This is a genomic window from Mycolicibacterium aurum, from assembly GCF_900637195.1.
GTDB classification, from domain to species: Bacteria; Actinomycetota; Actinomycetes; order Mycobacteriales; family Mycobacteriaceae; genus Mycobacterium; species Mycobacterium aurum.
Genome location: NZ_LR134356.1, coordinates 1,089,680 through 1,201,543, shown reverse-complemented (window position 1 = coordinate 1,201,543; position 111,864 = coordinate 1,089,680). Strand labels below are relative to the sequence as shown.

General features: G+C 67.9%; 124 protein-coding genes (2 of these 124 only partly in view). 40 read left to right on the top strand and 84 right to left on the bottom strand.

Translation table 11 applies throughout. The features are described 5' to 3' along the window. Window positions 1–3,374, bottom strand: the 5' portion of a protein-coding gene (eccCa, locus tag EL337_RS05820) for a type VII secretion protein EccCa (RefSeq protein ID WP_197724255.1). 64 nt of this gene lie to the left of the window's left edge; only the first 3,374 of its 3,438 coding nucleotides appear in the window; its start codon is at window positions 3,372–3,374; the stop codon falls past the left edge of the window. Between the two features lie 160 nt (window positions 3,375–3,534). Between eccCa and eccD the strand changes: the two genes are divergently transcribed. Both eccD and mycP read left to right on the top strand, forming a co-directional pair. Next, window positions 3,535–4,848: a type VII secretion integral membrane protein EccD gene (gene eccD / locus EL337_RS05815; RefSeq protein WP_048630108.1), complete on the top strand. Its 1,314-nt coding sequence runs from the start codon at window positions 3,535–3,537 to the stop codon at window positions 4,846–4,848. Further along, window positions 4,848–6,176 carry a type VII secretion-associated serine protease mycosin gene (mycP, locus tag EL337_RS05810; RefSeq protein WP_048630824.1) on the top strand — a complete coding sequence of 443 codons (1,329 nt, stop codon included), beginning with the start codon at window positions 4,848–4,850 and terminating at the stop codon, window positions 6,174–6,176. The genes eccD and mycP overlap by 1 nt, the downstream gene beginning before the upstream one ends. Here mycP and eccB read toward each other — a convergent pair. Then, window positions 6,141–7,526: a type VII secretion protein EccB gene (gene eccB / locus EL337_RS05805; protein WP_048630107.1), complete on the bottom strand. Its 1,386-nt coding sequence runs from the start codon at window positions 7,524–7,526 to the stop codon at window positions 6,141–6,143. The genes mycP and eccB overlap by 36 nt on opposite strands. A 44-nt stretch (window positions 7,527–7,570) precedes the next feature. Beyond that, complete coding sequence (locus EL337_RS05800; protein ID WP_048630106.1) at window positions 7,571–8,122, bottom strand: CGNR zinc finger domain-containing protein; 552 nt, start codon at window positions 8,120–8,122, stop codon at window positions 7,571–7,573. A 90-nt stretch (window positions 8,123–8,212) separates the two neighbouring features. On the opposite strand from EL337_RS05800, the gene EL337_RS05795 reads away from it, so the two are divergent. The 4 genes from EL337_RS05795 (at window position 8,213) to EL337_RS05780 (ending at window position 11,299) form a co-directional block, all read left to right on the top strand. Next, complete coding sequence (locus EL337_RS05795) at window positions 8,213–9,253, top strand: EamA family transporter (protein WP_048630105.1); 1,041 nt, start codon at window positions 8,213–8,215, stop codon at window positions 9,251–9,253. Window positions 9,254–9,323: 70 nt separating this feature from the next. Further along, complete coding sequence (locus tag EL337_RS05790; protein WP_109519768.1) at window positions 9,324–9,914, top strand: cutinase family protein; 591 nt, start codon at window positions 9,324–9,326, stop codon at window positions 9,912–9,914. Window positions 9,915–9,990: 76 nt separating this feature from the next. Then, a complete protein-coding gene (locus tag EL337_RS05785; protein WP_048630823.1) occupies window positions 9,991–10,608 on the top strand; it encodes a cutinase family protein in 618 nt (205 codons plus the stop codon). Between the two features lie 28 nt (window positions 10,609–10,636). Further along, a complete protein-coding gene (locus tag EL337_RS05780) occupies window positions 10,637–11,299 on the top strand; it encodes a cutinase family protein (RefSeq protein ID WP_048630103.1) in 663 nt (220 codons plus the stop codon). Here EL337_RS05780 and truA read toward each other — a convergent pair. The 8 genes from truA to infA all read right to left on the bottom strand — a co-directional run bounded on the left by truA (window position 11,296) and on the right by infA (window position 15,951). Further along, complete coding sequence (gene truA / locus EL337_RS05775; RefSeq protein ID WP_109519738.1) at window positions 11,296–12,198, bottom strand: tRNA pseudouridine(38-40) synthase TruA; 903 nt, start codon at window positions 12,196–12,198, stop codon at window positions 11,296–11,298. The two genes, EL337_RS05780 and truA, sit on opposite strands and share 4 nt — an antisense overlap. Then, window positions 12,182–12,778, bottom strand: coding sequence for a 50S ribosomal protein L17 (gene rplQ, locus EL337_RS05770; protein WP_048630101.1), 597 nt, complete (start codon window positions 12,776–12,778; stop codon window positions 12,182–12,184). Before rplQ ends, truA begins: the two co-directional genes overlap by 17 nt. Before the next feature lie 86 nt (window positions 12,779–12,864). Continuing rightward, entirely contained in the window at window positions 12,865–13,917 is a 1,053-nt protein-coding gene (locus EL337_RS05765; RefSeq protein WP_048630100.1) for a DNA-directed RNA polymerase subunit alpha, read from the bottom strand. Window positions 13,918–14,002: 85 nt separating this feature from the next. After that, window positions 14,003–14,608 carry a 30S ribosomal protein S4 gene (rpsD, locus tag EL337_RS05760; RefSeq protein ID WP_048630099.1) on the bottom strand — a complete coding sequence of 202 codons (606 nt, stop codon included), beginning with the start codon at window positions 14,606–14,608 and terminating at the stop codon, window positions 14,003–14,005. A gap of 15 nt (window positions 14,609–14,623) precedes the next feature. Continuing rightward, window positions 14,624–15,037: a 30S ribosomal protein S11 gene (rpsK, locus tag EL337_RS05755; RefSeq protein ID WP_048630098.1), complete on the bottom strand. Its 414-nt coding sequence runs from the start codon at window positions 15,035–15,037 to the stop codon at window positions 14,624–14,626. Between the two features lie 6 nt (window positions 15,038–15,043). After that, a complete protein-coding gene (gene rpsM / locus EL337_RS05750) occupies window positions 15,044–15,418 on the bottom strand; it encodes a 30S ribosomal protein S13 (RefSeq protein WP_048630097.1) in 375 nt (124 codons plus the stop codon). A gap of 159 nt (window positions 15,419–15,577) precedes the next feature. Then, window positions 15,578–15,691, bottom strand: a complete 114-nt coding sequence (gene rpmJ, locus EL337_RS05745) for a 50S ribosomal protein L36 (protein ID WP_003879483.1) — start codon at window positions 15,689–15,691, stop codon at window positions 15,578–15,580. Between the two features lie 38 nt (window positions 15,692–15,729). Beyond that, window positions 15,730–15,951, bottom strand: a complete 222-nt coding sequence (infA, locus tag EL337_RS05740) for a translation initiation factor IF-1 (protein ID WP_003418601.1) — start codon at window positions 15,949–15,951, stop codon at window positions 15,730–15,732. Between the two features lie 263 nt (window positions 15,952–16,214). Between infA and EL337_RS05735 the strand changes: the two genes are divergently transcribed. Genes EL337_RS05735 through EL337_RS05725 form a run of 3 tightly spaced genes read left to right on the top strand, consistent with a single transcriptional unit; the run spans window position 16,215 to window position 19,198 of the window. After that, complete coding sequence (locus EL337_RS05735) at window positions 16,215–16,769, top strand: hypothetical protein (protein ID WP_048630096.1); 555 nt, start codon at window positions 16,215–16,217, stop codon at window positions 16,767–16,769. A gap of 4 nt (window positions 16,770–16,773) precedes the next feature. Next, complete coding sequence (locus EL337_RS05730; protein ID WP_048630095.1) at window positions 16,774–18,243, top strand: flotillin family protein; 1,470 nt, start codon at window positions 16,774–16,776, stop codon at window positions 18,241–18,243. A gap of 13 nt (window positions 18,244–18,256) precedes the next feature. Further along, window positions 18,257–19,198: an alpha/beta hydrolase gene (locus EL337_RS05725; RefSeq protein WP_048630094.1), complete on the top strand. Its 942-nt coding sequence runs from the start codon at window positions 18,257–18,259 to the stop codon at window positions 19,196–19,198. Here the strand turns inward: EL337_RS05725 and EL337_RS05720 are convergent. Next, entirely contained in the window at window positions 19,191–20,663 is a 1,473-nt protein-coding gene (locus tag EL337_RS05720) for a bifunctional aminoglycoside phosphotransferase/ATP-binding protein (protein WP_053086799.1), read from the bottom strand. The two genes, EL337_RS05725 and EL337_RS05720, sit on opposite strands and share 8 nt — an antisense overlap. Window positions 20,664–20,789: 126 nt before the next feature. Here EL337_RS05720 and EL337_RS05715 point away from each other — a divergent pair, with 126 nt between their 5' ends. The 4 genes from EL337_RS05715 to EL337_RS05695 all read left to right on the top strand — a co-directional run bounded on the left by EL337_RS05715 (window position 20,790) and on the right by EL337_RS05695 (window position 25,817). Further along, window positions 20,790–22,454: an NAD(P)/FAD-dependent oxidoreductase gene (locus tag EL337_RS05715; RefSeq protein WP_048630822.1), complete on the top strand. Its 1,665-nt coding sequence runs from the start codon at window positions 20,790–20,792 to the stop codon at window positions 22,452–22,454. 180 nt (window positions 22,455–22,634) lie between these two features. After that, complete coding sequence (locus EL337_RS05705; RefSeq protein ID WP_048630092.1) at window positions 22,635–24,104, top strand: ATP-binding protein; 1,470 nt, start codon at window positions 22,635–22,637, stop codon at window positions 24,102–24,104. After that, window positions 24,097–24,963, top strand: a complete 867-nt coding sequence (locus EL337_RS05700) for an LLM class F420-dependent oxidoreductase (RefSeq protein ID WP_048630091.1) — start codon at window positions 24,097–24,099, stop codon at window positions 24,961–24,963. Before EL337_RS05705 ends, EL337_RS05700 begins: the two co-directional genes overlap by 8 nt. Continuing rightward, complete coding sequence (locus EL337_RS05695) at window positions 24,960–25,817, top strand: LLM class F420-dependent oxidoreductase (protein ID WP_048630090.1); 858 nt, start codon at window positions 24,960–24,962, stop codon at window positions 25,815–25,817. Before EL337_RS05700 ends, EL337_RS05695 begins: the two co-directional genes overlap by 4 nt. 3 nt (window positions 25,818–25,820) lie before the next feature. Here the strand turns inward: EL337_RS05695 and EL337_RS05690 are convergent, their stop codons facing one another. After that, window positions 25,821–26,528, bottom strand: coding sequence for an LpqN/LpqT family lipoprotein (locus tag EL337_RS05690; protein WP_048630089.1), 708 nt, complete (start codon window positions 26,526–26,528; stop codon window positions 25,821–25,823). 89 nt (window positions 26,529–26,617) lie between these two features. Between EL337_RS05690 and rfbB the strand changes: the two genes are divergently transcribed. From rfbB to EL337_RS05675, 3 genes are all read left to right on the top strand, one after another. Continuing rightward, window positions 26,618–27,625, top strand: a complete 1,008-nt coding sequence (gene rfbB, locus EL337_RS05685) for a dTDP-glucose 4,6-dehydratase (protein ID WP_048630821.1) — start codon at window positions 26,618–26,620, stop codon at window positions 27,623–27,625. Beyond that, window positions 27,622–28,197, top strand: coding sequence for a dTDP-4-dehydrorhamnose 3,5-epimerase family protein (locus EL337_RS05680; protein WP_048630088.1), 576 nt, complete (start codon window positions 27,622–27,624; stop codon window positions 28,195–28,197). The genes rfbB and EL337_RS05680 overlap by 4 nt, the downstream gene beginning before the upstream one ends. 356 nt (window positions 28,198–28,553) lie before the next feature. Further along, window positions 28,554–29,732 (top strand): cadherin-like domain-containing protein, encoded by a 1,179-nt coding sequence (locus EL337_RS05675; RefSeq protein WP_157866268.1) that lies wholly within the window; start codon window positions 28,554–28,556, stop codon window positions 29,730–29,732. Between the two features lie 12 nt (window positions 29,733–29,744). On the opposite strand, the gene EL337_RS05670 is transcribed toward EL337_RS05675, so the two are convergent. The 9 genes from EL337_RS05670 to EL337_RS05630 all read right to left on the bottom strand — a co-directional run bounded on the left by EL337_RS05670 (window position 29,745) and on the right by EL337_RS05630 (window position 40,220). Beyond that, on the bottom strand, window positions 29,745–31,499 hold the full coding sequence (locus EL337_RS05670; RefSeq protein ID WP_048630086.1) for a dihydroxy-acid dehydratase: 1,755 nt from the start codon (window positions 31,497–31,499) through the stop codon (window positions 29,745–29,747). Next, window positions 31,496–33,214: a phytoene desaturase family protein gene (locus EL337_RS05665; protein WP_048630085.1), complete on the bottom strand. Its 1,719-nt coding sequence runs from the start codon at window positions 33,212–33,214 to the stop codon at window positions 31,496–31,498. Before EL337_RS05665 ends, EL337_RS05670 begins: the two co-directional genes overlap by 4 nt. After that, the gene (locus EL337_RS05660) at window positions 33,215–33,541 is read right to left on the bottom strand and encodes a RedY/HapK family protein (RefSeq protein ID WP_048630084.1); all 327 of its coding nucleotides are present in this window, start codon (window positions 33,539–33,541) and stop codon (window positions 33,215–33,217) included. It lies immediately after the preceding gene. Between the two features lies 1 nt (window position 33,542). Next, window positions 33,543–34,979, bottom strand: a complete 1,437-nt coding sequence (locus EL337_RS05655; protein WP_048630083.1) for an aminobutyraldehyde dehydrogenase — start codon at window positions 34,977–34,979, stop codon at window positions 33,543–33,545. 27 nt (window positions 34,980–35,006) lie between these two features. Continuing rightward, on the bottom strand, window positions 35,007–35,525 hold the full coding sequence (locus EL337_RS05650) for a TetR/AcrR family transcriptional regulator (RefSeq protein WP_048630082.1): 519 nt from the start codon (window positions 35,523–35,525) through the stop codon (window positions 35,007–35,009). Window positions 35,526–35,676: 151 nt separating this feature from the next. Further along, window positions 35,677–37,188 (bottom strand): APC family permease, encoded by a 1,512-nt coding sequence (locus EL337_RS05645; RefSeq protein ID WP_048630081.1) that lies wholly within the window; start codon window positions 37,186–37,188, stop codon window positions 35,677–35,679. Between the two features lie 137 nt (window positions 37,189–37,325). After that, entirely contained in the window at window positions 37,326–38,330 is a 1,005-nt protein-coding gene (gene dmpG, locus EL337_RS05640) for a 4-hydroxy-2-oxovalerate aldolase (RefSeq protein WP_048630080.1), read from the bottom strand. Beyond that, window positions 38,327–39,253: an acetaldehyde dehydrogenase (acetylating) gene (locus EL337_RS05635; protein WP_048630079.1), complete on the bottom strand. Its 927-nt coding sequence runs from the start codon at window positions 39,251–39,253 to the stop codon at window positions 38,327–38,329. The genes dmpG and EL337_RS05635 overlap by 4 nt, the downstream gene beginning before the upstream one ends. Window positions 39,254–39,257: 4 nt before the next feature. Further along, entirely contained in the window at window positions 39,258–40,220 is a 963-nt protein-coding gene (locus EL337_RS05630) for a hypothetical protein (RefSeq protein WP_048630078.1), read from the bottom strand. Between the two features lie 150 nt (window positions 40,221–40,370). On the opposite strand from EL337_RS05630, the gene EL337_RS05625 reads away from it, so the two are divergent. From EL337_RS05625 to mmsB, 5 genes are all read left to right on the top strand, one after another. Continuing rightward, window positions 40,371–41,144 (top strand): IclR family transcriptional regulator, encoded by a 774-nt coding sequence (locus EL337_RS05625; protein ID WP_048630077.1) that lies wholly within the window; start codon window positions 40,371–40,373, stop codon window positions 41,142–41,144. Between the two features lie 6 nt (window positions 41,145–41,150). Continuing rightward, entirely contained in the window at window positions 41,151–41,903 is a 753-nt protein-coding gene (locus EL337_RS05620) for an SDR family NAD(P)-dependent oxidoreductase (protein ID WP_083442893.1), read from the top strand. A gap of 79 nt (window positions 41,904–41,982) precedes the next feature. After that, on the top strand, window positions 41,983–43,503 hold the full coding sequence (locus tag EL337_RS05615) for a CoA-acylating methylmalonate-semialdehyde dehydrogenase (RefSeq protein WP_048630076.1): 1,521 nt from the start codon (window positions 41,983–41,985) through the stop codon (window positions 43,501–43,503). Between the two features lie 8 nt (window positions 43,504–43,511). Then, window positions 43,512–44,675, top strand: coding sequence for an isobutyryl-CoA dehydrogenase (locus EL337_RS05610; RefSeq protein WP_048630075.1), 1,164 nt, complete (start codon window positions 43,512–43,514; stop codon window positions 44,673–44,675). Window positions 44,676–44,689: 14 nt separating this feature from the next. Continuing rightward, window positions 44,690–45,562 (top strand): 3-hydroxyisobutyrate dehydrogenase, encoded by an 873-nt coding sequence (mmsB, locus tag EL337_RS05605; protein ID WP_048630074.1) that lies wholly within the window; start codon window positions 44,690–44,692, stop codon window positions 45,560–45,562. Between the two features lie 77 nt (window positions 45,563–45,639). Here mmsB and EL337_RS05600 read toward each other — a convergent pair whose 3' ends face one another. Both EL337_RS05600 and EL337_RS05595 read right to left on the bottom strand, forming a co-directional pair. Further along, a complete protein-coding gene (locus EL337_RS05600) occupies window positions 45,640–46,203 on the bottom strand; it encodes a TetR/AcrR family transcriptional regulator (protein WP_048630073.1) in 564 nt (187 codons plus the stop codon). A 16-nt stretch (window positions 46,204–46,219) separates the two neighbouring features. After that, window positions 46,220–46,975: an HAD family hydrolase gene (locus EL337_RS05595; protein WP_048630072.1), complete on the bottom strand. Its 756-nt coding sequence runs from the start codon at window positions 46,973–46,975 to the stop codon at window positions 46,220–46,222. Window positions 46,976–47,079: 104 nt separating this feature from the next. Here EL337_RS05595 and EL337_RS05590 point away from each other — a divergent pair, with 104 nt between their 5' ends. Together EL337_RS05590 and EL337_RS05585 are read left to right on the top strand one after the other, a co-directional pair. Beyond that, window positions 47,080–47,739: a response regulator gene (locus EL337_RS05590; RefSeq protein WP_048630071.1), complete on the top strand. Its 660-nt coding sequence runs from the start codon at window positions 47,080–47,082 to the stop codon at window positions 47,737–47,739. Continuing rightward, entirely contained in the window at window positions 47,736–48,953 is a 1,218-nt protein-coding gene (locus EL337_RS05585) for a GAF domain-containing sensor histidine kinase (RefSeq protein WP_048630070.1), read from the top strand. The genes EL337_RS05590 and EL337_RS05585 overlap by 4 nt, the downstream gene beginning before the upstream one ends. 4 nt (window positions 48,954–48,957) lie before the next feature. On the opposite strand, the gene EL337_RS05580 is transcribed toward EL337_RS05585, so the two are convergent. The 6 genes from EL337_RS05580 to secY form a co-directional block, all read right to left on the bottom strand. Beyond that, a complete protein-coding gene (locus EL337_RS05580) occupies window positions 48,958–49,455 on the bottom strand; it encodes a MarR family transcriptional regulator (RefSeq protein ID WP_048630069.1) in 498 nt (165 codons plus the stop codon). 44 nt (window positions 49,456–49,499) lie between these two features. After that, window positions 49,500–50,204 (bottom strand): zf-HC2 domain-containing protein, encoded by a 705-nt coding sequence (locus tag EL337_RS05575; RefSeq protein ID WP_048630068.1) that lies wholly within the window; start codon window positions 50,202–50,204, stop codon window positions 49,500–49,502. Continuing rightward, a complete protein-coding gene (locus EL337_RS05570) occupies window positions 50,201–50,692 on the bottom strand; it encodes a sigma-70 family RNA polymerase sigma factor (protein WP_048630819.1) in 492 nt (163 codons plus the stop codon). Before EL337_RS05570 ends, EL337_RS05575 begins: the two co-directional genes overlap by 4 nt. Before the next feature lie 80 nt (window positions 50,693–50,772). Further along, window positions 50,773–51,573 carry a type I methionyl aminopeptidase gene (map, locus tag EL337_RS05565; protein WP_048630067.1) on the bottom strand — a complete coding sequence of 267 codons (801 nt, stop codon included), beginning with the start codon at window positions 51,571–51,573 and terminating at the stop codon, window positions 50,773–50,775. Window positions 51,574–51,575: 2 nt separating this feature from the next. Continuing rightward, entirely contained in the window at window positions 51,576–52,121 is a 546-nt protein-coding gene (locus EL337_RS05560) for an adenylate kinase (RefSeq protein WP_048630066.1), read from the bottom strand. A 13-nt stretch (window positions 52,122–52,134) separates the two neighbouring features. Beyond that, complete coding sequence (secY, locus tag EL337_RS05555) at window positions 52,135–53,472, bottom strand: preprotein translocase subunit SecY (protein WP_048630818.1); 1,338 nt, start codon at window positions 53,470–53,472, stop codon at window positions 52,135–52,137. Window positions 53,473–53,719: 247 nt separating this feature from the next. On the opposite strand from secY, the gene EL337_RS05550 reads away from it, so the two are divergent. The 4 genes from EL337_RS05550 to EL337_RS05535 are packed head-to-tail and all read left to right on the top strand — an operon-like array spanning window position 53,720 to window position 57,412. Then, entirely contained in the window at window positions 53,720–54,646 is a 927-nt protein-coding gene (locus EL337_RS05550; RefSeq protein ID WP_048630065.1) for a class I SAM-dependent methyltransferase, read from the top strand. A 9-nt stretch (window positions 54,647–54,655) separates the two neighbouring features. Beyond that, window positions 54,656–55,588, top strand: coding sequence for an SAM-dependent methyltransferase (locus EL337_RS05545; protein WP_048630064.1), 933 nt, complete (start codon window positions 54,656–54,658; stop codon window positions 55,586–55,588). After that, window positions 55,575–56,474, top strand: a complete 900-nt coding sequence (locus tag EL337_RS05540) for a class I SAM-dependent methyltransferase (RefSeq protein ID WP_048630063.1) — start codon at window positions 55,575–55,577, stop codon at window positions 56,472–56,474. The genes EL337_RS05545 and EL337_RS05540 overlap by 14 nt, the downstream gene beginning before the upstream one ends. 2 nt (window positions 56,475–56,476) lie before the next feature. Beyond that, window positions 56,477–57,412, top strand: coding sequence for a class I SAM-dependent methyltransferase (locus EL337_RS05535; protein ID WP_048630062.1), 936 nt, complete (start codon window positions 56,477–56,479; stop codon window positions 57,410–57,412). Here the strand turns inward: EL337_RS05535 and sppA are convergent. Together sppA and EL337_RS05525 are read right to left on the bottom strand one after the other, a co-directional pair. Then, window positions 57,406–59,181 carry a signal peptide peptidase SppA gene (sppA, locus tag EL337_RS05530; RefSeq protein WP_048630061.1) on the bottom strand — a complete coding sequence of 592 codons (1,776 nt, stop codon included), beginning with the start codon at window positions 59,179–59,181 and terminating at the stop codon, window positions 57,406–57,408. The two genes, EL337_RS05535 and sppA, sit on opposite strands and share 7 nt — an antisense overlap. Window positions 59,182–59,210: 29 nt before the next feature. Beyond that, on the bottom strand, window positions 59,211–59,708 hold the full coding sequence (locus tag EL337_RS05525) for a MarR family winged helix-turn-helix transcriptional regulator (RefSeq protein ID WP_053086810.1): 498 nt from the start codon (window positions 59,706–59,708) through the stop codon (window positions 59,211–59,213). 42 nt (window positions 59,709–59,750) lie between these two features. Between EL337_RS05525 and EL337_RS05520 the strand changes: the two genes are divergently transcribed. Next, complete coding sequence (locus EL337_RS05520; protein ID WP_048630059.1) at window positions 59,751–60,953, top strand: FAD-dependent monooxygenase; 1,203 nt, start codon at window positions 59,751–59,753, stop codon at window positions 60,951–60,953. After that, window positions 60,950–61,660 (top strand): dienelactone hydrolase family protein, encoded by a 711-nt coding sequence (locus tag EL337_RS05515; protein WP_048630058.1) that lies wholly within the window; start codon window positions 60,950–60,952, stop codon window positions 61,658–61,660. Before EL337_RS05520 ends, EL337_RS05515 begins: the two co-directional genes overlap by 4 nt. Here EL337_RS05515 and EL337_RS05510 read toward each other — a convergent pair. From EL337_RS05510 to rpsJ, 25 genes are all read right to left on the bottom strand, one after another. Then, the gene (locus tag EL337_RS05510) at window positions 61,624–61,995 is read right to left on the bottom strand and encodes a DUF732 domain-containing protein (protein WP_308213607.1); all 372 of its coding nucleotides are present in this window, start codon (window positions 61,993–61,995) and stop codon (window positions 61,624–61,626) included. The genes EL337_RS05515 and EL337_RS05510 overlap by 37 nt on opposite strands. Window positions 61,996–62,100: 105 nt before the next feature. Further along, window positions 62,101–62,544 (bottom strand): 50S ribosomal protein L15, encoded by a 444-nt coding sequence (gene rplO, locus EL337_RS05505; protein WP_048630057.1) that lies wholly within the window; start codon window positions 62,542–62,544, stop codon window positions 62,101–62,103. Window positions 62,545–62,546: 2 nt separating this feature from the next. Continuing rightward, a complete protein-coding gene (gene rpmD / locus EL337_RS05500; protein ID WP_048630056.1) occupies window positions 62,547–62,726 on the bottom strand; it encodes a 50S ribosomal protein L30 in 180 nt (59 codons plus the stop codon). A gap of 5 nt (window positions 62,727–62,731) precedes the next feature. Beyond that, a complete protein-coding gene (gene rpsE / locus EL337_RS05495; RefSeq protein ID WP_197724180.1) occupies window positions 62,732–63,406 on the bottom strand; it encodes a 30S ribosomal protein S5 in 675 nt (224 codons plus the stop codon). A gap of 34 nt (window positions 63,407–63,440) precedes the next feature. After that, a complete protein-coding gene (gene rplR, locus EL337_RS05490) occupies window positions 63,441–63,854 on the bottom strand; it encodes a 50S ribosomal protein L18 (protein ID WP_048630054.1) in 414 nt (137 codons plus the stop codon). A gap of 3 nt (window positions 63,855–63,857) precedes the next feature. After that, window positions 63,858–64,397, bottom strand: coding sequence for a 50S ribosomal protein L6 (rplF, locus tag EL337_RS05485; RefSeq protein ID WP_048630053.1), 540 nt, complete (start codon window positions 64,395–64,397; stop codon window positions 63,858–63,860). Between the two features lie 14 nt (window positions 64,398–64,411). Beyond that, window positions 64,412–64,810, bottom strand: coding sequence for a 30S ribosomal protein S8 (gene rpsH / locus EL337_RS05480; protein ID WP_048630052.1), 399 nt, complete (start codon window positions 64,808–64,810; stop codon window positions 64,412–64,414). Between the two features lie 71 nt (window positions 64,811–64,881). Further along, on the bottom strand, window positions 64,882–65,067 hold the full coding sequence (locus EL337_RS05475; RefSeq protein WP_011778599.1) for a type Z 30S ribosomal protein S14: 186 nt from the start codon (window positions 65,065–65,067) through the stop codon (window positions 64,882–64,884). Window positions 65,068–65,071: 4 nt separating this feature from the next. Beyond that, on the bottom strand, window positions 65,072–65,644 hold the full coding sequence (gene rplE / locus EL337_RS05470) for a 50S ribosomal protein L5 (RefSeq protein ID WP_048630051.1): 573 nt from the start codon (window positions 65,642–65,644) through the stop codon (window positions 65,072–65,074). A gap of 1 nt (window position 65,645) precedes the next feature. Next, window positions 65,646–65,963, bottom strand: coding sequence for a 50S ribosomal protein L24 (gene rplX, locus EL337_RS05465; RefSeq protein ID WP_048630050.1), 318 nt, complete (start codon window positions 65,961–65,963; stop codon window positions 65,646–65,648). Continuing rightward, window positions 65,964–66,332, bottom strand: coding sequence for a 50S ribosomal protein L14 (gene rplN / locus EL337_RS05460; protein ID WP_048630049.1), 369 nt, complete (start codon window positions 66,330–66,332; stop codon window positions 65,964–65,966). 184 nt (window positions 66,333–66,516) lie between these two features. After that, window positions 66,517–67,398, bottom strand: coding sequence for a formylglycine-generating enzyme family protein (locus tag EL337_RS05455; protein WP_048630048.1), 882 nt, complete (start codon window positions 67,396–67,398; stop codon window positions 66,517–66,519). A 4-nt stretch (window positions 67,399–67,402) separates the two neighbouring features. Then, the gene (locus EL337_RS05450) at window positions 67,403–68,092 is read right to left on the bottom strand and encodes a hypothetical protein (RefSeq protein ID WP_232786676.1); all 690 of its coding nucleotides are present in this window, start codon (window positions 68,090–68,092) and stop codon (window positions 67,403–67,405) included. 5 nt (window positions 68,093–68,097) lie between these two features. Further along, window positions 68,098–70,449 (bottom strand): arylsulfatase, encoded by a 2,352-nt coding sequence (locus EL337_RS05445; protein ID WP_048630047.1) that lies wholly within the window; start codon window positions 70,447–70,449, stop codon window positions 68,098–68,100. A gap of 112 nt (window positions 70,450–70,561) precedes the next feature. Continuing rightward, complete coding sequence (gene rpsQ, locus EL337_RS05440; RefSeq protein ID WP_048630046.1) at window positions 70,562–70,861, bottom strand: 30S ribosomal protein S17; 300 nt, start codon at window positions 70,859–70,861, stop codon at window positions 70,562–70,564. Beyond that, window positions 70,861–71,094, bottom strand: a complete 234-nt coding sequence (gene rpmC / locus EL337_RS05435; RefSeq protein WP_048630045.1) for a 50S ribosomal protein L29 — start codon at window positions 71,092–71,094, stop codon at window positions 70,861–70,863. The genes rpsQ and rpmC overlap by 1 nt, the downstream gene beginning before the upstream one ends. Next, entirely contained in the window at window positions 71,094–71,510 is a 417-nt protein-coding gene (rplP, locus tag EL337_RS05430) for a 50S ribosomal protein L16 (protein ID WP_024446200.1), read from the bottom strand. Before rplP ends, rpmC begins: the two co-directional genes overlap by 1 nt. Before the next feature lie 2 nt (window positions 71,511–71,512). Continuing rightward, the gene (gene rpsC, locus EL337_RS05425) at window positions 71,513–72,349 is read right to left on the bottom strand and encodes a 30S ribosomal protein S3 (protein ID WP_048630044.1); all 837 of its coding nucleotides are present in this window, start codon (window positions 72,347–72,349) and stop codon (window positions 71,513–71,515) included. Beyond that, window positions 72,349–72,837, bottom strand: coding sequence for a 50S ribosomal protein L22 (gene rplV / locus EL337_RS05420; RefSeq protein ID WP_048630043.1), 489 nt, complete (start codon window positions 72,835–72,837; stop codon window positions 72,349–72,351). Before rplV ends, rpsC begins: the two co-directional genes overlap by 1 nt. Before the next feature lie 3 nt (window positions 72,838–72,840). Then, window positions 72,841–73,122, bottom strand: coding sequence for a 30S ribosomal protein S19 (rpsS, locus tag EL337_RS05415; RefSeq protein WP_011558433.1), 282 nt, complete (start codon window positions 73,120–73,122; stop codon window positions 72,841–72,843). A gap of 18 nt (window positions 73,123–73,140) precedes the next feature. After that, on the bottom strand, window positions 73,141–73,980 hold the full coding sequence (gene rplB, locus EL337_RS05410) for a 50S ribosomal protein L2 (protein WP_048630042.1): 840 nt from the start codon (window positions 73,978–73,980) through the stop codon (window positions 73,141–73,143). A gap of 22 nt (window positions 73,981–74,002) precedes the next feature. Then, complete coding sequence (gene rplW / locus EL337_RS05405; protein WP_048630041.1) at window positions 74,003–74,305, bottom strand: 50S ribosomal protein L23; 303 nt, start codon at window positions 74,303–74,305, stop codon at window positions 74,003–74,005. Next, window positions 74,305–74,970, bottom strand: coding sequence for a 50S ribosomal protein L4 (gene rplD, locus EL337_RS05400; protein WP_048630040.1), 666 nt, complete (start codon window positions 74,968–74,970; stop codon window positions 74,305–74,307). The genes rplW and rplD overlap by 1 nt, the downstream gene beginning before the upstream one ends. Then, on the bottom strand, window positions 74,970–75,626 hold the full coding sequence (rplC, locus tag EL337_RS05395; RefSeq protein WP_048630039.1) for a 50S ribosomal protein L3: 657 nt from the start codon (window positions 75,624–75,626) through the stop codon (window positions 74,970–74,972). The genes rplD and rplC overlap by 1 nt, the downstream gene beginning before the upstream one ends. A gap of 15 nt (window positions 75,627–75,641) precedes the next feature. Beyond that, window positions 75,642–75,947, bottom strand: a complete 306-nt coding sequence (rpsJ, locus tag EL337_RS05390; protein ID WP_003883485.1) for a 30S ribosomal protein S10 — start codon at window positions 75,945–75,947, stop codon at window positions 75,642–75,644. Between the two features lie 360 nt (window positions 75,948–76,307). Between rpsJ and EL337_RS05385 the strand changes: the two genes are divergently transcribed. After that, on the top strand, window positions 76,308–76,778 hold the full coding sequence (locus tag EL337_RS05385) for a hotdog fold domain-containing protein (RefSeq protein WP_048630038.1): 471 nt from the start codon (window positions 76,308–76,310) through the stop codon (window positions 76,776–76,778). Here the strand turns inward: EL337_RS05385 and EL337_RS05380 are convergent, their stop codons facing one another. Continuing rightward, the gene (locus tag EL337_RS05380) at window positions 76,779–78,314 is read right to left on the bottom strand and encodes a carboxylesterase/lipase family protein (protein WP_048630815.1); all 1,536 of its coding nucleotides are present in this window, start codon (window positions 78,312–78,314) and stop codon (window positions 76,779–76,781) included. A gap of 169 nt (window positions 78,315–78,483) precedes the next feature. Here EL337_RS05380 and EL337_RS05375 point away from each other — a divergent pair, with 169 nt between their 5' ends. Then, window positions 78,484–79,746: a cytochrome P450 gene (locus tag EL337_RS05375; RefSeq protein ID WP_048630037.1), complete on the top strand. Its 1,263-nt coding sequence runs from the start codon at window positions 78,484–78,486 to the stop codon at window positions 79,744–79,746. Here EL337_RS05375 and EL337_RS05370 read toward each other — a convergent pair. Then, window positions 79,712–80,332 (bottom strand): TetR/AcrR family transcriptional regulator, encoded by a 621-nt coding sequence (locus tag EL337_RS05370; protein ID WP_048630036.1) that lies wholly within the window; start codon window positions 80,330–80,332, stop codon window positions 79,712–79,714. The genes EL337_RS05375 and EL337_RS05370 overlap by 35 nt on opposite strands. A gap of 92 nt (window positions 80,333–80,424) precedes the next feature. Between EL337_RS05370 and EL337_RS05365 the strand changes: the two genes are divergently transcribed. Together EL337_RS05365 and EL337_RS05360 are read left to right on the top strand one after the other, a co-directional pair. Further along, entirely contained in the window at window positions 80,425–81,996 is a 1,572-nt protein-coding gene (locus EL337_RS05365; protein WP_048630035.1) for an MFS transporter, read from the top strand. Window positions 81,997–81,998: 2 nt separating this feature from the next. Further along, window positions 81,999–82,658, top strand: a complete 660-nt coding sequence (locus EL337_RS05360) for an aspartate/glutamate racemase family protein (protein ID WP_048630814.1) — start codon at window positions 81,999–82,001, stop codon at window positions 82,656–82,658. Here EL337_RS05360 and mftG read toward each other — a convergent pair. The 7 genes from mftG to mftA form a co-directional block, all read right to left on the bottom strand. After that, complete coding sequence (gene mftG, locus EL337_RS05355; RefSeq protein ID WP_083442892.1) at window positions 82,576–84,060, bottom strand: mycofactocin dehydrogenase MftG; 1,485 nt, start codon at window positions 84,058–84,060, stop codon at window positions 82,576–82,578. The genes EL337_RS05360 and mftG overlap by 83 nt on opposite strands. Window positions 84,061–84,063: 3 nt before the next feature. Continuing rightward, window positions 84,064–85,476 (bottom strand): mycofactocin biosynthesis glycosyltransferase MftF, encoded by a 1,413-nt coding sequence (gene mftF / locus EL337_RS05350; protein WP_048630034.1) that lies wholly within the window; start codon window positions 85,474–85,476, stop codon window positions 84,064–84,066. Beyond that, window positions 85,473–86,216 (bottom strand): mycofactocin biosynthesis peptidyl-dipeptidase MftE, encoded by a 744-nt coding sequence (gene mftE / locus EL337_RS05345; protein WP_048630033.1) that lies wholly within the window; start codon window positions 86,214–86,216, stop codon window positions 85,473–85,475. The genes mftF and mftE overlap by 4 nt, the downstream gene beginning before the upstream one ends. A gap of 134 nt (window positions 86,217–86,350) precedes the next feature. Further along, window positions 86,351–87,526, bottom strand: a complete 1,176-nt coding sequence (gene mftD / locus EL337_RS05340; protein WP_048630032.1) for a pre-mycofactocin synthase MftD — start codon at window positions 87,524–87,526, stop codon at window positions 86,351–86,353. Between the two features lie 2 nt (window positions 87,527–87,528). Continuing rightward, window positions 87,529–88,719, bottom strand: coding sequence for a mycofactocin radical SAM maturase (mftC, locus tag EL337_RS05335; RefSeq protein WP_048630031.1), 1,191 nt, complete (start codon window positions 88,717–88,719; stop codon window positions 87,529–87,531). Then, window positions 88,716–89,006 (bottom strand): mycofactocin biosynthesis chaperone MftB, encoded by a 291-nt coding sequence (gene mftB / locus EL337_RS05330; protein ID WP_048630030.1) that lies wholly within the window; start codon window positions 89,004–89,006, stop codon window positions 88,716–88,718. Before mftB ends, mftC begins: the two co-directional genes overlap by 4 nt. A 2-nt stretch (window positions 89,007–89,008) precedes the next feature. Beyond that, entirely contained in the window at window positions 89,009–89,101 is a 93-nt protein-coding gene (gene mftA / locus EL337_RS05325) for a mycofactocin precursor MftA (protein ID WP_083442891.1), read from the bottom strand. Window positions 89,102–89,205: 104 nt separating this feature from the next. On the opposite strand from mftA, the gene mftR reads away from it, so the two are divergent. Genes mftR through EL337_RS05310 form a run of 3 tightly spaced genes read left to right on the top strand, consistent with a single transcriptional unit; the run spans window position 89,206 to window position 91,638 of the window. After that, window positions 89,206–89,811, top strand: coding sequence for a mycofactocin system transcriptional regulator MftR (gene mftR, locus EL337_RS05320; RefSeq protein ID WP_048630028.1), 606 nt, complete (start codon window positions 89,206–89,208; stop codon window positions 89,809–89,811). A gap of 25 nt (window positions 89,812–89,836) precedes the next feature. Continuing rightward, the gene (locus tag EL337_RS05315) at window positions 89,837–90,361 is read left to right on the top strand and encodes an RNA polymerase sigma factor (protein ID WP_048630027.1); all 525 of its coding nucleotides are present in this window, start codon (window positions 89,837–89,839) and stop codon (window positions 90,359–90,361) included. Then, on the top strand, window positions 90,358–91,638 hold the full coding sequence (locus EL337_RS05310; RefSeq protein ID WP_048630026.1) for a VOC family protein: 1,281 nt from the start codon (window positions 90,358–90,360) through the stop codon (window positions 91,636–91,638). The genes EL337_RS05315 and EL337_RS05310 overlap by 4 nt, the downstream gene beginning before the upstream one ends. Here the strand turns inward: EL337_RS05310 and EL337_RS05305 are convergent. The 3 genes from EL337_RS05305 to EL337_RS05295 all read right to left on the bottom strand — a co-directional run bounded on the left by EL337_RS05305 (window position 91,635) and on the right by EL337_RS05295 (window position 95,050). Continuing rightward, window positions 91,635–93,236 (bottom strand): HNH endonuclease signature motif containing protein, encoded by a 1,602-nt coding sequence (locus EL337_RS05305; RefSeq protein WP_048630025.1) that lies wholly within the window; start codon window positions 93,234–93,236, stop codon window positions 91,635–91,637. The two genes, EL337_RS05310 and EL337_RS05305, sit on opposite strands and share 4 nt — an antisense overlap. 106 nt (window positions 93,237–93,342) lie before the next feature. Further along, window positions 93,343–94,536 (bottom strand): NAD(P)/FAD-dependent oxidoreductase, encoded by a 1,194-nt coding sequence (locus EL337_RS05300; protein WP_048630024.1) that lies wholly within the window; start codon window positions 94,534–94,536, stop codon window positions 93,343–93,345. Between the two features lie 67 nt (window positions 94,537–94,603). Beyond that, window positions 94,604–95,050 carry an Rv2324 family transcriptional regulator gene (locus tag EL337_RS05295; protein ID WP_048630023.1) on the bottom strand — a complete coding sequence of 149 codons (447 nt, stop codon included), beginning with the start codon at window positions 95,048–95,050 and terminating at the stop codon, window positions 94,604–94,606. 120 nt (window positions 95,051–95,170) lie between these two features. On the opposite strand from EL337_RS05295, the gene ddaH reads away from it, so the two are divergent. Both ddaH and rocD read left to right on the top strand, forming a co-directional pair. After that, window positions 95,171–96,016 (top strand): dimethylargininase, encoded by an 846-nt coding sequence (gene ddaH, locus EL337_RS05290; protein ID WP_048630812.1) that lies wholly within the window; start codon window positions 95,171–95,173, stop codon window positions 96,014–96,016. Between the two features lie 11 nt (window positions 96,017–96,027). After that, entirely contained in the window at window positions 96,028–97,245 is a 1,218-nt protein-coding gene (rocD, locus tag EL337_RS05285; RefSeq protein WP_048630811.1) for an ornithine--oxo-acid transaminase, read from the top strand. Here rocD and EL337_RS05280 read toward each other — a convergent pair. The 11 genes from EL337_RS05280 to EL337_RS05230 form a co-directional block, all read right to left on the bottom strand. Beyond that, window positions 97,242–98,087 carry a mycofactocin-coupled SDR family oxidoreductase gene (locus tag EL337_RS05280; protein WP_048630022.1) on the bottom strand — a complete coding sequence of 282 codons (846 nt, stop codon included), beginning with the start codon at window positions 98,085–98,087 and terminating at the stop codon, window positions 97,242–97,244. The two genes, rocD and EL337_RS05280, sit on opposite strands and share 4 nt — an antisense overlap. A 47-nt stretch (window positions 98,088–98,134) precedes the next feature. Then, window positions 98,135–98,953 carry an SHOCT domain-containing protein gene (locus EL337_RS05275; protein ID WP_048630021.1) on the bottom strand — a complete coding sequence of 273 codons (819 nt, stop codon included), beginning with the start codon at window positions 98,951–98,953 and terminating at the stop codon, window positions 98,135–98,137. Window positions 98,954–99,011: 58 nt separating this feature from the next. Further along, window positions 99,012–99,854: a cutinase family protein gene (locus EL337_RS05270; protein ID WP_048630020.1), complete on the bottom strand. Its 843-nt coding sequence runs from the start codon at window positions 99,852–99,854 to the stop codon at window positions 99,012–99,014. A gap of 95 nt (window positions 99,855–99,949) precedes the next feature. Continuing rightward, window positions 99,950–100,666, bottom strand: coding sequence for a hypothetical protein (locus tag EL337_RS05265; protein WP_126316499.1), 717 nt, complete (start codon window positions 100,664–100,666; stop codon window positions 99,950–99,952). A 136-nt stretch (window positions 100,667–100,802) separates the two neighbouring features. Further along, the gene (gene tuf / locus EL337_RS05260) at window positions 100,803–101,993 is read right to left on the bottom strand and encodes an elongation factor Tu (protein WP_048630018.1); all 1,191 of its coding nucleotides are present in this window, start codon (window positions 101,991–101,993) and stop codon (window positions 100,803–100,805) included. 83 nt (window positions 101,994–102,076) lie between these two features. After that, window positions 102,077–104,128 (bottom strand): elongation factor G, encoded by a 2,052-nt coding sequence (fusA, locus tag EL337_RS05255; RefSeq protein ID WP_232786708.1) that lies wholly within the window; start codon window positions 104,126–104,128, stop codon window positions 102,077–102,079. Between the two features lie 130 nt (window positions 104,129–104,258). Continuing rightward, window positions 104,259–104,729 carry a 30S ribosomal protein S7 gene (gene rpsG, locus EL337_RS05250; protein ID WP_048630016.1) on the bottom strand — a complete coding sequence of 157 codons (471 nt, stop codon included), beginning with the start codon at window positions 104,727–104,729 and terminating at the stop codon, window positions 104,259–104,261. Next, window positions 104,729–105,103: a 30S ribosomal protein S12 gene (rpsL, locus tag EL337_RS05245; protein WP_003929602.1), complete on the bottom strand. Its 375-nt coding sequence runs from the start codon at window positions 105,101–105,103 to the stop codon at window positions 104,729–104,731. Before rpsL ends, rpsG begins: the two co-directional genes overlap by 1 nt. A 326-nt stretch (window positions 105,104–105,429) precedes the next feature. Further along, window positions 105,430–106,005: a TetR/AcrR family transcriptional regulator gene (locus EL337_RS05240; RefSeq protein WP_048630015.1), complete on the bottom strand. Its 576-nt coding sequence runs from the start codon at window positions 106,003–106,005 to the stop codon at window positions 105,430–105,432. A 59-nt stretch (window positions 106,006–106,064) separates the two neighbouring features. Continuing rightward, entirely contained in the window at window positions 106,065–106,601 is a 537-nt protein-coding gene (locus EL337_RS05235; RefSeq protein ID WP_048630014.1) for a DUF3558 domain-containing protein, read from the bottom strand. A 1-nt stretch (window position 106,602) separates the two neighbouring features. Beyond that, complete coding sequence (locus EL337_RS05230; protein ID WP_048630013.1) at window positions 106,603–107,157, bottom strand: DUF3558 domain-containing protein; 555 nt, start codon at window positions 107,155–107,157, stop codon at window positions 106,603–106,605. A gap of 109 nt (window positions 107,158–107,266) precedes the next feature. Between EL337_RS05230 and EL337_RS05225 the strand changes: the two genes are divergently transcribed. Further along, a complete protein-coding gene (locus EL337_RS05225; protein ID WP_048630810.1) occupies window positions 107,267–107,602 on the top strand; it encodes a DUF3060 domain-containing protein in 336 nt (111 codons plus the stop codon). 2 nt (window positions 107,603–107,604) lie between these two features. After that, entirely contained in the window at window positions 107,605–108,015 is a 411-nt protein-coding gene (locus EL337_RS05220) for a DUF3060 domain-containing protein (RefSeq protein ID WP_048630012.1), read from the top strand. Window positions 108,016–108,025: 10 nt separating this feature from the next. Here the strand turns inward: EL337_RS05220 and EL337_RS05215 are convergent, their stop codons facing one another. The 4 genes in view from EL337_RS05215 to EL337_RS05200 are tightly spaced (at most 2 nt apart) and all read right to left on the bottom strand, a layout consistent with a single transcriptional unit that may run on beyond the window. After that, window positions 108,026–108,799 carry a crotonase/enoyl-CoA hydratase family protein gene (locus tag EL337_RS05215; protein ID WP_048630011.1) on the bottom strand — a complete coding sequence of 258 codons (774 nt, stop codon included), beginning with the start codon at window positions 108,797–108,799 and terminating at the stop codon, window positions 108,026–108,028. Next, window positions 108,796–109,527: a PaaX family transcriptional regulator C-terminal domain-containing protein gene (locus tag EL337_RS05210; RefSeq protein WP_048630010.1), complete on the bottom strand. Its 732-nt coding sequence runs from the start codon at window positions 109,525–109,527 to the stop codon at window positions 108,796–108,798. The genes EL337_RS05215 and EL337_RS05210 overlap by 4 nt, the downstream gene beginning before the upstream one ends. Window positions 109,528–109,529: 2 nt before the next feature. Further along, window positions 109,530–110,468 carry a crotonase/enoyl-CoA hydratase family protein gene (locus EL337_RS05205; RefSeq protein ID WP_048630009.1) on the bottom strand — a complete coding sequence of 313 codons (939 nt, stop codon included), beginning with the start codon at window positions 110,466–110,468 and terminating at the stop codon, window positions 109,530–109,532. Next, window positions 110,468–111,864 carry the 3' portion of an acyl-CoA dehydrogenase family protein gene (locus EL337_RS05200; protein WP_048630008.1) on the bottom strand. The gene runs 232 nt beyond the window's last position, so the window shows 1,397 of its 1,629 coding nt (coding positions 233–1,629); the start codon falls outside the window, past its right edge; the stop codon is at window positions 110,468–110,470. Before EL337_RS05200 ends, EL337_RS05205 begins: the two co-directional genes overlap by 1 nt.

The window sequence follows — 111,864 nt, the reverse complement described above, 5'->3', positions numbered from 1 at the left end:
CCGCGGCCCGGCGGCAGCGGAGTGGGGCGAACCGAGCCGAGCAGCACGCCCTCCTCGGGTGCCGCGCTCATCATGAAGCCGGCGCAGCCCATGTCGCGCATCCGAGCCAGCACGGGGTCGAACATGGCACGCGCCGCGCCACCGGATCGGCGCGCGACGATCAGGTGCAGCCCGAGATCCCTGGCGTGCGGCAGGAAGTCGGCCAACGGTGTCAGCGGGTTGCCCGTCGCGCCGGCCACCAGGTCGTAATCGTCGACGACAAGATAGATGTCGGGACCCTGCCACCAGGACCGGTTCTTCAGCTGGCGCTGGGTGACGTGCTCATCGGGCATCCTGGAGTCGAGGATCTCGCTGACGGCGGCCAGTCGCGAGGCGACCGCGGCACCCGAGACCGCATAGCCGGTGCGGTGCCCGGACTCGACGACACCGAGCAGGGTCCGGCGGTAGTCGACGATCTCCAGGCGGAGGTCGTCCGGGGACGCGGCGAGTTCGCGACACAGCAGGCGCAGCAGCGAGGTCTTGCCGCACTCGCCGTCGCCGAGAACGAGCAGGTGTGGGTGCGCGGCGAAATCCAGTACCACCGGTCGTAGGTCGCGCTCCCCCAACCCGATGGCGACCCTGCCGGCGGCAGGCGCCGCAGCCGCGATCAGATGCTGCTCGACCCTGCCGGGCAGCAGTTCGACGGGCAGCGCGCGGGGGCCGTGATGAACGACGCGCGCGGGGTCGAGATCGGGCCGGGCGATCGCCAGCTCGCGACCGTCCCTGGTGATCCCCCGCCCCGCCGGCCGGTCGGCGAGATCCTTGGCACGCCTGCGATCCATCTCCGACTCGGTGGGGTCGCCGAGCCGAAGCTCGATCCGCGTGCCGATCTGGTCCTTGAGGGCGGGCCGCAGGTCTGCCCAACGCGCGGCGGCGATGACCACATGGATGCCGTAGGCCAGTCCCTGCGCCGCCAGCGCGGTGACCGCCGATTCCAGACCGTCGAACTCCTGTCGCAGCGTGGCCCAGCCGTCGACGACAAGGAACACGTCACCATAGGCGTCGCCGTCCCGGGAGCCTGCGGCCTCGCGGTCCCGCAGCACCGATTCCAGCTGTGCCACGGTGCGTCGGCACAGGTCGGGCTCGCCACGTCCAGCCACCGAGCCCACGTGCGGGAACCCGCGCAGCGCCGACAGCGCGCCGCCGCCGAAATCGAGACAGTAGAACTGAGCCGCACCGGCGTCGTGGGTGGCGGCCAGCGCGCCCACGAGGGTCTGCAGTGCCGTCGACTTGCCTGAACGTGGTGCGCCGACGACCGCGACATTACCTGCAGCGCCGCCCAGTTCGGCGATGAGAAGATCTCTGCGTTGCTCGAACGGACTGTCCACCACACCGATGGGCACGCGCAGGTGACGCACGGGCTCGGCGGACAGCAGCGTGCTCAGTTCCGGCGACCGGCGCAGCGGCGGAAGCCAGACCCGATGCGCCGCGGCACCGCGACCGGCCAGCTGCGCCAGCACCGCCTCCAACAGAGATCCCTGTGACGGCGCGGGCAGGTCCATGGCCCGGTCGTCGTCCGGAGCGAGCGTGAAGGGCCGCACGGTCGCCGGTTCGGCCGCCGGCCTGACGGCCGGGACATACCCGCCCGAGACGTACGCGGTCTGGAATCGGGTGAGCGTGCCAGCGGCGGTCGCAAGGTAGGCGGCGCCCGGTTCCGACGACAGATGGTAGGCATCGGGAACGCCCAGCACTGCCCGGGATTCACTGGCCGAGAACGTTTTCAGGCAGACGCGATAGGACAGATGGGTTTCCAGGCCGCGCAGCCTGCCCTCGTCGAGGCGCTGGCTGGCCAGCAGCAGATGCATGCCCAGAGACCGGCCGAGCCGCCCGATCGCGACGAACAGTTCGGCGAAGTCGGGGTGCTGGCTGAGCAGTTCGGAGAATTCGTCGACGATGATGAACAGTGCCGGAAGGGGCACACGCGTCCGATCGCCGGCGCAGGCGCGGCGATACTGGTCGATACTGGTCAGATTGCCTGCTGCGCGCAGGATCTCCTGCCTACGATTGACCTCACCGGAGAGGGCCTCGCGCATCCTGGCGACCAGCGGGGCCTCGTCGGCCAGGTTGGTGATCACCGCCGAGACGTGGTTGGACTTCTCGATGCCCAGGAATGTGGCGCCACCCTTGAAATCGACGAGCACCAGGTTGAGCACATCCGGGGGGTGCGTGGCGATCATCCCGAGCACGAGCGTTCGCAGAAACTCCGATTTACCGGAACCCGTTGCGCCCACGCATAACCCGTGCGGACCCATCCCCTGCGCAGCCGCTTCCTTGATGTCGAGTTCGACGATGGCGCCGTCGTCGGCGACCCCGATGGGCACCCGCAGCAGTCCGGATCCGCGCCCGCGGGACCACATCCGGTCGACGTCGACGGCGCCGGGATCGGTGATTCCCATCAGTGCCGACCAGTCCGCGTCCCGCGTCACGCGCCGAGTGGCGGTGAGGTCCCGACGGTGACGCGCCAGCCGCCGCGCGCACGCAACGGCATCGGCGAGGGACAGTTGATCGCACAGCACGGTGAGGCGCTCACCGTCGCAGTGCACAGCGACCTCCCCCGCGCCGTCCTCGTGGCGGATGGCGATCACGGTCTCCCCGTCCGCGGCTGCGGGCTGGTCTCCACCGTCGGCGATCACCACGCGGTGCCGAGCCCCGACGGCGTGGTGCGGAAGCCATTTCAGCCAGTCCCAGTCATGCGGGGCTGCAGCGGAGACGGAGACCAGATCGGGGTGGTGCAGCACAGCGAGCTGGCAGACCAGCGCGCGCGCGACCGCCCGGGCGACGTCTGGATCGCCGGTCAGGACGAGCACCCGCGTCGTACGCAGCGGCACGCTCACCGGCACAGCGCGGACGACCGCGCGGTTGTCCATCAGCCGCCGGACCGCGCCGGTGGTCACCGGGTCGGCCTCGTCCTCCGCGCCGAGCTCGGGCGCGACGACGGTGATCGTGGCCGGTCGCGCGCCCAGACCGACGCGCACCGCGCAGAAGTCGGGATGGTCCTCGGCGCGCTCCCACGTGCGCTCACCACCGACGAGCGTCCACAGGGCCGCCGGGTGAGGGTGCGTCTGGTGAAGCGCGTCGTGCTGACGGTCGGCGGCCTCGGCGAGCGCGCCGTCGAGGGTGTCCAGGTAGCGCAGGTACTCGGCGCGCTGCCCCGGGAGGTCGCCGCCACCCGCCCCGCGGCCGCCGTGAACGAGCGTCCCGATCAGGGAGACCAGCATCATGGCCGGGAAGAACAGGAACATCGGGCTGCGTGCCGTGCTGTCCGTCGACGTCAGGTACAGCAGGGTCATACCCGCCATTGCCGCGATCATCGCGACCGGAAGCAGCCGGGCCATCGGATTCGCGGGTGTGAGGACGGGCGGTTTCGGGGGCGCCTCGATGACAATCCGCCCGTCCTCCACATAGGAATAGACGCACCGCACACCGATGTCGTTCCATCCACAGCCGGATGAACTTCTGCATCTGCCACCAGCGCGGCCGGGTTAGCGTCGACCGGTGCGGGATACGTTGTGCCGACTGGCTGTTCACACCACCGAAACGGACGAGCCGACCACGGTGGAGCTGGTACTTCCGGCCCGGCACCCCCTGGGGGAATTGTTGCCCGCGATCGTCGACGCCGTCATCGGCGGTCCGGGGCGACCCCGCCACTGGTACCTGACACGTGTCGCAGGCGCCACCTTGGACACGTCGATATCGCTGCGGGACAACGCTGTCGACGACGGCGACACACTGGTCCTGGCGACGACGCGGATCGCGCGGCCACGCAGACTCCCCACCGAGGCCTGCGGCGTCGTCGCGGCCACCGCACCCGCCCGGCCGACCGCGCCGCGGCGAGGCACAGTGCTGGCGGGTGGTCTGGTTGCCGCAGCGCTGGGCGCGGCAGCACTGCTCCGATACGGTCTCGCCAGCCCGGGCGAATGGCCCCTCTGGTCCGCGGCGGGCCTGTCCGCAGCCGCGGCGGCGGGGTCGGTGGCCGTCGGCCGCAGCGACCGTCACCTCGCCGCGCTGCTCCACGGGTGGTCCGTCGTGTTCGCCGCCGCCACAGGCGTTCTGGCCATACCGGGCGCGGGATGGCAGTCGGTGTTCCTGCTCTCGGCGGCCGCCGCGTTCGCCATGTCGGCCGTGTTGCTGCGCGTCACACCGGGCGACGCCGTGTTGATCGCGTGCTCGGCGGCAACAGGTGCCATGGCCGCGTCGGCGGCAGTGTGCGCCACCGTGGCGCCGCAACCAGGTGTGGCCGGTGCGACGCTCGCGGTGCTGTCCCTCGGCGCACTGTCGTGGGCGCCGAAGCTCACGGTCGCCGCCGCCGGCCTCGGGCCGTCGCGTCACGATGCCGGCGCGCGTCGGGCCGCCGCAGCGCACCGCACACTCACCGGCCTGGTGGCGGGCTGGTCGGCCACGGCCGCACTCGGAGTCGCCGTGTCCGCTGCCGTGTCGATCCACACCGGCACGTCGTCGACTCTGGCCGCCGCCTTCGCCACGGATCTCGCGGTGGTGCTCCTTCTCCGGCAGCGGTGCCACGTCGACGGGTACCGGCGAGCCTGCCTCGCCACGGCCGGCGTCGCCGCGCTGGTGATGGCGGCGCTGGTCACGGTGGCCGCAGCGCCCGCGCAGGGATTCTGGATCAGCGTCGCCGCCGCCGTGGCCTGCGGCGCCGGTCTGCGACGGGGAGCCGACACATCGGCCGTACCGAACCCGCTGACACGCCGCATCATTCAGGTGACCGAGTACCTCGCCCTGGCGGCGGTGATCCCGCTGGCATTCTGGGTGACGGGGCTCTACGGCGTTGTGCGTGAGTGGAGTCTGTGATGGCGGCGCGAGCGCTGCGGGTGCTCTCGGTGGCCGCGCTCACCATGGTCGCGACGGCACCCACGGCGGACGCGGTCAGCCCGCCCCCGATCGACGAACTGCGCCTGCCTGCCGCGGGCCCGCCCGGCCCGGTGCATCCCACCGCTCAGCATGACGAGTGCGTCGCCACCCCGCCCGATGCCACGGCCGATCCCGGCCAACTCACCGGGATCGACCTGCGCAGCGTGTGGGCGCTCACCCGCGGCGCCGGTCAGACGGTGGCCGTGATCGATACCGGGGTGGCGCGACACCGGCGGCTGCCGCATCTCGTCCCTGGCGGGGACTACGTGTCCCGCCACGACGGCACCACCGACTGCGACGGCCACGGCACCATCGTCGCCGGGATCATCGGCGCAACGCCCGATTCGTCCGGCGCAGGGGGCTTCACGGGTATCGCGCCGGAGGTGTCCCTGTTGTCGATCAGGCAGTCCAGCAACAAATTTCACGCGATCGACGATGCCGGCGGGACCGGCGTCGGCGACGTGGAGACGTTGGCCGCGGCGGTGCGCACGGCCGCCGATCTGGGCGCGACGGTGATCAACATCTCGACGGTGGCGTGCGTGCCTGTCGGCGACCGACTCGAGGATCAGGCGCTGGGCGCCGCACTGGCCTACGCGGTCGACGTCAAGAACGTCGTCGTGGTGAGCGCCGCAGGGAATGTCGGTGGCCCGGGGCCGTGCACGCAGCACAACCCGCGGGACGTCGCCGAGGCCGGCCAGGTGGCCATGATCGTGAGCCCGTCCTGGTACGACGACTACGTCCTCACCGTGGGTTCGGTTGGAATCGACGGCACACCTTCGGACTTCAGTCTGGCCGGGCCGTGGGTCGACGTCGCAGCTCCCGGCGAGGGAATCGTCTCGCTCGCGGCCACGGGTGATGGGTTGGTCGACGTCGCACCGTCGGGGTCGACGATCTCCGGGACCAGCTACGCCGCCCCCGTCGTCACCTCCGTTGTGGCCCTGGTGCGCGCCCGCTGGCCCGAACTGACGGCGCGGCAGGTCATGGCGCGCGTCGAGGACACCGCGCACCGTCCGCCCGCGGGCTGGGACCCCGTCGTCGGGCACGGCGTCGTCGACGCACTCGCGGCGATCAGCCGTCCCGGCACCGCGGAGACGGTGCGTGCCACCACGACACAGGTCAGCACCGACACCGCCGAGGCCACCGACCGGTCCCACCACACGGCGATCCGCGGTGCCGTCGCACTTGTGGCGCTCACCGCCTGTGTCGCACTGACGTCCGCGATGACCGGCCGGCTACGGCGACGTGCCGATCACGTCACCGGCGACTGAGGCAGCCCGCCGGCTGAGTTCCGGGCCGCGGGGCAGCCGCGCCAGCACCGGCCACGGCGCAGGCACCGGGGGACCTGCCAGGCCCAGGACAGCGGCGGTGTCGGCATCCCACATGCCATGGATCACACCGGAATCGGTAACCAGGAACAGGGACGCGGTGTTCTCCCCGGCGCCGGTGACACCGACCGACTGGACGAACGCGCTGCGGCCGGCCGGCACGGCCACACCGTCGAGAGCGGGACCGTCGCCGTCGGCCTGCGCGAGCGCGACCGGCCGGACGCCCGGCACCTCGCCGGCCGCGAGAATCGTGGTGTGTGAGGCCGTGTCACCGGGCTCCGGATTCCACTGCGCGCACACGACGGGCGCCGCGTCCACCCCGCCGCTGTCCGGGAACGTCGCCACCGGCAGTGAGGTGATGACGGGCAATGCGCCGACGACATCGGCCGACACCGCAGGAATCTCTTCCCGGATGCGCCCGTCGGTGTAGCGGATCAGATCCGCGGCGACCTCACCGATGCGTTGCAGGCCGTCGGCCAGCACCACGTAGTAGTCGGCCGCACCGCCGTCGGCCTGCGGAACCTTCACGACGGTGCCGACGGGGCGACCGGACAGTGCAGCGGGTCCCGGCGTCCCCACGTCCGGGATGCGGGGCGGCTCGATCGCCGGGGCCTCAGGGATCGCGTCCAGCACGATCGGGGAAATCTGCTGTGGCACAACGCCGTCGATGCGCAGCGCGCGGACGACGGCGGGGTGACGCAGGTCGACGCGGGCCCGCCAGCCGTCGTGCAGCAGGTACGTCTCCGCGGCGCTGCCCCCGCGTGGCGTCACCAACACGCTGGAACCGGGCGCCGTGTCCGCGTCCGGTCCGACGGTGACCGTGGTGCGGCCGTCCTCGTCGTCGCACACGGTCCAGACCGCTTCGCCGGCGGGCAGCGGTGGGGAAATCCGGGCCGGCGCGCCGGGAATGCCCATCTGCGGCCCGCGGTCGGCGCCATCGATCGCACGCTGCGAGACCACCCGCGGTTCGGCCGCGCTGCCGACGATCAAGCGGGCCGAGGCCAGGTTGACGACCGGATGCAGGACGCCGTCGACCCGGGCGTACATCGCGCCGGACTCGCGAGCCACCACGATCGGCGCATCCCCGAGGCTGCCCCCCGGTCGCACGAAAGCCAGTACCGCGCAGGCTGTTACGGCGATCGCCGCCAGCACCGCACCCGCCGCCAACGACAGCGACTGCGCGCGCAGAGGGTCGTCGATCATCCGGACGTCCCCGCGCACCAGCGCGTGCTCCATCCGGCGTGCCAGGAAGCGGTGCCCGCTGACCTGAAGACGCGTGGTCGGTTGTGCCATCACTCCCCCTCGGCCAGCGTAGCGGCGACGCTGGAGGGGTCAGATCACTTGTTGGAGCGGCGTTCCCGATAGGCGGCGACGTGCTGACGGTTTCCGCAGTTGCCGGTGTCGCAGAACTTGCCCGACCGGTTGCGGGACAGGTCGACCAGGGTCGCGTGGCAGTCCGGGGCATCGCAGATCTTGAGCCGTCGCAGCTCCCCTGCGCGCACGATGTCGGCCAGCGCCATCGCCATCTCGGCGCCCATGCGCTGCCACAGCGGGTCGTGGATGGACGCGAGGTGCAGATGCCACTCCGGCATCTCGGCGTGGCGCGTCAGCCACGGCGAGGCCCTGGTGTCCGACAGCAACGCGTTGACCTGACCGACCACGCGGGCTTCGTCGTCGGCCGACTCCCAGATCCGGCCAAGCCGGGCCCGCAGCTGGTGCACCGACTCCAGCTCGGCGGCGTCGTGGTCCCGCCTGCCCGTCCACCCGAAACCGTCGAGGTACGCGTCGAGGGCCGCGAGGTCGCCCAACTGCTCGCCGTCCACCCGGTCGCTGTTGATCAGGACACTGGCCGCGCGCAGTGTGAGCTCGGTGTCATGAGTGAAAAGCATTTGACCCGTGACTCCCCTCGGCTGTAATGTCATGACCGAACTTCAGTTTACTCATGTCGTCCCTAGTCAGAAGCGCGGAGGTGTTCACCCATGGCTGCCATCGAATCAACACAGGCCCGGGCGGACCACTTCCGCTCCGGACTGCTGTTCGCGATCGGGTCCGCCCTGGCGTTCGGCTCCTCGGGCCCGTTCGCGAAATCGCTGATGGAGGCCGGCTGGAGCCCCACCGCCGCCGTGACTGCCCGGCTCGCGGGTGGCGCGCTGGCCATGGCGGTGTTCGCCACGATCGCGCGACCCGGCTGGCTCCGCGAGGCGCGCGGGCACGTGCAGACGATCGTGCTGTACGGCCTGGTGCCGATCGCCGGTGCCCAGCTGTTCTACTACAACGCCGTCTCCCATCTGTCGGTCGCCGTCGCGCTGCTGCTCGAATACACCGCGCCGATCATCGTCGTCGGCTGGCTGTGGGCGACCACGCGCACGCGGCCCACCTCCCTGACACTCGGCGGCGTCGTGCTCGCGGTGGCCGGAATCATGCTGGTGCTCGGCGTGTTCGGGCCCGGCGGGCTCGCGGCGGCACACATCAACGTCGTCGGCGTCGGCTGGGGACTGGCCGCGGCGGTCTGCGCGGCCTGCTACTTCCTGATGTCGGACAAGGCAGGTGCAGAAGGCCCCGACGGGCAGACGCCCGTGCATCCGATCACCCTCGCCGCGGGCGGGCTGATCGTGGGCGCCCTCGCGGTGGCCGCGCTCGGCATGACCGGGGTCATGCCGCTGGTCTTCACCGCCAACGACGCCGTGGTGGCCGGCTGGGCCACGTCCTGGATCGTGCCCGTGGTGGCACTGGCACTGATCCCGACGGCGATCGCGTACACCCTCGGGATCGTGGGCATCGCCCGGCTCCGGCCCCGCTTCGCGTCACTGGTCGGACTGTCCGAGGTGATGTTCGCCGTGCTCGCGGCATGGGTCCTGCTCGGCGAGGCGGTGACCGTCAGTCAGGGCATCGGCGGCGTGATCGTGCTCGTCGGGCTGGCGCTGGCCCGCCTGGGTGACCGCGGCGAACTCGCCGCCGACACCGTGACGTGGCCGGACGCGCCGGTGGTCGGCGGACTCACCCCGGCGAAACTGGATTGAGCTTTCCGCTAGGACAGCTAACATTGCCGGGGTGAAGACCATCGCCGCAGCCCTGCTCGCCGCAGCCCTGATGATCGCCCCGACCGCGGTCGCCCCGGCTGCCCAGGCCCAGGGGTGCCCCGACATCGAGGTGGTGTTCGCCCGCGGCACCGATGAACCACCCGGCCTTGGTCGCGTCGGCTCGGCCTTCGTCGACTCGTTGAGCGGTCGCGTCGGCGGCCGGTCGGTCGGCTCGTATGCCGTCGTCTACCCGGCGACGTTCGACTTCCTCGCCGCGGCGGGCGGCGCCAACGACGCCAGCGCCCACATCCAGTACATGATGGCCAACTGCCCGCAGACCCGGCTGGTGCTGGGCGGCTACTCGCAGGGCGCCGCGGTCATCGACGTCATCGCCGCGGTTCCGTTCCCGGCCGTCGGTTTCACCAACCCGCTGCCGCCGAACGCGCCCGACTTCGTGGCCGCCATCGCACTCTTCGGCAACCCGACCACCAAGGTCGGGCTGCCGATCACCGCCAGCCCGGTGTGGGGGTCGCGCTCGATCGACCTGTGCAACGGTGCCGACCCGGTGTGCTCGGGCGGCGACGACATTGCCGCCCACAGCAACTACGGGCCCGCCGGGTTCGCCGACCAGGCCGCGGCATTCGTCGCCGGCCGGCTGTGAACCGGCTGTGCGATACGGTGGTCGGGTGCTTTCTGAACGACTGAGCCGCCGGATCGTCGCGGCCACGGCCGCCGCGCTGGCGCCCATCGCAGCCGTCGCCGTCCTGCCCGCCGGCACAGCCGCGGCCCAGCCCTGCCCCGACGTCGAGGTGGTGTTCGCCCGTGGCACCAGCGAGCCCCCCGGCGTCGGACGCGTCGGCCAGGCTCTGGCGGACCAGCTGAGGAACCAGCTCGGCGGCCGCACGGTGGGCACCTACGGCGTGAACTACCCCGCCAGCTACGACTTCCTGTTCACCGCGGACGGGGCTGCCGACGCCACCGGACGTATCGCCCTGATGGCGGCGCAGTGCCCCGGCACCCGCATCGTGCTCGGCGGGTACTCGCAGGGCGCGGCCGTGGTGGACATGCTCGCCGGCGTGCCGCCGCTGGGAAACCGCATCGGTGACATCGGCTCCGCACCGCCGCTCCCCGGCGGATTGACCGGGAACGTCGCCGCCGTCGCAGTCTTCGGAAATCCTTCCGCGAAGTTCGGGAGCCCGCTGTCACGCAGCGGATCGTTCGCTGGGAAGGCGCTGGACCTGTGTGCCGACGGTGACCCGATTTGCTCAGATGGTCGCAACCCGTTCGCCCACACCCATTACGAGTCGTCGCCGTTCATCGGCCAGGCTGCCGGGTTTGCCGCAGGCCGGGTCTGAATGTCCGCGGGCAATTAGGATCGGCGAAGTGATCCGTCAGCTGCGAAGATTCCGAGTTCCCGCGTTGTTGGCTGCGCTCGTGTTGAGCGCGGCTTCGCTGGTCCTGCCCCCCGCCGCGTCGGCGCAGTCCTGCCCCGACGCCGAACTCATTTTCGCCCGCGGGCGCATCGAGTCGCCCGGCGCAGGAATCATCGGCAATGCGCTCATCAGCGCGATACGGAACAAGACCAGCAAGGATATCGATCTGTACGCGGTGAAGTATCCCGCCGACACCCAGATCGACATCGGCGCCAACGACATGAGCCAGCGCATCCAGTACATGACGGCCAATTGCCCCGACACCCGCCTGGTGCTCGGCGGCTACTCCCTCGGCGCCGCGGTCACCGACGTCGTCATCGCCGTTCCGATCGCCGCCTTCGGCTTCAAGTCCCCGCTGCCCGACGGCGCCGACCGGCACATCGCTGCGGTGGCCCTGTTCGGCAACGGCAGCCAGTGGGTGGGCCCGATCGCGAACTTCACCAACCCCGCGCTGCGCGATCGAATCGTCGAGCTGTGTCACGGCGATGACCCGATCTGCAACCCCACGGCGCCCGAGAACTGGCAGGACAACTGGCCCGCCCACCTGGCCTCCGCCTACGTCAACGCCGGCATGGTCAATCAGGCCGCCGACTTCATCGTCGGCAGGATCTAGAGCTCGTCCGGCGTCCGCACGTCCCGCGTCACCAGGGTTCGGGCGGCAAGTTCGTCATCGGCCGGATAGTCCACCCCGACCAGCGTGAGCCCGCGCGCCGGGGCGGCCGCGAAGTCGCTGCGCCGCCGTGTCGAATCCAGCAGTGCGGCAAGCCACGCCGCATCGCGACGGTGCTCGCCCACGGCGGTCAGCGCGCCGACGAGCGAACGCACCATGTTCCAGCAGAACGCGTCGGCGCTGACGTGCACCGAAATCCGGTCTCCTGTCCGCACGCAATCCAGCCGCTGGAGTTCCCGGATCGTCGTCGCGCCGTCGCGGTGACGGCAGAACGCGGCGAAGTCGTGCAGGCCCACCAGGTGCCGCGCCGCGTCGGCCATCGCGTCCACGTCCAGGTCCCGGGGCCACGCCGTGACAAACCGCGAGTCCTGCGGATCGACCCCGTACTGCGCCGTGGACAGCCGGTAGATGTAGTGGCGGCGCAGCGCCGAGAATCGGGCATCGAATCCCGCTGCGGCGCGGCTGATCTCACGGATCCGGACATCCTCGGGCAAGAGGCGCCCAAGCCGCCGGACCAGCGGTGCGAACTCGGTGGCGTCCGGGCGCACCGTGCGGGGATAGGCATGCGGAAGCGCGCCCTCGGGGATGTCGACATGGGCGACCTGGCCGCTGGCGTGCACACCGGAATCGGTGCGTCCGGCCGCACGGGTGCGCACCGGCGTGCGGAACACCGTCGACAGCGCGTCCTCGATGGCGCCGGCAACGGTCCGCTGCCCGTCCTGCGTTGCCCACCCCGCGAATTCGGTTCCGTCGTAGGCGATGTCGAGCCGGAGACGAACAAACCCGCCACCGGAATCGGTGGCGGGCATGTTCACGACGTTGTCGCTAGGACTTCTTGTCATCCTCGGCTTCAGCCTCGGCCGAGGCCTCGTCGGTCGCGGACTCGGTACCGGGCGTCTCCACCTCGGCCTCGTCGGCGATCGGAGTCTCCTCGACGGCCTCGACCTCGTCGGCGCTGGGGCCTTCGGTCACCTCGGGCTCGACGGCGGCCTGCGGAGCGGCGGCAGCCGCGACCTTCTGGGCGCCGGCAGAGCGCCGGGCACGGTTGGCCTCCGACGTCACCGTCTTCTCCCGCACCAGCTCGATGACCGCCATCGGGGCGTTGTCGCCCTTGCGGTTCTCGACCTTGATGATGCGGGTGTAGCCACCGGCACGATCCGAGAAGAACGGTCCGATCTCGGCGAACAAGACGTGGACGATGTCCTTGTCGCGGATCTTCTTCATCACCTCACGCCGGTTGTGCAGCGTGCCCTTCTTGGCGTGGGTGATGAGCTTCTCCGCGTACGGACGCAGCGCCCGTGCCTTCGGCTCGGTCGTCTTGATGCGGCCGTGCTCGAACAGCGCGGTGGCCAGGTTGGCCAGGAGCGCCTGCTGGTGCGAGGACGACCCGCCGAGGCGAGGACCCTTTGTGGGTTTGGGCATTGCGACTATCTCCTAATGGGGCCGGTCCCCGTATCAGGTAGGACCGGGACGGATCGGGCGGGTGAAACTGGGTGGGACAACCCTGGTTAGAGCTGTTCGGTTTCGGCGTAGTCCTGGTTGTCTTCCAGGTCGTAGCCGGCGTCACTGTTCCAGGTGCCAGTGGCGACGTCGTAGCCGGCCACCTCGGACGGGTCGAAGCTGGCCGGGCTGTCCTTGAGGGACAGACCCAGCTGGTGCAGCTTGATCTTCACCTCGTCGATGGACTTCTGACCGAAGTTACGGATGTCCAGCAGATCGGACTCCGTGCGGGCCACGAGCTCGCCCACCGTGTGCACACCCTCGCGCTTGAGGCAGTTGTACGACCGCACCGTGAGGTCCAGATCGTCGATCGGCAGCGCGAAGTGCGCGGCCTGATCGGCCTCGGCCGGCGACGGGCCGATCTCGATGCCCTCGGCCTCGATGTTGAGTTCCCGTGCCAGACCGAACAATTCGACCAAGGTCTTACCGGCGGACGCGAGCGCGTCGCGCGGGGTGATCGAGTTCTTGGTCTCGACGTCGAGGATCAGCTTGTCGAAGTCGGTGCGCTGCTCGACACGGGTGGCCTCCACCTTGTAGGTGACCTTCAGGACCGGGCTGTAGATGGAATCGACCGGGATGCGGCCGATCTCGGCGCCGGAGGCCTTGTTCTGCACGGCAGGCACGTAGCCGCGGCCGCGCTCGACGACGAGCTCGACCTCGAGCTTGCCCTTGTCGTTCAGGGTGGCGATGTGCATGTCGGGGTTGTGCACCGTGACACCGGCGGGCGGCACGATGTCTCCCGCGGTGACCTCACCCGGTCCCTGCTTGCGCAGGTACATGGTGACCGGCTCGTCCTCCTCGGACGAGACGACGAGGCCCTTGAGGTTCAGGATGATGTCGGTGACGTCTTCCTTCACCCCGGGCACGGTGGTGAACTCGTGCAGCACACCGTCGATGCGGATGCTCGTCACTGCGGCGCCCGGGATGGACGACAGCAGCGTGCGACGCAGCGAGTTGCCGAGGGTGTAGCCGAATCCCGGCTCCAGCGGCTCGATGACGAACTGCGAGCGGTTCTCGGCGAGAACCTCTTCGCTCAGGGTGGGGCGCTGTGAAATCAGCATGGTGTTCTTCTATCTCCTTCTCGGCAACCGCTATTTGATGCCGATAGACGAACCTGTTCCCGGCTGGTTCGCCGGGACAGGGTTACTACTTCGAGTAGAGCTCGACGATGAGCTGCTCGGTGAGCGGGATGTCGATCTGCGCACGCTCGGGCAACTGGTGCACGAGGATCCGCTGACGCTCGCCGACGACCTGCAGCCAGCCCGGAATCGGGCGCTCGCCGGCAGTCTGGCGGGCCACCTCGAACGGCAAGGTGTTGATCGACTTGTCCTTGATGTCGATGATGTCGTACTGCGAGACCCGGTAGCTGGGGACGTCGACCTTCACACCGTTGACGGTGAAGTGGCCGTGGCTGACCAGCTGACGCGCCATGCGACGCGTCCGGGCCAGGCCCGCGCGGTACACGACGTTGTCCAGCCGGCTCTCCAGGATGCGCAGCAGGTTGTCACCGGTCTTGCCCGGAAGACGGTTGGCCTCTTCGTAGTAACGGCGGAACTGCTTCTCCATCACCCCGTAGCTGAAGCGGGCCTTCTGCTTCTCCTGCAGCTGCTGGCGGTACTCGCTCTCCTTGATCCGCGCGCGGCCGTGCTGACCGGGCGGGTAGGGGCGCTTCTCGAAGGACTGGTCTCCACCGACGAGGTCGACGCCGAGACGACGCGACTTACGGGTGACGGGTCCGGTATAACGAGCCATTTCTCTCTATCTCCTCTAGACCCGGCGCCGCTTGGGCGGACGGCAACCGTTGTGCGGCTGCGGGGTGACATCGGCGATCGCGCCCACCTCGAGGCCGGCGGCCTGCAGTGAACGGATGGCGGTCTCACGACCCGAACCCGGGCCCTTCACGAAGACATCGACCTTCTTGACGCCGTGCTCCTGCGCCTTGCGGGCAGCGTTCTCGGCGGCCAGCTGGGCGGCGAACGGGGTGGACTTACGCGAGCCCTTGAAGCCCACGTGGCCCGAGGATGCCCAGGCGATGACGTTGCCCTGCGGATCCGTGATCGACACGATCGTGTTGTTGAACGTGCTCTTGATGTGCGCGGCGCCGTGCGGGACGTTCTTCTTTTCCTTGCGACGGGTCTTCTGCCCCTTCTTGGGGGCGCCGCCCTTCTTTGCTTGTGCCATCCGGGGTTACCTGGCCTTCTTCTTGCCGGCGATGGTGCGCTTGGGGCCCTTGCGGGTGCGCGCATTGGTCTTGGTCCGCTGACCGCGCACCGGCAGGCCGCGGCGGTGCCGCAGGCCCTGGTAGCAGCCGATCTCGATCTTTCGGCGGATGTCGGCCTGAACCTCGCGGCGCAGATCACCTTCCACCTTGAGGTTGCCCTCGATGTAGTCGCGCAGCTGGGTCACCTGGTCGTCGGTGAGGTCCTTGGTGCGCAGGTCCCGGCTGATGCCGGTGCCTTCCAGGATTTCCTGGGAGCGGGTACGGCCGATGCCGTAGATGTAGGTCAGCGCGATCTCCATGCGCTTGTCGCGCGGAAGATCAACGCCCATGAGACGTGCCATCAGGCAGTGTTCCTTTTCTCTGCGGAGGTCTGATCCCAGTCCGTTCCCGGTCTCTTGCCGGGGCCCGGCCTCCGTGCCGGGCGTGATCGAGGGCCGTATGCCCTCAGTGGTGCTGGGAGTTCATCATTCAGTTGTGGGTACTGCTCCGGTCGGGCCTGATCAGCCCTGCCGCTGCTTGTGGCGCGGATCGGAGCAGATCACCATGACCCGCCCATGCCGGCGGATCACCCTGCACTTGTCGCAGATGGGCTTGACGCTCGGGTTCACCTTCACGGCTCGTTCGATCCTTCTCTAGCGCTGTTCTGGGGGACTTACTTGTAGCGGTACACGATGCGGCCACGGGACAGGTCGTAGGGCGAGAGCTCCACCACGACGCGGTCCTCGGGGAGGATGCGGATGTAGTGCTGCCGCATCTTTCCGCTGATGTGGGCGAGAACCTTGTGTCCGTTCTCCAGCTCAATGCGGAACATCGCATTGGGCAGGGGTTCGACCACGCGACCCTCGACCTCTATGGCACCGTCTTTTTTGGCCATACTGTGTAACGATCCTTGCTTTTGTTTCGTATCGGCTTGCTGGCCTGCGCGGCGCAGCCTTCGATCCGACTTGACAACGTGGGCCGGAGCCGGGGAATTCCCTGCTCAACGCAGGTCACCCGATGGGGCACGCAAAAAGTCGGCGCGCAAGTCGCACCGTTGATCCATGGTACTCGCAGACGGGCCCTGCCCAAAATCTACGCAGAACGCCACCGGCAGGGGTGCGAAGATCATGGTGTGAACCCGGCCCGTTTCGCACTCTCGTGACTGCGGTCTATCTCGCCGCCTTCGGCATCGGCGGTGTCGCCGTGCTGACCGCCCTGCTGGTGGCCGACTTCGATCTGGGCGCGGACTCGGGGGCAGGGTTCGGCCACGACGGCCTGCCGTTCCTGAGCTTGACCAGTCTGGCCGCCGGCCTGCTGGGCGGCGGCACCGGGGGCCTGATCGCCACGTGGCTGGGCATGGGCACGCTGGGCGCGGCGATGGTGGCCGTGGGCAGCGGGATGGTTCTGATCGCCGCACTGCAGGGCGTGGTGGTGCCGCTGCTGCGCAGGCAGCAGTCGAACTCCCAGCGGGGCCGGGCCTCCTACATCGGTCTGCTGGGCACCGTCACGCTCGACGTCCCGGCCGATGGCTGGGGTGAGGTCGCGTTCGTCGACGCCGACGGCAACCGCGTGCGCGCCAGGGCCGTCACCGCCGAACCGCAGCTGCTGCCGAAGTCCACCCAGGTCTACATCGCCGACGTCGACTCCGACTACGTCCACGTCGTGACCACTCCCGGCGCGAACCCCGAACCGCCCCTCCCCGGAAGGAACTGAGCCGATGTCTGTCCTGATGATCATCATCGTCGCAGCGATCGCGGCTTTTCTACTGTTCGTCGCGCTGCCGATCGTGTACGTGAAGAACTACATCAAGGTGCCACCCAATGAAGTGGCGGTGTTCACCGGTCGCGGGACGCCGAAGGTGGTGCGTGGCGGCGCTCGATTCCGGGTCCCCGGCATCGAGCGCGTCGACATCATGAGCCTGGAGCCGTTCAACGTCAGCATCAATCTGCAGAACGCGCTGTCCAACAATGGGGTCCCGGTCAACGTCGAGGCCGTCGGGCTGGTGCGCATCGGCTCGTCCGAGGAGGCGGTGCAGACCGCGGTGCAGCGGTTCCTGACCTCCGACCTCAACGAGCTGCAGCGGCAGATCAACGAGATCCTCGCGGGCAGCCTGCGCGGCATCACCGCCACGATGACCGTCGAGGACCTCAACTCCAACCGCGACACCCTAGCCCGCAGCGTCGTCGAGGAAGCGGGCGGCGACCTGGCACGCATCGGCATGGAGGTCGACGTCCTCAAGATCGCCGGGATCTCGGACCGCAACGCCTACCTGGAGTCGCTGGGCCAGCGCCGGATCGCCGAGGTCAAACGCGACGCGGCCATCGGTACCGCCGAGGCGGAGCGCGACGCGCAGATCCAGTCCGCGAAGGCGCGGCAGGCGGGGTCGGTCGCCCAGGCCGAGGCCGACACCGCGATCGCCACCGCCAACCAGCGCCGCGACGTCGAGCTGGCCCGGTTGCGCGCCCAGACCGAAGCCGAGAACGCCCAGGCCGACCAGGCCGGTCCGTTGGCCAACGCCCGCGCGCAGAAGGACGTCGGCATCGCCGTCGAACAGGCCGAGGCGGCCCGCGTGGAGGCGCGCATCGCCGTCGAACAGCGCCGCAGCGAACAGGCGATTGCGTCGCTGCAGGCCGACGTCATCGCCCCGGCCGAAGCGCAGCGGCAGGCCGACATCGCGCGCGCCGAAGGCGCACGCCAGGCCGCGATCCTGGGCGCGCAGGCCAAGGCCGAGGCCGCTCGCCAGGCCGGTGAGGCCGAGGCCGACGCGCGTAAAGCCGCCGCCGACGCCATGCGGGTGGAACGTCAGGCCGAGGCCGACGGCATCCAGGCCAGGCTGGTGGCCGAGGCCGTGGGCAAGAAGGAGATCGCTTCGGCGCTGAACGCCTACTCCCCCGAGGCCGCACGCCTGCTGACACTGCCCGATGTGCTGGCGGCGGTGGTCAAGGCCACCGAGGCCGCGGCCATACCGCTGTCGGAGATCGAGCGGCTGTCCATCATCGGCGGGGCGTCGGACGCCCAGGACGCGGTCGGTGGTCTGCTCGGTGTCAGCCCGCTCGCGGTGGCCAAGATCGTCGAGACGCTGAAGTCCTCGGGCATCGACCTCGCGGCGATGCTGAACCGGGCACCGGAGCCGGCGCGGCCCGCGGAGCCGCCCACACCTGAGGTCGACGGCGCGACGCTGCCCTGACGGGCCAGTGCAGATGGACGCAACCGGTCCCCCGCGATCGGACTACACCGAGCACGCGGTGTCGTTCACCAGCGCGGGCTCGCGGATCGGCGGCGTTCTCTACCAACCCAGCGGCCAACGCCGTCACCCGTGTGTCGTGTTCGCACACGGCTTCTCGGGAACGATGGACTGGATCCTCCCCGACTTCGCCGCCGCGTTCGCCGCCAGCGGTCTCGCGGTGCTGATCTTCGACTACCGCCATTTCGGGGCCAGCGAGGGAGAGCCGCGACAGCTCGTCGACACGAGCCTGCAGCTCGCCGACATCCGGGCGGCACTGGACTATGTCAGAGGCCGCCACGACATCGACGGCGCGCGGATCGCCCTGTGGGGTACGTCGTTGGGTGGCAGCCACGTCATCGACATCGCGGCCGCCGACCCACGCATTGCCGCGGTGGTGGCGAATGTGCCTGCGCTGGACATGTACTGGGGCCTGAGGGGCCGTTTCCGGCCGGCCACCCACCGCCCCGGAGTGGTACGCACCGTCGTCGCCACCCTCAGATTGACGGCCGCAGCCGTCCTGGACGAGTTACGCGGACGGCTCGGTCTCTCGCCGCACTATCTGGCCGTGTACGGGCAACTCGGCCGATCCGTGTTCAGCGACCCGGCCCTGGCCCGCCGATTCCGCGAGGTGGAATCGAACGCGCCGACGTGGCGCAACTCCGTCACACCCCGTTTCCTCCTGCACGCGCCCCGGTACCGGGACGGCACCGTCGAGCGCATCCGGTGTCCGGTGCTGGTGACCCTCGCACGGGACGACGCCACGATCTCCACGCCGTACCTCACGCAGAAACTCCGGAATGTCCCTGGGGTGGAGATCAGGCAGTACCCCGTCGGACACTTCGACGTCTACCACGACGGGGCCCGGGACGACATCGCCCGGGATCAACGCGATTTCCTGCTCCGCCACCTCAGATAGCGCGACGACAGATCTCCCGCGCCTCGGCCACCGAGTCCGCCACGGGCCGCGACGTGTCGAGCGCGTGCGCCGTCGGCCACCCCGCTGCCGGGTCGCCCAGCTCTGCCGCTATCGACGGTGTCGCGTCCGAGGCGGTGGGCCCCCGGGCCGCGATCCGGCGCCCCGCCTCCGAAAGCGGCAGCGCGCAGCAGAACTCGACGATCGAGGAGTAGGTCTCCGCGGCCACGGTGTGGGCCCGTTGCCGGTGGTCGGCGGTGCGCCACGTGCCGTCCAGGATCACCGAGTGCCCCGCGCCGAGCCACGTGTGAGCTCGCCGCAGCACCTCGTCGTAGACCACCGAAACACTCTCCGGCGCATACAGTCCCGCGTTGAGCTCGCCGGTCCGGCCATGGACCGCACCGGCCTGGAGGAGCTCGCGGCGCACCTCGTCGGTGGAGATCACCTGGGCGTCCAGCTGCTCGGCGAGCGCGCGGGCAACGGTCGTCTTGCCGGTGCCCGGCCCCCCGCCGACCACGACCAGTTGCACGGAAGCCGATGTCAGGTGCTCGTGCGCGATCGCCATATGACGCCCGGCGTCGACCTTGGCCTCGGCGTGGCCCTGCAGCACCCGGATGCAATCCACCTTGGCCCGGACCACGGCGCGGTACGCGATGCACATGTGGCGCAGCGACGGGGCCGAGGTGTCCTCGGCGCGACGGCAGTACTCGTCGAGGAACAGATCGGCGAGATCCCGGCGGCCGAGGAACTCCAGATCCATGGCCAGGAACGCGGCGTCGTCGATCCCGTCGACGTAGCGGAGCAAGTCGTCGAATTCCAGGCAGTCCAGCAACATCGGTCCCTCCGGCGTGCAGAAGATGTCCTGGGCCAGCAGATCTCCGTGACCGTCGACAACGCGGTCAGCGGCGATCCGCTGCCGGTACAGCAGGTCCCGGCCCGCCAGGTATTGCGTTGCCAGCCGGGTGATCTCGGTGACCTGCCGGTCGTCGACGACCGTGCCGACGTGGTGCCGCAGCGCGGCGAGGTTCTGGTGCCACCGGGCGGACAAGGCGGCGGCGGTGGCCTGGGCGTCGACCGAGGGGCCCCGCTCCGCACCGGCGTGGAACCGGGCTAGGGTCTGCGCGATCGACATCAGCCACCTGTGCACGTCGGCTCCCGACCGCACCAGTTCCGACAGCCGCTGCGAGTCCGGATACCTGCGCATCACGACGACGGGTTCCGGCTCACCCGCCGGTGGCCGGAGGTGCCCCACCCCGAAGTACGCCGAGGGCGCGAGCCTGCGGTTGAGCTCCACCTCGCGGCGACAGACCGACTCCCGCGTCCGGGCCGCGCTGAAGTCGAGGAAGTCCGTCACCACCGGCTTCTTGAGCTTGTAGGCGCGGTCACCGACCAACACGACCAGTCCGGTGTGCGTCTCGTGCACCTCGGCACCGAGATTCCCCGCGATCGTGCCGACCGTCGTCGTCAAGTGAACTCCCTCGTCGTCCCCCGTCGCCACCGACCGTAGGGCCGCGCCTGCGCCGCCGGAAGGGCCCAAATGCCCTTCTGCCGCCGACCCAGATTTCCGCTGGACAATGGGCGCATACTTGTGGTGATGACTGGACCAGAACACCAGCCCCGCAAGCCTGTGATCTTGACCGTCGACGACGACCCCGCGGTCTCGCGTGCCGTGGCCCGCGACCTTCGTCGGCACTACGGCGAGAAGTACCGCATCGTCCGAGCGGAGTCAGGCCCCGACGCGCTGGAGACGTTGACCGAACTCAAGTTGCGCGGCGAGACGGTGGCGGTGTTCGTCGCCGACTACCGGATGCCCCAGATGAGCGGAATCGAGTTCCTCGAAGCGGCGATGGACATCTTCCCGATGGCGCGCCGCGTGCTGCTCACCGCGTACGCCGACACCCACGCCGCGATCGACGCCATCAACGTCGTCGATCTGGATCACTACCTGCTCAAGCCGTGGGACCCGCCGGAGGAGAAGCTCTACCCGGTGATCGACGCGCTGCTGGAGGCGTGGCGCTCCACCGGTGACCGTGCGATCCCGCACACCAAGGTCATCGGGCATCCATGGAACGCGCGGTCGTCGGAGGTTCGCGAGTTCCTCGCGCGGAACCGCTTGTACTACACCTGGTTCCGATCCGATGAGCCCAAGGGCGCGCAGTTGCTGGAGGCGGCGGGCCAGGACGGCCTGACGCTGCCCGTGGTGATCACCGAGCAGGGCGAGACGCTGGTCGACCCCACCGACACCGAACTGGCCGCCACCCTGGGGCTGACCACCACGCCCGCCGAGGACTTCTACGACCTCGTGGTGATCGGTGGTGGACCCGCGGGTCTGGCCGCCGCGGTCTACGGAGCCTCCGAAGGCCTCAAGACCGTGCTCATCGAGCGCACCGCCACCGGCGGTCAGGCCGGGCAGAGTTCGCGCATCGAGAACTACCTGGGCTTCCCGGACGGTCTGTCGGGGTCGCAGCTGGCCGAGCGGGCCCGGAGGCAGGCCGAGAAGTTCGACGCCGAGCTGATCACGGCCGCCGAGGTCACCAAGCTGGAGATCGACGGCGTCGCCCGGACCGTGCATCTGTCCGACGGGCGCACGATCGGCACCCGCGCGGTGATCCTGGCGATGGGTGTCGAATACCGGCAGCTGTCGGCCGAGGGCTGTGACGGCCTGACAGGTGCCGGCGTGTACTACGGGGCCAACGCGTCGGTGGCCGCCGAGTGCGACGACGACGAGGTGTACGTCATCGGCGGCGCCAACTCGGCGGGCCAGGCCGCGATGTTCCTGTCGCGCACCGCCAAAGCGGTCAACATCGTCATCCGCCGCACGCTCGAAGACTCCATGTCGCACTACCTGATCCAGCAGATCAGGGCGCAGGACAACATCAAGGAGCTGCCGAACACGGTCGTGCACGCCGTGAAGGGTGACGGCCACCTGGAAGGCATCTGCCTGGAGAACACCAAGACCGGTGAGCGCGAGGAGTTCACCTGCGGACGGATGTTCATCTTCATCGGCGCCGAACCCCGCACCGAATGGCTGGAGGGTGTCGTCGTCCGCGACGACCACGGCTTCATCCTGGCGGGGCCGGACCTGCGCAACATCAGCGGATGGACGCTGGAGCGGCCGCCGCATCACCTCGAATCCAGCGTGCCCGGGGTGTTCGTCGCCGGCGATGTGCGCGCCGACTCGGCCAAGCGGGTGGCGGCAGCCGTCGGCGAAGGGTCGATGGCGGTGATGCTGGTGCACCGCTACCTGGCCGAGACGTAGCCGTGGCAGCCACCTGCAACATCGAGGAGCCCGCGGCACGCATCGTCGACCGCCGGGGCGGCAGCCTGTGGGCGGAATCAAAGCCCGGCGACAGGCGTTTCATTACTTCACTGCCGTTACCGCCCCCGACCGCCGAACCCGCGGACACCAGGACCACAGCAGGGCCTAGGAAGGACCACCATGGGTGAAAAGTGTCTGCCAGACGAACTGCGCAGCCTGTTCCTGTTCGAGGCGTTGACCGACGACCAGCTGCAGACACTCTGCGAGAACGGCCACATCGCGACCTTCGAACCCGGCCCGATCCACAAGGAGGGCGAGCCTGCGACGTGCTTTTACGTCCTCATCGAGGGCGAACTGGTGATGTCCAAGCGCTCCGGCGGCGTCGACATCGAAACCAACCGCACCTCGCAGCGCGGTGTGTACTGCGGCGCGTGGTCGGCCTACATCCCCGGTGAGGAGCACCTGTACCAGGCGTCGGTACGGGTGACGCGGCCGTCGCGGTTCTTCGTGCTCGACGCGTCCGCGTTCGCGGCGTTCATGCAGAAAGAGTTCCCGATGGCGGTGCACCTGCTTGAGGGGCACATGGTCGGCGGGCTGCGGCAGCGTCAGATCCTGGGCCAGCGGGAGAAGCTGCTGGCGCTGGGACAGCTGTCGGCGGGGCTGACCCATCAGCTGAACAACCCGGCGGGTGCCACGGCGCGCGCCGTCGCCGATCTGCGCGAGGGTGTCGGCAAGATGCGGCACAAGCTGGCCATGCTGGCCGACGGCAAGTTCACCCCCGCAGCGCTCAAGGTGCTGGTGAGCATCCAGGACGAGGTCGCCGAACAGGTGGCCAAGTCGAAGTCTCAGGAGCTGTCGGCGCTGGAGACCTCCGATCGGGAGGACCAGATCGGCGACTGGCTCGAAGACCACAACATCTCGTCGGCCTGGGACTACGCACCCACGTTCGTCGAGGCCGGCCTCGACGTGGACTGGCTGGAGCGGGTGGAGGCCTCGATCGACGACGTCGACTGCTCGGCCACGCTGCCGGGCGCGATCGGCTGGCTGAAGTACACGATCGACAACGAGCTGCTGATGAACCAGATCGCCGAGGCCAGCAAGCGGATCTCGGCGCTGCTGGCCGGGGCCAAGCAGTACTCCCAGATGGACCGCGCGCCCTACCAGAGTGCTGACGTGCACGAGCTGCTGCACAGCACGCTGATGATGTTCGGCGGCAAGATCGGCAAGGACAACCCGGTCAAGCTGGTCAAGGAGTACGACAAGACGATCCCCGAATTGCTCTGCTACCCCGGCGATCTCAACCAGGTGTGGACCAACATCATCGACAACGCCATTCAGGCGATGAACGGCCACGGCACGCTGTCGATCCGCACCGCATGGGAGCACGAGAGCATGGTCCGCGTCGAGATCAGCGACGACGGTCCCGGCATCCCCGAGGACATCATCGAGCGGATCTTCACGCCGTTCTTCACGACGAAGCCGTTCGGCGAGGGCACCGGTCTCGGGCTGGACCTGGCGTGGCGCATCGTCGTCGAGAAGCACCGCGGCAACCTGTCGGTGCAGTCGGAACCGGGCAAGACCACGTTCATCGTGTGCCTTCCGCTGGAGGCGCCGGCCCCGGAACAGACCGCTGACATCTCCGGTGAGTGACGCTGCGGTGAAGGACACGAAGCCCGATCTGGGCACCTTCGGATCGTTCGGCCTCAAGGTCACCCCGCAGCAGGCCACCGACATCGAGGCGCTGGGTTACGGCGCCGTGTGGGTGGGCGGGTCGCCTGCCGCAGAGCTCGACTGGGTCGAGCCGCTCCTGGCCGCCACCACGACGCTGCAGGTGGCCACCGGGATCGTCAACATCTGGACCGCGGCGGCCGGTCCGGTCGCCGAATCGTTCCACCGCATCGAGGCGGCGCACCCCGGCCGGTTCCTCCTCGGTGTCGGGGTCGGCCACCCCGAGGCCCATCAGGAGTACGTGAAGCCGATCGACGCGCTCACCGGCTATCTGGACAAGCTCGACGAGTACGGGGTGCCGCGCGGCCGACGTGTCGTCGCCGCACTGGGACCCAGGGTGCTGAAGTTGTCGGCGGCACGCTCGGCGGGGGCGCATCCGTACCTGACCACGCCGGAGCACACCGCCCGCGCCCGGGAACTGATCGGCCCCGAGGCGCTTCTGGCTCCCGAACACAAGGTGGTACTGACGACCGATCCCGAGCGCGCACGGGAAGTGGGCCGGCGCGCACTGGACGTCTATCTCAACCTGGCCAACTATCTCAACAGCTGGAAGCGTCTCGGGTTCAGTGATCAAGACGTGGCGAAACCGGGTAGTGACCGACTGGTGGACGCCGTTGTCGCGTATGGCAGCGTCGACGCCATCGCGGCCCGGCTCTCCGAGCACCTCGACGCCGGCGCCGACCACGTGCCGGTGCAGGTGCTGACCGGCTCCGAAAAGCTGGTGCCGGCATTGGCCGAGCTGGCCGGGCCGTTGGGCCTGCAGACGAAGGAGCAGACATGACCGACACCGAAGGACCGTCGCTGAAGCCCGCCCAGGGGCGTTTCGGGGTGTGGACCGGTTCGCCGGTGACACCCGATCAGGCCGTGCAGATCGAGAAGTTGGGCTACGGCACCGTGTGGGTGGGCGCCTCCCCCGCGGCCGACCTGGCGTTCGTCGAACCGATCCTGGAGAAGACGGAGACACTCCAGGTGGCGACCGGCATCGTCAACATCTGGACCGCGGACGCGGACGAGGTCGCGGAGTCCTATCACCGGATCGAGAAGGCGTTCCCCGGGCGGTTCCTGCTCGGGGTCGGCGTCGGACATCCCGAGCACACCCAGGAGTACACCAAGCCCTATCAGGCGCTGGTGGAGTATCTCGACAAGTTGGACGCGGCCAAGGTACCCACCAGCCGCATGGTTATCGCCGCGCTGGGACCCAAGGTGCTGCAGTTGTCCGCCCAGCGCAGCGCCGGCGCACACCCGTATCTGACCACCCCGGTACATACCGGTCAGGCCCGCGAATTGCTGGGCCCGACAGTCTTTCTCGCGCCCGAGCACAAGGTGGTGCTGACCAACGACGCCGACAGGGCGCGCGAGATCGGCCGCAAGACGGTCGACTTCTATCTCGGCCTGTCGAACTACGTGAACAACTGGAAGCGGCTCGGGTTCACCGACGAGGACCTGACGCGCCCCGGCAGCGACCGCTTCATCGACGCGGTCGTCGCGTACGGGTCGCCCGAGGAGATCGCAGAGCGGGTGAGCGAGCACCTGGCGGCAGGCGCCGACCATGTCGCGATCCAGGTGCTCGGCGGGGACGACGAACTGATCTCCACGCTGGAAGAACTGGCAGGCCCGCTCGGGATCGCCGACTGACGATCAGGGCTGGATGGTCGTCTCGTTGTCGATGACGGTCATCGCGTCGATGAGCGCCTGTTGCTGCTCCACCGGTCCCTGCGCATCCAGGGCCAGCAGGTAGGTAACCTCCGGGCCGGGGATCACCACGGTCTTGCGGGCGATGAAGTTCGGTACGCCGTCGAGCACCGCGGTGCCCGCGATCGCCGACGCCTGGAACCCGCCCAGTGTGCTCGGCTGCCCAGCGGCGGGACCTTCCCAGCCGGGCGTCCGGGTCACCGCGTTGGGCGAGAGCTCGAGGATCGTGGCGGGGTCGAAGTCGCCGCCTTCCAGCCGCGCCATCCTGGCGAGGATGGCCGGTGGGTTGGGGGTGTCCTTCGCCGACTCCAGGTAGATGGCGCCGTAGGCGTCCTGCGGGGTGTCGCCGCCGACATCGGCCCAGCCCGGCGGCATCGGGAGGTTCAGCCTGGGAGCTGCAGGGTCGTCGCGCGTGACGATGGTCTGGGTGACGCCCTGCGCGGTCAGGTACTCCGCGACCGTCTGACTGTCGGCGCCCGCCGCGCTCGTTTCGGTGGCCTCGCCGGCCTCGGTGGTCGTCTCCTCCGCCGAGGACGCCGACGCCTGCGCGGAAGTGCCCGGCGGATCGTCGCCGCCGGACCCGCAGCCCGTCAGGGCCAGGCCCACGACAACCGCTGCTGCGGCGAGGACGCTCGTTGCCGTCGATGTGCGCATGTCAGGTCCCCCTGTGTCACGACGTGTGTCCCAGGAGAACACAGTCTGGCGGCGGTTCAAGATCGTTTGGACAGATAGGGTCGGTGGTCATGCGACTGCTGGTAACCGGTGGCGCGGGGTTCATCGGCGCCAACTTCGTCGCGAGCACCGTGCGTGATCGCCCGGACGTCGAGGTGACGGTGCTCGATGCGTTGACCTACGCCGGTAGCCGGGAATCCCTGGCCGCTGTCGAGTCCGCAATCCGGCTGGTTCAGGGTGACATCACCGACGCCGGCGTCGTGACCAAGCTGGTGGCCGAGTCCGATGCGGTGGTGCACTTCGCGGCCGAGACGCACGTGGACAATGCCCTGGCCGACCCCGAGCCGTTCGTCCGCTCCAACGTCATCGGGACGTTCACCGTGCTGGAGGCGGTGCGGCACGCTTCTGCTTCACACGCCGTGCGCCTGCACCACGTGTCCACCGACGAGGTGTACGGCGATCTGCCGCTCGACGAGCCGTCCCGGTTCACCGAGTCGACCCCGTACAACCCGTCCAGCCCATACTCGTCGACGAAGGCCGCCGCCGACATGCTGGTGCGGGCGTGGGTGCGGTCCTACAAGGTCGCGGCGACCATGTCGAACTGCTCCAACAACTACGGCCCGTTCCAGCATGTGGAGAAGTTCATCCCGCGCCAGATCACCAACGTGCTGACCGGCCGGCGTCCCAAGCTGTACGGCACCGGAGCCAACGTGCGCGACTGGATCCACGTCGACGACCACAACAGCGCGGTGTGGCGGATCCTCACCGACGGCGCGATCGGTCGCACCTACCTGATCGGAGCAGACGGGGAACGGGACAACCTGTCGGTGATGCGGATGATCCTGCGGCTGATGGACCTTCCCCCAGACGCATTCGACCACGTCACCGACCGGGCCGGCCACGATCTGCGGTACGCCATCGACCCGACTCCGCTGCGCGACGAATTGGGCTGGCGGCCTGCCCACACCGACTTCGAGGCCGGGTTGCGGGACACGATCTGCTGGTATCGGGACAACGAATCATGGTGGGGCCCTTTGAAAGACCAGGTGGAGGCGAAGTACGAGGGGCGCAGGCAGTGAGCACCCGCGAGCTTGCGATCCCCGGCGCATGGGAGATCACCCCGGTCGTTCACGCCGATCAGCGGGGCGCATTCTTCGAGTGGTTCACCGACCGCGAGTTCACGTCCATCGCGGGGCACGGCCTGGATCTGCGGCAGGCCAACTGCTCGGTATCCGGCGCGGGTGTGCTCCGCGGCGTCCACTTCGCCCAGGTGCCACCCGGACAGGCCAAGTACGTGACCTGCGCCCGCGGTTCCGTCGTCGACGTGGTGGTCGACATCCGGGTCGGATCCCCGACATTCGGCGCATGGGACGCGGTGACGCTGGACGACAGCACGCACCGGTCGGTCTACCTGTCCGAGGGACTCGGGCACGCATTCCTTGCGCTGGAAGACGATTCGACGGTGATCTACCTGTGTTCGGCCGGCTACGACCCGGCGCGGGAGCACACCATCAGCGCCCTCGACCCGGCCCTGGCCATCGACTGGTCCGCGCTGGGTTGGCCCGGCGAGCTGATCCTGTCCGACCGCGACCGCGACGCGCCAACGCTGGAGCAGGTGCGCGCCGACGGGCTCCTTCCCAGCTGGGAGTAGTCGAGGTCCAGGAGGCCCGCCGATGAGCATCGGGAAAAGGCCTGACCAACCGCCGGTGTTCGCCGAACCATATTACTGACGGTGAAGTAAATTTATTGTCAGGGTTGTCGTCGAAACAGGAGTTGAGGTCAATGGGAACCACCCCGGGTTCGGCACGGCGTGCAGCAGCGTTGGGTACGTTCGCTGTAACCTTCGGGCTGGGATTGGCGGTAGCGACCGGAACGGCGGGGGTAGCCGCAGCGTCTTCGCAAGAGTCTGGTGACACGTCGACCGCAGCTTCCCACTCTCCGCAGGACAGCGACACGACCGGCGACGACTCCGATACGCCGTCGACGTCCGGAGCTGACGGAGATGGGGTGACTTCCGCGGATTCCACACCTGACGCAGACAGCGGTTCCGAGAGTGACGAATCGGCCGAAGAGCTCGAAACACCCTCAGCAACACTTGATTCAGAGACACCGACGCTCTCGGATCACTCCGACTCGGATCGGGGCGAGGTGGAGGCAGAGGCCGAGGTGGACATACCCGGTTCCATCGACACCTCCGAACCTCAACCGGCAGAGGATGACTCACCACCTCGCGGCGCACATACCGAAGTGGACCTCGGTGCGCCCGAGGTCGCGACATCGCCAAGTGCCGATATCTCCACTGTGGTGCCGACGGCCGCCTCCACCGCCGCGATCTCAACGCCGCCGACGCCTCCCACCCCGCGTGCGGCCCGCCTGCTCAAACTGTTCGGCGAGACCCTGCCGCAACAGGTAGCCGAGGGTCCGGCCTCGCCGCGGCTCAAGACGTTCCTGCTGGGAATCCTGAACTCCATCTACCGCAAGTATGAACACTTCTACCTCAACGGTGCACCGATCGCTGATCCGAAGCAGTTGATCACCAGACCGGAGCGGGGGGTGGTGATCGGGGCCCTCAACGCCACCGACCCCGACGGGGACGAATTACGCTACTTCGTAGAACAACAAGGCGCTTTCGGCCGGCTCACGGTTGATTCCAACGGAATCTGGACATACGAACGAGCGGCGAACGCCCCGGCCGGGGCCTACACCGACACCGTCACCGTCGCCGTCGATGACCGCGGCCTCACTTACAGTGATGTGATAGCAGGCTTCGGGTTTCAACCCAACCGAACCGTGCTCAAAGTCCTGACCGAGGTGCCTCCGCTCACTTCCTCGCCCGCGCCGGTCACGACCGCATTTCTCGTCTCCAACCAGACCAGCCACTGGGTGAACGTCACCGGGTACGAAAACCCCGACTTCGGCGACAAGTTGTACAACCCTCCTGCCGTCGGGACGCGGATCCCGCCGGGCGGATTGCAGTCCTTCGAGATGATCTACTACTTCCCCATCGGGGGCCTGTCCGAAGCCGTCTACATCACGAGCCCTCAGGCAACCTTCAAGGTCGACTTCAACGTCACGATCTTCGGGATTCCGATTACCAGTTGCAACAAGACGACCAGTGGTGGTCGTGCGGGTTCGTGCAGCGACCCCTTCATCGGCGTCGGCAACTCCGTCGTGATCCGGGAGTGACCAATCCGGCTCTCACCAGCCGCCCACCCAGCCGTCGAAGACCGCGTCTGGTTCGTCTGCCGGGTTCTGCGAGCGCCCGACGAGGAAGTCGAAGTCGCAGCCCCTGTCGGCCTGCAACACCCGGTCGACGTACATGGCGGCGTACCCGCGCGCGGGGCGCGGCACCGCGGCGCGATCGCATTCGGCCTGTCGCTCCGCCCACTGCGAGTCCGTCAGTGCGACATCGAGTTTCCCCGCACGGGCGTCCAGGGTGATCATGTCACCGTCACGCAGCAGGCTCAGCGGACCTCCCGCTGCCGACTCCGGGCTGACGTGCAGAACGCATGTCCCGTAAGCGGTTCCGCTCATCCGGGCATCGGATATCCGCACCATGTCGGTGACGCCCTGCTTGAGCAACTTGGTGGGGATCGGCAACTGACCCCATTCCGGCATTCCGGGCGCGCCGCGCGGGCCGGCGTTGCGCAGCACCAGTACCGAATCCGCGGTGACGTCCAGATCGGGGTCGTCGAAGCGCGCCAGCAGATCTTTCATGTTCTCGAACACCAACGCAGGACCACGATGCGTCAGCAGTTCCGGAGTGGCCGCGCTGCACTTGATCACCGCACCGTTGGGGGCGAGGTTGCCGCGCACCACCGCCAGGCCCTGCGCCGGCTGGAACGGCGCACTCAGCGGCGCGATGACCGTGGTGTCCGCGGCCGGGCTCGGCGGCAGGTTCTCCGAGACGGTCTTGCCGGTGACCGTGAGAGCGCCGGTGTGCAGCAGGGACTCCACCGACTTCATGACCGCCGGGATTCCGCCGGCGTGGAAGACCTGCTCGACGAGATGCTGTCCGGCCGGTCGGACGTTCACCACGAGCGGCGTCCGTGCGGACAGTTCGTGGAAACGGTCCAGGGACAACGGCACTCCCACCCGGCCGGCGATGGCCAGCAGGTGCACGATCGCGTTGGTGGAGCCCCCCACCGCAAGCATCAGCGTGATGGCGTTGTCGAAGGCCTCGGCGGTGAGGACGTGCGACGGCCGGAGCTGCTCGAGGGCCAGGCCGACGGCCCGTGCGCCGCATTCCTCGGCCACCTGGAGCCGGCGTGAGTCCATGGCGGGCACCGCCGCGGTGCCCGGCAGTGTCATGCCCAGGCCTTCGACGATGGTGGCCATCGTGGAAGCGGTGCCCATCTCCGGACAATGCCCGCGCGACGGTCCGGCAGCGGCTTCCAACTGCTCGTAGTCGGCCATCGACATCCGGCCCGCCCGCACGTCGTCGATGTACTCCCACAGGTCTGTGCCGACCCCGAGCTGCTTGCCCCGGAAGACGGCAGGCGCGGCGGGCCCACCGGTCAGCACGATCGCGGGAACGTCTGCGCTGGCGGCACCCATCAGCTGCGCGGGCACCGTTTTGTCGCAGCCACCCAGCAGCACCACGGCGTCGAAGGGGTAGGCGCGGATCGACTCCTCGACATCCATCGCCATCAGATTGCGGAACAACATGGTGGTGGGCTTCATCAACTGCTCACCCAGTGAGATGGTGGGGAACTCCAGCGGAAATCCGCCCGCCGCCAGCACGCCGCGCCGCACCGAGTCCGCCAGGCCCCGAAAGTGCATGTTGCAGTTCACAACCTCAGACCACGAGTTGCAGATGCCGACGATCGGGCGACCCTCGAACGCCATCCGGGAGAACCCGGACGCCCGCATGGCAGAGCGGTGGACGAAGCCGGGAACGTTCTGTCCGGCAAACCATTTGGCGCTGCGCAAGCCGCCCGGCGGTGTGCTCACCGCACGCGGGCGGCGTAGGCGGTGATCTTGCGCAGCGCAGGCTGGCGGGCGGCCTGGTAGCCGAACCAACGGCCCGGTTTGGTGGACATGAGCGCGCCGACGGTCCGTTGCCGCCAGGGCGCCTTCCCGCCCGACAAGCGCGGAGCCACCTTGGGCGCCAACACCCCTGCGGCGTCAGCGAGTGCAACCTTGGCGGCGTTGTGTCCGTTGGCCCCCATCACGCCACCGCCGGGATGCGTACCAGAGCCGCACAGGTAGTAGTTGCGCACCGGGGTCCGGTAGTTCGCCAACTCGGGAAGCGGCCGGGCGCCGAACAACTGATCGAGCATCATGCTGCCGTGGAAGATGTTGCCGTCGGTGATCAGGTACTCGTTGTCCAGGTCGTCGGGGGTGATGATGACCCGGTCGAGGATGTGATCGCGAAGGTTCGGCGCGTAGCCGAACAGATCCTCCAGCACCAGGTCGGCCCACTTCTCCTTCTCGGCGGCCCAGGTGGTTCCGGTCAGTTCCGAGGGCAGCTGCTGAATGCCGAGTGTCATCGTGTGCAGGCCCGCGGGGGCCAGCGAGTCGTCGGTGACCGATTGGGTGACGGCCTCGATGACGAAGGTGCTCGGGAACGTGCCCCGACGTTGCGCCTCGTAAGCCTCCTCGAAGGCTTCCCGGCTGGGGCCCAGCAGTTGGTGTCCGTGGTGCTGCGGGCCCGCGGATGCGTCGGTGAACGGAAGGTACTGCGGCAGTTCGTCGATCAGGAGATGGATCCTGGCCATCGAACCGCGGGTGTCGATGTTCTCGATGTCGCGGACCAGCTTCGGTGACAGCACGCCCGGATCGAGCAACCCCAGCATCGAGCGCTTGGGGTCGGCATTGGAGAACACCTGCGTTGCCGTGACAGATGAGCCGTCCCGCAACCGGACCCCGGTGGCCACCCCCCGTTCGACGATCACCTTGTCCACCGGTGACGAGGTACGGATGGTTGCGCCGTGGTGTCGCGCCCCGGCCGCCAGTGCCTCGCTGATCGCGCCCATGCCACCGCGCGCCAAACCGAATTGCCCGAAATTGCCGTTGAATTCACCCCAGGAGTGGTGGCCGTAGGTGTACGCGGTACCCGGTGTCGACGGCCCGCCGAAGATCGACACCATCCCGAAGAAGGTGAGCATGCTCTTGAGCCGCTCGTCCTCGAAGTACCGGTCCAGCAGATCGCGGACCGACAGCAGGGTGAACTCGTCGAACAGGGTCTGCTCGCCGGCGGCCTCGAAGGCCGCGAACACCTCGGAGCGCTCCGGTGGCGGCTTCAGCAGGTAGGGAGTGACCAGACCGGCGAACCGCTGCAACCGGACCCCGAAGTCCAGAAAGGCCTGGGCGTCCTTCTTGTTGAGCTTCTCGAGTTCGCGCAGTGTCCGGTCGGTCTCCTTCCACATGGTGAAGGAGGTGCCGTCACGGAACAGGCTGAAGGACAACGCGTCACCCTGGTACAGGTCGAGGCCGAACCTGCTCAGCTCGAGTTCGTCGATGATCTCCGGCCGCAGCAGGCCGGCGATGAAGGCGCACGACGACCATTTCGACCCGGGGATCAGTTCCTCGGTCACGCAGGCACCGCCGACGACGTCCCTGGCCTCGAGTACCAGCACCTTCTTGCCGGCGCGGGCCAGGTAGTTCGCGGTGACGAGGCCGTTGTGGCCCGCGCCGATGATGATGGCGTCATAGTCGGATGGCATCTAGATCTCCTGGGATAGAGGGGAATTGCGGGTGAGCACGGTGGTGACGCTGCCCGGCTCGACGAGTTCGCCGAAGCGCGCGACGACGTCTGCGAGCTCGGGTGCGGAGTCTCGGACCCTCTCCCACTCCGGCCAGGAGGCCACCGTCATCACCTCGATGACGTCGATGTCGGAAGGGTCGGCCTCGTCGACGAAGTAGACCTCGAAGCCGAGGACCACGTCGAGAGCCAGGCATCGGGGCCGGTCGAGTTCCACCGAGAAGTTTTCGAAATCGGCTGTGGTCACCCCGGGCCGCAGCCGGAACATGTTGATGGCACTGACGGTCATGTCACGCGCTCTCGCGGTTGATCATGACGTGCTTGATCTCGGTGTACTCCTCAAGCGCGTACACCGACATGTCCTTGCCGTTGCCCGACTGCTTGAACCCGCCGTGGGGCATCTCCGGCGTGACGGGCAGATGGTCGTTGACCCAGACGGTGCCGAACTGCAGGTCACTGGACGCGGTCATGGCCCGGCCGATGTCCTGGGTGAACACCGAGGCAGCGAGGCCGTATTCGGTGTCGTTGGCCCAGGCGATGACGTCGTCATTGTCGCCGAACTTCGTCACGGAGGTGACGGGGCCGAACACCTCGGTGCCGACGATCTCGTCGCCCTGGCGTGCGCCGACCACGACGGTGGGGGCGGTGTAGAAGCCGGTGCCGGGGTTGTCGCCCTGGATCAGTTCGGTGTGGCCGGTGGCCTTCGCGCGGGCTACGAATCCCTCGACCCGGTCCCGGTGGTCGGCGGTGATCACCGGCCCCATGGCGGTGTTCTCGTCGGCGATGTCACCGAGATCGAGTTCCTTGACCGCCTTTTCGAGACCCGAGACCAGATCGTCGTGGACCGAGTCGTGCACATAGACGCGCGAGGCCGCCATACAGTCCTGGCCGGAGTTGCAGAACGCACCCTCCATGATCTTGGCGACGGTGAGTGCGATGTCCGCGTCGGGGTACACCAGGACCGGCGCCTTGCCGCCGAGCTCGAGGTGCAACCGCTTGAGGTTGGAGTCGGCGGAGGCATGCATCAGGGCGCGGCCGGTGTCGACGGAGCCGGTGAGGGAGGACATCCGGACCAGGGGGTGCGAGACCAGCCGCGCGCCGACGTCCTCGCCGTCTCCGGTGACGACGTTGAACACCCCGGCGGGGAACAGGTCGGCGGCCAGTTCGGCGAGGCGCAGGACCGAGAACGGGGTGTGCTCGGAGGGCTTGAGCACCAGGGTGTTGCCGGTGAGCAGCGCCGGCGAGATCTTCCAGATGGCCATCAGCAGTGGGTAATTCCAGGGTGCCACCGAGCCGACGACACCCAGGGGGTCGCGCCGGATGATGCTGGTCTTGCCGCGGACGAACTCGGCGGCCGCGCGCCCTTCCAGGGTGCGGGCGCCACCGGCGAAGAACCGCAGGTGATCGGGGATCATCTCCATCTCTTCGAGCGCCAGCCCGATCGGCTTGCCGACGTTGCGCGATTCGATCTCGGCGAGCGTGCGCTGGTCCTCTTCGATCCGGTCGGCGAGTTTCAGGAATGCCCGGGCTCGTTCCCCGACCGGCGTTCGTGCCCAGTCGGGAAATGCGGCGTGGGCGGCGGCCACCGCCCGGTCGACGTCGGCGACGGTGCCGTGGGCGATCTCGGCGAACGCCTCCCCGGTCGCCGGGGCAGGCACCTGGTCGACCACGCCGTCGGACGCATCGGTCCAGCTGCCGTCGATGAACATCTTGCTGTGCAGGGTCATGTCGAGTCCTATCCAGTGGTTGTGGGGCTATTCGGTGGCGGCTGGGCCTGCGTTGGCTGCCGTGGTCAGGAGCGCGCGTACCGCATCCTTGGAAATCGGTTGTTGGGCAATGGACATGTGCACCATCAGTCCCTCGATGACGACGTCGAGCAGGCGGGCGGTGGCGCGGTCGAAATGTTGGGCCAGGGCGTCCTCGGCACGCTCCATCCACGCCTGGGTGATGCGTTTGTTGTCCGCCCGTCGCACCGCGTCGCCGTACAACTCGTACGTCACGGCCAGTTCGTTCGGGTGGGCAGCGAGATCGTCGGTGATCGCCGACGCGATGCACTCGATGAGGTCCGCGTCCCCGTCACACGACGCCAGCCGCTCCTCGAATCGCGTCGCCAGGCGTTCCACGTGAGTCTGGAACGCGAGTTTGACGATGTCGTCCAGGGTGGCGAAGTGATAGGTGATCGAGCCGAGAGGGATGTCGGCGGCCTCGCCGATGGCCCGGTGCGTGATGCCGGCGACGCCGTCGCGCGCGAGCACCGTCAGCGCCGACTCCACGATGCGCTCCTTTCTGTTCGGATCATGACGACGTGCACGCCGGGGAGCGGAGGTCACGATGGCCCTTTCGTTAGGAACATTTGTACTTATCGATGCGTACAAATGTACCCAGCAGTTCCGGGTCGGGTCGGGGATTTTCGCTAAGAGATGGTTACTGCACCGCTTCGGGCGCCGGCTCGGGAACATCGCGTTCGTTGAGCGCCCTGCCCACCATGGCGTACTTCTCCGGTGCGAATACCCGCAGGTAGTTGCCGTATGCCAGACCCGCCACGAGAGCGATGAACACCAGGGAGAGCATCAGCGCGGCCGTTGCGCCGTGCACACCCAGCAGGATGTCCAGGCTGTCGAGCGTCAGGATGAAGAAGCCGCTCAGGCCGATGATGGCCAAGATCGGTGCCACCACGGTGTTCCATCGGCGTTTGTCGACGTCCGACTTCCGGAAGAACACGAAGATCGCGATCCCGGCGACCAGTTGCGACAGGATCACGCCGATGGTGCCGATCCCCGTCGCCCAGGTGAACAACGTGGCGAAGGGGTCCTGCCCGGCGATCGCGAACGCGACGACGACGACGCCGACCATCAGGCTCTGCACGATCGAGGCCACCCACGGCGTCTGCCGCCGCGGCAGCGTCCACCCCAGGGGTTTCCACACCAGCGTCTGGCGGCCGAGCGAGAACAGGTACCGCGAGACGTTGTTGTGGAAGGTGACGATGGCGGCGAAAGTCGCTGTGACGATCAGGATCTGGAACAGCAGCGAGATGTTGTGGCCGATGATCGTGTCGCTGGCGACGAAGATGAAGTTGCCGCCCGTGTCGGTGGCGATCGCCACCACCTTGTCCAGCCCGAGCGCGTTCATGATGAGCCAGCCCGACACTGCATACAGGATGCCCATGAAAGCGATCGACAGGTACGTCGCGCGGGGAATGGTCCGAGCCGGATCGCGGGCTTCCTCGCCGTAGATGGCCGATCCCTCGAACCCGATGAACGATGCATGCGCGAACATCAATGCCACGCCCAGCGCCCCGCCGAGCACCACGCTCGGATTGAACGGCTCCAGCGAGAAGTCCGACACGGGAACGTCATCGCCGAACAGACTGAACACACTGAGCACCGTGATCATCGTGACTTCCAGGGTCATGAACACTCCGAGCACCTTGGCGCCCGAATGCACACCCTGGATGCCCAGGCCCAGACAGAGCAGCAGACCGACGAACGCGTACACCCACCAGGGGATGTTCACCCCGAGTGCAGGGTTGAGCAGTTCGGCGGCGTAGTAACCGAATCCGCCGTACAGGCCGGCCTGGATGGCGTTGTAGGCGAAGATCGCCAGCGACGCCGACCCGAGGCCGGCGACGCGGCCGAGCCCGAGCGTGACGTAGGCGTAGAAGGCGCCGGCGTTGGTGACGTGCCGGCTCATCGCGACGTACCCGACCGCGAAGATCATGAGCACCACCGCCGCGATGACGAACGCGCCGGGCATGCCGACGCCGTTACCGGCTCCGATGATGATCGGGTACAGCGCGACGACGACGGTCAGCGGCGACGCGGCGGCGATGATGTAGAAGAAGATGCTGGGGACACCGAGGGTGTTCTCTTTGAGTCCATGGTTACGCCGCCTGCCGGGCGGAGACGCCTCGGTGGGCGGAGCGGACGGCGTGTTCACCGGCCGTCGAGGGTGCAAGGACTGAGTGACGTTCTCCATAGTCGTTCATCTCTCGTGGATTTGTGTCGATCGCGGGCCAACTGTGTGTCCACGTGCCCAGCTGCCATTGCGGGGCACATAGGCGGAAAAGAACGTCCTCACCTCCTCATATCGAGTGCAAGGTCGGTGAGTAGGTCTTCCTGTCCGCCGACCATCGACCGGCGACCGGCTTCGACGAGCAGGTCGCGGGGTTCGACACCGACTTCGGCGGCGATGCGTTCGGCGTGCAACAGAAAGCTGGAGTACACGCCGGCATAGCCCAGCGTGAGCGTCTCCCGGTCTACCCTCACGGGCCGCTGCTGCAGGGGCCGGACGATGTCGTCGGCGGCGTCCATCAGCGCGAACAGGTCGCAACCGTGCTTCCAGCCGTTGAGTTCGGCGACGGCGATGAAGACCTCGAGCGGGCAGTTACCCGCGCCTGCGCCGAGGCCGGTCAGGGACGCGTCGACGCGCTGCGCACCCTCCTCGACCGCCGCGATCGAATTGGCCACTCCCAGTGCGAGATTGTGATGGGCGTGCACGCCGATCGAGGTATCGGGATTCAGGGACGTCCGGTAGGCCCGCACCCTGTCCCGCATCTCGGTCATGGTCAGACGCCCACCCGAATCCGTGACGTAGACGCACTGCGCACCGGCGTCCTCCATGATCTTCGCCTGCGCCGCAAGCTGATCGGGCTCGGCCATGTGCGACATCATCAGAAAGCCCGCCACGTCGAGGCCGAGTTCGCGGGCAATGCGGATGTGCTGCTGCGCGATGTCGGCCTCGGTGCAGTGCGTGGCGATCCGTACGGAGGTGACGCCCACGTCGACGGCGGCGCGCAGATCCTCGACCGTGCCGATACCGGGGATCAGAAGCGTTGTGAGACGGGCATGTCGAATGACGTCGGCGACCGCCGAGATCCATTCGGCGTCGGTGTGCGCGCCGGCTCCGTAGGTGAGCCCGCCGCCGGCGAGTCCGTCCCCGTGGGCCACCTCGATGGCGGCCACCCCAGCGAGGTCGAGCGCGCGAGCGATGCGCGTGGTGTCGGCCAGAGAGAACGAGTGGCCCACCGCGTGCATGCCGTCCCGTAGCGTCACATCCTGGACGTAGATCGAGGTGGTCATCGCGCCACCTCGGCGACGCGAACGGCGGCGGCGGTCATGATGTCGAGGTTTCCGGCGTAGGCGGGCAGATAGTCCCCGGCGCCCTCCACCTCAAGAAAAACCGTGACCTGGAGGAGCTCGCGCTCGGTACCGCCGACGAGCCTGCGGCGCGGATCCCGCGGCGGGACCGCAGAGATCAACACGTCCTGCCTGAGCCGGTAACCCGGAACGTACTGTGCGACAGCGGAGACCATGGACGTCACCGCCGCGGTGAGCGTCGACGTGTCCGTCGTGGACACCAACGCCGCCACGGTGTCGCGCATGATCATCGGCGGCTCTGCCGGGTTGAGCACGATGATCGCCTTGCCGCGCTCCGCCCCGCCCACTGTCTCGATCGCCCGGGCGGTGGTGTCGGTGAACTCGTCGATGTTGGCCCGCGTCCCCGGACCCGCCGACCGCGACGAGATCGAGGCGACGATCTCGGCGTAGTGCACCCGGGTCACCGCCGACAGGGCCCCGACAATCGGGATGGTGGCCTGGCCGCCACAGGTCACCATGTTGAGATTGCGATGCTCGGTCAGGCCGGCCAAGTTCACCGCCGGGACCACGAACGGGCCGATCGCCGCGGGGGTCAGGTCGATGACCAGCCGTCCGGTGGACTGCAGACGCGCGTAGTTCGCGTGGTGCGCCGGGGCGCTGGTGGCATCGAAGATCACCGAGACGCCGTCGAAGACGCTCATGTCGAGGAGCCCGTCCACCCCCGCCGCCGTCACCGCGACGTCGAGCGCGGCTGCTCTGGCGAGTCCGTCGCTGCCCGGGTCGATTCCGGCCATGGCAACCACGTCCAGCGCGTGCGACCGGCGCAGCTTGTGCATCAGGTCGGTGCCGATGTTGCCCGAGCCGATGATCGCGGCCCGACGGCGAGGGGTGCCGGTATCTGTCATCGGGTCAGTTGGTGAGGGCAGCGGTGGCGGTGCGCGGCCGTGGCGACACCGCCACGTCGTCAGAGCTGGTGCGGACGAGTTCGTTGAGGATCGCGGCGTGGCGCACCTTGTGCCGGATGAGTTCTTCGTGGAACTCGGGCCGGACCCAGCCGTTGTACATGACGGCTTCGGACTCGCCCGGCTCGATCTTGAAGTAGACCGGCCCGGCCACGCGGGCGATGTCGCCGGCTTCCCACAGCCGGTTCATCCCGCCGAAGGATTCGAAGGTCTCGGCCCAGACGTCGAGCGGGATGTCGACGGACCGCCGGATGGCGGCGAGCATCGGGCGACTCAGGTCGCCCACCGGGTTGACGCTGTCGGCACCGAGGTCCTGCAGGATCCTGATCGAGGCCGGATTGGCATGGCCCGCATACACGGAGATCTTGAACTTCGCATCGGCCGGGATGTGCCCGGCATCGCGCGCCTTGTTCAGGATGTCGAGAACACCCTCGTCCCAGACGAGGACGCCGCGGATGCCTGTCGAGAAGATCCGCAGGTAGTCGTCGAGCAGGTACCGGACGTTGTCCAGGCCGCGCACCCGGCGTCCACCTGCCTGCCCCTCGGTACTGAGCGCCTGGCGCCCGAGGTCCCACCCGGTTCTGGGGCCGGGGACCGCGATCAGCTCGATGCCGTTCTCCGCGGCGAGGCCGGAGACCTCGGCGAGCTCGCCGGTGGTCAGCAGGGTGGTGCCGCCGCCGAACGCGATGATGCGGTGAATGAAGACGTCGTGCTTGTCAGCTTCGTCCAGGAGCGCCTCGAGCGTGGAAAGCCGTTCGACACCGGAGATTTCCAGCCGATAGCTGCCGCCGTCGTCGAATGCCTTCGCCGACGTCGCGAGCGTGTAGTCGTCGGCGGGCAGCAGGCCCTGTGAGGCCAGGATGCCAGCACCGTCGACCTTCGATGAACGGTTGTCGGCTGCGGCGGTCATGGCATCTCCTTCGATGGCGGAATTTCATTCAGTGATATCTGACTTCGTTGAATGAAAATCTAGGGTGTCGCAATCGACCTGTCAACAGGAACCTGAACATCGGGCGACGGTCCGGCGGCTCCATCACTGGGTACTGGTAACCTTCACTGGGTGAAAACGGAGGCGCGATCCGAGAAGGGTTCGAACCTGATCGGCGTCGAGCGCACCGCGCGGATCCTCAGCGCGGTGGCAGACGCCGAGAACGGCAACCTGACCGAAATATCAAGGCGCACAGAGCTCAACGAGGCCACAGTGTTGCGCTATCTGAACAGCCTTGCCGCCCTCGGATACGTCGAACGGTTCAACACGGCGCAATACCGGCTCGGGTGGGAAATCTTCCGGCTGGGACAACGCGCGTTCTCCGGCCAGGTGCCCTCCGAAGCGATACGGCCCACCATGGAGCGGCTGATGCTGGAGTTCAACGAGACGGTGAATTTCGCGGTGCACAAGGACCGGAGCGTGGTCATCCTCGAGGTCGTCGAAGGCAGACGTGCCGTCAAGAAGGTCAGCGACGTCGGGCAGTCCGATCCCTGGCACGCCTCGGCGCTGGGCAAATCGTTGATGGCGAGCATGCCCGACAGCGTCTGGCGCGACATCGCGGCCTCCGCGGGCCTGCCGGCGCTCACGCCGCACACCATCACGTCCATGAAGAAGATGGCGGCGGAGATCAAGGAGATCCGGGAGCTGGGCTTCGCGGTCGACCGGGAAGAAGCCGCCGAGGAACTCACCTGTGTCGCCGCCGCGGTGCCCGCTGCCAACGGCGGACCGTCCCGCTACGCCCTGAGCATCAGCTTCCTCACCCATCGCCTGACGCCGGAGAATCTGGAACACGCCGGCGCCCAGGTGATCGAGGGAGCGCACGAGATAGCGCGCAAGCTTCCGTGACGATCTATGTCTGACCGGTTGGCAGGCAAGGCCGTCGTGGTCACCGGCGCAACGTCGGGAATCGGACTGGCGACGGTGACGCGCCTGCACGCCGAAGGAGCCCGGGTGCTGGCCACGGGCCGAGATCGGGACCGGGGGGACCGGCTGCGCGAGTCTCTCGGCGACGGCGTCCGGTTCCTCGGCGCCGACCTCACCGAACCCGGCGCACCAGAGGCGGTGGTCAACGCGTGCCGAGATGCGTTCGACAGCCTGGATGGGGTGGTCAACGGTGCCGCGGTCGACCACACGCACGAATTGGTGTCCACTCCCCTTGCCGCCGTCCGACGCACATTCGAGGTCAACACCTTCGCCGTCCTCACGATGATCCAGGCGGCGGCCGCACTGATGGACCGTGGCGGTTCCATCGTGAACATCACGTCCCGGCTGGCCGTCGCGGGAGTGCCGACCATGGGCGTGTACGCGGCATCCAAGGGGGCGGTACAGGCCCTCACCCTGACGGCGGCGGTCGAGCTCGCCCCACGCGGGATCCGGGTCAACGATGTCGCACCGGGAATGACCAGAACGCCCCTCTACGACGCCTGGGTGGCGGGCACACCGGACCCCGTTCAGGCCGAGCGGAATGTCGTGGCGCGGATTCCGTTGGGGCGGTTGGCAACACCCGAAGACGTCGCCGCAGCGATCGCCTACCTGGTGTCCGACGACGCGCAGTACGTCACAGGCACCACGATCAGGGTCGACGGCGGCTACACCGCGCAGTGAAGTCGTCCTTGCCAACCCACCCGGGGCATTACTAGGATATCCAAGTATTCACGCCGACGCGTCTCTGGAAGGCTCGAGCATGACCACACGGATCCCCCACTTCATCGACGGCAAGCGCAGCGAGCTGGCGTCCACCCGCACAGCCGACGTGCTGTATCCGAGCACCGGCGAGGTGCAGGCACAGGTCGTCCTGGCCGCCGCGGCCGACGTGGACACCGCGGTGGCCTCGGCCGTCGAGGCCCAGAAGGAATGGGCCGCCTGGAACCCCCAGCGCCGTGCCCGCGTGCTGATGAAATTCGTCGAGCTGGTCAACGCCAACACCGATGAGCTGGCCGAACTCCTGTCCAAGGAGCACGGCAAGACGATCGCCGACTCCAGGGGCGACATCCAGCGCGGCATCGAGGTCATCGAGTTCGCGATCGGCATCCCGCACCTGCTCAAGGGTGAGTACACCGAGGGCGCGGGCGGCGGTATCGACGTCTACTCCCTGCGCCAGCCGCTCGGCGTGGTCGCCGGCATCACGCCCTTCAACTTCCCGGCGATGATCCCGCTGTGGAAGGCCGGTCCCGCCCTCGCGTGCGGGAACGCCTTCATCCTCAAGCCCTCCGAGCGGGACCCGTCGGTGCCGGTGCGCCTGGCGGAGCTGTTCCTGGAGGCCGGGCTTCCCGCCGGCGTGTTCCAGGTCGTCCAGGGCGACAAGGAAGCCGTCGACGCGATCCTGCACCACCCCGACATCCAGGCCGTCGGGTTCGTCGGCTCGTCCGACATCGCGCAGTACATCTACGCCACCGCCGCGGCCAACGGCAAGCGTTCGCAGTGCTTCGGCGGCGCCAAGAACCACATGGTCATCCTCCCCGACGCCGACCTCGACCAGGCGGTCGACGCACTCATCGGCGCCGGCTACGGCAGCGCGGGCGAACGGTGCATGGCGATCAGCGTCGCAGTGCCGGTCGGCGAAGAGACGGCGAATCGCTTGCGGGCCAGGCTCGTCGAACGCGTCAAGGAACTCCGGGTGGGCCATAGCCTCGACCCGAAGGCCGACTACGGACCGCTGGTCACCGAGGCCGCGCTCAACCGCGTGCGCGACTACATCGGCCAGGGCGTCGCGGCGGGCGCCGACCTGGTGGTCGACGGTCGCGAACGGGCAAGTGACGAGCTGACGTTCGACGACCAGAGCCTCGAGGGTGGCTACTTCATCGGGCCCACCCTGTTCGACCACGTCACCACCGACATGTCGATCTACACCGACGAGATCTTCGGCCCGGTGCTGTGCATCGTAAGAGCCAAGGACTATGAAGAAGCACTGAGCCTGCCCACCAAGCACGAATACGGCAACGGCGTCGCGGTGTTCACCCGCGACGGCGACGCCGCTCGGGACTTCGTCTCGCGGGTGCAGGTCGGCATGGTCGGCGTCAACGTGCCGATCCCGGTTCCGGTGTCTTATCACACTTTCGGCGGCTGGAAGCGGTCCGGCTTCGGCGACCTCAACCAGCACGGGCCGCACTCGATCCTGTTCTACACCAAGACCAAGACCGTCACGCAGCGCTGGCCGTCGGGCATCAAGGATGGCGCTGAATTCTCCATTCCCACCATGAAATAACCGCGCACATGGACTATTTCGGTCTGGACGACGACGAGCGTGTGATCGCCGAGACCGCAGCGGCATTCGCCGAGAAACGGTTGGCGCCCTACGCGCTGGAATGGGACGAGACGCACCACTTCCCCGTCGAGGTGCTGCGCGAGGCCGCCGAACTCGGCATGGCCGCCATCTACTGCCGCGAGGACGTCGGCGGCAGTGGACTGCGTCGTATCGACGCGGTGCGGATCTTCGAGAAGCTGGCCACCGCGGACCCCACCGTGGCGGCGTTCCTGTCGATTCACAACATGTGCGCGTGGATGATCGACAGCTTCGGCACCGAGGAGCAACGCAAGGAGTGGGTGCCTCGGCTCGCGTCGATGGACGCCATCGCCAGTTACTGCCTGACCGAACCGGGCGCCGGATCGGACGCCGGTGCGCTGCGCACCAAGGCTGTTCGATCCGGGGACGAATGGGTGCTCGATGGTGTCAAACAGTTCATCTCCGGCGCCGGTTCCTCGGACGTCTACGTCGTGATGGCGCGCACCGGCAGCGAAGGTCCGAAAGGCATCTCGGCGTTCGTCGTGCCCAGGGACACGCCCGGCCTGAGCTTCGGCGCCGATGAGCAGAAGATGGGCTGGAACGCCCAGCCCACCAAGCAGGTGATCTTCGAGGGTGCCCGCGTTCCCGCCGACGCGCTGCTCGGTGGCACCGACGGCGAGGGCACCGGGTTCGGCATCGCGATGAAGGGCCTCAACGGCGGGCGCATCAACATCGCCGCCTGCTCGCTGGGCGGCGCTCAGATCGCCTACGACAAGGCTGCCGCGTACCTGTCCGACCGGCAGGCCTTCGGCGGCTCTCTGCTCGACGAACCCACCATCAGGTTCACGCTGGCCGACATGGCGACCAAGCTGCAGACGTCGCGCGCGCTGCTGTGGCGTGCCGCAACGGCTCTGGACGACGACCACCCCGACCGGGTCGAGCTGTGCGCGATGGCCAAGCTCCACGTCACCGATGTGTGCTTCGACGTGGCCGATCAGGCGCTGCAGCTGCACGGCGGTTACGGCTACCTCAAGGAATACGGGCTGGAGAAGATCGTCCGCGATCTGCGCGTGCACCGGATCCTGGAGGGCACCAACGAAATAATGCGCGTGGTCATCGGGCGGGCAGCTGCCGCCCGGGCCCGCGCGTCCTGAGACGAGGGAGTCACATGACGACGATCGCGTTCCTGGGGCTCGGCAACATGGGCGGGCCGATGGCGGCCAACCTGGTGTCGGCCGGGCACACCGTGCACGGCTTCGACCCGGTGCAGGCGTTGACCGAAGCGGCACAGGCCAACGGCGCGACCGTGTTCGACACGGGCGCGGCGGCGGTCGCCGACGCTGACGTGGTGATCACCTCGCTACCCAACGGCGGTGTCGTCAAGGCGGTGTATGCGGAGATCCTGCCTGCCGCCAAGGCCGGCGCACTGCTGATCGACACCTCCACCATCTCCGTCGACGACGCGCGCTCGCTGCACGACCAGGCCGTCGGGCACGGCTTGGCGCACATCGACGCACCGGTCTCGGGCGGCATCAAGGGCGCGACCGCGGGCACGCTCGCGTTCATGGTCGGCGGCGACGACGAGTCGTTCGAACGGGCCCGCCCGGTCCTGGAACCGATGGCGGGCAAGATCATCCACTGCGGCGCGTCCGGCGCGGGCCAGGCCGCCAAGCTGTGCAACAACATGGTGCTCGCGGTGCAGCAGATCGCCATCGGCGAGGCGTTCGTGCTCGCCGAGAAGCTCGGGCTCCCGGCGCAGTCGCTGTTCGACGTGATCACGGGAGCGACGGGCAACTGCTGGGCGGTGCACACCAATTGTCCGGTGCCCGGCCCCGTCCCGACGTCGCCGGCCAACAACGGTTTCAAGCCCGGCTTCGCCACCGCGCTGATGAACAAGGACCTCGGTCTGGCGATGGACGCGGTGAACTCGACCGGATCGTCGGCGCCGCTCGGCACCCACGCCGCCGAGATCTACGCAGAGTTCACCAAGGCCAATGCCGACAAGGACTTCAGCGCGATCATCGAGGCGCTCCGCGGCTGACAGTGGCGCCGAAACTGAGGTTGTGTGCGAGATTTCGGCGGAAAGTCGCACACAAGCTCAGACTCGGCGGGGGAGGTTCAGTCGGAGACCGGCCCGAACAGCAGTTGCCGGATCACCGGGCGGGCGAAGCGGATCAGCTCGTCGTGGCCGAGGGTGGCGACCCCCGGATTGCCCAGCACGTAACGTGTTGTGGCCAAACCGATGACGAAGGCACCCAGCAGGCCGGCGCGCTGTGCCGGATGGTCCGGGGTGACGGCGGCCAGCGCCGGCGCCACCTGGGTGACGAAAACCTGTCGCATCGTCTCGGCCGCGGACTCGCTGGTCATCGCCGCCCGCAGCAGAGCGAGGAACGTGGTGTCCTGTTCCCACACCGCGAAGAAGCGCGACAGCAACGCATCGGCGACGTCGTCGGCGTCGACGGCGCTCAGGTCGGGAATGTCGACCCGGAACTCCGCCGCCTCGGCGAACAGTTCCTGTTTGCTGCCGAAGTAGCGGATGATCAGCGCCGGATCGACCCCGACATCCCCGGCCACCGCCCGCAGCGTGGTGCGCTGGTAGCCCTCGGCCCCGAATCTCCGCCGGGCCGCATCGAGGATGTCGGCGCGCGTCTGCGGCGCATTGCGCAGTCGCCCCGTGCCCACCCGTGAAGGATAGGCGCTACGCCGCTGACGAACTCCGGTGCGTCTGCCACCACGAGTCGTGTGCGCGCTGGCAATCGGCCACGCGCAGCGGGGCAGCGGCCTCATCCACCAGCACCGTCGCCAACCCGGTGGCAGTGGCCGCGCGCTGACTCAACTGCGACCCCGCGAACGCAAGTGAATCGTGTGCGGTGGCGCCGAGTTCGCCCAGCGCCGCCCGGTACAGCTCGGTCCGGGGGGTGTCATCGGCGGTCACGACCGCGCCCGCGACTCCGTCGCCGATCAGCTGTCGCACCAGCGGCTCCACCCAGGTGTGGCTGCCGCTGCTGACGATCCCGATGCCCACGCCGGCACCGTGCGCTTCCAGGATCAGGTCGCTCATCCCGGGCCTCGGCGCGATGTCGGCGTCGCGCATCGTCTCGTCGAGGACCATCGCCTTGGTCATGCAGATCTCGTCGACCAGCAACTCGGCGAGCACGTCGCACTCCGTACTGACGCCACGTTTGCGGAGTTCGGCGGCGACGCGCCGCCGTTCATCGGTGAGCGCCTGCAGCTGCCGGTACCGCGGGACCGACCATGCGATGTCGAGGCCGAGCGCTGCGAACGCGGCGTTGAAGGCGCGGCGGTGCCCAGCGCCCTCGACGTCGGCGAGGGCATCCAGGTCGAAGATCACCGCGTGGAGCTTCGCGAGGGACTTCGCGTCCGCATCGTGTTGTGCGGGCCAGTCCCACCAGAACCGACCGGCACGCCATGCTTTCTGCTGTGTGGGCTGCACGTATCAAATGGTGTCCCACGTCACATCCGGGCGCCTCCCCCATGCGGGGGATTCCGGCTGCCAAGTTGGGGGGAGAACCGCGGTGACGCATCTATGGTTGCCCCATGGATGGCTCGCCGGTGCGAATCGTGCTGGTCGACGACCACGAAATGGTCATCGAGGGCCTCAAGGCGATGTTGGCCGCGTTCAGCAGTCGGGTGACCGTCGTCGGCCATGCTGTCGGCGCAGACCGCGTGATGAGCGTGGTCGCCGCCCTGGACCCCGACATCGTGCTGTGCGATGTCCGGATGCAGGGGTCCAGCGGACTGGACGTGTGCCGGCAGCTGCGTGAGCGGCAGCCCGACCGCAAGGTGGTGATGCTGTCGGTCTACGACGACGAGCAGTACCTGTTCCAGGCTCTTCGAGTCGGCGCATCGGGCTATCTGCTCAAGAGCATCAGCAGCGAAGAGCTGGTCCGACAGTTGGAGTTCGCGCACCGCGGCGAGACCGCGATCGACCCGTCCATGGCAGCGCGGGCCATGGACACCGCGGCACGGTTGCAACGCGACGAGTTCTGGCCCGGCGCGCGGCAGGGGCTCACACAGCGTGAGAGCGAGATCCTGGCACTGGTGGTCAACGGCCTGTCCAACCGGGCGATCGCCGCCAAACTGGTGATCGGCGACGAGACGGTCAAATCGCATGTGAGCTCCATCTACCGCAAGTTGAACGTCAGCGACCGCACGGCGGCGGTGGCCACCGCGCTGCGCGAAGGCATCTGCCAGTGAGTCCGCCCCCGCGCTCCCTGCTCACCGCCGATCGCGAGCTGGCGCTGCTGCGTGAGCTGATCCAGGCCGCCTCCAGCGGCCCCGGCGTCGAACCGCTGGCCGCGGCGGCCTCCCGGATCATCACCGCGGCCACCGACAGCGACGTCTGCTTCGTGCACGTCCTCGACGACACCGAGAGGTCACTGACACTGGCCGGGGCCACCCCACCGTTCGACTCCGAGGTGGGAAAGATCAGACTGCCTCTGGGACAGGGCATTTCAGGCTGGGTGGCCAGCCACCGGGAGCCGGTGGTGATCAGGAAGGACAAGGAGTCCGATCCGCGGTACCTGCCGTTCCAGTCGCTGCGCGGCCGGGATTTCACGTCCATGGTGTCGGTGCCGATGGAGTCCGATCCCGGCGGGATGGTCGGTGTCCTCAACGTGCACACCGTGGCCGAACGCGAGTTCGGCGACAGAGACGTCGAGCTGCTGCTGGTCATCGGCCGGCTGATCGCGGGTTCCATGCACCAGGCCCGTCTGCACCGCCAGCTGGTGTCGCGGGAACGCGCGCACGAGAACTTCGTCGAGCAGGTCATCGAGGCCCAGGAGCTGGAGCGCAGGCGGCTCGCCGGCGACATTCACGACGGCATCTCCCAGCGTCTGGTCACGCTGTCCTACTGGCTCGACGCCGCCGCGCAGGCCGCACGCTCCCCCGATGACGGCGCCGCGCTGACCGAGCCGCTGGACCGCGCGCGTGAGCTGGCCCAGCTGACGTTGCAGGAGGCGCGCGCGGCCATCAGCGGTCTGCGTCCCCCGGTGCTGGACGACCTCGGGCTCTCCGGCGGACTGGCCAGCCTGGCCCGGTCAATCCCGCAGGTCGACATCGAGGTCGACCTCTCCGAGAGCCGCCTGCCCGACCACATCGAGCTGGCGCTGTACCGCATCGCCCAGGAATGCCTGCAGAACGTCGTCAAACACGCCCGCGCCGAGCACGCCCGCCTCACCTTCGCCGTCGACCGCGGTGACACCGGAGAGGTCGCCCGCCTCGAAATCGTGGACGACGGTGTCGGTTTCGACACGCTGGAACACCCGCTGGGCAGCGACGAGATGGGCGGCTACGGACTGCTGTCGATGGCCGAACGCGCCGAGATCGTCGGCGGCAGACTCAACATCCGCTCCCGTCCGGGCACGGGAACGGCCGTCACCGCCACGATCCCGCTGCCCGCGACGCGCTGAGTCGCTAGAAGTCGCCCGCGCTGTGGCGCAGCCGGCGGATGGACTCGGCGAGGGTGCGGGACTGTTCGTCGGAGATGCCGATGTCGGCGAAGACGTCCTTGTTCAACGTCTCGGTGGCGTCCTCGACCGTCGACCGTCCGAGGTCGGTGAGCTGCACCAGGGTGGTGCGGCCGTCCGTGGGGTGCGGCAGCCGTTCGACCAGGCCGTCGGCTTCGAGGCGCCGGATCGCGTGCGTGACGCTGGTGACGTGCACCTGCAGCCGGTCGGAGGCCTTGGTGATGGGCAGCGCGCCGGTGCGGCTGAACGCGAGCAGCCGGAGCAACTCGTACCGCGAGAAACTGAGGTCGTAGGGCCGCAGCGCCGTCTCGACGCGGGCCAGCAGGATCTGGTGCGCGCGCATGACCGACGTGACGGCGACCATGCCGTCAGCGACGTCCCCCCACCCGGAGCGCTCCCAGTTCGCGCGTGCCGCAGCGATCGGGTCGCGCCGTTCGGATGCCACGCCTCTTCTTACCCCATGGCCGCACCGCAGCCAGGACCGCCGGTTCACAGATGAGTTTCCAGCAACACCTTTCCGTCGGGCGCCGACACCAGTTGCACCGTGGCGATGTCGCTCGGGGACATCGGCGTCGTCCCGCTGGGCAGCGCGGTGGCCCCGGAGAGCCCCAACCAGGTGGCGATCTGGGAACGGCTGCCGTCGTGGCCGACGACGACCATCCCCAGGTTCTGCGGCGGCGCGTCCTGGCGGCCCCAGTCACCGTAGGAGCACGCCATGTCGATGCGGGTGCCCCAGCCGTAACCGGTGACCGCGACGCTGGCGTTGATCGGGGTCTCGGACACCTTGGTCATCTTCGACATCTGCGCGGCCTCCTGGTCGCCGGTGCCCGACGGCAGGCCGAACGTCTCGGGGCGCAGCACGACGAGCATGGCCACCGCCAGCAGCGCGGCCACCAGGCCGACCCCGGCCAGCGTCATCCACCGGGCGCGGCTGCGCCGGGCGCCGGCTCGCTGCAGAACCGCGCTGAGCACCTCGGGCCGCAGCGGCGGACTGGGCTGCTCGTGGTCCAGCGCGATCACCTCGTCGACGTCGAGCATCGACAGCAGCCCCGGCATGCCGCTGAGTTCACCCACCTCCGCGCGGCACCGGGAGCACCCGGCCAGGTGGTCCTCGTATTCGAGCCGCTCGTCGCCGGACAGCGCGCCCAGCACGTAGGCGGCGTCCCACGTCCGATAGCGGTCGTCCACGCTCATCGCGTCACCCCCATCTCCTGTAGTCCGAGCCGCAGCGCGCGGACGGCGTAGTGCAACCGGGATTTCACGGTGCCTTCCGGGATCTGAAGGTCGGCGGCGATCTGTCCGGTACTCCAGCCCTGGTAGTAGGCCCGCCGTATCACCGCCCGATGCTCGTCGGACAGTTGCGCCATCGCGGTGCCGAGCAATATCCGGTCCAGCGCGGTGTCCACCTCGTCGGGCGACGGGCGGTCGGACACCCGCTCGGGTTCGGGCACGTCGGTCTCATGCCGGAAGCGCGCACTTCGGCGTTCGTCGATGATCATGTTGCGCGCCACGGTGAACAGCCAGGCCCTCGCGGACCGGTCCACGTCCGCCGTCACGTCGGGATGCCGCCACGCGCGCAGCAGCGTCTCCTGGACGACGTCCTCGGCACGGGCCCGATCGCCGGTCAGCCGCAGGGCGTAGCGCCAGAGGGCCGCGGCGTGCTCGTCGTAGAGCACCCGCATGATCGCGGCTTCCTGGTCGTCCCGCTGGTTCACTGTCCCGCCATCCTCCGTCAGTGATACGACGTGGGAGGGCGTTCAGTTCAGGCGAGCGTCAGGATCCTGGGTCCGTCCTCGGTGACCGCGACGGTGTGCTCCCAGTGCGCGGCGCGCGACCCGTCGGTGGTGACGACGGTCCAGCCGTCGTCCAGCACGGCCGTCTTCCTCGTCCCCAGGGTCAGCATGGGTTCGATCGCCAGCACCGACCCCGGAGCGAGGTACGGGCCGCGACCGGGTGCGCCTTCGTTGGGCAGGAACGGGTCCATGTGCATCTCGCGGCCGATCCCGTGTCCGCCGTAGCCCGCCACGATCCCGAACTTGCGGCCGTGCCTGCTCTCGGCGGCGCGGGTGCCCTGTTCGATCGCGTGCGAGACGTCGGTCAGGCGGTTGCCCGGAATCATGGCGGCGATGCCGGCCTCCATCGACTCCCTGGTCGCCGCCGAGAGTGCCTCGTCGACGGGAATGAGGTCACCGATCCCGAACGTGAAGGCCGAGTCGCCGTGCCAGTCGTCGAGGATCGCGCCGCAGTCGATGGAGACCAGGTCACCGGCCGCGAGGACCTCGTCGGCCGTGGGGATGCCGTGCACGACGCGATCGTTGACCGACGAGCAGATGGTGGCGGGAAAGCCGTGGTAGCCGAGGAACGACGGCACACCGCCGCCGTCGCGGATCACGGATTCGGCGACCGCGTCGAGGTCGAGCGTCGACATGCCCGGCGCGGCGACCTCCCGCACGGCGCGCAGCGCAGCGGCGACCAGCGCCCCGGCGGCGGCCATCGCGTCGAGTTCACCGGCGGTCCGCACCGGGACCACCTTGCGGCTGCGCAGGCCGGGCAGCGAGACCATCGTCAGCGGCCGAGTGCGGTGAGCGCCCGGCTGAACACCTCGTCGAGTTCACCGACGGCGTCGACCGTGACCAGCGTCGAGCTGTAGTAGTCGAGCAGCGGCGCGGTCTCGTCGCGGTAGACGTTGAAGCGGTTGCGGATGACGTCCTCGGTGTCGTCGGCGCGGCCGCGGCCCTTCAGCCGGGAGACGAGCTCGTCTTCGGGGACCCGGAACTCCAGCACCGCGTCCAGGGACAGGTCGCGCTTGGTCAGCATGTCGTCGAGCGCCTTGGCCTGCTCGACCGAGCGCGGGAAGCCGTCGAGGATGAAGCCCGCGGCCGCGTCGTCGTCGTCGAGCCTGTCGTCGACGAGCGCGTTCGTGAGGGTGGCCGGGACGAGGTCGCCGGCGTCGAGGTACTTCTTGGCTTCGATCCCGAGTTCGGTGTTGTTGCTGATGTTGTGGCGGAACAGGTCACCGGTGGAGATGTGCGGGACGCCGAGCTTCTCGGCCAGCTTCTGGGCCTGCGTTCCCTTGCCCGCCCCCGGCGGGCCCAACAACACGATTCTCAACTTCGGAACCCTCTCACTTTAAGAAACCTTCGTAATTGCGCTGCATCAGCTGGCTTTCGATCTGCTTGACGGTGTCGAGGCCGACGCCGACCGCAATGAGGACAGCAGTACCGCCGAACGGCAGGTTCTGCACGGAGCCGGTGTTGCCGATCTCCAGGAACAGGTTCGGTAGGACCGCGATGATGCCCAGGTAGATCGAGCCCGGCAGGGTGATCCTGGACAACACGAAGTTCAGGTAGTCCGCCGTCGGCTTGCCCGGCCGGATGCCCGGGATGAAGCCGCCGTACTTCTTCATCTCGTCGGCGCGTTCCTCGGGGTTGAACGTGATCGACACATAGAAGTAGGTGAAGAACACGATCAGGCCGAAGTAGATCGCGATGTAGACCGGGCTGCTGGGGTCGGTCAGATACTCGGCGACGAAGGTCTGCCACCATCCGGTGCTCGGGTTGGCGCTTCCGCTGGTGATCAGCTGCGTGATCAGGTGCGGGATGTAGATCAGCGACGACGCGAAGATGACGGGGATGACGCCGGCCTGGTTGACCTTCAGCGGCAGGTAGGTCGACGTGCCGCCGTACATCTTGCGGCCGACCATGCGCTTGGCGTACTGGACCGGGATGCGGCGCTGGCCCTGCTCGACGAAGACCACGCCGACGACGATCAGCAGCGCGGCCAGACACACGAACGCGAAGACCATGCCACCGCGGCTGTCGAGAATGTTCTTGCCCTCACCGGGGATCGCCGAGGCGATGCTGGCGAAGATGATGAGCGACATGCCGTTGCCGACGCCGCGCTCGGTGACCATCTCGCCCATCCACATGACCAGCGCGGCACCGGCGGTCATGACGATCACGATGACGGCCAGCGTGGTGAGGTTCAGCCCGTCGCCCTGGCCCTGGATGATGTCGAGCGAGCAGCCCTGCAGCAGCCCGCCGTTGGCGGCCAGCGCCACGATGCTGGTGGCCTGCAGGATCGCCAGCGCGACCGCGAGGTAGCGGGTGTACTGCGTGAGCTTGGTCTGCCCCGCTTGCCCCTCCTTGCGCAGCTGCTCGAACCGCGGGATGACCACACCGAGCAGCTGCACGATGATGCTGGCGGTGATGTAGGGCATGATGCCCACCGCGAACACCGAGAGCTGCAGGAGCGCGCCGCCGGAGAACAGGTTGATCAGCGAATAGATCTGCCCCGACTCGCCGCCGCTGACCTGCGCGATGCACTGCTGCACGTTGGGGTAGTTGACGCCGGGGGACGGCACCGAGGCGCCGACCCGATACAGGACGACGATGCCCAGCGTGAACAGGATCTTTCGCCTCAGGTCCGGGGTTCTGAGCGAAGAAATGAAAGCCGAGAGCACTCTTTCCTCCTGCACGGCCGAGTTGACGATCGCGGCGTGCTCTTTGGCTGGCAGGACCAGCATCGTGGTTAAGTCGTGAGCGCGGCGGCATGCGCAGGTGAAAGGCCTGCGCAAGTCACGCGTCTGAACAGTCTACGAGACTAACAGTTGGATGTTCCCCCGCCCGAATCCGACGTCTGGGGCGGCGTTCAGATTCCGGGCGTACAGTCGAATTGTTATTACCTTATCTAAGTAAAAGGATCGCGATATGGCACGTACCGAGAACGACACCTGGGACCTCGCCTCCAGCGTGGGCGCCACGGCGACGATGGTGGCCGCGGCCCGTGCGGTGGCCAGCAGAGCCGACCACCCCGTGATCAACGACCCGTACGCCGAGCCGCTGGTGCGCGCCGTCGGCGTCGACTTCTTCACCCGGCTGGCCAGCGGCGAGCTGACCGCCGCGGACCTGGACAGCGGCGCCGACGGTGAATCGCCGGTCGGCATGAGCCGCTTCGCCGACGGCATGGCCGCGCGCACCCGCTTCTTCGACGACTTCTTCGCCGACGCCGTCGGTGCGGGTATCCGGCAGGCCGTGATCCTCGCGTCCGGCCTGGACGCGCGGGCATACCGGCTGGCGTGGCCGCAGGACATGACGGTGTACGAGATCGACCAGCCCGAGGTGATCGAGTTCAAGGCGACGACGCTTGCCGGCCTCGGGGTTGCGCCGTCAGCGAAATTGGACACCGTCGCGGTCGACCTGCGCAACGACTGGCCGGCCGCGCTCGCCGACGCCGGCTTCGACGCCGCGGCGCCGACGGCCTGGATCGCCGAGGGACTCCTCGGTTACCTGCCGCCGGATGCCCAGGACCGGCTGTTGGACACCATCGGATCGCTCAGCGCACCCGGCAGCCGGCTGGCCGTCGAGTCCGTGCCGTCGCACCACGAAGCAGACCAGGACGAACTGCGGGAGAAGATGAAGGAGTCGACCGACCGCTGGCGCAACGAGGGGTTCGACCTCGATTTCTCCGAGCTGGTCTTCCTCGGCGAGCGCGCCGACGTCACCGAGTACCTGCGCGGTCAGAACTGGACGGTGCAGGCCACCCCCACCAACGATCTGCTGGTCCGCTACGGGCTGGACCCACTGGAGGACGGCGAGGGGTTCGCCGAGGTCGTCTACGTGAGCGCGACCAGGTAGCCGGCGACGATGGCGCGCAGCGACAGCGACCGCTGGGACCTCGCGTCCAGCGTGGGCTCGACGGCGACGATGGTCGCGGCCGCCCGGGCCGTGGCCAGCCGTGAACCCGAACCGCTGATCGACGACCCGTGGGCGGCGCCGCTGGTGCGGGCGGTCGGCATCGAGTTCTTCACCAGGGTGGTCGACGGCGACCTCTCCCTCGGTGACGCGGACGACTCCGGCGCGGCCCGGCTGATGACCGACGTGATGGCGGTGCGGACCCGGTTCTTCGACGACTTCTTCGTCGATGCCGGTGCGACAGGCATCCGGCAGGCGGTCATCCTGGCTGCCGGGCTCGACTCGCGGCCGTACCGGCTGCCGTGGCCCGCGGGCACCGTCGTCTATGAGATCGACCAGCCCGCGGTCGTCGACTTCAAGACCGAGACCATGGCCGGGCTGGGCGCGGAGCCCACGGCACAGCGGCGCACGGTCGCGGTCGACCTGCGCGAGGACTGGCCGAAAGCTCTGCGGGACAGCGGTTTCGATGACTCGGCGGCCACGGCGTGGTCCGCCGAGGGGCTGCTGGTGTACCTGCCGCCCGACGCGCAGGACCGGCTGTTCGACCACGTCACCGCGCTCAGCGCGCCCGGCAGCCGCCTCGCCACCGAGTACCACCCCGACGCCGGGGCAACCATCGGCGAGCGCACCCGGGCCATGCGCGGCCAATGGGCCGCACAGGGTTTCGATGTCAACGTCGCCGACCTGTTCTATCCCGGCGAGCGCACTCCCCCGGCCGACTACCTGACTGCGCTCGGCTGGCAGGTCAGCACCCGGTCCCGGCCCGAGGTGTTCGAGAGCTACGGACGACGCTTCGAGGTCGTCGAATCACTGACCGCGCTGCGCGACTCCCAGGCGCTGATCGCCGCCCTACCCGACAGGAGAGAAGACGATGCCCCGCACTGATGGCGACACCTGGGACCTGGCCTCCAGCGTCGGAGCCACCGCGACGTCGGTGGCCGCGACGCGCGCGCTGGCCAGCCGCGGACCCGACCCGCTGATCGACGATCCGTACGCCGCCCTCCTCGTCGAGGCGGTCGGCCTGCCGCATTTCATCAAGGTGGCCGGCGGTGACATCGACTTCGGCGACGACCCGCTGTTCGGCGCCGACCAGATGCGCGAGCACATCGCGGTGCGCACCCGGTTCTTCGACGACTTCTTCACCGCCGCGGGCGCGGCCGGTATCCGGCAGGCGGTGATCCTCGCCTCCGGGCTGGACACCCGCGCCTTCCGGCTGTCATGGCCCGACGGCACCACGGTGTTCGAGATCGACCAGCCCACCGTCATCGAGTTCAAGACCCGGGTGCTCGCCGACGCCGGCGCGGCGCCCACCGCTGACCGGCGGACCGTCGGCATCGATCTGCGCGAGGATTGGCCGACGGCCCTGCGGGAGGCGGGCTTCGACCCCTCGCAGCCGACAGCATGGATCGCCGAAGGGCTGCTGATCTACCTGCCACCCGAGGCGCAGGACCGCCTGCTGGACAACATCAGCGCGCTCAGCGCTCCGGGCAGCCGCCTCGCCACCGAGCACATGGACGCCAAGGCGCTCACCGGGGACTGGGCCAAGGCCATGACCGAACGGGCCCGGCGCCACGGCAGTGACATCAACCTGCAGGAGCTGTTCTACAGCGGGCCGCGCACGTCGGCCGCCGAGCATCTGCGCGCGCAGGGCTGGCGCACCGACGTGCTGAGCGGATCAGCGGCGTACGAGGCCAACGGTTTCCAGGCGCCGGCGGACAATCTCATCGCAATGGCGGGCGACTCCGGCTACCTCTCGGCAGAGCTGGCATAGCGATGGCGCGCACCTCCGACGACTCCTGGGATCCGGCCACCAGCGTGGGGGCCACGGCCACGATGGTCGCCGCGGGACGGGCGGCCGCCACCGCCGATCCCGACCCGCTGATCGACGACCCGTACGCCGATCCGCTGGTGCGTGCCGTCGGTATCGAGTTCTTCACCAAGATGCTCGACGGGGAGCTGGATCTGTCTCTGTTGCCCGACGGTTCACCCGAACGCGCGCAGGCGATGATCGACGGAATGGCGGTGCGCACCAAGTTCTTCGACGACTGCTGCACCGCCGCCGTGGCGGCCGGACCCCCCGCGATCCGCCAGGTGGTGATCCTGGCGTCCGGCCTGGATGCGCGGGCGTACCGTCTGCCCTGGCCGGCGGACACCGTCGTCTTCGAGATCGACCAGCCGAAGGTGATCGAGTTCAAGACGCAGACGCTGAGTGCGCTCGGCGCGCAGCCGACGGCCCGGCACCGACCGGTACCGATCGATCTGCGCGATGACTGGCCTGCTGCCCTGCGGGCGGCGGGGTTCGACGAATCGCGGCCCACCGCCTGGCTGGCCGAGGGCCTGCTGGTGTATCTGCCGCCCGAAGCCCAGGACCGGTTGTTCGACCAGATCACGGCGATGTCGGCGCCCTCGAGCACGATCGCCACCGAATTCGCTCCTGGCATAGTCGATTTCGACCCGGACAAGGTCCGCGCGCTGACACAGCCGATTCGAGAACTCGGTCTCGACATCGACATGCCCGCACTCGTGTACGCGGGTGAGCGCACCCCCGTCATGGATTACCTGCGCGGGCAGGGATGGGACGTGACCGACGTGTCCCGCCGTGAGCTGTTCACCCGCTACGGACGCACGCTGCCGGATGTCGCGGCCGACTCGGACGCCACCGATCCGCTGGGCGAGATCGTCTACGTCAACGCCCGCCTGGCTCAGTAGCGCGTCTCCCCCAGCCACAACACGTTGACACCGGTGAGCGATCGCTGCGTCTGATCGAGCAGGCCCATCACCGAGCGAACCGCCATGGCGCCCAGCGCATCCGGCAGCGACGCAGCTGCGGGCTGCGAGGAGGGCTTGGGGCGCAACATGTCTCGCAGCGAGGACCCCGGCAGGTTCTCGATGACGGCCTTGGCGTCCTCGTCGATGCCGGCGAGAGCCTTGGCGCGGCGGATCGCGACCCGTAACCCGCCGAGCTCGTCGACAAGACCGCGCTCCAGCGCGTCGGCGCCGGTCCACACCCGGCCCCGCGCCACCTGCTCGACGGCATCGACGCTCATGTTGCGACCGTCGGCGACCCGCTGCACGAAATCGGTGTAGAACAGATCGGCCTCGGCCACCACCTGCGCATGCTGCTCCTCTGTGAAGGGCGCGTTGATCGACCAGGCGTCGGCATTGGCGTTGGTGCGCACCGAATCCGAGCCGACACCGAGACGGTCCTTCAGGTCGCGGGCGATGAACTTGCCCGTCACCACACCGATGGAACCGGTGATGGTGCCGGGGTTGGCGACGATGGCGTCAGCAGCCATCGACACGTAGTAGCCGCCGGAGGCCGCGACCCCGCCCATCGAGGCGACCACGGGCTTGCCGCGCTCCCGGGTGCGCACGACTTCGCGCCAGATGGTCTCCGAGCCGGTGACCGAGCCGCCCGGGCTGTCCACGCGCAGCACCACCGCGACGACGTCGTCGTCGGCTGCGGCCTGGCGCAGCGCGGCGGCGATGGTGTCGCCACCGGAGTTGGCACCGCCCATCGGGGGCATCTGCCGCCCGCCCCGGCCGCTGACGATGGCACCGGCCACCGTCACGACGGCGATCTTGGGGTGACTCTTCACGCCGGGGACGCTCGGCTTCTTGGCGCGTGCGTAGCGGGCCAGGTACAGCCGAGGCGGAGCGCCCTCACCGTCGGCGTCTCCGGTCTCCGGCGAGACACCCTCGGCGCCGGTCATCTCCGCGATCCGGGCGTACACCTCGTCACGAAACCCGATGCGGTCGACCAACCCTGCGGTCACCGCGTCCTCGCGCAGCAGCGGGGCCCGGTCGGCGAGTGCGTCCAGGGCCGTGACGTCGATGCCCCGCGACGCGGCCACCGCGTCCCACACCTGAGCGCGTAGGCCGTTGACCAGCGCGGCGTCGGCTTCGCGGTGCGGCTCGGTGTACCTGTCCTGGGTGAAAAGGTTTGCCGCCGACTTGTATTCACCGCGCGCCACGAACTGTGCCTCGACGCCGAGCTTGTCGAGCGCATCGCGCAGGAACAGCGCACTGGTGGCGAACCCCACCAGGCCCACCGTGCCCGACGGCTGCATCCACACCTCGCCGAACGCCGACGCCAGGTAGTACGACAGCGTGCCCGGGTACGTTTCGGCCCACGCAAGCGACGGCTTCTTCGCGGTGAACGCCAGGATCGCATCGCGCAGCTCCTGCACCGGTCCCGGCGGGGCGGCATCGATCTGCACCCGGGCGATCAGGCCGGCGACACGGGGGTCCTCGGCGGCGCGGTGCAGCGCGGCGACGGTCTCACGGAGCAGCAGCGGACGGCCGGACCCGTTGATGAAGGCCATGGGGTCGAAACCGGCGGTCTCGGGGGGAGCGCTCTGCAGGTCGAGCTCGAGGATGCATCCGTCGGGGACGCCCTGATGCCGGGCGGTGTCGACCTTGCGGGCGAACTCACGAACGTCGTCGAACCCGGGTACCCCGGACAGCACAGAGATCATGATTCGAGCGTACCGACGGCCCGCGGGGGTCACTGCCGCGGCGGGACGAGGTCGTCGATGTTGTCGATGACGTCTTCCATCGCCTCGTGCAGCCGGCCCAGCAGCTGCTCGAACGCCGCCAGCAGCGCAGGATCGGCCTCGTCGAGCACGGCGTTGACCCGCTCGGTGAGCGGTGCGAAGAAGTGGCCCGCCTGCGCGCTGACCGCGGGCACGCTGCGCAGCGTCACCACCCGCCGGTCCGCGTGTTCGCGGCTGCGGCTGAGTAACCCGGCACCTTCGAGACGATTGAGCAGAGACGACGTCGCCCCCGAGGACAGCCCGATCCGGCGGGCCAGGCGTGCGGGTTGCAGCGGTCTGCCTGCGTCTTCGGCGTAGAGGACCTCAGCCAGCGCTGCGGCGTCGGCCGAGTGCACCCCGAGCCAGCCGGCCAGGTGATGGGTGAGATCGGTGTAGTCCGCGGCGAAGGTCCGCAGGCGTTCCATCAGCGCGCGCCCCTGCGGCGTCATCTCGGTGTCCGGTTCCGCCATCGGCACCCCCTTCATTGTGAAGTAGTTTCATTGTGAAGATACATGGGTATCGTGGCGTCCGTGGACATCCTCATCTCGGGCGCGAGTATCGCCGGACCGACAGCGGCGTACTGGCTCGCTCGGGCCGGCCATCACGTGACGGTCGTCGAGCGTGCCGACTCGCTGCGCACCGCCGGCCAGAACGTCGACGTGCGTGGTTCCGGTCGAGAAGTGCTGCGGCGCATGGGACTCGAAGAGACCGTGGCGGCCAGGACCACCGGCGAAGTGGGTCTGCGGTTCGTCGGCGATCGGGGTGTGCTGGCGGAGTTTCCCGCCGGCGACGACGACAGCGGCGGAGCTACGGCGCAGATCGAGATCCTGCGCGGCACCCTGGCCCGCACCCTCGTCGAGGCCGCCCCCGGCGCCGTGACCTACGTGTTCGGCGATCAGGTCGACCGCATCGAGCAGGATGCCGACGGCGCGAAGGTGACCATGGCGGGTGGGGCGTCGCACCGGGTCGACGCCGTGATCGTCGCCGAGGGCTCGCGGTCCCGGACTCGGGACCGGCTGTTCGACGACGTCGACCTGCGGGAGTTGGGGCTCTACACCGCGTTCGGCACCATTGCCCGCGAGCCCACCGATGACCAGTGGTGGACCTGGTACAACACCACCGGTGGCCGGTCCATCACGATGCGCCCGGACAACGTCGGGACCACGCGGGTCGCTCTGTCGTTCCTGTCCGGCGATCCGGAACTGCAGTCCCTCGACTCCGAGCGACAGCGTGCCGCCATCGACGAGATCTACCGGAATGTCGGGTGGCAGGCCCCCCGGATACGCGCGGCACTGCACACCACCGACGAGCTCTACCTGGACTACCTCACGCAAGTCAGGGCGCCGCGCTGGTCGAACGGGCGGGTGATCCTCTGCGGCGACGCCGCCTGGTGCGCGACCCCGGTCAGCGGCGTCGGTACCACCCTGGCGCTGACCGGGGCCTACATCCTGGCCGGCGAGATCGCGACGGCCACATCGCTGCCCGCCGCGGTCGCAGGCTACGAGCGGCGCATGCGCCCGCTGGTGGACCGGGCCCAGAAGCTCCCTCCCGGCACGCCACGACTGGCCCATCCCCGCAGCAGGGCCGGCCTGGCTGTCATGCGGAACCTGCTGCGCGTGGCGGGATCCCGTCCCGGCCGGGCCCTGGCAGACCGGTTCTCCTCACCGGAGACGGACGCCGACGAGCTGCCCGGCTATCCTGCGCTGGCGTCGTGACGGCCGGGTATCTGGCCGTGCCCGACGGCGAGGGGCCGTGGCCGGGGGTCGTCGTCATCCACGACATCGGGGGGCTGTCGCTGGACATCCGCCGCGCGTGCGACCGCTTGGCCGGGGCGGGCTTCCTGACACTGGCGCCCAACCTCATCCATCCCGGCAGACGGATCCGCTGCGTCCGCGCGATGGCCCGGTCCCTGCAGACCGGGTCCGGCGCGGCGGTCGACGAGATCGTGGCGGCGCGGGATCAGTTGGCCGCGCGCCCGGATTGCACCGGCACCATCGGCTCGGTCGGCTTCTGCATCGGCGGCGGATTCTGCCTTCTGCTGGCACCGCAGGCGGTGTTCGACGCCACGGCCCCGAACTACGGGAACTGGCCGCGGGATTCGGAGGCGTTGCGGCTCAGCTGTCCGGTCGTCGCCAGCTACGGCGCCCGCGATCCCTCACTGAAGGGGCACGCGGCACGGCTGGACGCGCTCCTCGCCGAGGCAGGGGTGCCGCACGACGTGCGGGAGTATCCCGACGTGGGCCACTCGTTCATGAACGACTGGCGCGACGGCCCGTGGCGGCTGCGGATCTTCGAGCACATCCCCGGGTTCCGGTTCTCCGAGCCGGAGGCCGAGGATGCGTGGCGGCGGATCGTCGCGTTCTTCGACGTCCACCTACGGCCGGGTCAGCGACCGACCAGGCGGGAGAACTGCGGGCAGTAGGCGGCGACCGAGAGGCGCGTGAGGCTGCCTGCCTGCTCCCGGCTGATGCCGTTGTTGGCCAGTGTCTGCACCACGCCGCGGACGACGGGAACAGGGTTGGGGTTGCCGGTGATGCCGCCGGTGAGCATCTCGCACACCTTGTGTCCGAGCACGGGCGCTTCCTGGTCAGGGCCCAGCGGGATGCCCAGGGAAACCACGGCTGCGGTGAAGGCTTCGTCTTTCGTCTGCGCGTGAGCCGTTGCGACGCTGCCGAACATGGCGAATCCGGCGGCGAACGCCGCGACAGCGGCGGTTCGGCGGTGGCGAATCATGGAGTGCTCCTCGGGTATCGGCATGCGAAGTGTAGATCGTGATCCGGCGCCGTGCCGTTACGGGCGTTACAGTCCGGTGAACGCAAGAACCCCCGCCGGGGCGGGGGTTCTGCGAGACGAGATGCGTGTCTACAGTTCGGTGGCCGTGCCACCCGCGGCGGTGATCGCCTCGCGGGCGCTTCCGCTGAACTTGTGTGCGGTCACATCGGCCTTGGCGGTCAGCTTGCCGTCACCGAGCACCTTGACCAGGACGTTCTTGCGAACCAGACCCTTGGCCACGAGCTCGTCGACACCGATGGTGCCGCCGTCGGGGAACACCCGGGCGATGTCGCCCACGTTGACGACGCCGTATTCGGTGCGGAAGCGGTTACGGAAGCCCTTGAGCTTGGGCAGCCGCATGTGAATGGGCATCTGGCCACCCTCGAACGTCGCGGGGACGTTCTTGCGTGCCTTGGTGCCCTTGGTGCCGCGACCGGACGTCTTACCCTTGGAGCCTTCGCCGCGACCCACGCGGGTCTTGGCTTTCTTCTCTCCCGGGGCGGGCCTCAGGTCGTGGAGCTTGATGGGTGTCATGGTTAAACCTCTTCCACCGTGACGAGGTGATGCACGGTCTTGATCAGGCCGCGCGTCTGGGCGGAGTCCTCGCGGACAACCGACTGACGAATCTTGCGCAACCCGAGTGTCCGCAGCGTTTCACGCTGCTTCCACCGCGCACCGATGGTGCTGCGCACCTGGGTGATCTTGAGTTCTGCCATGGTGATTACGCCGTTCCTTCACGCGCCGCGGTGGCGGCCAGGGCCTCGGCCTCACGGCGAGCCCTGAGCATGCCTGCAGGCGCTACATCCTCGATAGGCAGGCCACGGCGCGCCGCGACCTCTTCGGGACGCTGCAGCAGCTTCAGCGCGGCAACCGTGGCGTGCACCACGTTGATCGCGTTGTCACTGCCCAGCGACTTCGCCAGCACGTCGTGCACGCCGGCGCATTCCAGCACCGCGCGGCACGCACCGCCGGCGATGACGCCGGTACCGGGGCTGGCCGGACGCAGCATCACGACACCGGCAGCAGCCTCACCCTGGACGGGGTGGACCACGGTGCCACCGATCAGCGGGACACGGAAGAAGTTCTTGCGAGCCTCTTCGACGCCCTTGGCGATCGCGGCGGGAACTTCCTTGGCCTTGCCGTAGCCGACACCGACCATGCCCTTGCCGTCGCCGACGATCACCAGCGCGGTGAAGCTGAACCGGCGACCACCCTTGACCACCTTCGACACGCGGTTGATCGTGACGACGCGCTCGATGTAGTTGCTCTTCTCGCGGTCGTCGCGTCCTCCACGGCCACCACGATCGTCACGGCGTCCACGGCCTCCACGGTCGTCGCGTCCGCCACCGCGGCCGTCGCTCGACGGCCCGCCGGCTCCTGCAGCCTGCTCGGCCATCATGCATTCCTTCCGGTTTTGGTCTGGTTCGTCATCAGAACTTCAGCCCACCTTCGCGTGCCGCGTCGGCCAGGGCCGCGATGCGTCCGCCGTAGGTGTACCCGCCGCGGTCGAAGACGACCTCGTCGATGCCTGCGGCCTTGGCACGCTCGGCGATCAGCTGACCGACCCGCGAGCTGGCGGCCTTCTTGTCGCCGTCGACCGCACGCACGTCGGCCTCGATGGACGACGCCGCGGCGAGCGTGACGCCTTCCAGGTCGTCGACCAGCTGCACATGGATGTGCCGCGCGGAACGGTTGACCACCAGACGCGGACGGTCCGCCGTGCCCGCGACCTTCTTGCGCAGACGCGCATGCCGGCGCAGCCGCGACGTGCGTCGCGTCTGGGAGATGTTCTTGCCGACGGGACCGTGCCCGGCAGCTTCTTTGTTCTTGGTGTTGGTAGCCATCTACTACTTACCCGTCTTTCCGACCTTGCGACGGATCTGCTCGCCTTCGTAGCGGATCCCCTTGCCCTTATAGGGATCGCTCTTGCGCAGGCGGCGGATGTTCGCCGCGATCTGGCCGACCTTTTGCTTGTCGATACCGGAGATCGAGAACTTCGTCGGCGTCTCCACCGCGAAGGTGACTCCCTCGGGAGCGGTGATCAGCACCGGGTGGCTGTAACCGAGGGCGAACTCGAGGTTGCTGCCCTTGGCCACGACGCGGTAACCCACGCCGAAGATCTCCATCTTGGTGGTGTAGCCCTCGGTCACGCCGGTCACGAGGTTCGCGATCAGCGTGCGGGACAGTCCGTGCAACGAACGGTTGCGCCGCTCGTCGTTGGGACGGCTGACCAGGATGGTGCCGTCGTCGCCGCGCGAGACCTCGATGGGCTCGGCGACGTCGAGGGTCAAGGTTCCCTTGGGACCCTTGACGGCCACGTTCTGGCCTTCGATCGTCACGTCGACACCGGTCGGGATTGCCACCGGCTGCTTTCCAATGCGAGACATGTTCTAGCCCTCCCTCACCACACGTACGCGAGGACTTCGCCGCCGACACCCTCGCGGGATGCCTGGCGGTCGGTCCTCAGACCGGACGACGTGGAAATGATCGCCACACCGAGCCCGCCGAGCACACGCGGCAGGTTGGTGGACTTCGCATAGACGCGCAGACCGGGCTTGGACACCCGGCGCAGGCCCGCGATGCTGCGTTCCCGGCTGGGGCCGTACTTCAGCTGAACCACCAGCGACTTGCCCACGCGGGCATCCTCGGTGCGGTAATCGCTGATGTAGCCCTCGCGCTTGAGGATTTCAGCCATGTTGGCCTTGATCTTGCTGTGCGGCAAGGTCACTTCGTCGTGATACGCCGAATTGGCGTTGCGCAGACGAGTCAAGAAGTCTGCGATCGGATCCGTCATGGTCATGACAGCCGGTTCACCTTTCTCGCGGCGGTTCCCGGTTGGGGCCTACCGCAACATGTTTGGATTGTCTGGGCTTACCAGCTGGACTTCTGCACACCCGGCAGTTCGCCGGCGTGCGCCATTTCGCGCAGGCAGATTCGGCACAGGCCGAACTTGCGGAAGACTGCGTGCGGACGACCGCAGCGGTTGCACCGCGTGTAGCCGCGCACCTTGAACTTCGGCTTCTTGTTGGCCTTGTTGACCAGAGCCTTCTTTGCCATGTGCTCAGTTCTCCTTGAAAGGAAAGCCCAGCGCCCGCAGCAGCGCTCGTCCTTCGTCGTCGTTGGTCGCCGAGGTGACGACGGTGATGTCCATGCCGCGGGGGCGATCGATCGAATCGACGTCGATCTCGTGGAAGACCGACTGCTCGGTCAGCCCGAAGGTGTAGTTGCCGGTGCCGTCGAACTGCTTGGGGCTCAGCCCGCGGAAGTCGCGGATACGGGGCAGCGAGATCGAGATCAGCCGGTCCAGGAACTCCCACATGCGATCGCCGCGCAGTGTGACGCGTGCGCCGATCGGCATGCCTTCACGGAGCTTGAACTGGGCGATGGACTTGCGGGCCTTGCGGATCTCCGGCTTCTGGCCGGTGATCAGCGCCAGGTCGTTGACCGCGCCGTTGATCAGCTTCGCGTCGCGGGCGGCGTCACCGACACCCATGTTCACGACGACCTTGACCACGCCGGGGATCTGCATGGCGTTGGCGAAATTGAATTCCTTCTGCAGCGACTCGCGGATCTCTTCGCGGTAGCGCTGCTTCAGGCGGGGCAGTGTCTTTTCTGCCTGCTCTGTTGTGGTCATGTCAGAGGTCCTTGCCATTGCTCTTGGCGATCCGGACGTTCTTGCCGGTCTCGTCGTCCTTGCGGAATCCGACGCGGGTCGGCTTGCCGTCGGAATCGAGCAGCATCACGTTGGACACCGGGATGGGCGCTTCCTGCGTGACGATGCCGCCCGAGGACGCTCCGCGCTCGGTGCGTGACTCGGGAGTGTGCTTCTTGATCCGGTTCACGCCCTCGACCAGAACCTTCTCCCGATCCGGGTACGCGACCAGAACCTTGCCCTTGGCGCCCTTGTCCTTGCCCGAGATCACGAGCACCGTGTCGCCCTTACGGACCTTCATCTACAACACCTCCGGGGCGAGCGAAACGATCTTCATGAACTTCTTCTCGCGCAGTTCGCGACCGACCGGCCCGAAGATGCGGGTGCCGCGCGGGTCGTTGTCGTTCTTGATGATCACCGCGGCGTTCTCGTCGAACTTGATGTAGCTGCCGTCGGCGCGACGGCGTTCCTTGACGGTGCGCACGATGACGGCCTTGACGACGTCGCCGCGCTTGACGTTGCCGCCCGGGATGGCGTCCTTGACGGTCGCCACGATGACATCACCGATGCCGGCGTAGCGGCGCGACGAGCCGCCGAGCACGCGGATGCACAAGATCTCCTTGGCGCCCGTGTTGTCGGCGACCTTGACGCGCGATTCCTGCTGAATCACTAGATCTCCTCGACCTGGTTACTGTGTGCACGGCAGATGCCGACCTGACGTGCGCGGTCTTTGTCGCCCAAAGAGCACGCAGGGTTTTCTCCGCAGAGATAACCGAGGTCTGCCCTGGGCAACCCCTACATAGTAGGTGAGCTCGGGGAATGCTCCAAATCGCGCTGCCCGCTGACCTGAGCGGTCAGACCGCGCACCGGAACCCGATGTGCGTCGTCGCGCTGTCCTGGGACTGCGGCGACCTGGCGGAGGGGCGATACCGGTGGCAGTACTCCGGCGCGCACAGGTGCGAGCCGCCCTTGAGCGCCTGGTTGAGCGTCGGATCCGGATTCGCCGGACCGCAGCACGACTCGACCGGCCCCGCAGGCTGGTGATGGCCGGCGTACCGCGTGGTCGTCCATTCCCACACGTTGCCGATCATGTCGACCAGGCCGTAAGCGTTCGGCGGGAACGTCCCGACGGGCGAGGTGCCAGCCCAGCCCAGCGCGCCGTCGTTGCGGTACGGGAACGCGCCCTGCCACGTGTTGGCCATCAGCCGTCCGCCGGGGGCCGCCTCGTCTCCCCAGGCATACACGGCCGTGGACCCGCCACGCGCGGCGAACTCCCATTCCGCTTCGGTCGGCAGCCGCCTCCCCGCCCACCTCGCGTACGCCGCCGCGTCGGTGTAGCAGACCTGCACCACCGGGTGGTCGGCCCGGTCCTTCACGGCATCGACGCCGGCGTCCGGGCCGAACGGGTGACGCCAGTCCGCGCCGGGCACCCAGTCCCACCACTGCCGCCAGTCCCGCAGGTCGACGGGTCCCGGGGTAGGGCGGAACACCAGGGCTCCCGGCACCAGATCGGCTGCGGCGGCACCGGGGTACAGCGCGGGGTCGGGCGCCTGCTCGGCAACGGTGCGGTAGCCGGTCTCGGCGACGAAGGACGCGAACTGCGCGGTGGTGACCGGGTGTCGCTCCATCGCGAACGCCGCGACGGTGACCGTGTGTACCGGGGCCTCTTCGGGGTAGAACCGCGTCGAGCCCATCCGGAAAGGCCCGCCGTCCAGCTCGACGAGGTCGGTCAGCATGGCTTCAGGGTAGGCCGATCTCGAAGTCGCCGGTCAGCAGCGTTGCCGCTTCGTCGAAACCGGTTGTCCCGGAGGGCGCCTCGACGTGCACCGCGATCACGTAGGCCTGCCCGGTGGTAGCGACGTGCACGAGCCGGTCGCGATACTCCACCGATTCGGCGCCGTCGGACAGGTTGCCCATCAGTTCCTGCCCGCTGTACCCGCACAATTCGCCGGGCAGCGTACTCACGGTGCTGATGGTGGCGTCGTCGGTGAGGGCGTCGACCCACTCGCGGAACGCCGCCTCGGGGTCGAGCGTCGTCGGCGCGATCGTGACGACGGCCGTCATTCCGTCGGGTCCCTCCAGGCGTGCACCCTCCGGGTCGCCGTCGCCGGAGGACATCGACCAGCCCTCGGGGACACCGACAGTGGCGGTGGGCGCTGCTGGATCGCTGACCTTCGCGACCATCCGCACCGGCGGCAGGTCAGCAGGCACACACGGGGCGCCTGCCGGGGCGGGCGTCTGCTCCGGCGGCACTATTCCGGGCAGCGGGCTGTCGTCGGAGTTACCGGGGTACGGCGTCCCGGTGGCACCCGGAGGCGCGGCGCCGGGTGGCTCGGTGCCCGCCACCGGCACCCCGTCACTGGTCCTGCTGCACGCCGGGATGACCAGCATGACGCTCAGCAGCAGGACCGCGACCGGGTTGCGGGGCACCGCGATCAGTCCCTGGCGAAGGCGCGCGCGAAATCGCGTTCCAGATCGGCGTACGGCGCACCCGAGACGTCGACGTTGACCCGCGCAATGGTGCCGCCGCGGAACGGGAAAGGCGCCTGGAAAGCACTCGACACCGGTGAGCCGGAATTGCGTCCCACACTCAGCGACGCGCCCGCGAGGCCGAAAGTCCCGGGATGAACCCGCATCTCGGCGAGCGCGGCCACCTGGGCCGTGTCGATGTAGAGCGTCGCATCGCCGATCGGGGTGTGGCTGCCTTCCGCGGTGCCGGTGAGCGAGAACGTGAATCCGAGGGTGTGCACACCCGGGGTGACGGCGTCCGGCGACGACAGCGTCTGGTCGTATTCGCCGAGGAAGTTGTAGCAGAAATGCAGCCGTCCACCCTGCAGATACATCACGTATCCGCCATGTGCGCCACCGTGTTTGACCACGACGCCGTCGGCGCCTCCGTCGTCGACGGTCACCTCGGCGAGCACGGCGAAGGAGCGGCCCCGCAGTTCGACCACCGCACCCAGACCGACGTCGGCGGTTCCCGGGTAGTACTCATACGACGACCGTTCACCGGCCAGGTACGGCCGCCAGCGCGTCATGGTCTCGATGATGTTGAGGTCACCCAGCGGAAGTCCGTTGTACCGCTGCGCTTCCGAGAACCACAGCGCCTTGAGCTCTTCGAGCTTGTCCGGGTGCTCGGCGGCCAGATCATGACACTGGCTGCGGTCGGCCTCGATGTGGAACAGCTCCCACCGATCGTCGTCGAAGTGCGACCACCCGGCAGGTGACGCAGCGTGAACGGCGCCGGCGAACCATCCCTTGTGCCAGATACCGCGAGTGCCGAGCATCGTGTAGAACTGCGTCTCCTTGCCGACGGGTGCAGTCGGATTCTCCAGTGCCACTTTGAAACTGACGCCGTCCAACGGCTTCTGCGCAATGCCCCGCACCGTCAGCGGTGGGGTGATGTCGAGCAGGTCGTACACCGTCGGGGTGATGTCGGCGACGTTGACGTAGTTGTCCCGCACCTCGCCGTGTGCCGCGATTCCGTTGGGCCACGAGATGATCGCGCTGTCGGCGATGCCACCTTCGTGAGATGCGTAGCGCTTGAACAACTTATACGGGGTGTTGAAGGCCATCGCCCAGCCGGTCGGGTAATGGTTGTAGGTCTGTGTACCGCCGAGCTCGTCGAAGGCCTTCAGGCTTTCCTCCACGGCATCGATGTAACCGTTGAAGAATTTGACCTCGTTCACCGACCCGTTGGGCCCGCCCTCGCCGCTGGCTCCGTTGTCGGAGATGACCACGATGATCGTGTTGTCGAGCTGCCCGGACTCCTCGAGATAGTCGAGGATCCGCCCGATCTGGGCGTCGGTGTAGGACAGGAAGCCGGCGAAGACCTCGGCCATCCGGGAGAACAGCCGCTTCTCGTCGTCGCTCAGCGTGTCCCACGGCCGCACGGTGTCTTGGGCGGGCCAGTCTTCACCGCCAGGGCCCTTGACGTCCAGATACGGGTTGATCGGCGACAACTCGGTGTCCGGGGGCACGATGCCGAGCCGCTTCTGGTTCTCCAGCACGATCTCGCGATAGTTCTCGTAGCCCATGTCGAAGACGCCGCTGTAGTGGTCCGCCCATTCCTTGAACACGTGGTGCGGCGCGTGCCCGGCGCCGGGGCACACGTAGGAGAACCACGGCTTGGTGGGCGCGATGACCTTGGAGTCGCGGATGAACTCGATGGTCTTGTCGGCCAGGTCTTTCGACAGGTGGTACCCCTCTTCCGGCGTCGCCGGCGGTGTGACGGGGTGGTTGTCGTGGATCAGGTCGGGATACCACTGGTCGGTCTCGCCGCCCATGAACCCGTAGAACCGCTCGAAGCCACGCCCCAGCGGCCAGTGCCGTTTGGTCGCCGCAAGATTGGACTCTTCCAGCGGGGTGAGGTGCCACTTGCCGACGCAGTAGGTGTTGTATCCGTTGTCGACCAGAACTTCGGAGAGCAGGGCGGTGTCGAACGGAATGCGTCCGTTGCAGTTCGGGAACCCGTCGGTGAATTCCTCGATGGTCGCCATGCCCACGGTGGTGGCGTTGCGTCCGGTGAGCAGCGACGCCCGCGTCGGCGAACACAGCGCGGTGGTGTGGAATTGCGAAAGCCGGACTCCTCGTTCGGCTATCCGGTTCATCGCGGGCATCTCGACCAGCCCGCCGAAACAGTCCCAGGTACCGATACCGATGTCGTCCCAGACGAGGTACAGCACGTTCGGCGCATCCGGTTGCGCGGTCGGAGCCGCGTACGGTCCCCAATCCGGCTCGGAATCCCGGATGTCGAGCTCGATCTTGCCCTTGAATTCCGTCGTCACGCCCGGAGAGTACACCCGCGAGACACCCCGGACCCGCTGACATGCGAAAACCCCCGCCGCCCAGTGGGCATGCGGGGGTCTTACGCGTTTGGGCGGTATGCCGTCGAGCTGCTTACTTGGCGCGCTCGAGGACCTCGACGAGGCGCCAGCGCTTGGTCGCCGACAGCGGCCGGGTCTCCATCAGCGAGACGCGGTCGCCGACGCCGGCAGACTCGTTCTCGTCGTGCGCCTTGACCTTCGTGGTGGTGCGAATGATCTTGCCGTACAACGGGTGGCTCTTGCGCGACTCGAGCTCGACCACGATGGTCTTCTGCATCTTGTCGGACACGACGTAGCCGATCGCCGTCTTGCGACGGCCCCGGGTCTCCTCCGTGCGGGGCGTGTGCTTCTCGCCCTTCTTGGTATCTGCCATCAGGAATCCTCACCTCCGGGTCCGGCGGCCAGACCCAACTCACGTTCGCGCAGCACCGTGTAAAGGCGTGCGATCTCCTGCCGGACCAGACGCAGCCGGCGGTTGTTGGCAAGCTGGCCGGTCGCCATCTGGAAGCGCAGGTTGAACAGCTCTTCCTTCGACTCGCGGAGCTTGTCGGTCAGTTCATCATCGGTGAGCTCGCGCAGTTCGCCGGTCGAAATTCCGACTGCCATCAGAACTGCTCCTCTCTCGTCACGATGCGTGCCTTGATCGGCAGCTTGTGGATTGCGCGGGTCAGGGCTTCCCTGGCGACCTTCTCGTCGGGGTAGCTGAGCTCGAACAGCACGCGTCCGGGCTTGACGTTCGCGACCCACCACTCCGGCGAACCCTTACCGGAACCCATGCGGGTCTCGGCGGGCTTCTTGGTCAGCGGGCGGTCGGGGAAGATGTTGATCCACACCTTGCCGCCACGCTTGATGTGCCGGTTGATGGCGATACGAGCGGACTCGATCTGCCGGTTGGTGATGTAGGCATGGCCCAGGGCCTGGATGCCGTAGTCACCGAAGCTCACCGAGGTGCCGCCGCTGGCGATGCCGCGCTGACGCGGGTGGTGCTGCTTGCGGTGCTTGACCTTGCGGGGAATCAGCATGACTAGCTCTCCGTGCTCTCAGTACCCGCGGCTGCCTCGGTGCCAGTGGTGGCCTCGGCGACGGCGGGTGCCTCTTCAGTTGCGGCACGACCGGCGTCGGTGCTCGTCGCGGTGGTGCCGGACGCGCCGCTGCGGCGGGGCCGGGTACCGGTGGGACGCTCACGACGCGGACGGTCCGCGGCGGGTGCGGCGGCGGACAGCTCACGCTTGCCACCGACGATGTCACCCTTGTAGATCCAGACCTTCACGCCGATGCGGCCGAAGGTGGTCTTGGCCTCGTAGAGGCCGTAGTCGATGTCCGCACGCAGCGTGTGCAGCGGCACCCGACCTTCGCGGTAGAACTCCGAGCGGCTCATCTCGGCGCCGCCGAGGCGACCCGAGCACTGCACCCGGATGCCCTTGACGTTGGGCTGACGCATCGCCGACTGGATCGCCTTGCGCATCGCGCGGCGGAACGCCACACGGTTGCTCAGCTGCTCGGCCACACCCTGGGCGACCAGTTGGGCCACCGACTCGGGGTTCTTGACCTCGAGGATGTTGAGCTGGACCTGCTTCTTGGTCAGCTTCTCCAGGTCGGTGCGGATGCGGTCGGCCTCGGTGCCGCGGCGACCGATGACGATGCCCGGACGCGCGGTGTGGATGTCCACCCGCACGCGGTCACGGGTGCGCTCGATCTCCACGTCGGCGATGCCGGCGCGCTCCAGGCCGGTGGCCAGCAGCTTGCGGATGGCGACATCTTCCTTGATGTAGTCCGCGTACTGCTTGTCGGCGTACCAGCGAGACTTCCAGTCGGTGGTGATACCGAGGCGGAATCCGTGGGGATTGATCTTCTGGCCCACTACTCTGAGCCCTCCTTCGTATCAGCCTTCTTCGGGGTGGCCTTCGTCGCTGCCTTGCTGCCCTGGGCACGACGCGCGCGCGCCGCACTGGCCGAGGCGCCGGACTTCTCGCCGCCCTTGCGGGGCGGCCGGCTCTCGACGATCACGGTGATGTGGCTGGTGCGCTTGCGGATCCGGTACGCGCGTCCCTGCGCGCGCGGCCGGATGCGCTTGGCCGTGGGGCCCTCATCGGCGTAGACCGTGGCGACGACCAGGGTGGTCGGGTCAAGGCCCTCGTTGTTCTGCGCGTTGGCCGCGGCACTGGCGATCACCTTGGCGAGCGGCTCACTGGCCTGCTGAGGTGCCCACCGCAGGATGTCGAGGGCGTCCTCGACACTCTTGCCACGAACCAGGTTGATGACGCGGCGGGCCTTGCTGGCCGAGATGCCGACGTGCTTGGCGACCGCCGTCGCGGACGGGTATTCAACGCTCTTCAGTGCAGTTGTCATTTTCTAGCGCCTCTTGGACTTCCGGTCGTCCTTGATGTGACCCTTGAACGTCCGGGTGGGAGCGAACTCGCCCAGCTTGTGGCCGACCATCGCCTCGGTGACGAACACCGGGACATGCTTGCGACCGTCGTGGACGGCGAAGGTGTGCCCGATGAAGTCCGGGATGATGGTGGAGCGACGGGACCAGGTCTTGATGACCTGCTTGGTGTTCTTGTCGTTCTGGACGTCGACCTTCTTGAGCAGATGGTCGTCGACGAACGGGCCCTTCTTCAGGCTGCGTGGCATCGTGTGATCCTTCCCGGCCTAGCGCTTGTTCTTGCCGGTGCGCCGGCGACGGACGATGAGCTTGTCGCTCGACTTCTTGGGCTTGCGGGTGCGGCCTTCCGGCTTGCCCCACGGGCTCACTGGGTGACGGCCACCGGAGGTCTTACCCTCACCACCGCCGTGCGGGTGGTCGACCGGGTTCATCACGACACCGCGGACGGTGGGGCGCTTGCCCTTCCACCGCATACGGCCGGCCTTGCCCCAGTTGATGTTCGCCTGCTCGGCGTTGCCGACCTCACCGACGGTGGCGCGGCAGCGCACGTCGACGCGGCGGATCTCACCGCTGGGCATACGCAGGGAGGCGTAGGTGCCCTCCTTGCCCAGCAGCTGGATCGACGCACCGGCCGAGCGGGCCAGCTTGGCTCCACCACCGGGACGCAGCTCGACCGCATGGATCAGCGTGCCCGCGGGGATGTTGCGCAGCGGCAGGTTGTTGCCCGGCTTGATGTCGGCGTTGGCGCCCGACTCCACGACCGCGCCCTGCTTGAGACCCTGCGGCGCGATGATGTAGCGCTTCTCGCCGTCCAGGTAGTGCAGCAGCGCGATGTTCGCGGTGCGGTTCGGGTCGTACTCGATATGGGCGACCTTGGCGTCGACGCCGTCCTTGTCGTGGCGACGGAAGTCGATCAGGCGGTAGGCGCGCTTGTGGCCGCCGCCCTTGTGCCGGGTGGTGATCCGGCCGTGGGCGTTACGTCCACCCTTGCCGTGCAACGGGCGGACCAGTGACTTCTCCGGGTGATCGCGAGTGATCTCGGCGAAGTCGGACACGCTCGAACCGCGGCGACCCGGGGTCGTCGGCTTGTACTTGCGAATAGCCATCTTCTATATCTCCCTGCCGGCTCTAGGCCGGCGCTCCGAACAGATCGATGGGCTTGCTTCCCGCGGCCAGCGTGACGATGGCGCGCTTGGTGCCCTTGCGCTGGCCGAAGCCGGCACGGGTGCGCTTGCGCTTGCCCTGACGGTTCAGTGTGTTCACGGAATCGACCTTGACCTTGAAGATCTTCTCGATCGCGATCTTGATCTGGGTCTTGTTCGAGTCCGGGTGCACGACGAACGTGTACACGTTGTCCTCGATGAGCCCGTAGGACTTCTCGGAGATCACCGGGGACAGGATGATGTCGCGGGGATCGGTCACGGTTGCCATCAGGCCGACACCTCCTCGTTCTCAGTCTTCGTGTTGGCCGCGATGTAGGCGTTCAAGGCCTCCACGCTGAACACCACGTCGTCGGCCTTGAGGACGTCGTAGGTGTTGAGCTGGTCGGGCGAAATCACATGCACGCCAGGCAGATTGCGAACGCTCAGCGCGCCGGCCTCGTCGGTGCGGCCGATGACGATGAGCACCTGCTTACGGGTGGTCAGCGACGCCAGGAACGCCTTGGCGGTCTTGGTCGACGGGCTCTGACCCTCGATCAGCTCGGTGACCGCGTGGATCCGGTCGTTGCGGGCCCGGTCCGAGAGCGCGTGCCGCAGTGCGGCCGCGATCATTTTCTTCGGGGTCCGCTGGCTGTAGTCGCGCGGCTGCGGGCCGTGCACGACGCCACCACCGGTGAACTGCGGTGCGCGGGTCGAGCCCTGACGCGCGCGGCCGGTGCCCTTCTGGCGGTACGGCTTCTTGCCGCCACCGGAGACCATCGCGCGGGTCTTGGTCGCGTGCGTGCCCTGGCGCTTGGCCGCCAACTGGGCGGTCACCACCTGGTGCATCAACGCGATATTGGGCTCGACGTCGAACAACTCGGCAGGAAGGTCGACGCTGCCGTCCTTCTTGCCTGCCGGCGTCAATACCGGGATTTTTCGATCCTGAGTGCTCATTATGCCTTCTCGCCTCGCTTGATTGCGGTGCGGACAACAACCAGTCCACCGTTACGACCGGGGATGGCGCCCTTGATCAACAGCACACCGTTCTCGGCGTCGACCTTGTGCACCTTGAGGTTCTGGGTGGTGATTCGGTCGCTACCCATGCGGCCGGACATGCGCGTGCCCTTGAACACGCGGCCCGGGGTGGCGCAGCCGCCGATGGAACCCGGCCGGCGGTGCACGGCCTGCGCACCGTGGCTGGCGCCCTGGCCCTTGAAGCCGTGACGCTTCATGGTGCCGGCGAAGCCCTTGCCCTTGCTGGTTCCGGTCACGTCGACGAAGGCGCCGTCGGCGAAGATCTCCGCGGTCAGCTCCTGGCCGACCTCGTACTCGGCAGCGGCAGCCTCGTCGTCGAGCCGGAACTCGGCGAGGTGGCGGCGCGGGTTGACGCCTGCGGCGGCGTACTGACCCGTCACCGGCTTGGTGACCTTGCGCGGGCTGATCTCGCCGTAGGCGAGCTGCACGGCGCTGTATCCGTCACGCTCCGGGGTACGGATGCGCGTCACGACATTGGGCCCGGCCTTCACGACCGTCACCGGCACGACCTTGTTGTTCTCGTCGAACACCTGCGTCATGCCCAGCTTGGTGCCCAGAATTCCTTTTCTAGCCATGAATCTCTGGTTCTCCTACTGGATGTTGACGTCGACGCTGGCCGGCAGATCGATGCGCATGAGGGCGTCAACGGTCTTCGGCGTCGGGTCGAGGATGTCGATCAACCGCTTGTGGGTACGCATCTCGAAGTGCTCCCGCGAGTCCTTGTACTTGTGCGGGGACCGAATGACGCAGTACACGTTCTTCTCAGTCGGAAGCGGCACAGGGCCGACCACGCTGGCGCCCGTCCGGGTGACCGTCTCGACGATCTTGCGCGCAGAGGCATCGATGGCCTCATGGTCGTAGGCCTTGAGCCTGATGCGGATCTTTTGTCCCGCCACGCTTCTCCTACCTCACTACTAACGGGCTTTCCCCGGTGCCCATGGAAATCCCTGAAGACCATGGGCCTGGCTGTGCCGCCGCTGTTTACCTGTCTATGGTTCACCGACCCCCGCGGTCGGGTGTGTCGCCCGAACGCACGCTCATTCGCGGCGGATTTACGTCGCGATCGAGGTGGGGACCGGATGCGCCCCGTAAAGGACGCCGGTCGCATGCCCTGGCTGGCGGTTCCGTAACGGCACCAATCCGGCTCAAGGCAACCCGAACAGTATGCCTGACGAACCGGCGTGCTCCAAATCCCTGGTGAAGCCCTATCCGCCCATCGCGGGACCGCCAACTTACTACAGAGTAAGATACCCCGGATGTCGAGTTCACTGACCTATCGCACGTGGCAACGGCTCGATCGCATGCCCGCAGGCTCCCGGATGTTCTCCCTCGCCACCATGGCCCGGGTGCCCTACTTCGCGTCGATCCTGCCGCACGTCCGACACATGGAGCCCGGACTTGCCCAGGTGACGGTGCCGAAATGGTTCTTCGTGCACAACCACCTGCGCACGGTGCACGCGATCGCGTCGTGCAATGCGGCCGAAGCGGCGATGGGAATGCTCATGGAAGCGACGGTGCCCACGACGCACCGCTGGATTCCCAAGTCGATGACCGTGGCCTACCTCGCGAAGGCCACGACGTCACTGTGCGCGACGGCCCGGCTGGATGCACCGGACTTCAGCGCGATCACCGACGGCATCGAGGTCACCGTCCCGGTCAGCGTCGTCGACAACCACGGCACCGAGGTGGTGCACGCCGACATCACCTGCTGGGTGACGCGGGCCTGACTACTCCAGGCCGGCCCAGAACCCACACTGATGGGCCTGCCCGAAGTCGCCGATCACGCGGCTCCCGTCCGGCTGCAGCGACATCACCTCGCCGCCCGCCCCGAATGCGGGCCATTCCGGCGCACCGGCGACCTCGGGTGCGCCGGTCTTCACGAACGCCGCCCAGTAATCGATCATCTGCTCGCTCAACTTCTGCTGCGCGGCGTCCGGCGGCGACGCATCGCCGACGTCGAACAGATAGCGGAGCTCGAGGGAGTGGCTGGCCCCGACGGGGAAGGGGAGCGTCCGCAACGGCTCGGGTGCCGGCGCCTTCGGGTCGTTGAACTCGTAGAAGAAGACGTCGGCGTCGCGGTTCAGGGCCTGCGCCATCCGCTCGCCCTCGCAGGCGAACATGCCATCGGTGACGGTGGCGGCATAGGCCAGCGACACATTCGGGTAGCGGGTCAGCGGATACCGCTCCGCCACATCCGCGGCATCGTCGCCGAACGTGTCCGCGAGCAACCGGGGGTAGTCCTGGGCCGAGTATTCGGTGCCGCGCAAATACTGGAATGCGACAAACAGCGTCCACTCGTCATGCGTCGTCCCGATCATCACCGGAACCCGGGCCGCCGCACCGTCGGCGAAGGCGGTGACGGGGTCGGTGGGCAGCACCGCGGTGCCGGTCACCGGACCGCTGAGCCGGTCGTCACCGATGCCGTAAAACCAGACGGGGGTACGCAGGGCGCTCACCGGCAGCCCGCGCAGGCACGCGGCGGCGGTCGCCGGATCTGCGCACCCCACCCCCGCGGCGTACTCGATGCTCGTGGTCTGCGCCTGCGGCAGTGCGACCTGCGCCTGACACGGTCCGCTCTGGATGATGGCCGCGTCGAACAGTCCCTGCGATCCGGGCGCCACCAGGTGATCGCACACCGACATCGCACCCGCGGACTCCCCCGCGACCGTCACCTTGGTGGGGTCGCCGCCGAAATCGGCGATGTTGTCGCGAACCCAGTGCAGCGCCGCCTGCTGGTCGGCCAGTCCGTAGTTGCCGACCGCGCCCGGTGGCCCGAGCGCCGGGTGGGCCAGGAATCCCAGTGCCCCGAGCCGGTAGTTGACGGTGACGACGACGATGTCGCCGCGCGACGCGAGGCGGCGTGCGTCGTAGATGCCGCTGCTGCCCGCGACGAACGACCCGCCGTGGATCCAGACCATGACCGGCTTGGGTTCCTGCCGCACCCCGGACTGCGCGGCGGGCGTCCAGACGTTGAGGCTCAGGCAGTCCTCGTCTGTCTGCCTGCCCAGCTCGAGGTCACCCGCCAGATCCTGCATGCATCGGGGTCCGAACGCCGTCGCGTCGCGCACGCCGTCCCACGACGGCGCCGGTTGCGGGTTCTGCCAACGCAGCGGTCCGACAGGGGCTGCCGCGTAAGGGATTCCGGCGAACAGTCGGTGGTCGTCGGCGACCGCACCACGCACCTGCCCGGCCGCCGTCTGCACCAGCGCGGGATCCGGCGGCGGAGCCGATTCGCCGGTCCCCCGCGCACATGCCGCGCTCATCATCAGCGCGGCGAGGACGCACACGATACGGCCGAGAACCAGGGTGGGCGCCACGAGTTCCGAGCTTACGGCGCAGACAGGTCACACCCCTTTCGCGAAGTGGCGACCGTCACATAGAATTGACGCAGTTGACACGCGTCAATTTCTTCAGCCCCGATGAGGAGACCGCATGAGTGCTGCGCGCACAGACGTTGAGATGAACGACGCCGCGAAGGTACTGGCCGACCCGACGGCGTACGCCGACGATGCCCGGCTACACACGGCGCTTGCTCATCTACGGGCCGAACAACCCGTCGCGTGGGTGGACCAGAAGCCGTACCGGCCGTTCTGGGCGGTCACCAAGCATGCCGACATCATGGCGATCGAACGGGCCAACGACCTGTTCCTGTCCGCTCCCCGATCTCTGCTGGCCACCGCGCAGGCCGATGACTACATGAACGCCCAGCTCGAGGCCGGCGTAGGTCTGCGCACGCTGATCCACATGGACGACCCGCACCACCGCAAGGTGCGCGCCATCGGCGCCGACTGGTTCCGCCCGAAGGCCATGCGGGACCTCAAGGTCCGCGTGGACGAATTGGCCAAACGCTACGTCGACCGGATGCGCGACATCGGGCCTGAATGCGACTTCGTCACCGAGATCGCGGTCCAGTTCCCGCTGTACGTGATCATGTCGCTGCTCGGCCTGCCCGAGGAGGACTACGGGCGGATGCACTCGCTGACCCAGGAGATGTTCGGAGGTGACGACGACGAGTACAAGCGCGGCGTCAGCCCGGAGGAACAGATGGCGGTGCTGCTGGACTTCTTCGCCTACTTCTCGAAGCTGACGGCCTCGCGCCGGGAGACCCCGACCGAGGATCTCGCGTCGGCGATCGCCAACGGCCGTATCGACGGCGAGCCGATGTCGGACATCGACACCGCCTCCTACTACGTGATCGTCGCCAGCGCCGGGCACGACACCACCAAGGACGCCATCTCCGGCGGCCTGCACGCTCTCATCGAGAATCCCGGCGAACTGGCCCGACTGCGCGACAACCTCGACCTGATGCCCACCGCGGTCGAGGAGATGATCCGCTGGACCACCCCGGTCAAGGAGTTCATGCGCACCGCCGCCGAGGACACCGAAGTGCGCGGCGTACCGATCGCCAAGGGCGAGTCCGTGTACCTCGCCTACGTCTCAGGCAATCGCGACGAAGAGATCTTCGACGAGCCGTTCCGCTTCGACGTCGGGCGAGAACCCAACAAGCACTTGTCCTTTGGTTACGGCGTGCACTTCTGCCTGGGTGCGGCGCTGGCACGGATGGAGATGAACAGCTTCTTCACCGAACTGGTGCCGCGGCTGGAGTCGATCGAGCTCGCCGGCGAGGCAGAACTGGCAGCGACGACGTTCGTCGGCGGGCTCAAGCACCTGCCGGTTCGGTACTCGCTGCGCTGAGCGCCAGAAAGCCGTCGACGGCGGCGATCGCGACCGCCCGGTAGTCGAACTCGGTGAGCGTGCTGATGCGGCCGAATGCCAGCGGGCCGATCAGCAGCGCGAACGCCGTCGTGCGGTCCACCGCCGCCAGTTCGGTCGCTGCCTCGGGGCTGTCGAACAGTGTGTTGAAGGGCGCCGAATACTGCTCGGCGATGCGCTCCCGCAGAGACCGCACCCCCTCACTTCCCGCGGTGGGCAGCTGGGCGATGTCGGGCCCCAGGGACAGCCAGGCCATCGCGGTCAGGGTGGTGGGGGCCTCGGCGATCGAGTCGGCCCACTCGACGACGACCGCGATCAGCCGGTCCCGCAGGGTGCCGTGAGCGGGCGGCATCGGCGGTGGCGGGATCAGGCTCATGAATGCTGCGGCCACCAGGTCGTTGGCGCTGGGAAAGTGCCGGTAGAGGGTGGCCCGCGCGACGTTGGCCCGGCGGGTGACCGCATCGACGGTCACCGCGCTGGGTCCGCCCGTGCGCAGCAGCGCCGTCGCGGCGTCGAGCAGGCGGGCCCGCGACCGGGCCGGCCGGGGATCACCCGTTGCGGCGGTCATGCGTTTCCTTCACCTCCAGTCCGGGAACAAGACTGTCGGTCTCCCTACAAGACCGATAGTCTCGAAAATGAATCCCTGCAGAGAGAGACGACATGGTCGACACCCTTCCGCGCGATGATCAGGATATCGAGGGCGGCGCCGTCACTCTCCGCACGAAACGCGCGCGGGTCTGGCTGCTGATCGTCGCCAGCGTCGATGTCCTCTTGGTCATCGCATCGATGGTCGCGCTGAACGCCGCGCTCCCCGACATCGCGCAACAGACCTCGGCGACCCAGGCCCAGCTGACCTGGGTGGTGGACGGCTACACGCTCGCGCTGGCGTGCCTGCTACTTCCCGCGGGCGCGATCGGTGACCGCTACGGCCGCCGGGGCGCGCTGCTCGTCGGTCTGGCGATCTTCGGGCTCGCCTCGCTGGCGCCGGTATTCCTCGACAGCCCGACGCAGATCATCGTCGCGCGTGCCGTCGCGGGGGCCGGAGCGGCCTTCATCATGCCCGCCACGCTGTCGTTGCTGACCGCCGCGTTCCCGAAAGCGGAGCGCAACAAGGCCGTCGGCATCTGGGCCGGCGTGGCCGGCTCGGGGGCGATCTTCGGCTTCCTGGGCACCGGCGTCCTGCTGCAACACTTTTCGTGGCAGGCGATCTTCTACGCGTTCGCCGGCGGCGCGCTGCTGATGTTCATCCTCACCTGCACCATCGGTTCGTCACGCGACGACACGAAGACACCGATCGACTGGCTCGGCGCCGGACTGGTCGGCACGGCGATCGCCGTCTTCGTCCTCGGCATCGTCGAAGCGCCCGTGCGCGGCTGGACCGACCCTGCGGTGCTCGGTTGCCTGGGAGCGGGTCTGGCCCTCGCGGTGGCGTTCACGCTGTGGCAGCTGCGCCGCGCCCATCCCCTGCTCGACGTCCGGCTGTTCCGCCGACCGGATTTCACCACCGGCGCCGTCGGGATCACGTTCCTGTTCATGGCCAACTTCGGGTTCTTCTACGTCGAGATGCAATTCATGCAGCTGGTGATGGGCTACAGCGCGCTGGAGACCGCGTTCGCCCTGTCTCCGCTGGCACTGCCGGTCCTGGTGCTGAGCGCGACCATGCACCTTTACCTCCCCCGGGTGGGGCTGCGGACGGCGGTGACGGCCGGGTTGCTGCTGATCGCCGCGGGCCTGTTCGCCATGCGGTACCTGGACGCGGACTCGACGTTCATCGATCTCATGTGGCCACTGCTCATCGCCGCGTCCGGGATCGGATTGTGCACGGCGCCAACGACTTCGGCGATCATGAATGCGGTTCCCGACGAAAAGCAGGGCGTTGCCTCCGCGGTGAACGACGCCACGCGCGAGATCGGGGCCGCACTCGGCATCGCCGCCGCGGGGTCGATCCTGGCCGCCGTCTACCAGAATTCCCTTGCACCGAATCTGGGTGCGTTTCCCGAGCAGATCCGCGACGCGGCGACGGACTCGCTGGCCTACGCACTGTCGATGTCCGAGCAGATGGGTCCCGACGGTGCCCGGTTGACCGACCTGGCGCAGGCGGCGTTCCTGGACGCCACGGACCAGGCACTACTGGCGCTCTCGCTGGTACTGGTCGCCGGGGCGGTGTTCGTCGCCGTCTGGTCGCCGGGCCGCGACGGGCGGCAGTGGAGGTTTCTGCGCCGTAACCTGTGACCGTGCATCTGCTGCTCGTCAACCCCAACAGCACCGCATCGATGACGGCCGCGATCGCCGCCGGCGCGTCCGCTGTGGCCCGTCCCGGCACAGTCGTCGAGGCACTCAACCCCCTCGACGGCCCGCCGAGCATCGAGAATGACGACGACGAACGGCGCAGCGTGCCAGGGCTTCTGGAGGTCGTCGCGAAGGCGCAACGTCGACCGGCCGACCAGCGTCCCGACGCCTACGTGGTGGCCTGCTTCGGCGACCCCGGCCTCGAGGAGGCGCGAGCGCTCGTCGACGCCCCGGTGCTGGGTATCGCGCAGGCGGCGATGCACGCCGCGGCGCTGGCCGCAGGCAGCTTCTCGGTGGTGACGTCGATGTCGACGACGATCGAGCGCGCCTGGCAACTGGCCAAGCTCTACACGCCGAACCAGTGCCGTGGCGTGTACGCCTGCGACATCCCGGTGCTGCAGATCGACTCCGATCCGGGCACCATCGAGCCGATCGGCGAGCTGTGCCGCCGGGCGTTGAACGACGACGGCAGCCGCGCCATCGTGCTCGGCTGCGCGGCGATGGCGCCGTTCGCGACTCCGCTCACCCGCCTGCTGGGGGTTCCGGTGATCGATGGGGTGGCGGCGGCGACGGTGCTGGCCGAGGCGCTGCAGACGCTGAGCTGATGAACTCGGCGGCGCGGTGGCCCGCCATGACGATCGTGGCGTGCGGCCCGCGGCTCGGGATCTGGGGCAGTATCGACCCGTCGACCACCCACAGGTCCCGCACCCCCATCACGCGGCACTGAGCATCCACCACCGCGCCCATCCTGGCGGTACCGCACAGATGCTGCGACGTCGACCACGAGGCTTCGGAATACGCTGTGGCACCGGCAATGTCGCGCGCCAATTGGGTTCCCGAGCGCAACCGCTCGACGTCTGAGGGGGCACTGTCGTACCGGTACTCGATGACCGGAGCCACGCCGATGTCCGGCGACACGATGCTGACCCGTCCACGCGAAGTGGGCCGCATCAACGTCACACCGAGGTGCGGCTGGTCGGTGGGATCATCACGCCGGCCGGACATCATCGCGCCGAAGCCGGCGGTGTACGGCCGGATCTCCAGTCCGTCATCGGTGGTCAGTATCGCCTCCAGCGGTGGGACGCCGTGCGTCGGAGGCCAGCTCATCGGCAGCACCCACTCCGGGTGGTCGACGCTGCCGACGCCGACGGGCAGATCGATCATGGTGGCCACCCCCGCGGCCCGCAGTACCTGCGTCGGCCCGATACCCGAGCACATCAGCAGCTGGGCCGACGCGATGGCCCCGGCGCACAGCACCACCCGGCCCGCGGTCAGGGTCGCCGCGTGTCCGGCCGGGCCCGCGACGTCGACGCCGGTCGCGCGGCCGCCCGCGAACCGGATCCGCTCGACCGTGGTGTCGGTCAGAACGGTCAGATTGGCGCGGCCCAGTGCGGGCTCCAGGAACGCGCCGCCGGGACCAACGCGGGTGCCGCCGTGGATGTTCAGCGGCACGGCACCCACCCCGGGCGGTAGCGGCCGCTGCGGCGTCGCACCGTTGAGGTCGTCGATCCAGCCGAACCCCGCCGCGCGCGCGGCTTCCACGAATGCTGCTGTGCAGCCGTCGAATTGGGAGACGCGTCGCACGCTGATCGGCCCGGCACGGCCGTGCAGCGGGCCGTCGAAGTCGAGGTCGGTCTCGATGGCGGTGTAGTGCGGCAGCACGTCGTCCCATGCCCAGCCGTCGATTCCCCACCCGTCGACGTCCGACGGCAACGCCCGGCAGAAGTATCCGCCGTTGACCGCACCCGACCCCCCGACCACGGCACCCCGCATGATCTGGGCGTGGCGCCTGGGCTCGTCGGTCAGCGTGGTCGGATAGCGGCGGACCACCGAGCTGGCGGCGCCGATCGGCAGCCGCAGCCCGTCGGTGATCTGGGTGCCCACCCGGGCGTCGGTCGGCCCCGGACCGGATTCCACCACCGTGACCCGGCACCGGTCGTCCGCGGAAAGCCGTTCTGCCAGCACCGATCCTGCACTGCCCGCGCCGACGATCAGGACATCGGTCACATGTCAGGTCCGGATCTGCGGCTTGAGTGCACCGGCATGCCGCTCGCGGAACACGCCGGTCCAGAGTCCGAGACCGTAGGCGATGTCGTCGAGGCGCTTGAGCAGGACGTAGGTGAGCAGCCCCACCCGCTTAGTGTCTTCGTCGGCGTTGCCGTTGCGACTGGCCCAGTCGAACACCCCGTCCAGCACCGCGGCCACCACCACCACCCGGCGACACCGCCGGGACGCCACCGCGGCGACCAGCGCGATGGGCCAGTAGTGCCGACAGATCGCCGACGCGAGTTGCAGCGCCGCCGACCACAGGCCGTGCGCGGCTACGACGGCGACTTCCATCGGTTCGGTCTGCACGCTGGACAACGACTTCGCGATCCGGCGTCCGGTGATCGCCGCGACCGCCACCGATGCCAGGTAACCGATGCCGGAGCCCAGTGCCACCAGCATCCAGACCACCAGGGTCCAGCCCGAGATGACCAGCGGCGCCGTCTTCCCGGGATGCCGGATGGTGAGCGGGGCCGCCGACCCCCCGTAGAAGGACTTGCGGGCGAACCACTTTCGCAGCTCGGTGCGGTGATCGTGGGCAACCAGGGCGATCGGCTCGTAGCGCAGCCGGGCGCCTGCTTCGTTCAGGCGCCAGCACAGGTCGACGTCCTCACCTGAGACCAGGGACTCGTCGAAGCCGCCGACGTCGATCAGTGCGCTGCGCCGGCAGATGATCGCGGCGCTGGGCACGTAGGACACCGTCCCGAACGGCACCACAGGGGCCTCCCGCAGCCCCAGGTCCAACGAGGACCGCACCGCCTCGTAGCGGGCCACCACGCTGTCGGACTGGTGCAGCGCGACGATTCGCGGCGCCACCAGCGCCACCGCCGGGTCGCAGAAGTGCCCGAGCAGTGCTTCGAGCCAGCCCTTGCGAGGCACCACGTCGGAGTCCAGGAACGCGACCAGGTCGGTGGTGCACAGCGCCAGGCCGGCGTTGCGCGCAGCCGCGGGACCCTTGCTCCTCGGATTGCGCAGCACCCGGATATCGCAGTGCACCGACGCGAAGTCCGATTCTGTCACCGCCGTCTCCGAACCGTCGTCGACGATGACCACCTTCAGTCCGCGCAGCGCGGACACCAGCCGTGTCAACCCAGTCAGGTTGTCCCGCACCGGGACAACGACGGTCACATCGCGGTGCGACGGGCCGCTCAGCGGTCGGGGATGGGCGACGGTGGCATCGAGCAACGTGCGCGCGAGCTGGGCGCTGACGGCGTCGTGCACCTCGAGCCTGCCGCCGGTGAGCATGGTCTGCGCGGCGGGAGCCAACCGCAGCAGTCGTGTGGGCGATCCACCGAGCAGTGCCGCACCCTCGCCGAGCACCCGCACCCGCCGGTCCACCTGGACGGCGAAACCGTCGGGAAGCCGCGGCCCGCTCATATCAACATCCCCTCCCGATCAGGCGCCCACCGAGACACGCGCAGCACGCACGCGTCCACCATTTCGGCAAAGATTCTCCTACCCTCCTCCGCCGTCGCGGTCGTGGGGTCGCCCAGCACCCCCAGCGAACTCACCGCGGCAACCCCGCCCCGAAGCATCTCAGGCATCAGCTGCGACAGAGGTGCCCCATTTCCCGGTAGCCAATCATCCTGCCTCACCAGGTCCGGCGAAATATGTAGCAATACAGATGTTTCGGTGTGCCCGGCATGCGCATCTGCGTTGCTGGCGGTGCACGGGCACCAGGCCGCGTCCCGTCCCTCGTAGCGCAACAGCGCGACGGCTTTGCGCAGTGCGGCCACGTTGCCCCCGTGGCCGTTGACGAAGACCAGCCTGCCGGCCCACTGGCAGGCGGATCGGGCGAATTCGACCAGCAGTTCCGCCAGTACCGCTGTGCCAATCGAGACGGTCCCGGCAAAGCCTTCGTGTTCCCCGCTGGCGCCGTAGCCGATGGCAGGTGCAGTCAGCCAGCGGGAGTCCTCCCGGGCCCGCAGCCGCGTGACGAGCGCATCCGCCACGGCCGACGCGATACGGGTGTCGGTGTCCAGGGGCAGGTGGGGTCCGTGCTGCTCGGTGGAACCAACCGGGACGACCAGCGCGGGCGACTCGTTGTGCAGTTGCCTCGACGTTGAGTTCCCGAGCTCACGGGGGAAGACCACGCGACGATGGTAGGCCGAATTCACCTGGCGTGCGCCAATTGTTGGCGCATGCGTGGCAATTGATTTCCCGGGACCGGCTCCGGCCGCCGGGCGCAGATTCACGCCAGCCCCCCGCGCCACGCCAGCACCACGGGGACCGACCGTCCGGCGGGGGCTGTTCAGACTCCCAGCGTGCGGGTGAATCCGTCCGGGATCACGATGTCCTCGCGCGTCAGCTCGTGGATCGACGATTTGCCGAGGCCCATCAGAGCCGAGTCGACGCCGCTGCGCATGATGTCGAGCACGTTCTCCACACCGGCCTGGCCGTTGGCTGCCAGGCCCCACAGATACGCGCGTCCGATCATCACCGCGCGGGCGCCAAGAGCAACCGCCTTCACGACGTCGCTGCCGCGCCGGATCCCGCCGTCCAGCAAAACTTCGACCTCATGGCCGACGGCATCGGCGATGGCGGGCAGGCAACGGATCGCGGCCGGGGTGCCGTCCAGGTTGTTGCCACCGTGGTTGGAGACCGTGAGCGCCGAAACGCCCGCATCCACAGCACGTTTGGCGTCATCCACGCGGACCATGCCCTTGAGCAGGAACGGCCCGCCCCACTGCTCGCGCAGCCAGGCGACGTCTTCCCAGGTGGGAGGCGGTGTCCCCATCCACTGGCCGTAGGCCTCGAAGAACGTGGGGCCGGCCTCGCCGCGCCGGCCCTGGTTGGGTACCCGCAGGTCCGGCGGGCGCAGCGTCTTGGCGAAGCTGTAGAACCAGCGCGGCTTGGTGATCACCTCGGGCGACATCTTGAGGATGGTCTTGAGGTCCATCCGCTCGGGGATCTTGGGGCTGCCCCAGTCGCGGCCGTGCGAGAAGCTCCAGTCGGTGGTCAGGATCAGACCCTTGGCTCCGGCAGCCCTGGCCCGCTCCATGCGGGCCAGGATCTCGTCGCGGCTGCCCAGCCAGTAGATCTGGAAGAAGACCTTGTCGTTGACTGCCGTGACGTCTTCCATGGGCTTGCTCGCGAACGAGGACAGTCCCATCGCGGTGCCACGGGCTGCGGCAGCCCTGGCCACGGCGACCTCGCCGTCGGGGTCGACGGCCTGCACACCGGTCGGCGAGATGATGACGGGCAGCGAAATATCCTGTCCCATCACTGTTGTCGCCAGGTCACGCTTCTCGGTGGCTCCGATGACGTGGGGTGCGAAGCCGAGTTCGGCGAAGGATTCGACGTTGTCGGAGACCGAGATGCCCTTTTCGCTCGCCGAGATCAGCGACGAGTAGGCGGATTTGGGGAGCCGCTTTTTCGCCCGCTGCTGGGCGATGGCAACGGTTTCGAACCAGGTATCACGAGCCATGATCAGACAGGACTTTCGTTGCAGAACTTCTTCGGGGGTGCGCTCAGCAGGGTGAGCGGAATGGGGCCCTTCGGCGTGTTGCGGCCGCCGGCGCGGGAATGGTCAACGCTGGATTTGGGCTTGTCGCGCTCACGGGCCAGCGCCGGTTCGCCGTAACCCTCGACGCACTCGGGGTCGGGGCCGTCCATCGGCAGGCCGGTGAAGAACTTGGCGGCCATGCAGCCACCCCGGCATGCGTCGTAGTGATTGCAGCCGCCGCACGCGCCCGCGGACTGCGGCTCACGCAGCTCGCGGAACAGCTCGGAGTTCTGCCAGACGTCTTGAAAACCATTGCTGGTCAAGATGTTCCCGGCAAGGAACTTGTCGTGGATCGCGAAGGGGCACGCGTACACGTCGCCGATCGGGTCGATCAGGCAGACCACGCGACCGGCGCCGCACAGGTTCAGCCCGGCCAGCGCGCCGGGCGCGCCGAGACCGGACAGGTGGAAGAAGGAGTCGCCGGTGAGCACGTTGTCGCCGCGGGCAACCAGCCAGTCATAGAGCTGGACCTGCTGGGCGGGGGTGGGGTGCAGTTCGTCCCACACGTCGGCGCCGCGGCCCGAGGGACGCAGGCGGGTGATGCGCAGCGTGGCGCCGTAGGTATCGGCGAGCGCCTTGAAATCGTCCAGTTGATCGATGTTGTGGCGGGTCACCACCACCGAGATCTTGGCGTCTTTGAAGCCCGCCTCTTTGAGGTTCTCCAGCGCGCGGATGGCCATCGCGAACGAGCCGGGGCCGCGGACCGCGTCGTTGACCTCGGCCGTGGCGCCGTCGAGGGAGATCTGCACGTCGACGTAGTCACTGGCCGCCAGTTTCGCGGCCACCTCCTGGTTGATGCGGACGCCGTTGGTGGAGAACTTGACGCCGACGTGGTGCTCGGTCGCGTAGTCGACGAGCTCCCAGAAGTCGCTGCGGACCGTCGGCTCGCCGCCGCCGATGTTGACGTAGAACACCTGCATGCGTTCGAGCTCGTCGATGATGTCCTTGCACTGCTGCGTGGACAGCTCCCGCGGGTCCCGCTTGCCCGACGAGGACAGGCAGTGCACGCAGGACAGGTTGCAGGCGTAGGTCAGTTCCCACGTCAGGCAGATGGGCGCGTCCAGCCCACGCTCGAACTGGTCGACGAGGCGGGGCACCGGGGCTGCCAGTGTCATGAGTTCTCTCCTGTGTCGGCGATGAGCATCTGCGACTGGACGAGGACGCCCAACGCGTGGAGGTAGGGCGCCTGGTCGCTGTCGTCGATTCCTGCAGCGCGGCAGGCGGATCGAGCGTCGGGGTGATCGGATAGCGCGTTGATCACCTCGACGATCGTCCGGTTCTTCAGGAACGACAGCTTGCGGGTGCCGAAGTGGTAGAGCAGTGCGCCGAACGGTTCCGGGCGGACAGCAACCTGCGGATGCAACCGCCAGCGCTGGTCGGCTTCAAAGGTCGGCGCGGTCATGCTCAGTAGACCCCGCACATCCCGTCGATCGAGACTTCCTCGACCAGGCTCTCGGTCACCAGTTCTTCGGCCTGTGCGTTCTGATTCGGCTCCATTGATCTCGCCTTTCCGCTGACTGGACCCCGGGTAGGGTCTCGACATTTGTGACGTAGGTCGCTAACAATATGGCATCGAGTGCCTAAACGGAAGGGGGGATTTGATGAGTGCCCCCAGGGCGCGCGTGGGCCGTCGCCGCTCGACCAGCTGGGAACACATCAGCGACGTCGCGATCGACCTGTTCATGGCCCGCGGGTTCGATGAGGTCAGCGCCGACGATGTCGCCGCAGCGGCCGGCATCGCGCGCCGGACACTGTTCCGCTACTACCCGTCCAAGAGCGCGCTGCCGTGGGGGAACTTCGACGCCCACCTCGACCTGATGCGACGGCTGCTGGCGGGCCTGGACCCCGCCGTGCCCGTCCGCGACGCGTTGCGGACCGCGCTGCTGGCCTTCAACGATTTCGACGACACCGACAGGCACCGCCAGCGCATGCGACTTATCTTGGAAACGGAAGCGCTGCAGGCATATTCGATGACGATGTATGCCGGCTGGCGGGGGGTGGTGGCGGCGTTCGTGGCAGATCGATTGCAGGTGGACGAAAGCGACCTGAGACCGCAGACCGTGGCCTGGACCATGCTGGCCGTATCGCTGGCCGCCTACGAGCACTGGCTGGCCGACGAATCGGTGTCGCTGCCCGCCGCGCTCAGTGATGCGTTCGACATGCTGGCCCCTGGGTTGGCCGACATCGAAATCGGGGTGTCGGAGTAAGGCTCCCGGAGGCGACGATAAGGGTGTGAGTGCCGAACCGGAGGGTCAGCACGCTCCGCGGGACCTGCTCGCGCTGTACGACGAAGCCCTGCCCGTCGTCTACGGGTATTTCGTCAGGCGCTGCGGTGACCGCGGGACGGCCGAGGACCTCACGTCGGAAACGTTTCTGGCGGCGATGGACGCTGCCAGGAAGCCGATGCCACCGCCGCTGACGGTGCCGTGGCTGATCGGGGTGGCCCGGCACAAACTCGCCGACCACTACCGCAGGCGCCACGACCGGTTCTCGGTACCGGTGGCCGAACCACCCGAGCCGGTCGAGCCGGACGACACGTGGGACGCCGAGCTGGACCGCATCGTCGCCGAGCAGGTGTTGTCCCGCCTGTCGGCGCAGCATCGCGTGGTACTCGCGCTGCGCTACATGGACGACTGCACGGTGGGCGAATGCGCCGAGCTGATCGGGCGCACGGTCCACGCGACGGAGGCGCTGCTGGTGCGAGCACGACGCGCATTCCGTGCGCAGTACCCGCGACCGGAGGGAGGAAGGCCATGAAGGACCGCGAACCACTCGACGTGCTCCGCGACGGCGACCTCCCGATCGCGCCGGATCCCACTTTCGCCACCGGGCTACGGGCCAGGCTGGAATCCGCCGCGAATCTCTTTGAACAGCAACCCGATCGAACGCGAGGAGTGATCATGAGCGGCACCGACACCGCCCTCTCAGAACTGACCCGGCCGGCCTCCCCTCCCCGGCCCGCCGCGATCCCCTACCTCGCCGTCGCCGACGCCCGGGCCGCCATCAGCTGGTACACGGACGCCTTCGGCGCCATGCTGGTCGGCGATCCGGTGGAGATGGACGACGGCCGCATCGGCCACGCCGAGCTGACCCTGTCGGGCGGCGTGCTGTACCTCGCCGACGAGTACCCCGAGATCGGGCTGAAAGCGCCGTCTCCGCACTCGGTCTCGGTGAGCTTGATGCTTCCCGTGGTCAACACGGACGAGACACTCGCGCGGGCCAGGGACCTCGGCGCCCAGATTCAGCGGGAGGCATACGAGGACTACGGCGCGCGCAACGCCGCGCTCGTCGACCCGTTCGGGCACAGGTGGATGCTCACCGGGCCGGCGACCGGGGCCCCCGTCCCGATCCAGCACGGCGACGTCGGGTACGTCGCGGTGTGGACTCCAGACGCGGAGCGCGCGGCGAGGTTCTACGGTCATGTACTCGGGTGGACCTGGGACCCGTCGACGCACATGGTGACGAACACGGGACAGCGCATCGGGATCTTCTCGGTCCCCGACCGGCACACCCTGTTCTGCTGCTACGCGGTGGCTGATCTGGCAGGGGCTCGCGACAGCATCATTGGAGGCGGCGGAAGCGTGGAAGAGGTCGCGCACGTCGACTTCGGCGCGTTGCTCGGTGCCACGGATCCGCAGGGCTCCGAGTTCGCGGTCTATGAGCCGTCGCCCGGCCAGCCGAGGCCGGAACTCAACGGCGGCGGCCCCGGCGAACTCTCCTACATCACCTACGAGGTACCAGATTCGGCGGCCTTCAAGGCTTTCTACAGTCGGGTGCTGTTCTGGACCTACGAGCCTGGGCGCGTCGACGACGGATGGCAGATCGTGCAGACCCACCCGATGGCGGGCGCCGCGGGCGGAAGTGCGGCACCGGTGACAGTCCCGATGTGGACGGTCGACGACGTCGACGCCGCGGTGTCTCGGGTCCGCGCGGCCGGCGGCACCGTCCTCGAGGAACCGTCGCAGCAGTCCTACGGGCGGTCAGCGCTGTGCACTGACGATCAGGGCACCCGGTTCTACCTCGGGGCGTTCTAGAACGGCGGCGGGTCGTTTCCGTAGTCGGGTGGGGGTTCGGCGCCCGGGTTGGCGGGTCGCTTCTCAACCTCGCGCTGGATCGCGTTGGCTTCGCGTTCGGCCGTGATGCGCGCGGCGTTCTCGGCGGCGCGGGTGCGTCGCCGTTTCGGCATTTTGACGAGGCGGTCCGGATCCGGCGGCGGCGCAGCCATCGGCGGCAACTCGGCGGTAGTCACGTTCCAACTCGGGAAGAACAACCGGCTGCCCGGCATCGTCGTATACGACCTGCCGGTCGGGTCTGTCCAGATCACCGTGCCATCGGGCAGCTGCTGATCACGCCAGCCTTCCCAGAAGGTCTTACCGACATGATGGGTTCGGCATTTGCAGTTCATATTCGACGCGTGAGTAGGCCCATACGGATACGGCACCACATGGTCGATATCGCAACGCTCAGCGGGCACGTCACAACCCGGAAAACGACAGAACACATCTCGCGCCCGGATGAAGGCGGCCAGCTTCGCCGACGGCCGGTAATGCGGTTCAGGATCGGGGCCCGGCAGCCATAACCGCTTGATCGCCGCCCCATCCCTGATCGCCTCAGCCAACGCCACGATCGGCAAGACGTGCGCCCCGGGCAGCAGCGCCACCCCCGAATCCCTCAGGCATGCAGGCATTTCCCTGCCGGCATTCTCAGTACCGGGGACCGCCGGCTCCTGTTCGACCTCAGCAGACTCGTCGTTGGAGGTTATCGCGCTGGTGGAACGTTCTGCGGTCTTTGCGGCTTGCTCGCGGTCCTGGACGGCGATCAACTCCTGGGCAGCCTCAACAGCGGCGGGATCAGCGAGCACCGAGATCACCACATGCGATTTCGCCGGGCCTGTGGCAGTGCAACCGGGCGATCCGCACCGACACGCCAGGTGTTCATTGCCGTGCGCGATCGCCCCCATCGCTGCTGAACGCCGCTCCCCCGCACTACGTGGATCGTTGTCACACAAAGCCTTGACCATCGCCACGACCCGCGCCTTCAAGACGGCAGCATCGCCAGCGAGTAACTTGCCCCAGATCGCGGCGAGTTCGTTCGGATCGTCGTGGGCACCGATATGCAGATCCCGAGTCGCGATCACTTCTTGCGCCCGTCGCACTGCGTCCGGGTCATACCGATCGATCACCGCCTCGATCGACCGCACCAGCTTCTCGTCCGAGAGCGGACCCCACGTCACAGCTCGGTCGGCGAGCGCAGCATCCACCATTGCCACTACGTCGTCGGCGACCAACTGTGTGCGCCACGTGATCTCCGAGATCAACCGCGGACTCAGCCGGCCCTGGCACAACAACGCCGCGATCTTCGGCAGCCGGCCACGCAACGCCACCGCGATCCGCATCTGTCCCGACGCGCGTTTCTGGCTGACGGTCAGCGCAGCCCCCACCAGCGCGGAGGCGTTCTTCCACGGGTCGTAGGCCCAATCGCCCCGCTCATCGTCTTCATCCACCGTCGAGTAGACCAACTCCGCGATCGCGGCCAGCTTGCGCGCTCCCGCCGCCGCTTCCTCCTGGGAAGCCTGCTCGATCGCAGCGAGCAGCCCGGCCTCGTCCAGGCCCGCGTACGCCGTATCGAACATACTTTCGATTATCGCGCAGTTACCCGGTGCCGGCGAGCCTCCACATCTGAACCTGTGGATGAAATCGGATCTGGGGATAACGGCTGAATTGCCTTCAGCGGCAATGTCAGCCGAGAAGATCGGAGATCGGCGCTCCCGCAGCGATCTTGGACCGCACCTTCATCACCTTGCCCGGGAAGCCGCCGCCCACGACCCCGACGACCACACCGTCGCGCTCGTAGTACGCCAGGAACTTGCGGCCGTCGTCCTCGACGACGTGCACGGTGTCGGTGGCTTCCGGCTCACCCAGCGCCTGGATCTTCACGTCGTACTGGTCACTCCAGAAATACGGGACCGACACGGCAGCCGGCGGCTCCGCGCCCAGCATCGACGGCACGAGCACTCGGGCCTGGTCGGCCACGTTGCTCCAATGCTCCACGCGCACTTGACCTCCGACGGTGTCCCGCCAGGACGCCACGTCGCCGATGGCCCACACGTGCGGCGCGCTCGTCCGGCCTGCCTCGTCGCACACCACGCCGTTGTCGATCTCAAGGCCGCTGCCATCGAGCCATTCGGTCGCCGGATGCGAGCCGATCCCGACGACGACGATGTCGGCGTCGAGTTGCGTTCCGTCACCGAGGGTCACCTTCCGGACCCGGTCGTCGCCGCTGACATCGGAAACACCGACACCGCAACGCACGTCGACGCCCTCGGCGCGGTGCAGACGGGCCACCAGGTCCCCGATCTGCCGGCCCAGGACCGAAGCCAGTGGCGCAGGCTGCGGCTCCACGAGTACGACGTCGACGCCCATCTTGCGCAGGCTTGCAGCCACCTCGCAGCCGATGAAACCGGCGCCGATGACCACGGCGCGGCCCGCGGAGCCGGCTTCCTGCCGCAGCTTCAGGCTTTCGTCGAAATTGCGCAGCACATGAATGCCGGGCAGCTCGGGGAAAGACCGAATTCGCTTGGGCACCAGACCGGTGGCGATGACGAGCTCGTCGTATCCGACGGTCGAGCCGTCGGTCAGCGTCAAGGTCTGGGACTCGGTATCGACCGACTTCGCGCCGTTACCCAACAGCATCGTGATGTTGTTCTCGGCGTAGAACTCGGCGGGCTTGAGCGTGACGTCGTCGGTCTCGGCGCGCAGGACCTCCTTCGACAGGGGAGGCCGGTCGTACGGCAGGTGATCCTCGTCGCTGACGATGGTGATCGCGCCGGGGTACTCCGAGCGGCGCAGCTGCTCCGCGGTGCGCGCCGCGGCCAGCCCGCCGCCGACGATGACAACGCCGCGTGAACTGCCCGAAACGTCTGATGTGGTCACTTGGGTTTTTTACACGATGCTGCCGGTTCGTTGTGCCCCACCCCACAGCAAGGTGCTCAGCACCGAGTCAGCCCGGACTGCGCTCGATCAGGTTCGACAGCACCACGATGCTCTCGCTGCGCTCGATGTCCGCACTCGCGCGGATCCGTTCCAGGGCTTCCTCCAGATGCCGCATGTCACGTGCCAGCACATGCAACATCGCGTCCGCGGTACCGGTGACCGTCGCCGCGCTGACGACCTCCGGGATGTCCCTCCACGCCGCCCGCAACTCGGCGGGGGCGATGGTGCCGTGACAGAACACCTGCACGTAGGCCTCCGTCATCCAGCCGAGCGCATTGCGGTCGATCACGGTGGTGAACCCCTTGATGACACCGGTTTCCTGAAGCCGGTCCACCCGTCTCTTCACCGCGGGCGCCGACAGGTTCACCCGCTGCCCGATGTCGGCGAAAGTGGCCCTCGCATTGTCGGCAAGCTCGGACAAAATCCGCTCATCGGTCTCGTCGAGACGGTCCATCGGGGCTCCTACGCAACAAATAGATGGATTCAGGACTATCGAACAATAGATCCATACTAGACACGCAGCTTTCGTCGATTGATTGCGTAAACGTCGATCCATATCGTTGTTTCCATGACGATGGACATCGCCGACACTGCTCCAGTCACCGACGTCGCCACAGCACGTACCGCCCGCCCACGCCGGTTCGTGATGACCCCGCCCGAGTTCTTCGCCGTCGAGTACGTCATCAACCCGTGGATGGACACCTCATCGCCCGTCGACGCCGCTCGCGCACTGTCGCAGTGGGAGACGCTGCGCCAGACCTATCTCGGACTGGGCCACACCGTCGAACTGGTCGAACCCATCGCCGGGCTGCCCGACATGGTCTATGCCGCCAACGGCGGCACGGTGATCAACGGCGCCGCCGTCGTCGCCCGATTCGCCCACGCCGAGCGCGCCGGCGAAGCCATCGCCTATGCGCAATGGATGACCCGTCACGGCTACGAGCCCGTCGAGACCCGGCATGTGAACGAAGGCCAGGGCGACTTCCTCGCCGTCGGCCACACCATCCTGGCCGGCCACGGTTTCCGCACCGACCGCCGCGCGCACGACGAGCTGGCCGGCCACGTCGGGATGCAGACCGTCAGCCTCGAGCTCGCCGACCCTCGCTTCTACCATCTCGACACCGCGCTGGCCGTCCTCGACGACGCCACGATCGCGTACTACCCGCCGGCATTCGCGGACCACTCCCGCACCACCTTGCAGCAGATGTTCCCCGACGCCATCGAGGTGAGCACTGCCGATGCCTACGTGCTCGGCCTCAACGTCGTCTCCGACGGACTCAACGTGGTGCTGCCCTCTGCCGCGGCCGGATTCGCCGACCAGTTGCGGTGCGCCGGTTTCCGGCCGGTCGGCGTGGATCTCTCCGAGCTGCTCAAAGGCGGCGGCTCGGTGAAATGCTGCACACTGGAGGTACATCCGTGACGGTGGAGGCCATGACAAGGACGGACGCGACGAAGACGGACGCGACGATCGAACTGGACAGCCGCCGCGTCGCGCACAATTACTCTCCCCTACCCGTCGTCGCCGCCAGTGCCGACGGTGTGTGGATCACCGACGTCGAAGGCCGCCGCTACCTGGACTGCCTCGCCGCGTATTCGGCGGTCAACTTCGGCCACCGCAACCCTGAGGTCACCGCCACCGCGCATGCACAGCTCGACGCCGTGACACTGGTCAGCCGCGCCTTCCACTCCGATCGCCTGGCCCCGTTCTGTGACGCCCTCGCCGAGCTGTGCGGCAAGGACATGGTGCTGCCGATGAACAGCGGGGCCGAAGCCGTCGAGAGCGGCATCAAGGTGGCCCGCAAGTGGGGTGCCGACGTCAAGGGCGTGACAGACCCGAATATCGTGGTGGCACAAAACAACTTTCACGGTCGCACCACCACGATCATCAGCTTCTCCGACGACGAGACCGCCCGCCGCGGTTTCGGTCCCTACACGCCGGGATTCCGGTCGGTGCCGTTCGGGGACGCCGACGCTCTCGCGGGCGCCATCGATGCGAACACCGTCGCGGTGCTGCTCGAACCCATCCAGGGCGAGGCCGGCATCATCGTGCCGCCCGACGAGTATCTGCCGCGGGTGCGGGCACTGTGCACCGAGCGTGACGTCCTGATGATCGCCGACGAGATCCAGTCCGGACTGGCGCGCACCGGCCGCACCTTCGCGTGCGACCACTGGGGCGTCGTCCCCGACATGTATCTGTTGGGGAAGGCGCTCGGCGGTGGCGTGGTACCGCTGTCGGCAGTGGTGGCCGATCGCCACATCCTCGATGTCCTGCATCCCGGCGAGCACGGGTCGACATTCGGCGGCAACCCGTTGGCGGCAGCCATCGGAACGACCGTGGTGGGCATGCTGTCTCGTGGCGAATTCCAGCGGCGCTCAACCGAACTCGGCGCACACCTGCACGCCCGGCTAAGGGCGTTGACGGGACGTGGCGTCATCGCGGTGCGCGGCAAGGGCCTGTGGGCGGGCGTCGACATCGACCCCGTGCACGGCACCGGCAAGCAGGTCAGCCTGCGCCTGGCAGAACGTGGTGTCCTGGTCAAGGACACCCACGGCTCGACGCTGCGGTTCGCACCCCCGCTGGTGATCACCGCCGACGAGATCGATTGGGCAGTCGACCGATTCGCCGACGTCCTGGCCGAGGCGCGTTAGTACTTCGCCGTGCCCCGGTCGACGGCGATCTGCGATCCGGAGATGGTCGCCGATCCGTCACCGGCCAGCCAGGCCACCACGTCGGAGACCTCTTCGGGCGTCATGAACTCCTGCAGGCCCGGCTTTCCGTCGTGCGCAACGGGTTTGTACGGCATCGGGGAGAAGCTGTGCAGGAAGGCCGGATACTTCGAGAAGATCTTCATCATCGCGTCGGCCTCCACCATCGGGGTGTCGATCGAGTACGGGTGGATCGAGTTGACCCGGATCCCGAACTCCCCCGCCTCGATGGCCAGCGCGTTCGTCAGCGCCACCAGGCCGTGCTTGGACGCCGCGTAGTGGGCATTGCCGGGCGTGGCCTTGGTGCCTGCCGACGAGCTGACGATGATGATGGAGCCGCCGTTGCCGGCCTCGATCATTGCCGGGACCGCCGCGCGGATAGTCCGCCATGTGCCGTTGAGGTTGACGTCGATGACGGTGTCCCACTGCTCCTCGGACATCTCCCAGATGCGCCCCCAGCTCAGCACACCCGCGTTCGCCACCACGATGTCCAGACGGCCGAACTGCTCGATGGTGTCGGCCACGAGCTGCTGCTGCGCTTCCAGGTCGCGGATGTCGACTTCGCGTGAAAGAACCTTGCGGCCGGTGGCTTCCACCAACCGCACCGTCTCGGCCAGGTCGTCAGGGGTGGGCATCGGGTAGGTGACCGACGCGGACACCGGCTTACACACGTCGATGGCGACGATATCGGCGCCTTCGTTCGCCAGACGTACCGCGTGTGCGCGGCCCTGACCACGCGCGGCACCGGTGATCAGCGCGACGCGACCTTCCAAACCTGCTGTCATCGCATCAGGCTAACAGCAGAACTAGAACGCGTTCTAGAGTCCGGCGATCAGAGCTCTGCGATGATTTGCGTGCGCTTGGCGGTGTACTCGGCGTCGGTGATGGATCCCGTGGCGCGCAAGGTGTCGAGCTGCTGAAGCCGTTGCGCAATGGTCGGTTCGGGGGGTGGTGCCGCGTCAAACGCCGCGGTGGGCGGCGGGGCTTGCTGCGCGGCCGCGTGCTGGACGATGGCCTGCACCTGCTGGCGCGCGGCGGGGTGGGAACGAAGGTCGATCATGTTGTCCACGCTGATGCCGTTGGACTTGAGCACCTGCAGAATCTCCATCAGCGGCTCGGCTTGGCCCGTCAGATCGTAGGTGCGGTTGTCTTCCGCGACGCTGAACGTCGCAGGCATCAGTCCACTGACCAAAGCGCTTCGCTCCCAATCGATCTGATACTCGTTGCTCACCGGGTCCACCAGCGCGACAAGTTTGCGGCTGGTGATCATCGGCAGCCGGCTCACCGAGGCGACCACCTGGTCCTGCGTCGAGAACGGTGTGATCCCCGGTCCGGACACCTGCAGATCGATCTTGACCAGCGGCTGGTCGTTGATCCTGGTGTTCGTCTCGTGGATGCCGACAACCTGGGCCAGCGCAAGGACCCCTGAAGCTTCAAGCGCTTGGGTCTTTGCAGCCTTCTTGGCGCTGAAACTCGTGATGCCCAGCGCGATCAGAACGTCGCCGGCCGTGATGAGCAGACCGGTCCAGAACATCCACGACAACATCGGATCGGCACCGGTCATGAAGTAGATGACCAGGAAGATCGGTCCGACGATGCCACACAACAGCACGAACAGCTGAATGCGCACATACCGCCAGAATGTCGACATGCACAGATTATTACCGAGAACGCGACTCGCGCCCGGGCGTTGAACGGACTACGCGCGGCTATGAACCGGCGGTCACCTGCAGCGGCAGAGCCGTCGGACTCGGCAGCGGTGCCGGAGCCCGGGTGACGAGCTGGTACAGCGGCATGGTCCACGCATCCATCGAACTGACGCTGCGCGCGTAACTGGTGTGCACCGCCACTGCGGCAGGGTTCATCTCGTCTTCGGCGTCAGGGTCGTAGTCACACACGGCGTCACCCACATTGCACACGCTGATTGTCCTGGCGCCCATGGTCGGCGGCAGCGGCGCGGGCGCGTGGGCGAGGATGGGCCAGTCCTGAGCGACGCCTTTTCCGGCGCCGGGAACCGAGACCACCGACCCGATGTTGATGGTGGGGTCCTGAGGCAGACGGTCGCCGTCGGCGATCAGCAGCGCGGCGGCCAGCTGCGGGTTCGGGTCGAGCAAATGCAGGTTGCGGTGCACCACCATGGCGCCCTGCGAGTAACCGGCCAGCACCATCTGCGTCGTCGGGCACGCCAGCACGAAGTTGTGGTACTGCTCGGCCAGCGCCGCGGCGCCGGTGTCGACGCTGCCCATGAAGTCGGCCCAGTCACCGATGCCACCGTCTTCGGGTACGGCCGTCGCCGGATACTCGACAGCCTCGGCGGTGATCGTGCGCCCGTCCCGCTGGACCAGCTGCGCGAAGTCCCGATACGACTTGGCGACAACCCGGCCCATGCCCCCATCGGCCGTCGTCACCCCGGTGCGTTCACCGGAACCGGCAGCACCGATCCAGTGGACGTCGGGGCACGCCGGCTGCGCGGACGCAGCACCAGCGGTCAGCCCGATCGAGGCAGCGCCGGCCGTCAGGACGGCGCCCACCACTGCGGCAATTCGTGTCATGCCATTACTCAACAGAACTTCTACCTCTCGCACCCGGCCGACCCCTCGACAGCCGTCGCACTACATATCGACTGGTTGGGGGCGGATGTTACAGGTCAGAACCTCGGCAGCAGCCTGTCCCAATGCACGTGCGGCGGTGGGATCTTCGTGATGTCGAGCTCGCGCGGCCACTGCGGCGGCGGAATCTTCGTCACGTCCAATTCACGCGGCCACTGCGGCGGCGGAATCTTCGTCACGTGGAGCTCGCCGCCGTTGTTCATGGCTGAGGCGACGATCGCGTCCCCGAGCAGGTTAAGGGTGCCTCCCCCGACCCATCCCGCCGTGCCTGTGACCGCTCCGATGATGGCATCGATGCTGAACCCGGGGTTCACCATGATGTTCGGGGCGGGCAGCGAGGCGAAGTTCACCGGGGGCAGACCTCCGCCGGGCGTCCAAGGCCCCTCAGCCGGAGCAGACGCGACCGGTGCGGGCGCGCTGCCCTGCATCGGGAAGTACTGCTGCCACAGGGACGTAGGGGCGGGATTCGACTGTGCAACAGGCGCGGCGGGCGCGACAGGCTCGGACTCGGGTTCGGGGACAGGGACAGAAGGCGCGGGCGGCGACGGGACGACCGTCGGCACCGTGACTCCGGCTGCGGCGCTCATTCGTTCGGCGGGCGTCTCCTCGTCGGACACCGTGTTCACCGTCCACACCAGCGTGGCGATCGTGGCCGCCGAGACGGCCGTCGAGACGCAGGCCAGGATCTTCCACGGGTCGATTGTGCGCCTCGGCCCGTCGAGGTCCTGAACCGAAATCGGTTCTGTCTCATCCACGCTCGCCGACATTGCGGCGACGCTATCAGGCCGGCCACCAACCGTGGGGGCTACGTCGGACCGACCGACAAGCGCCACAACGACAGTGGCGCCCACCCTTTCGGGTGAGCGCCACTGACGTTGGCTGAAACCTAGATCACTTGTGGATCTTGGTCACGCGGCCGGCGCCGACGGTACGGCCACCCTCGCGGATCGCGAAGCGCAGGCCTTCGTCCATGGCGACGGGCTGGATCAGCTTGACGGAGATGTCGGTGTTGTCACCGGGCATCACCATCTCGGTGCCCTCGGGGAGGGTCACCACGCCGGTCACGTCCGTCGTACGGAAGTAGAACTGCGGGCGGTAGTTGTTGAAGAACGGCGTATGGCGGCCGCCTTCGTCCTTCGACAGGATGTAGACGCTGCCGTCGAACTCGGTGTGCGGGGTGGTGGTGCCGGGCTTGACCACAACCTGGCCACGCTCGACGTCCTCGCGCTTGATGCCACGCACCAGCAGACCGACGTTGTCGCCCGCCATGCCCTGATCGAGCAGCTTGCGGAACATCTCGACACCGGTGACCGTGGTCTTGGTGGTGCCGGGGCGGATGCCGACGATCTCGACTTCCTCGTTCACGTTGATCACGCCACGCTCGACACGACCGGTGACGACGGTGCCACGACCGGTGATCGTGAACACGTCCTCGACGGGCATCAGGAACGGCTTGTCGGTCTCGCGCACCGGGTCCGGGATGGACTCGTCGACGGCGTCCATGAGGTCCTCGACGGACTTGACCCAGGTCGGGTCACCCTCGAGAGCCTTGAGTGCGGACACCTTGATGACGGGAGCTTCCTCGTCGAAGTCCTGGGCGGCCAGCAGTTCGCGGACCTCCATCTCGACGAGCTCGATGAGCTCTTCGTCGTCCACCATGTCCGCCTTGTTCAGGGCGACCAGGATGTACGGCACGCCGACCTGGCGGGCCAGCAGCACGTGCTCGCGGGTCTGCGGCATCGGGCCGTCGGTGGCGGCGACCACGAGGATTGCACCGTCCATCTGGGCGGCACCGGTGATCATGTTCTTGATGTAGTCAGCGTGACCGGGGGCGTCGACGTGCGCGTAGTGACGCTTCTCGGTCTGGTACTCCACGTGGGAGATGTTGATGGTGATACCGCGCTGACGCTCCTCGGGCGCATTGTCGATCTGGTCGAATGCGCGCGACTCGTTCAACTCGGGGTACTTGTCGTGCAGAACCTTGGTGATTGCTGCAGTCAGCGTGGTCTTGCCGTGGTCAACGTGACCGATGGTCCCGATGTTGACGTGCGGCTTCGTCCGCTCGAACTTCGCCTTCGCCACTTCTGTGTCCTCCTGGACTTGTTGGTGCTTCTTTTAAAGCAGTTGTGATCTTTGCAGTTGCGATACGCCGCGGCGCAACCGGGCTACTGCCCGGTCGCCTTCGCGATGATCTCCTTCGACACGGCCGCCGGAACTTCGGCGTACGAATCGAAAACCATGGAGTAGTTCGCCCGGCCCTGCGTCTTCGACCGGAGGTCTCCGACGTAACCGAACATCTCCGACAGCGGCACGTGCGCCTTGACGACGCGTGCACCGCTTCGCTCCTCCATGGCCTGGATCTGACCACGGCGGGAGTTCAGGTCGCCGATCACTTCACCCATGTAATCCTCGGGTGTCGTGACCTCGACGGCCATCACTGGCTCCAGGATGACCGGCTGTGCCTGTGCGGCTGCCTTCTTCATCACCTGGGAGCCGGCGACCTTGAAGGCCATTTCCGACGAGTCGACCTCGTGGTAGGCACCGTCGAGCAACGTCAGCTTGACGTTGACCAGCGGGTAGCCGGCCAGCACGCCGTACTGCATGGCGTCCTGCGCACCGGCGTCCACCGACGGGATGTACTCGCGCGGGATGCGGCCGCCGGTGACCTTGTTCTCGAACTCGTAGGTCGCGCCGTCCTCGCCGGTGAAGGGCTCGATGCTGACGAGCACCTTCGCGAACTGGCCAGAGCCACCCGTCTGCTTCTTGTGGGTGAACTCGACCTTCTCGACCGCGCGCTTGATGGTCTCCTTGTAGGCGACCTGCGGCTTGCCGACGTTGGCCTCGACCTTGAACTCGCGACGCATGCGGTCCACCAGGATGTCCAGGTGCAGCTCGCCCATGCCGCCGATGACGGTCTGGCCGGTCTCCTGGTCCAGGTGCACCTTGAAGGTGGGGTCCTCTTCGGCGAGCTTCTGGATGGCTGTTCCCAGCTTCTCCTGGTCGCTCTTGGTCTTGGGCTCGATCGCCACCTCGATCACGGGATCGGGGAAGGTCATCGACTCCAGCACGACCTGGTCGTTCGGATCGCTGAGGGTGTCACCGGTGGTGGTGTCCTTCAGACCGATGACCGCGTAGATGTGGCCGGCGGACGCCGTCTCGACCGGATTCTCCTTGTTGGAGTGCATCTGGAACAGCTTGCCCAGGCGCTCCTTCTTGCCCTTCGTCGCATTGACGACGGCGGAACCGGAGTCGACCTTGCCCGAGTACACCCTGACGTAGGTGAGCTTGCCGAAGAACGGGTGCGTCGCAACCTTGAACGCCAGCGCCGAGAACGGCTCGGACGTCGACGGCTTGCGGGTGACCAACTCGTCTTCCTTACCGGGGACGTGTCCGGTCACGGACTCGACGTCCAGCGGCGAGGGCAGGTAGTCGATGACCGCGTCGAGCATGGGCTGCACACCCTTGTTCTTGAACGCGGAACCGCACAGCACCAGGTAGGCCGACGAGCTGATGGTCAGCTTGCGCAGCGCACCCTTGATCTCCTCGACGGTGAGTTCTTCGCCACCGAAGTACTTCTCGAGCAGCGCCTCATCGGTCTCGGCGACGGCTTCGAGCAGCTTGGTGCGGTACTCGTCGGCCTTCTCCTGCAGATCCTCAGGGATGTCGATGGTCTCGTAGGTCTCGCCCAGCTTGGTCTCGCCGCGCCAGACCTTGGCCTTCATCTCGACCAGGTCGACGATGCCCTCGAAGTCGCCCTCGGAGCCGATCGGGATCTGGATCGGGATGACGTTGGCGCCGAGACGCTCTTCCATCGTCCTGATCGAGAAGTAGAAGTCCGCGCCGATCTTGTCCATCTTGTTGACGAAGCAGATGCGGGGGACGTCGTACTTGTCGGCCTGGCGCCAGACCTGCTCGGACTGCGGCTCGACACCCTCTTTGCCGTCGAACACGGCCACGGCACCATCGAGCACGCGCAGGCTGCGCTCCACCTCGACGGTGAAGTCGACGTGTCCGGGGGTGTCGATGATGTTGATCTGGTTGCCGTCCCAGAAGCAGGTGGTGGCAGCCGAGGTGATGGTGATACCCCGCTCCTGCTCCTGCTCCATCCAGTCCATCGTGGCGGCGCCGTCGTGCACCTCACCGATCTTGTAGCTGATACCGGTGTAGAAGAGGATGCGCTCGGTCGTTGTCGTCTTGCCGGCATCGATGTGCGCCATGATGCCGATGTTGCGGACCTTCGTCAGGTCGGTCAGCACGTCCTGTGCCACGGCTAAATTCCCACTCTTTCGCTTGCTTGTCGGGTGTTCTGTTTCGCCCCGCCGTCGTCACTGACCGCGGGGCATGCGATCACCAGCGGTAGTGCGCGAAGGCGCGGTTGGCCTCGGCCATCTTGTGGACATCTTCGCGACGCTTCACAGCGGCGCCCAGTCCATTGCTCGCGTCGAGGAGTTCGTTCGCGAGGCGCTCGACCATGGTCTTCTCACGGCGCTGCTTGGAGAATCCGACCAGCCAGCGCAGTGCCAGCGTCGTGGAACGCTCGGGGCGCACCTCGACCGGGACCTGGTAGGTGGCGCCACCGACACGGCGGCTACGCACCTCGAGGGCGGGCTTGACGTTGTCCATCGCACGCTTGAGGGTCACGACCGGGTCGGTGCCGGTCTTCTCGCGAGCCTGCTCGAGCGCACCATAAACAATGCGTTCTGCCAGCGATTTCTTCCCATCGAGCAGCACCTTGTTGACCAGCTGGGTGACCAGCTGCGATCCGTAGACCGGATCGTTGACCAACGGACGCTTGGGTGCGGGTCCCTTGCGTGGCATCAGCTCTTCTCCTTCTTCGCGCCGTAACGGCTGCGGGCTTGCTTGCGGTTCTTCACGCCCTGCGTGTCCAGAGATCCGCGGATGATCTTGTAGCGCACACCCGGGAGGTCCTTCACACGACCACCGCGCACCAGCACCATCGAGTGCTCCTGCAGGTTGTGACCCTCACCGGGGATGTAGGCAGTGACCTCGACCGCGCTGGTCAGGCGCACGCGAGCGACCTTGCGAAGCGCCGAGTTCGGCTTCTTCGGGGTCGTGGTGTACACGCGAGTGCACACGCCGCGGCGCTGTGGGCTGCCTTTGAGTGCCGCGGTCTTCACCTTGGCGATCTTGTCGCGGCGACCCTTACGGACCAGCTGGTTGATGGTTGGCATGTACCGGCTTTCTCTGTTTCCTCGTCGTGTGACTCTGGCGACTCTGGTGCTGTCGTTCTCTTAAGTTCTCTGTACTGCTGTGATGCCCGCGCTGGTTACCCCGCGGCCGGGCGTGTCGCATGCGTCCACCGCGGTATCTGTGACAGATTCCACGGCACCCCGCGAGGGCGGGACATGCGAATTAGCCCGGCGTGCAGGCATGCCGACGACCCAAAAGACCGCAAGCGCCTTATCTGCCAGGCACGAACGTCCACAATACCAGGGCGGCATACCTCGACAAAACCCGCTGACCTGCGAATCCTGCGCTGCGACCCCGCCGACGCCGGCTAGCGGGACCGCATTCCGGCGGCCAGCCGCATCACCATATCGGTGAACACGGCGTCCGTATCGATGCCGCTCATCACCCCGGTCATCTCCAACAACACGAAGCCGTGCATCGCCGACCAGAATTCCAGCGCCGCGAAAAAACCGGCCTGGTCGTCCAGCCCGTAGGACGCCAGCACCGAGATGACCGGGGCCGCGGCGTCATGCGTCGCCTGGGTGAACTCCGGGTCGTCGCCACCGAGCGGCATCCGGGTGAACGCCGAATACCTGCCGGGGTGGTGGTGGGCGTAGCTGCGGTACGCGGCTGCCATCACCATCACCGCATCATCGGGTGTGCGGCCCTGGCCGACGGTGTTGAGCATCTCGATGATGTCGCCGACCACCCGCATCCGCACCGTGCGGCGCAGGTCGTCGAGGCTGTGCACGTGGTTGTACAGCGACGGCCCCTTGGTTCCGAGCTGGTTGGCCAGGGCGTTGATGGTCAGCGCGTCCCAGCCCTCGCGGTCCAGGAACGTCAGTGCGGCGTTGACGATGGCGTCGCGGCTCAGCTTGGCCGTACGCGGCGGCCGAACTGCCATAACGCCATCCCCCTCTGATCGTCCCGTCGCCCCGATCGGCTGGGGGACAGCCAGAAACTCTAGTTCACCCGCTGTTGGCTGAGCTGCGCCAGTTGATCCACGATGGAACACAGATCCGGCATCGTCGCCGAGTTCATCGTCTGGATCGACCATGTGATGACGTCTTCACCCTTGGCGACGTAGATGCTGCATGCGGTGTCGTCGGAGGCCTTGAATCCCTTGTTGCCGTCGATCGACAACTCCGTGAGCGTGCGGCCCGCCAGCTGTTCCAGCTCGCGCTCGGTGTCCATGTCGCTGCCGCGGTACCACCACGTGGAGATGCCCATGCCCGCACCGAAGTTGTCGATCATGCTGTTCTCCTGCCAGAAGCACCCCGCATCGCTGACCACCGCCGGGGTGTAGAGCCCGGCGCCGGCCGCCTTCTCGACGTCGGCGTCGTTGACGCCGTTGCAGTCGACGCTGCGGAAACCTTCCCCCGGTGTGGGCGCACCGGAGCCGGCCGCCGGCTCGGCGTCGCGGTCGGGCGTGCCGCACCCGGCCAGGAGCGCGCCGAGTGCGAGCGCCGCGCCGATGCGCGCCACGGATCTCGCCTTCACGTCACATATCCGAGCGCAGGGTCGCCGAGAGCAGCTTTTCGGCGTCGAGGCACGGGTCGCCGCTGGTCTGACCGCGATACTGCACCCACCAGCTCAACACCCCGGAGCCCGCGGCTGCCGTCGCGGAGCAGGCCGCCCCGGTGGTGTCGCGACGCGCGAAGAACGTGCGGTGACGTTCCACCACGGCGTCGGTGACGACGGAACCGCGCGAGGTGGCGAGCTCGCGCTCACGCGCGAGGTCGCCCATGTCGAACCAGGAGAACGTCGCATCGATGGTCGTGAGCCCGTCGCCGGACCCGCGCGACAGGATGTACTGGCACACCGCCCCGCTGTAGGGGCGCGTCACCTCGTCGGCGTCCAGCGTCGCCTCGACGGAGCTGTTGTCCAGGAGCCCACACCGATCGTCGACGTACCCGTAGTTGCGCCCGGGGTCGGGGACTCCGGCGTCGGAGCGCTGCGCGGTGCCCGTGACCGTCTGTGCGCAGCCTGCAGCCGTCGCCGTCGTTGTGACTGCCACCACGAGACAACGTGCGACACGACTCGCGCCCAGGAACATCGCTGCTCACGCTACTCGTCTCGGGGAACCGGGACAGCATGAGCGATTGACGTCGTAGGCTGCCGGTGTGACTGCACCGGCTCTGGGACGTCTGCTTGCTGTGAGCGCGATGGTGATGGCCGGCGCGCTGGCCTCGGTGAACCCGGTGGCGCACGCCGTCGACGGCGAAACCCACATCACCGGACAGGGCATCACCCGGACCGTCGACTGCAATAACTCCACGCTGTTCGTAATGGGCACCGGCAACCAGGTTTTCGCCGTGGGCAACTGCTGGGCGGTGACCGTGCAGGGGTCGTCGAACCTCATCGTCGCCGACAACGTGGTCAACGACATCACCGTCTACGGCTATGACCAGAAGGTCTTCTACAAGAACGGCGAGCCGATCGTCTGGGATCGCGGTCGCGAACTGGGGATGACCAACCAGATCAATCGGGTACCCACCTAGGCATGACTTCTGCTTACGGGCGCCTGTTCGGTGTCGTGGGCGCGGCCATCGTTGCGGCCGGGCTCACCGCGTGCGGATCGACCAGCGAGGACGGCACCAACCCGACGGCGACGGCGGGCAGCTCGGGTGCGCAGGTCGAGATCGGCAACACCATCAACTACGGCTCCTTCGGCACCACCGCCGACATCGACTGCGCGGACGGTAAAGCGCTCAACGTCGGCGGGTCCAACAACACCCTGACCGTCAAGGGCAGTTGCACGAACGTCAACATCGGCGGCGCCGACAACAAGATCACCTTCGACCGGGTGGACGGCGAGCTGTCGGTCGTCGGCCTGAACAACTCCGTCACCTACCGCGACGGCGAGCCGACGATCAACGACACCGGCAGCAACAACACCATCAGCAAGGGCTGAGCGCCACGGGTCAGGCCTTGGCGCCGTGACGCCCGGCCCCCGCCGCGAACCGGCCCGCGCCCTCCAGTGATTCGGCGGCCACCCGCGACAGGCTGCCGAACTCGACATCCATCGCCTCCGCTTCCCCCATCCCCCACTGGGTGAGCGCCGACATCCGGTCCGACCGCAGGCACTGCTGCGGCAGGGCCGCCAGCTCCGCCGCCAGCTCTTCGGCTCGTGCGCGGGCCTCGCCCTTCGGGACCACGCGGTTGGCGAGTCCGATCGCATACGCCTCGTCGGCGTGCACCGCGCGCCCGGTCAGGATCAGATCCATTGCGCGGCTGTGCCCGATCAGCCTGGGCAGCCGCACGGTGCCGCCGTCGATCAACGGCACACCCCACCGCCTGCAGAAGACGCCCATGACGGCGTCCTGCTCGACGACCCGCAGGTCGCACCACAGGGCCAGCTCGAGCCCGCCGGCGACGGCGAACCCGCTCACCGCGGCGATCACCGGCTTGGACAACGTCATCCGGCTCGGGCCCATCGGCCCCGGCCCCGACCGGTGCACCGGATTCGATTCCGGCGTACCCATCGCCTTGAGATCAGCCCCCGCGCAGAAGGTTCCGTTGTCGCCCCACAAAACCGCCACCGAGGCCGAGTCATCGTTGTCGAACTCGTCGAAGGCGGCGTGGAGCTCCATGGCCGCGGGCCCGTTCACGGCGTTGCGTGCCTGCGGCCGGTTCATGATGACCGTCGTCACCGGACCGTTCTTCTCGACTCGAACTCCCCCGGCACCGTCGCTCATCTCGCCTCCGTCAGTTCCACACCGTCGCGCCGCGCGACCAGTTCGGCGGCGAAGTCGTTGTAGGCGCGGCGCAGCGCCGCACCCGGCCAGCCGGTAGGCAGCAGCGCATCCGGCAGCACCGGATCGGTCAGCAGATGCCTGACCATCGCCGCCGCGACGACGAACCGTTCCGGCACGTCGGCGGCGTCGGCCATACCGGCCAGCAGCTCGCGACCGGTGGCCGTCCAGCCCGACAGGTCCCACAGCCGTTCGGCCAACTCCTCGGGCCGCTCGTCGCGCGCACGCAGGATCCGCATCCGCGCCGACACATCACCGAGGTCGACCACCACGTTGTCGGGCCGCATCCACACACCTTCACGCAACTCAGCGAAACGCTTGTCCTGCAAGCAGTTCCGCAACGCCGCCCGGGTCCGGGCGTCCGTGCCGACGCTGGTGATCACCACGGTCGTCCAGGTGCCGTCCCACGGCTGCTGCTGCGGGTTGATGGCATCGTCCTGGCGTCGCTGGCGGGCCAACAACCGGTCCGAGAGCCGGTACCCGTCCTCGGAGCGCACCAGATCACCCGCGCCGACCATGCGGGTCAGCGCGACCCGGACCGTCGACTCTTTGATGTCGAAATCGCTCGTGAGCCGGATCAGATCCGCCGCGGTGGCCCACGCCGGATGGGCGCCGAGCAGCACGCTCAGCACCACCGAGCGCGCCGTCATCCGCAACACCGGCCGCGGCATCGCTACACCCCGGAGGTCGCGCGGCCGTGATCGCCGAACGGTTCGTCGCGGCGCCGCACGGCTTCCCGGAAACCGTGCTCACGCGACTGTTCGACGAACGCGTGGCCCTCGGGGGTGTGCCGGGCGACGCCGTCGAACACGGTGGAGAGCATCGCGCTGTTGGCCACCCCCTGGTTGTACAGCACGCTGTTCATCGCGAGCTTGACCATGATGAGCTGATTGACGGGGACGGCGGCGATCCGCTCGACGAGCCGCTCGGTGCGGTCGTCGAGGTCGGCGGGCTCAGGCGCCTCCACCGCGAGCCCCCACTCGGCGGCCTGGGCACCGGTGATGCAATCACCGGTCAGCAGAAGACGTTTCGCGCGTTGATCGCCGAGCCGGTGGGCCCACAGGCCGGCCGCGGGCACGCCCCAGACCCGGGTGGGCGGGTAGCCGATCTTGGCGTCGGCTGCGGCGATCACCTGGTCGGCGTGCAGTGCGATGTCAGTGCCGCCCGCCACGCAGTACCCATGGATCTTCACCACCGTCGGCTTGTCGCAGCGCATCAGGCTGGAAAAACCGCGCACGAAGCGACTCATCATCTGGTAGTCGATCATCGGGTCCCACGGCTGATCGGGCAGATGGTTCACCGCCTGGGTCTTGCCGGACAGCACGGTGTCGCGGTACGGGCTGCCGCCACCTGCCGACGACGAACCCTCGGCGTAGGCCGACAGGTCGAAGCCCGCGCAAAAGCCGTGGCCGCGACCGGATACCAGGATCACGTGCACGTTCGGGTCGAGGTCGGCGCGTTCCACGAGCGCCGAGAGCTCCAGCGGGGTGTCGGCGACGATCGCGTTGCCCTTGTCCGGGCGGTTGAACGTGATCCGCGCGACGCGATCGGTGACCTCGTAGGTCATCGTCTTCAGGTTGTCGAAGTCGACAGGCCTGATGGCGTGTGTCATCAGGCTTTGACCATCGCGCGCTCGAGGATCGGGGCGAGGTCCAGCCCTGTCGGCAATGTGCCGAAGGCGCCACCCCACTGCCCGCCGAGCCTGCTGGCCAGAAACGCCTCGGCGACCGCGGGGTGGCCGTGCCGGACCAGCAGCGAGCCCTGCAGTGCCAGCGAGATGTCCTCCGCGACCTGGCGGGCCCGGTACTGGATGGTCTCCAGATCACCGAGCTCGGGCCGCAGGCGCGCCACATGGGCATCCAGGCGCGGATCGTGGCCGTCGGTCTCGGCGAGTTCGTCGAACAGCACCTCGATGCATTCGGGACGAGTCGCCATGGCGCGCAACGTGTCCAGCGCACTCACGTTGCCCGAGCCCTCCCAGATCCCCATCAGCGGAGCCTCCCGGTACAGCCGCGCCATCCCGAAGTCCTCGACGTAGCCGTTGCCGCCGAGGCATTCCATGGCCTCGGCGGCGTGCGGGGTGGCGCGCTTACACACCCAGTACTTCGCCGCTGCCAAACCGATTCTGCGCACCAGGGTTTCGCGTTCGTCACCGCGGGTGGCACGGTCGGTGGCGCCGGCCATCCGCATCGCCAGCATGGTGGCGGCTTCGGCCTCGACCGCGAGGTCGGCGAGCACGTTGCGCATCAGCGGCTGGTCGATCAGGTAGGCGCCGAACGCCTTCCGGTGCTGCGCGTGGTGAGTGGCGCGCATCAGCCCGTTCCGCATGCTCGTCGCGCTGCCCAGCGTGCAGTCGAGGCGGGTGAGGTTGACCATCTCGATGATCGTCGGCACCCCGCGCCCTTCTTCGCCGACCAGCCAAGCCGTCGCACCGTCGTATTCCACCTCGCTGGAGGCGTTGGCGTGGTTGCCCAGCTTGTCCTTGAGACGCTGCAGGAACATCCGGTTGCGGGTGCCGTCAGGAAGGATTCGCGGAAGGAAGAAGCAGCTCAGGCCGCCGGGCGCCTGCGCGAGGACCAGGAACACATCGCACATCGGCGCCGAGGTGAACCACTTGTGACCCCGAAGTGAGTACGTCCCGTCGCCGTTCGGCGTGGCCTCGGTGGTGCCGGCGCGGACGTCGGATCCGCCCTGCTTCTCGGTCATCGACATGCCCGCGGTGATGCCCGCTTTGGCGGTGGGGAGCGTGAGTTCCGGGTCGTAGGCGCGGCTGGTCAGCAGCGGCTCGTAGATCGCCGCGAGCTCCGGGTTGTGCCGCAGAGCCGGCACCACGGCGTACGTCATCGAGATCGGGCAGATGTGACCCGGTTCCGGGGTCCACACCGACGTCTTGGCGGCGCGGACCACGTGGGCGCCCGCACGGTCGTCGGCCCACGGCGCGGCGTGCAGGCCGTGGCCGACCGCCACCGTCATCAGCTCGTGGTAGGCGGGGTCGTACTCGACCTCGT

Coding starts and splice junctions, on each gene's coding strand:
- eccB (WP_048630107.1), bottom strand. CDS start 7,526: ATGGCACAACCGACCACGCGTCTTCAGGTCAGCGGGCACCGCTTCCTG.
- EL337_RS05795 (WP_048630105.1), top strand. CDS start 8,213: ATGGCTGCCATCGAATCAACACAGGCCCGGGCGGACCACTTCCGCTCC.
- EL337_RS05765 (WP_048630100.1), bottom strand. CDS start 13,917: ATGCTGATTTCACAGCGCCCCACCCTGAGCGAAGAGGTTCTCGCCGAG.
- EL337_RS05610 (WP_048630075.1), top strand. CDS start 43,512: ATGGACTATTTCGGTCTGGACGACGACGAGCGTGTGATCGCCGAGACC.
- EL337_RS05280 (WP_048630022.1), bottom strand. CDS start 98,087: ATGACAGCAGGTTTGGAAGGTCGCGTCGCGCTGATCACCGGTGCCGCG.
- EL337_RS05305 (WP_048630025.1), bottom strand. CDS start 93,236: ATGTTCGATACGGCGTACGCGGGCCTGGACGAGGCCGGGCTGCTCGCT.
- mmsB (WP_048630074.1), top strand. CDS start 44,690: ATGACGACGATCGCGTTCCTGGGGCTCGGCAACATGGGCGGGCCGATG.
- EL337_RS05375 (WP_048630037.1), top strand. CDS start 78,484: ATGAGTGCTGCGCGCACAGACGTTGAGATGAACGACGCCGCGAAGGTA.
- EL337_RS05615 (WP_048630076.1), top strand. CDS start 41,983: ATGACCACACGGATCCCCCACTTCATCGACGGCAAGCGCAGCGAGCTG.
- EL337_RS05790 (WP_109519768.1), top strand. CDS start 9,324: ATGATCGCCCCGACCGCGGTCGCCCCGGCTGCCCAGGCCCAGGGGTGC.
- EL337_RS05475 (WP_011778599.1), bottom strand. CDS start 65,067: ATGGCAAAGAAGGCTCTGGTCAACAAGGCCAACAAGAAGCCGAAGTTC.
- rpsQ (WP_048630046.1), bottom strand. CDS start 70,861: ATGGCAGATACCAAGAAGGGCGAGAAGCACACGCCCCGCACGGAGGAG.
- mftR (WP_048630028.1), top strand. CDS start 89,206: ATGAGTGCCCCCAGGGCGCGCGTGGGCCGTCGCCGCTCGACCAGCTGG.
- rocD (WP_048630811.1), top strand. CDS start 96,028: ATGACAAGGACGGACGCGACGAAGACGGACGCGACGATCGAACTGGAC.
- EL337_RS05730 (WP_048630095.1), top strand. CDS start 16,774: ATGTCTGTCCTGATGATCATCATCGTCGCAGCGATCGCGGCTTTTCTA.
- EL337_RS05380 (WP_048630815.1), bottom strand. CDS start 78,314: ATGAGCGCGGCATGTGCGCGGGGGACCGGCGAATCGGCTCCGCCGCCG.
- EL337_RS05635 (WP_048630079.1), bottom strand. CDS start 39,253: ATGACAGATACCGGCACCCCTCGCCGTCGGGCCGCGATCATCGGCTCG.
- rplQ (WP_048630101.1), bottom strand. CDS start 12,778: ATGCCCAAACCCACAAAGGGTCCTCGCCTCGGCGGGTCGTCCTCGCAC.
- EL337_RS05455 (WP_048630048.1), bottom strand. CDS start 67,398: ATGCTGACCGACCTCGTCGAGCTGGACGGCGGGCCTTTCCGGATGGGC.
- EL337_RS05575 (WP_048630068.1), bottom strand. CDS start 50,204: ATGAGCGTGGACGACCGCTATCGGACGTGGGACGCCGCCTACGTGCTG.
- EL337_RS05225 (WP_048630810.1), top strand. CDS start 107,267: ATGGTGATGGCCGGCGCGCTGGCCTCGGTGAACCCGGTGGCGCACGCC.
- rpsG (WP_048630016.1), bottom strand. CDS start 104,729: ATGCCACGCAAGGGACCCGCACCCAAGCGTCCGTTGGTCAACGATCCG.
- mftC (WP_048630031.1), bottom strand. CDS start 88,719: ATGACACTGGCAGCCCCGGTGCCCCGCCTCGTCGACCAGTTCGAGCGT.
- EL337_RS05620 (WP_083442893.1), top strand. CDS start 41,151: ATGTCTGACCGGTTGGCAGGCAAGGCCGTCGTGGTCACCGGCGCAACG.
- rplE (WP_048630051.1), bottom strand. CDS start 65,644: ATGACCACAACAGAGCAGGCAGAAAAGACACTGCCCCGCCTGAAGCAG.
- EL337_RS05385 (WP_048630038.1), top strand. CDS start 76,308: ATGTCGAGTTCACTGACCTATCGCACGTGGCAACGGCTCGATCGCATG.
- rpsM (WP_048630097.1), bottom strand. CDS start 15,418: ATGGCACGTCTCATGGGCGTTGATCTTCCGCGCGACAAGCGCATGGAG.
- rpmD (WP_048630056.1), bottom strand. CDS start 62,726: ATGGCAGAACTCAAGATCACCCAGGTGCGCAGCACCATCGGTGCGCGG.
- EL337_RS05240 (WP_048630015.1), bottom strand. CDS start 106,005: ATGGCAGTTCGGCCGCCGCGTACGGCCAAGCTGAGCCGCGACGCCATC.
- EL337_RS05210 (WP_048630010.1), bottom strand. CDS start 109,527: ATGCCGCGGCCGGTGTTGCGGATGACGGCGCGCTCGGTGGTGCTGAGC.
- EL337_RS05715 (WP_048630822.1), top strand. CDS start 20,790: ATGACTGGACCAGAACACCAGCCCCGCAAGCCTGTGATCTTGACCGTC.
- fusA (WP_232786708.1), bottom strand. CDS start 104,128: ATGGCGCACATCGATGCCGGCAAGACGACAACGACCGAGCGCATCCTC.
- EL337_RS05705 (WP_048630092.1), top strand. CDS start 22,635: ATGGGTGAAAAGTGTCTGCCAGACGAACTGCGCAGCCTGTTCCTGTTC.
- rplO (WP_048630057.1), bottom strand. CDS start 62,544: ATGACACCCATCAAGCTCCACGACCTGAGGCCCGCCCCGGGAGAGAAG.
- EL337_RS05310 (WP_048630026.1), top strand. CDS start 90,358: ATGAAGGACCGCGAACCACTCGACGTGCTCCGCGACGGCGACCTCCCG.
- EL337_RS05370 (WP_048630036.1), bottom strand. CDS start 80,332: ATGACCGCCGCAACGGGTGATCCCCGGCCGGCCCGGTCGCGGGCCCGC.
- EL337_RS05690 (WP_048630089.1), bottom strand. CDS start 26,528: ATGCGCACATCGACGGCAACGAGCGTCCTCGCCGCAGCAGCGGTTGTC.
- rplR (WP_048630054.1), bottom strand. CDS start 63,854: ATGGCTACCAACACCAAGAACAAAGAAGCTGCCGGGCACGGTCCCGTC.
- dmpG (WP_048630080.1), bottom strand. CDS start 38,330: ATGACCACCTCGATCTACGTCCAGGATGTGACGCTACGGGACGGCATG.
- EL337_RS05590 (WP_048630071.1), top strand. CDS start 47,080: ATGGATGGCTCGCCGGTGCGAATCGTGCTGGTCGACGACCACGAAATG.
- rplW (WP_048630041.1), bottom strand. CDS start 74,305: ATGGCAACCGTGACCGATCCCCGCGACATCATCCTGTCCCCGGTGATC.
- rpsD (WP_048630099.1), bottom strand. CDS start 14,608: ATGGCTCGTTATACCGGACCCGTCACCCGTAAGTCGCGTCGTCTCGGC.
- rpsS (WP_011558433.1), bottom strand. CDS start 73,122: ATGCCACGCAGCCTGAAGAAGGGCCCGTTCGTCGACGACCATCTGCTC.
- EL337_RS05295 (WP_048630023.1), bottom strand. CDS start 95,050: ATGGACCGTCTCGACGAGACCGATGAGCGGATTTTGTCCGAGCTTGCC.
- EL337_RS05570 (WP_048630819.1), bottom strand. CDS start 50,692: ATGCGGGTGCTCTACGACGAGCACGCCGCGGCCCTCTGGCGCTACGCC.
- EL337_RS05655 (WP_048630083.1), bottom strand. CDS start 34,979: ATGACCCTGCACAGCAAGATGTTCATCGACGGCAGCTGGACCGATGCG.
- EL337_RS05725 (WP_048630094.1), top strand. CDS start 18,257: ATGGACGCAACCGGTCCCCCGCGATCGGACTACACCGAGCACGCGGTG.
- sppA (WP_048630061.1), bottom strand. CDS start 59,181: ATGATCTCTGTGCTGTCCGGGGTACCCGGGTTCGACGACGTTCGTGAG.
- EL337_RS05520 (WP_048630059.1), top strand. CDS start 59,751: ATGGGTATCGTGGCGTCCGTGGACATCCTCATCTCGGGCGCGAGTATC.
- mftA (WP_083442891.1), bottom strand. CDS start 89,101: ATGGAGCCGAATCAGAACGCACAGGCCGAAGAACTGGTGACCGAGAGC.
- EL337_RS05800 (WP_048630106.1), bottom strand. CDS start 8,122: ATGCTTTTCACTCATGACACCGAGCTCACACTGCGCGCGGCCAGTGTC.
- rplB (WP_048630042.1), bottom strand. CDS start 73,980: ATGGCTATTCGCAAGTACAAGCCGACGACCCCGGGTCGCCGCGGTTCG.
- EL337_RS05545 (WP_048630064.1), top strand. CDS start 54,656: ATGGCGCGCAGCGACAGCGACCGCTGGGACCTCGCGTCCAGCGTGGGC.
- map (WP_048630067.1), bottom strand. CDS start 51,573: ATGGTCTCGCTGCCCGGCCTGCGCAGCCGCAAGGTGGTCCCGGTGCGG.
- rplD (WP_048630040.1), bottom strand. CDS start 74,970: ATGAGCACTCAGGATCGAAAAATCCCGGTATTGACGCCGGCAGGCAAG.
- EL337_RS05205 (WP_048630009.1), bottom strand. CDS start 110,468: ATGACACACGCCATCAGGCCTGTCGACTTCGACAACCTGAAGACGATG.
- EL337_RS05525 (WP_053086810.1), bottom strand. CDS start 59,708: ATGGCGGAACCGGACACCGAGATGACGCCGCAGGGGCGCGCGCTGATG.
- truA (WP_109519738.1), bottom strand. CDS start 12,198: ATGACAAGAAGTCCTAGCGACAACGTCGTGAACATGCCCGCCACCGAT.
- EL337_RS05695 (WP_048630090.1), top strand. CDS start 24,960: ATGACCGACACCGAAGGACCGTCGCTGAAGCCCGCCCAGGGGCGTTTC.
- mftD (WP_048630032.1), bottom strand. CDS start 87,526: ATGGCTCGTGATACCTGGTTCGAAACCGTTGCCATCGCCCAGCAGCGG.
- infA (WP_003418601.1), bottom strand. CDS start 15,951: ATGGCCAAAAAAGACGGTGCCATAGAGGTCGAGGGTCGCGTGGTCGAA.
- EL337_RS05220 (WP_048630012.1), top strand. CDS start 107,605: ATGACTTCTGCTTACGGGCGCCTGTTCGGTGTCGTGGGCGCGGCCATC.
- mycP (WP_048630824.1), top strand. CDS start 4,848: ATGGCGGCGCGAGCGCTGCGGGTGCTCTCGGTGGCCGCGCTCACCATG.
- rplF (WP_048630053.1), bottom strand. CDS start 64,397: ATGTCTCGCATTGGAAAGCAGCCGGTGGCAATCCCGACCGGTGTCGAC.
- rfbB (WP_048630821.1), top strand. CDS start 26,618: ATGCGACTGCTGGTAACCGGTGGCGCGGGGTTCATCGGCGCCAACTTC.
- EL337_RS05510 (WP_308213607.1), bottom strand. CDS start 61,995: ATGCCGATACCCGAGGAGCACTCCATGATTCGCCACCGCCGAACCGCC.
- EL337_RS05535 (WP_048630062.1), top strand. CDS start 56,477: ATGGCGCGCACCTCCGACGACTCCTGGGATCCGGCCACCAGCGTGGGG.
- mftB (WP_048630030.1), bottom strand. CDS start 89,006: ATGACCGCGCCGACCTTTGAAGCCGACCAGCGCTGGCGGTTGCATCCG.
- EL337_RS05230 (WP_048630013.1), bottom strand. CDS start 107,157: ATGTTCCTGGGCGCGAGTCGTGTCGCACGTTGTCTCGTGGTGGCAGTC.
- rpsH (WP_048630052.1), bottom strand. CDS start 64,810: ATGACCATGACGGATCCGATCGCAGACTTCTTGACTCGTCTGCGCAAC.
- rplP (WP_024446200.1), bottom strand. CDS start 71,510: ATGCTGATTCCCCGCAAGGTCAAGCACCGCAAGCAGCACCACCCGCGT.
- EL337_RS05665 (WP_048630085.1), bottom strand. CDS start 33,214: ATGCCATCCGACTATGACGCCATCATCATCGGCGCGGGCCACAACGGC.
- EL337_RS05540 (WP_048630063.1), top strand. CDS start 55,575: ATGCCCCGCACTGATGGCGACACCTGGGACCTGGCCTCCAGCGTCGGA.
- EL337_RS05660 (WP_048630084.1), bottom strand. CDS start 33,541: ATGACCGTCAGTGCCATCAACATGTTCCGGCTGCGGCCCGGGGTGACC.
- rplX (WP_048630050.1), bottom strand. CDS start 65,963: ATGAAGGTCCGTAAGGGCGACACGGTGCTCGTGATCTCGGGCAAGGAC.
- EL337_RS05270 (WP_048630020.1), bottom strand. CDS start 99,854: ATGACACGAATTGCCGCAGTGGTGGGCGCCGTCCTGACGGCCGGCGCT.
- EL337_RS05630 (WP_048630078.1), bottom strand. CDS start 40,220: ATGACCGCCGCAGCCGACAACCGTTCATCGAAGGTCGACGGTGCTGGC.
- EL337_RS05275 (WP_048630021.1), bottom strand. CDS start 98,953: ATGTCGACATTCTGGCGGTATGTGCGCATTCAGCTGTTCGTGCTGTTG.
- EL337_RS05550 (WP_048630065.1), top strand. CDS start 53,720: ATGGCACGTACCGAGAACGACACCTGGGACCTCGCCTCCAGCGTGGGC.
- ddaH (WP_048630812.1), top strand. CDS start 95,171: ATGGACATCGCCGACACTGCTCCAGTCACCGACGTCGCCACAGCACGT.
- rpsL (WP_003929602.1), bottom strand. CDS start 105,103: ATGCCAACCATCAACCAGCTGGTCCGTAAGGGTCGCCGCGACAAGATC.
- EL337_RS05215 (WP_048630011.1), bottom strand. CDS start 108,799: ATGAGCGACGGTGCCGGGGGAGTTCGAGTCGAGAAGAACGGTCCGGTG.
- rpmC (WP_048630045.1), bottom strand. CDS start 71,094: ATGGCAGTCGGAATTTCGACCGGCGAACTGCGCGAGCTCACCGATGAT.
- rplV (WP_048630043.1), bottom strand. CDS start 72,837: ATGACAACTGCACTGAAGAGCGTTGAATACCCGTCCGCGACGGCGGTC.
- rpsK (WP_048630098.1), bottom strand. CDS start 15,037: ATGGCACAAGCAAAGAAGGGCGGCGCCCCCAAGAAGGGGCAGAAGACC.
- rpsE (WP_197724180.1), bottom strand. CDS start 63,406: ATGGCCGAGCAGGCTGCAGGAGCCGGCGGGCCGTCGAGCGACGGCCGC.
- mftF (WP_048630034.1), bottom strand. CDS start 85,476: ATGAGCGGGCCGCGGCTTCCCGACGGTTTCGCCGTCCAGGTGGACCGG.
- rplC (WP_048630039.1), bottom strand. CDS start 75,626: ATGGCTAGAAAAGGAATTCTGGGCACCAAGCTGGGCATGACGCAGGTG.
- EL337_RS05365 (WP_048630035.1), top strand. CDS start 80,425: ATGGTCGACACCCTTCCGCGCGATGATCAGGATATCGAGGGCGGCGCC.